At 65.8% G+C, this 115343-nt stretch carries 95 protein-coding genes (1 of these 95 cut by a window edge); 43 read left to right on the top strand and 52 right to left on the bottom strand.

What is annotated here, in order from left to right; all coding sequences use genetic code 11:
* From P5F91_RS01005 to P5F91_RS01015, 3 genes are all read left to right on the top strand, one after another.
* Nucleotides 1-1050, top strand: a 1050-nt coding sequence (locus tag P5F91_RS01005) for an MBG domain-containing protein (protein WP_277906183.1), incomplete at its 5' end; no start/stop codon positions are given.
* Nucleotides 1034-2875: a tetratricopeptide repeat protein gene (locus P5F91_RS01010; RefSeq protein WP_277906184.1), complete on the top strand. Its 1842-nt coding sequence runs from the start codon at nucleotides 1034-1036 to the stop codon at nucleotides 2873-2875. The genes P5F91_RS01005 and P5F91_RS01010, both read left to right, overlap by 17 nt.
* 538 nt (nucleotides 2876-3413) lie before the next feature.
* On the top strand, nucleotides 3414-4646 hold the full coding sequence (locus P5F91_RS01015) for a glycoside hydrolase family 1 protein (protein ID WP_277906185.1): 1233 nt from the start codon (nucleotides 3414-3416) through the stop codon (nucleotides 4644-4646).
* Here the strand turns inward: P5F91_RS01015 and P5F91_RS01020 are convergent.
* Nucleotides 4630-5559, bottom strand: a complete 930-nt coding sequence (locus P5F91_RS01020; RefSeq protein ID WP_277906186.1) for a LysR substrate-binding domain-containing protein — start codon at nucleotides 5557-5559, stop codon at nucleotides 4630-4632. The genes P5F91_RS01015 and P5F91_RS01020 overlap by 17 nt on opposite strands.
* Before the next feature lie 81 nt (nucleotides 5560-5640).
* On the opposite strand from P5F91_RS01020, the gene P5F91_RS01025 reads away from it, so the two are divergent.
* Nucleotides 5641-6840 (top strand): MFS transporter, encoded by a 1200-nt coding sequence (locus tag P5F91_RS01025; RefSeq protein ID WP_277906187.1) that lies wholly within the window; start codon nucleotides 5641-5643, stop codon nucleotides 6838-6840.
* A gap of 33 nt (nucleotides 6841-6873) precedes the next feature.
* The gene (locus tag P5F91_RS01030; RefSeq protein WP_277906188.1) at nucleotides 6874-7635 is read left to right on the top strand and encodes an SDR family oxidoreductase; all 762 of its coding nucleotides are present in this window, start codon (nucleotides 6874-6876) and stop codon (nucleotides 7633-7635) included.
* A gap of 36 nt (nucleotides 7636-7671) precedes the next feature.
* Here P5F91_RS01030 and P5F91_RS01035 read toward each other — a convergent pair whose 3' ends face one another.
* Entirely contained in the window at nucleotides 7672-9597 is a 1926-nt protein-coding gene (locus tag P5F91_RS01035; RefSeq protein ID WP_277906189.1) for a M61 family metallopeptidase, read from the bottom strand.
* A 297-nt stretch (nucleotides 9598-9894) separates the two neighbouring features.
* Between P5F91_RS01035 and P5F91_RS01040 the strand changes: the two genes are divergently transcribed.
* From P5F91_RS01040 to P5F91_RS01065, 6 genes are all read left to right on the top strand, one after another.
* Nucleotides 9895-12156 carry a TonB-dependent receptor gene (locus P5F91_RS01040; protein WP_277906190.1) on the top strand — a complete coding sequence of 754 codons (2262 nt, stop codon included), beginning with the start codon at nucleotides 9895-9897 and terminating at the stop codon, nucleotides 12154-12156.
* A gap of 4 nt (nucleotides 12157-12160) precedes the next feature.
* A complete protein-coding gene (locus P5F91_RS01045) occupies nucleotides 12161-13531 on the top strand; it encodes a spinster family MFS transporter (protein ID WP_277906192.1) in 1371 nt (456 codons plus the stop codon).
* A complete protein-coding gene (locus P5F91_RS01050; RefSeq protein ID WP_277906193.1) occupies nucleotides 13528-15177 on the top strand; it encodes a carboxylesterase/lipase family protein in 1650 nt (549 codons plus the stop codon). The genes P5F91_RS01045 and P5F91_RS01050 overlap by 4 nt, the downstream gene beginning before the upstream one ends.
* 11 nt (nucleotides 15178-15188) lie before the next feature.
* The gene (locus P5F91_RS01055; protein ID WP_277906194.1) at nucleotides 15189-16757 is read left to right on the top strand and encodes an AMP-binding protein; all 1569 of its coding nucleotides are present in this window, start codon (nucleotides 15189-15191) and stop codon (nucleotides 16755-16757) included.
* Nucleotides 16758-16828: 71 nt separating this feature from the next.
* A complete protein-coding gene (locus P5F91_RS01060) occupies nucleotides 16829-17506 on the top strand; it encodes a TetR/AcrR family transcriptional regulator (protein ID WP_277906195.1) in 678 nt (225 codons plus the stop codon).
* Between the two features lie 82 nt (nucleotides 17507-17588).
* Nucleotides 17589-18503 carry an SDR family NAD(P)-dependent oxidoreductase gene (locus P5F91_RS01065; RefSeq protein WP_277906196.1) on the top strand — a complete coding sequence of 305 codons (915 nt, stop codon included), beginning with the start codon at nucleotides 17589-17591 and terminating at the stop codon, nucleotides 18501-18503.
* Nucleotides 18504-18518: 15 nt separating this feature from the next.
* Here P5F91_RS01065 and P5F91_RS01070 read toward each other — a convergent pair whose 3' ends face one another.
* The gene (locus tag P5F91_RS01070; protein WP_277906197.1) at nucleotides 18519-20009 is read right to left on the bottom strand and encodes an HAL/PAL/TAL family ammonia-lyase; all 1491 of its coding nucleotides are present in this window, start codon (nucleotides 20007-20009) and stop codon (nucleotides 18519-18521) included.
* A 235-nt stretch (nucleotides 20010-20244) separates the two neighbouring features.
* Here P5F91_RS01070 and P5F91_RS01075 point away from each other — a divergent pair, with 235 nt between their 5' ends.
* On the top strand, nucleotides 20245-22257 hold the full coding sequence (locus P5F91_RS01075; RefSeq protein WP_277906198.1) for a tetratricopeptide repeat-containing sulfotransferase family protein: 2013 nt from the start codon (nucleotides 20245-20247) through the stop codon (nucleotides 22255-22257).
* 101 nt (nucleotides 22258-22358) lie between these two features.
* Nucleotides 22359-24764: a TonB-dependent receptor gene (locus tag P5F91_RS01080; RefSeq protein ID WP_145613725.1), complete on the top strand. Its 2406-nt coding sequence runs from the start codon at nucleotides 22359-22361 to the stop codon at nucleotides 24762-24764.
* Between the two features lie 39 nt (nucleotides 24765-24803).
* Here the strand turns inward: P5F91_RS01080 and hutC are convergent, their stop codons facing one another.
* A complete protein-coding gene (gene hutC, locus P5F91_RS01085) occupies nucleotides 24804-25514 on the bottom strand; it encodes a histidine utilization repressor (RefSeq protein WP_145613726.1) in 711 nt (236 codons plus the stop codon).
* Nucleotides 25511-26887 carry a formimidoylglutamate deiminase gene (locus tag P5F91_RS01090; protein ID WP_145613727.1) on the bottom strand — a complete coding sequence of 459 codons (1377 nt, stop codon included), beginning with the start codon at nucleotides 26885-26887 and terminating at the stop codon, nucleotides 25511-25513. Before P5F91_RS01090 ends, hutC begins: the two co-directional genes overlap by 4 nt.
* A 91-nt stretch (nucleotides 26888-26978) precedes the next feature.
* On the opposite strand from P5F91_RS01090, the gene hutI reads away from it, so the two are divergent.
* The 8 genes from hutI to P5F91_RS01130 are packed head-to-tail and all read left to right on the top strand — an operon-like array spanning nucleotide 26979 to nucleotide 34402.
* The gene (gene hutI / locus P5F91_RS01095; RefSeq protein ID WP_277906199.1) at nucleotides 26979-28184 is read left to right on the top strand and encodes an imidazolonepropionase; all 1206 of its coding nucleotides are present in this window, start codon (nucleotides 26979-26981) and stop codon (nucleotides 28182-28184) included.
* A 17-nt stretch (nucleotides 28185-28201) separates the two neighbouring features.
* Nucleotides 28202-29026: an N-formylglutamate deformylase gene (hutG, locus tag P5F91_RS01100; RefSeq protein ID WP_277906201.1), complete on the top strand. Its 825-nt coding sequence runs from the start codon at nucleotides 28202-28204 to the stop codon at nucleotides 29024-29026.
* Nucleotides 29023-30690 (top strand): urocanate hydratase, encoded by a 1668-nt coding sequence (gene hutU, locus P5F91_RS01105; RefSeq protein ID WP_277906203.1) that lies wholly within the window; start codon nucleotides 29023-29025, stop codon nucleotides 30688-30690. The genes hutG and hutU overlap by 4 nt, the downstream gene beginning before the upstream one ends.
* Nucleotides 30687-31274, top strand: a complete 588-nt coding sequence (locus P5F91_RS01110; protein ID WP_145613731.1) for a HutD/Ves family protein — start codon at nucleotides 30687-30689, stop codon at nucleotides 31272-31274. The genes hutU and P5F91_RS01110 overlap by 4 nt, the downstream gene beginning before the upstream one ends.
* Nucleotides 31271-32185: a transporter substrate-binding domain-containing protein gene (locus P5F91_RS01115; protein ID WP_145613732.1), complete on the top strand. Its 915-nt coding sequence runs from the start codon at nucleotides 31271-31273 to the stop codon at nucleotides 32183-32185. The genes P5F91_RS01110 and P5F91_RS01115 overlap by 4 nt, the downstream gene beginning before the upstream one ends.
* Nucleotides 32182-32892, top strand: coding sequence for an ABC transporter permease (locus P5F91_RS01120; protein WP_145613733.1), 711 nt, complete (start codon nucleotides 32182-32184; stop codon nucleotides 32890-32892). The genes P5F91_RS01115 and P5F91_RS01120 overlap by 4 nt, the downstream gene beginning before the upstream one ends.
* Before the next feature lie 5 nt (nucleotides 32893-32897).
* Complete coding sequence (locus tag P5F91_RS01125; RefSeq protein WP_277906204.1) at nucleotides 32898-33629, top strand: ABC transporter permease; 732 nt, start codon at nucleotides 32898-32900, stop codon at nucleotides 33627-33629.
* Nucleotides 33626-34402, top strand: a complete 777-nt coding sequence (locus P5F91_RS01130) for an ABC transporter ATP-binding protein (RefSeq protein WP_145613735.1) — start codon at nucleotides 33626-33628, stop codon at nucleotides 34400-34402. Before P5F91_RS01125 ends, P5F91_RS01130 begins: the two co-directional genes overlap by 4 nt.
* A 26-nt stretch (nucleotides 34403-34428) precedes the next feature.
* Here P5F91_RS01130 and P5F91_RS01135 read toward each other — a convergent pair whose 3' ends face one another.
* The 17 genes from P5F91_RS01135 to P5F91_RS01215 form a co-directional block, all read right to left on the bottom strand.
* On the bottom strand, nucleotides 34429-34995 hold the full coding sequence (locus P5F91_RS01135; protein WP_277906205.1) for a nitroreductase family protein: 567 nt from the start codon (nucleotides 34993-34995) through the stop codon (nucleotides 34429-34431).
* Between the two features lie 126 nt (nucleotides 34996-35121).
* Nucleotides 35122-37392 (bottom strand): serine hydrolase, encoded by a 2271-nt coding sequence (locus P5F91_RS01140; RefSeq protein ID WP_145613737.1) that lies wholly within the window; start codon nucleotides 37390-37392, stop codon nucleotides 35122-35124.
* An 8-nt stretch (nucleotides 37393-37400) separates the two neighbouring features.
* Nucleotides 37401-38663: a putative glycoside hydrolase gene (locus P5F91_RS01145; RefSeq protein WP_277906206.1), complete on the bottom strand. Its 1263-nt coding sequence runs from the start codon at nucleotides 38661-38663 to the stop codon at nucleotides 37401-37403.
* Nucleotides 38660-39454, bottom strand: coding sequence for a polysaccharide deacetylase family protein (locus P5F91_RS01150; protein ID WP_277906207.1), 795 nt, complete (start codon nucleotides 39452-39454; stop codon nucleotides 38660-38662). Before P5F91_RS01150 ends, P5F91_RS01145 begins: the two co-directional genes overlap by 4 nt.
* Nucleotides 39455-39464: 10 nt before the next feature.
* The gene (locus P5F91_RS01155) at nucleotides 39465-40640 is read right to left on the bottom strand and encodes a patatin-like phospholipase family protein (RefSeq protein ID WP_277906208.1); all 1176 of its coding nucleotides are present in this window, start codon (nucleotides 40638-40640) and stop codon (nucleotides 39465-39467) included.
* A gap of 17 nt (nucleotides 40641-40657) precedes the next feature.
* Entirely contained in the window at nucleotides 40658-41083 is a 426-nt protein-coding gene (locus P5F91_RS01160; RefSeq protein ID WP_088874923.1) for a DUF3775 domain-containing protein, read from the bottom strand.
* 131 nt (nucleotides 41084-41214) lie between these two features.
* Nucleotides 41215-43755 (bottom strand): magnesium-translocating P-type ATPase, encoded by a 2541-nt coding sequence (gene mgtA, locus P5F91_RS01165; RefSeq protein WP_277906209.1) that lies wholly within the window; start codon nucleotides 43753-43755, stop codon nucleotides 41215-41217.
* 178 nt (nucleotides 43756-43933) lie between these two features.
* Nucleotides 43934-44695 carry a BON domain-containing protein gene (locus P5F91_RS01170; protein WP_277906210.1) on the bottom strand — a complete coding sequence of 254 codons (762 nt, stop codon included), beginning with the start codon at nucleotides 44693-44695 and terminating at the stop codon, nucleotides 43934-43936.
* Nucleotide 44696: 1 nt separating this feature from the next.
* Nucleotides 44697-44885: a BON domain-containing protein gene (locus P5F91_RS01175; protein WP_246134633.1), complete on the bottom strand. Its 189-nt coding sequence runs from the start codon at nucleotides 44883-44885 to the stop codon at nucleotides 44697-44699.
* Between the two features lie 151 nt (nucleotides 44886-45036).
* Nucleotides 45037-45993 carry a ribose-phosphate diphosphokinase gene (locus P5F91_RS01180; RefSeq protein ID WP_145613745.1) on the bottom strand — a complete coding sequence of 319 codons (957 nt, stop codon included), beginning with the start codon at nucleotides 45991-45993 and terminating at the stop codon, nucleotides 45037-45039.
* 41 nt (nucleotides 45994-46034) lie between these two features.
* Nucleotides 46035-46883, bottom strand: coding sequence for a universal stress protein (locus P5F91_RS01185; RefSeq protein WP_186455020.1), 849 nt, complete (start codon nucleotides 46881-46883; stop codon nucleotides 46035-46037).
* 192 nt (nucleotides 46884-47075) lie between these two features.
* A complete protein-coding gene (locus P5F91_RS01190; protein WP_277906211.1) occupies nucleotides 47076-48098 on the bottom strand; it encodes a L,D-transpeptidase family protein in 1023 nt (340 codons plus the stop codon).
* Complete coding sequence (locus P5F91_RS01195; RefSeq protein WP_145613748.1) at nucleotides 48095-48382, bottom strand: alanine-zipper protein; 288 nt, start codon at nucleotides 48380-48382, stop codon at nucleotides 48095-48097. The genes P5F91_RS01190 and P5F91_RS01195 overlap by 4 nt, the downstream gene beginning before the upstream one ends.
* 248 nt (nucleotides 48383-48630) lie before the next feature.
* Nucleotides 48631-49137 carry a phosphoribosyltransferase gene (locus P5F91_RS01200; RefSeq protein WP_277906212.1) on the bottom strand — a complete coding sequence of 169 codons (507 nt, stop codon included), beginning with the start codon at nucleotides 49135-49137 and terminating at the stop codon, nucleotides 48631-48633.
* Between the two features lie 23 nt (nucleotides 49138-49160).
* Nucleotides 49161-50207, bottom strand: a complete 1047-nt coding sequence (locus P5F91_RS01205; protein ID WP_145613750.1) for an alpha/beta hydrolase family protein — start codon at nucleotides 50205-50207, stop codon at nucleotides 49161-49163.
* A 668-nt stretch (nucleotides 50208-50875) separates the two neighbouring features.
* Entirely contained in the window at nucleotides 50876-51637 is a 762-nt protein-coding gene (gene tetH, locus P5F91_RS01210; protein ID WP_277906213.1) for a thiosulfate dehydrogenase, read from the bottom strand.
* Nucleotides 51638-51650: 13 nt separating this feature from the next.
* Nucleotides 51651-53264, bottom strand: coding sequence for a serine hydrolase (locus P5F91_RS01215; protein ID WP_277906214.1), 1614 nt, complete (start codon nucleotides 53262-53264; stop codon nucleotides 51651-51653).
* Between the two features lie 298 nt (nucleotides 53265-53562).
* On the opposite strand from P5F91_RS01215, the gene P5F91_RS01220 reads away from it, so the two are divergent.
* Complete coding sequence (locus P5F91_RS01220) at nucleotides 53563-54465, top strand: SDR family oxidoreductase (RefSeq protein ID WP_277906215.1); 903 nt, start codon at nucleotides 53563-53565, stop codon at nucleotides 54463-54465.
* A 3-nt stretch (nucleotides 54466-54468) separates the two neighbouring features.
* Here the strand turns inward: P5F91_RS01220 and P5F91_RS01225 are convergent, their stop codons facing one another.
* A complete protein-coding gene (locus P5F91_RS01225) occupies nucleotides 54469-55023 on the bottom strand; it encodes a TetR/AcrR family transcriptional regulator (protein WP_277906216.1) in 555 nt (184 codons plus the stop codon).
* A 153-nt stretch (nucleotides 55024-55176) separates the two neighbouring features.
* Here P5F91_RS01225 and P5F91_RS01230 point away from each other — a divergent pair, with 153 nt between their 5' ends.
* The 3 genes from P5F91_RS01230 (at nucleotide 55177) to P5F91_RS01240 (ending at nucleotide 58317) form a co-directional block, all read left to right on the top strand.
* Nucleotides 55177-56391, top strand: a complete 1215-nt coding sequence (locus P5F91_RS01230) for an MFS transporter (RefSeq protein WP_277906217.1) — start codon at nucleotides 55177-55179, stop codon at nucleotides 56389-56391.
* Nucleotides 56392-56449: 58 nt separating this feature from the next.
* Nucleotides 56450-57325, top strand: a complete 876-nt coding sequence (locus P5F91_RS01235; RefSeq protein WP_277906218.1) for an N-acyl homoserine lactonase family protein — start codon at nucleotides 56450-56452, stop codon at nucleotides 57323-57325.
* Nucleotides 57326-57711: 386 nt separating this feature from the next.
* Entirely contained in the window at nucleotides 57712-58317 is a 606-nt protein-coding gene (locus P5F91_RS01240) for a response regulator transcription factor (RefSeq protein ID WP_277906219.1), read from the top strand.
* Between the two features lie 79 nt (nucleotides 58318-58396).
* On the opposite strand, the gene P5F91_RS01245 is transcribed toward P5F91_RS01240, so the two are convergent.
* From P5F91_RS01245 to P5F91_RS01255, 3 genes are all read right to left on the bottom strand, one after another.
* A protein-coding gene (locus tag P5F91_RS01245) for an IS630 family transposase (protein WP_145616784.1) occupies nucleotides 58397-59354 on the bottom strand; the annotation gives its coding sequence in 2 pieces (ribosomal slippage) (nucleotides 58397-59033 and nucleotides 59032-59354; 960 coding nt in all).
* 82 nt (nucleotides 59355-59436) lie between these two features.
* Nucleotides 59437-60747: a two-component system sensor histidine kinase NtrB gene (locus P5F91_RS01250; protein WP_277906220.1), complete on the bottom strand. Its 1311-nt coding sequence runs from the start codon at nucleotides 60745-60747 to the stop codon at nucleotides 59437-59439.
* A 27-nt stretch (nucleotides 60748-60774) separates the two neighbouring features.
* Nucleotides 60775-62070 (bottom strand): MFS transporter, encoded by a 1296-nt coding sequence (locus P5F91_RS01255; RefSeq protein WP_277906221.1) that lies wholly within the window; start codon nucleotides 62068-62070, stop codon nucleotides 60775-60777.
* A 228-nt stretch (nucleotides 62071-62298) separates the two neighbouring features.
* Here P5F91_RS01255 and P5F91_RS01260 point away from each other — a divergent pair, with 228 nt between their 5' ends.
* Together P5F91_RS01260 and P5F91_RS01265 are read left to right on the top strand one after the other, a co-directional pair.
* Nucleotides 62299-62868 carry a helix-turn-helix domain-containing protein gene (locus tag P5F91_RS01260; protein ID WP_277906223.1) on the top strand — a complete coding sequence of 190 codons (570 nt, stop codon included), beginning with the start codon at nucleotides 62299-62301 and terminating at the stop codon, nucleotides 62866-62868.
* Nucleotides 62869-63062: 194 nt separating this feature from the next.
* On the top strand, nucleotides 63063-63446 hold the full coding sequence (locus P5F91_RS01265) for a response regulator transcription factor (protein WP_145613760.1): 384 nt from the start codon (nucleotides 63063-63065) through the stop codon (nucleotides 63444-63446).
* Nucleotides 63447-63473: 27 nt separating this feature from the next.
* Here P5F91_RS01265 and P5F91_RS01270 read toward each other — a convergent pair whose 3' ends face one another.
* The gene (locus tag P5F91_RS01270; protein ID WP_277906224.1) at nucleotides 63474-65204 is read right to left on the bottom strand and encodes a PAS domain-containing sensor histidine kinase; all 1731 of its coding nucleotides are present in this window, start codon (nucleotides 65202-65204) and stop codon (nucleotides 63474-63476) included.
* Nucleotides 65205-65810: 606 nt separating this feature from the next.
* Between P5F91_RS01270 and P5F91_RS01275 the strand changes: the two genes are divergently transcribed.
* The gene (locus P5F91_RS01275) at nucleotides 65811-66548 is read left to right on the top strand and encodes a cysteine hydrolase family protein (protein WP_277906225.1); all 738 of its coding nucleotides are present in this window, start codon (nucleotides 65811-65813) and stop codon (nucleotides 66546-66548) included.
* A gap of 80 nt (nucleotides 66549-66628) precedes the next feature.
* The gene (locus P5F91_RS01280) at nucleotides 66629-67537 is read left to right on the top strand and encodes a LysR family transcriptional regulator (RefSeq protein ID WP_277906226.1); all 909 of its coding nucleotides are present in this window, start codon (nucleotides 66629-66631) and stop codon (nucleotides 67535-67537) included.
* A gap of 31 nt (nucleotides 67538-67568) precedes the next feature.
* Here the strand turns inward: P5F91_RS01280 and P5F91_RS01285 are convergent, their stop codons facing one another.
* The 9 genes from P5F91_RS01285 to P5F91_RS01325 form a co-directional block, all read right to left on the bottom strand.
* The gene (locus P5F91_RS01285; protein WP_145613763.1) at nucleotides 67569-67886 is read right to left on the bottom strand and encodes a putative quinol monooxygenase; all 318 of its coding nucleotides are present in this window, start codon (nucleotides 67884-67886) and stop codon (nucleotides 67569-67571) included.
* An 8-nt stretch (nucleotides 67887-67894) separates the two neighbouring features.
* Nucleotides 67895-69082: an L-dopachrome tautomerase-related protein gene (locus P5F91_RS01290; RefSeq protein ID WP_211107246.1), complete on the bottom strand. Its 1188-nt coding sequence runs from the start codon at nucleotides 69080-69082 to the stop codon at nucleotides 67895-67897.
* Between the two features lie 26 nt (nucleotides 69083-69108).
* The gene (locus tag P5F91_RS01295; RefSeq protein WP_145613764.1) at nucleotides 69109-70122 is read right to left on the bottom strand and encodes a zinc-binding alcohol dehydrogenase family protein; all 1014 of its coding nucleotides are present in this window, start codon (nucleotides 70120-70122) and stop codon (nucleotides 69109-69111) included.
* A gap of 122 nt (nucleotides 70123-70244) precedes the next feature.
* Nucleotides 70245-70979, bottom strand: coding sequence for a glycine betaine ABC transporter substrate-binding protein (locus P5F91_RS01300; RefSeq protein WP_277906228.1), 735 nt, complete (start codon nucleotides 70977-70979; stop codon nucleotides 70245-70247).
* A 122-nt stretch (nucleotides 70980-71101) separates the two neighbouring features.
* Complete coding sequence (locus tag P5F91_RS01305) at nucleotides 71102-71437, bottom strand: hypothetical protein (protein WP_145613766.1); 336 nt, start codon at nucleotides 71435-71437, stop codon at nucleotides 71102-71104.
* 158 nt (nucleotides 71438-71595) lie between these two features.
* Nucleotides 71596-72054, bottom strand: coding sequence for a hypothetical protein (locus P5F91_RS01310; protein WP_186455024.1), 459 nt, complete (start codon nucleotides 72052-72054; stop codon nucleotides 71596-71598).
* Between the two features lie 586 nt (nucleotides 72055-72640).
* Nucleotides 72641-74221: a DHA2 family efflux MFS transporter permease subunit gene (locus P5F91_RS01315; RefSeq protein WP_277906229.1), complete on the bottom strand. Its 1581-nt coding sequence runs from the start codon at nucleotides 74219-74221 to the stop codon at nucleotides 72641-72643.
* The gene (locus tag P5F91_RS01320) at nucleotides 74218-75339 is read right to left on the bottom strand and encodes an HlyD family secretion protein (RefSeq protein ID WP_277906230.1); all 1122 of its coding nucleotides are present in this window, start codon (nucleotides 75337-75339) and stop codon (nucleotides 74218-74220) included. The genes P5F91_RS01315 and P5F91_RS01320 overlap by 4 nt, the downstream gene beginning before the upstream one ends.
* A gap of 7 nt (nucleotides 75340-75346) precedes the next feature.
* Complete coding sequence (locus tag P5F91_RS01325; protein WP_277906231.1) at nucleotides 75347-76834, bottom strand: efflux transporter outer membrane subunit; 1488 nt, start codon at nucleotides 76832-76834, stop codon at nucleotides 75347-75349.
* 47 nt (nucleotides 76835-76881) lie between these two features.
* Here P5F91_RS01325 and P5F91_RS01330 point away from each other — a divergent pair, with 47 nt between their 5' ends.
* A complete protein-coding gene (locus tag P5F91_RS01330) occupies nucleotides 76882-77694 on the top strand; it encodes an AraC family transcriptional regulator (RefSeq protein ID WP_277906232.1) in 813 nt (270 codons plus the stop codon).
* A gap of 97 nt (nucleotides 77695-77791) precedes the next feature.
* Here the strand turns inward: P5F91_RS01330 and P5F91_RS01335 are convergent, their stop codons facing one another.
* The gene (locus P5F91_RS01335) at nucleotides 77792-78280 is read right to left on the bottom strand and encodes a universal stress protein (protein WP_277906233.1); all 489 of its coding nucleotides are present in this window, start codon (nucleotides 78278-78280) and stop codon (nucleotides 77792-77794) included.
* Nucleotides 78281-78467: 187 nt separating this feature from the next.
* On the opposite strand from P5F91_RS01335, the gene P5F91_RS01340 reads away from it, so the two are divergent.
* The 4 genes from P5F91_RS01340 to P5F91_RS01355 are packed head-to-tail and all read left to right on the top strand — an operon-like array spanning nucleotide 78468 to nucleotide 83531.
* Nucleotides 78468-80048 (top strand): MFS transporter, encoded by a 1581-nt coding sequence (locus P5F91_RS01340; RefSeq protein ID WP_277906234.1) that lies wholly within the window; start codon nucleotides 78468-78470, stop codon nucleotides 80046-80048.
* A 14-nt stretch (nucleotides 80049-80062) separates the two neighbouring features.
* Nucleotides 80063-81145 (top strand): HlyD family secretion protein, encoded by a 1083-nt coding sequence (locus P5F91_RS01345; protein WP_277906235.1) that lies wholly within the window; start codon nucleotides 80063-80065, stop codon nucleotides 81143-81145.
* A gap of 17 nt (nucleotides 81146-81162) precedes the next feature.
* Nucleotides 81163-82764: an efflux transporter outer membrane subunit gene (locus P5F91_RS01350; RefSeq protein WP_277906236.1), complete on the top strand. Its 1602-nt coding sequence runs from the start codon at nucleotides 81163-81165 to the stop codon at nucleotides 82762-82764.
* Between the two features lie 29 nt (nucleotides 82765-82793).
* Nucleotides 82794-83531: a FadR/GntR family transcriptional regulator gene (locus P5F91_RS01355; protein WP_277906237.1), complete on the top strand. Its 738-nt coding sequence runs from the start codon at nucleotides 82794-82796 to the stop codon at nucleotides 83529-83531.
* Between the two features lie 160 nt (nucleotides 83532-83691).
* Here the strand turns inward: P5F91_RS01355 and P5F91_RS01360 are convergent, their stop codons facing one another.
* The 11 genes from P5F91_RS01360 to P5F91_RS01410 form a co-directional block, all read right to left on the bottom strand.
* A complete protein-coding gene (locus P5F91_RS01360; RefSeq protein ID WP_277906238.1) occupies nucleotides 83692-84690 on the bottom strand; it encodes a carbohydrate kinase family protein in 999 nt (332 codons plus the stop codon).
* Nucleotides 84687-85733, bottom strand: a complete 1047-nt coding sequence (locus P5F91_RS01365) for a hypothetical protein (protein WP_277906239.1) — start codon at nucleotides 85731-85733, stop codon at nucleotides 84687-84689. Before P5F91_RS01365 ends, P5F91_RS01360 begins: the two co-directional genes overlap by 4 nt.
* Entirely contained in the window at nucleotides 85730-86791 is a 1062-nt protein-coding gene (locus tag P5F91_RS01370; RefSeq protein ID WP_277906240.1) for an ADP-ribosylglycohydrolase family protein, read from the bottom strand. Before P5F91_RS01370 ends, P5F91_RS01365 begins: the two co-directional genes overlap by 4 nt.
* Before the next feature lie 14 nt (nucleotides 86792-86805).
* Nucleotides 86806-87807, bottom strand: coding sequence for an ABC transporter permease (locus P5F91_RS01375; protein ID WP_277906241.1), 1002 nt, complete (start codon nucleotides 87805-87807; stop codon nucleotides 86806-86808).
* Nucleotides 87804-88892, bottom strand: a complete 1089-nt coding sequence (locus P5F91_RS01380; RefSeq protein ID WP_277906242.1) for an ABC transporter permease — start codon at nucleotides 88890-88892, stop codon at nucleotides 87804-87806. Before P5F91_RS01380 ends, P5F91_RS01375 begins: the two co-directional genes overlap by 4 nt.
* Nucleotides 88876-90459: an ABC transporter ATP-binding protein gene (locus tag P5F91_RS01385; protein ID WP_277906243.1), complete on the bottom strand. Its 1584-nt coding sequence runs from the start codon at nucleotides 90457-90459 to the stop codon at nucleotides 88876-88878. The genes P5F91_RS01380 and P5F91_RS01385 overlap by 17 nt, the downstream gene beginning before the upstream one ends.
* On the bottom strand, nucleotides 90456-91517 hold the full coding sequence (locus tag P5F91_RS01390; RefSeq protein ID WP_277906244.1) for a BMP family ABC transporter substrate-binding protein: 1062 nt from the start codon (nucleotides 91515-91517) through the stop codon (nucleotides 90456-90458). The genes P5F91_RS01385 and P5F91_RS01390 overlap by 4 nt, the downstream gene beginning before the upstream one ends.
* The gene (locus tag P5F91_RS01395; RefSeq protein WP_277906245.1) at nucleotides 91514-92413 is read right to left on the bottom strand and encodes a nucleoside hydrolase; all 900 of its coding nucleotides are present in this window, start codon (nucleotides 92411-92413) and stop codon (nucleotides 91514-91516) included. Before P5F91_RS01395 ends, P5F91_RS01390 begins: the two co-directional genes overlap by 4 nt.
* Nucleotides 92414-92447: 34 nt before the next feature.
* Nucleotides 92448-93533, bottom strand: coding sequence for an alkaline phosphatase D family protein (locus P5F91_RS01400; protein ID WP_277906246.1), 1086 nt, complete (start codon nucleotides 93531-93533; stop codon nucleotides 92448-92450).
* A 66-nt stretch (nucleotides 93534-93599) separates the two neighbouring features.
* On the bottom strand, nucleotides 93600-96113 hold the full coding sequence (locus P5F91_RS01405) for a TonB-dependent receptor (protein WP_277906247.1): 2514 nt from the start codon (nucleotides 96111-96113) through the stop codon (nucleotides 93600-93602).
* A 197-nt stretch (nucleotides 96114-96310) separates the two neighbouring features.
* Complete coding sequence (locus P5F91_RS01410; protein WP_277906248.1) at nucleotides 96311-97318, bottom strand: LacI family DNA-binding transcriptional regulator; 1008 nt, start codon at nucleotides 97316-97318, stop codon at nucleotides 96311-96313.
* Between the two features lie 78 nt (nucleotides 97319-97396).
* Between P5F91_RS01410 and P5F91_RS01415 the strand changes: the two genes are divergently transcribed.
* Genes P5F91_RS01415 through P5F91_RS01425 form a run of 3 tightly spaced genes read left to right on the top strand, consistent with a single transcriptional unit; the run spans nucleotide 97397 to nucleotide 101031 of the window.
* Nucleotides 97397-97660 (top strand): hypothetical protein, encoded by a 264-nt coding sequence (locus P5F91_RS01415; RefSeq protein ID WP_277906249.1) that lies wholly within the window; start codon nucleotides 97397-97399, stop codon nucleotides 97658-97660.
* On the top strand, nucleotides 97657-99909 hold the full coding sequence (locus P5F91_RS01420) for a TonB-dependent receptor (protein WP_277906250.1): 2253 nt from the start codon (nucleotides 97657-97659) through the stop codon (nucleotides 99907-99909). The genes P5F91_RS01415 and P5F91_RS01420 overlap by 4 nt, the downstream gene beginning before the upstream one ends.
* A 45-nt stretch (nucleotides 99910-99954) precedes the next feature.
* Nucleotides 99955-101031: an adenosine deaminase gene (locus P5F91_RS01425; protein ID WP_277906251.1), complete on the top strand. Its 1077-nt coding sequence runs from the start codon at nucleotides 99955-99957 to the stop codon at nucleotides 101029-101031.
* A 294-nt stretch (nucleotides 101032-101325) separates the two neighbouring features.
* On the opposite strand, the gene P5F91_RS01430 is transcribed toward P5F91_RS01425, so the two are convergent.
* The 4 genes from P5F91_RS01430 to P5F91_RS01445 all read right to left on the bottom strand — a co-directional run bounded on the left by P5F91_RS01430 (nucleotide 101326) and on the right by P5F91_RS01445 (nucleotide 105231).
* Entirely contained in the window at nucleotides 101326-102579 is a 1254-nt protein-coding gene (locus P5F91_RS01430; protein ID WP_277906252.1) for an amino acid deaminase, read from the bottom strand.
* Nucleotides 102580-102611: 32 nt separating this feature from the next.
* Nucleotides 102612-102734: a hypothetical protein gene (locus P5F91_RS01435; RefSeq protein WP_277906253.1), complete on the bottom strand. Its 123-nt coding sequence runs from the start codon at nucleotides 102732-102734 to the stop codon at nucleotides 102612-102614.
* An 85-nt stretch (nucleotides 102735-102819) separates the two neighbouring features.
* Nucleotides 102820-103893 (bottom strand): serine hydrolase domain-containing protein, encoded by a 1074-nt coding sequence (locus P5F91_RS01440; protein WP_277906254.1) that lies wholly within the window; start codon nucleotides 103891-103893, stop codon nucleotides 102820-102822.
* Nucleotides 103894-103896: 3 nt separating this feature from the next.
* Nucleotides 103897-105231: an MFS transporter gene (locus P5F91_RS01445; protein ID WP_277906255.1), complete on the bottom strand. Its 1335-nt coding sequence runs from the start codon at nucleotides 105229-105231 to the stop codon at nucleotides 103897-103899.
* A gap of 480 nt (nucleotides 105232-105711) precedes the next feature.
* Here P5F91_RS01445 and P5F91_RS01450 point away from each other — a divergent pair, with 480 nt between their 5' ends.
* From P5F91_RS01450 to P5F91_RS01475, 6 genes are all read left to right on the top strand, one after another.
* Nucleotides 105712-106725 (top strand): agmatinase, encoded by a 1014-nt coding sequence (locus P5F91_RS01450; RefSeq protein ID WP_277906256.1) that lies wholly within the window; start codon nucleotides 105712-105714, stop codon nucleotides 106723-106725.
* Nucleotides 106726-107064: 339 nt separating this feature from the next.
* A complete protein-coding gene (locus P5F91_RS01455) occupies nucleotides 107065-109317 on the top strand; it encodes a TonB-dependent receptor (RefSeq protein WP_277906257.1) in 2253 nt (750 codons plus the stop codon).
* A gap of 97 nt (nucleotides 109318-109414) precedes the next feature.
* The gene (locus tag P5F91_RS01460; RefSeq protein ID WP_277906259.1) at nucleotides 109415-111046 is read left to right on the top strand and encodes a serine hydrolase domain-containing protein; all 1632 of its coding nucleotides are present in this window, start codon (nucleotides 109415-109417) and stop codon (nucleotides 111044-111046) included.
* A gap of 53 nt (nucleotides 111047-111099) precedes the next feature.
* Nucleotides 111100-113073: a serine hydrolase domain-containing protein gene (locus tag P5F91_RS01465; protein ID WP_277906260.1), complete on the top strand. Its 1974-nt coding sequence runs from the start codon at nucleotides 111100-111102 to the stop codon at nucleotides 113071-113073.
* Nucleotides 113074-113378: 305 nt separating this feature from the next.
* Entirely contained in the window at nucleotides 113379-114641 is a 1263-nt protein-coding gene (locus P5F91_RS01470; RefSeq protein ID WP_277906261.1) for a glycosyltransferase family 4 protein, read from the top strand.
* Nucleotides 114638-115343, top strand: partial view of an oligosaccharide flippase family protein gene (locus P5F91_RS01475; RefSeq protein WP_277906263.1) — the 5' end (the start) only. It continues 734 nt past the right edge of the window; only the first 706 of its 1440 coding nucleotides appear in the window; the start codon lies at nucleotides 114638-114640; its stop codon lies off the right edge, out of view. Before P5F91_RS01470 ends, P5F91_RS01475 begins: the two co-directional genes overlap by 4 nt.

Consider the following 115343-nt stretch of genomic DNA (forward strand, 5'->3'; position numbering starts at 1 on the left):
ACCGCCAGCGGCGCCACGGGCACGGGGCTCAGCAACTACTCGGTGAGCTACGCCGACGGCACGCTGACGGTGAACCCGGCGGCGCTGACGATCACGGCCAGCGGGGCGACCAAGACCTACGGCACCAGCGCCAGCCTGACGGGGTACAGCAGTTCCGGGCTGGTGAACGGCGACAGCATCAGCGCCGTGACCCTGGCCAGCACGGGCAGCGGCACCGCCGCCTCGGTGGGCAGCTACACCATCACGGCCAGCGGCGCCACCGGCACGGGCCTCAGCAACTACTCGGTGAGCTACGCCGCCGGGACGCTGACGGTGAATCCGGCGGCGCTAACCATCACGGCCGGCGATGAAAGCAAAACGGCCGGTCTTGATCTGATCCTGGCGGGTTACGGTGTGACGGGGTTGACGAACGGCGACAGCGTCACCGGGGTGACGTTGAGCAGCCCCGGTGCCTTGGCCGCGGCGGCGCCGGGCAGCTATGGCATTACCGCCTCGGGCGCCATCGGCACGGGCCTTGGCAATTACACAATTCTATACCAGACCGGGTTGCTGAGCGTTGGCGCGTCTGCGGCGCTGACCACAAGCACCTTGCAGCGCCAAGTCGTGGCGGCTTTGCTGCCGACCGCAAGCCTGGCCGCCCCCGCCGTCACCGCCAGTCTCGGTGGGGGCGTGGCGAGCGTCAGCGCGCCATCCACCGTCAGCGGTACCGGCTCGACCAGAACAACAGCCACCTCCGCCACGACTGGCGCCGCGGCTTCGACATCGCCGGCAGGCGGCGATACTACGGCGTCGGGCGCGTCCGCTTCCTCGGGCACGTCCGGCGGAACCTCATCCGGCGCATCCGGCGGGACGTCGTCCAGCGACAGTGGCGCACCTTCGGGGAGCACCGCCTCGCAAGGCACACGCAGCGGCGAGAGCGGTGGCGGTCAAGTATCCTCCGCGCAGACATATGCGGTTTCTTCCGCCGGTAGCGAAGGCGGCGTCTATAATCAGCTACAAATGACATCAGCCCCCATTCAAGGCACGAAGCAGGATGAGCGGAAACAATAGCGGCGACTTTTCCATCCCGGTGGTCGAGCGCAGCGGCGACATGCTGATGGAATTGGGTCGGCGGGTTCCCGCCTTTGCCCAGGGGTTGCAACTGCAGTCTGCCGGAAGGACGGCCGAGGCGCGCCAGGTCTTCCTGCAGCTGACCGAGCGCCCGGAGGTGACGGCGCCCAGTTTGCACCAGCTGGGCGTCATGGCCGCGTATGAGGGAGACAATTTGCGGGCCGCCGGCCTGTTCGAACACGCCTTGAAGATCGAGCCGGGCGAGCCCCTCTACTACTGCTCGCTGGGCACCGTGTTCGAGCGCATGGGGGACCTGCCGCGCGCCGCTTCCGCCATGCTGAACCTGGCGGTCATGCTGCAGACCCGTGGGCAGCACGCGGATGCGATGCCCCTCTATCGTCGCATCCTGGCGTTGTCGCCCTTGAACTATTCCGCCTGGGTCAACATGGGCACGGGATTGGCCTGGATGGGGCAATCGCGCGAGGCGGTCGTGCCGCTGATCGTGGGCGTCATCCTCTTTGGCCGGGTGCTGCCCGAGGCGCGGGAGCTGGGCAGGCAACTGATCGACGAAATCGGCGACCGTCTGCCGGAACTGACGGCGGCGCTGGCCACCCTGCCGGAGGGGATGCCCGACGGCCGGCTGGAACGGCTGGAGGAAGTCCTTCAGACCCTGGACAAGGCCCTGCGCACCGCCGGCTTCATCGACGCCACGGTGATGGCGCTGGATGTGGCGCTGAAGCTGGCGCCCGGCAACGCGCTGGCCCGCTGGAACCACTCCTTGGCGTGCCTGGCGCGCGGCGACTTCGCCACGGGCTGGGCGGATTATGAGTGGCGCTGGGTATGGGACCAGTTTCCCGAGCCCCGCCGCATCCTGGCGGCACCGCAATGGCGGGGTGAGAACCTGGCGGGCAAGCGCATCTACGTTTGGGGGGAACAGGGCTTCGGCGACATCCTGCAGTTCACCCCGCTGGCCCATATCCTGAGGGATCGCCATGGCCTCGCTGAGTTGGTGTTGGAGGTGTCTTCCCCGCTGACCGGGGTCCTGAGTGCTGCCCTGGCCAAGGACGGCATCCGTGTGGTTCCCCGGCCCGACAACCCGCACATGTTCAGCGTCCAGGAATCGTTTGATTATCACGTGCCGCTGTTGAGCCTGCCGCACATGTTGTCACTCCGCGTCGCGGACCTGCCTCTGTTGCCCGGCTGGCTGACCCTGCCGGAGGATCAGGTGGCCCGCGGCCGGACCTTGCTGCCGCCGCCCAGCGGCCGGCGCCGCGTCGGCGTCGTTTGGGCCGGGCGTCCCCAGCATTCCGAGGACGCCCGCCGCTCTTTGCCGCTGGCCCATCTGGGGGCCGTTCTCGACGCCATTCCCGATGCCGACTGGTTCTCGTTGCAGGTCGGGCCGCGGGCGGGAGAGGCCCTGGCCTTCAAGGGCCGGTTGCATGACCTGAGCCCCAAGCTTCAGGACTTCATCGACACGGCTGCCGTCATCGCCAACCTGGACCATGTGGTGGCGGTGGACACCGGGGTGGCGCATCTTGCCGGTTCCATGGGCAAACCGGTCTCGTTGCTGCTCGCGCACTCCGTCGATTGGCGCTGGGGCATCGGCGACACGACGTCGCCCTGGTATCCCAACCACCGCGTGCACCGCCAACTCGCCCTGGGCGACTGGTTGAGCGCCATCGCCTCCTTGAAGGAGGAGCATGCGCACTACGGGATGACCGTCGCGGCACCAGCCTCCGACGCCCCGCTGCCGCAGGCGAGCCCTGGGCCGAGGCCGGCCAAACCAAGCCGCAAGGCGTCCGCCACCGCCACGGCCAAGTCGTAGCGGATTTTCCTATTCTGATCCGCCTCAACGGGAATGCGATAGCCAGGCGCTATGGCGCTGCGGGGCTGGCGCCGGCTCTCGTATCAAGGTCGCAGGGCCCCTTCGGACAGGTCTCGCCTACCCGGTCAGGCTGAACTGCCCAGACGATGACAATGTTACTTGACATAAAGGTGTTATCAAGCGCCCCGGGCACCGGCTTGGTGATGGTTGGCAAACCTCCCGTCGGCTGTGGGGTGGAAGCCGCAACGATAAATACTAACTCACTTGTTAGTTAATATTGTTCTTCCATAAAGGATCTGAGAAGGTTCCTCCATTCGCGACAACCGGCGGCCTTCACCTGCGCCGATACGCGCCCTGACCCTGGGTCGCCTCATCGACCACGCGGGCCAAGTGCCACGGCAGCGCCCAGATGGCGCCGACCACGGGGCGGGGTAGCGGGACAGGAAACAGAAAGGATTTAAGGGGGGACGGAATGGCGACCACACGCCGGTCAATGTTGGCGGGGCTGGCGGCGGCAACCGCCTGGAGAGCGCTCCCCGTGCGGGCCGCCCGCCCGGCCATGCCAAAGGGCTTCCTGTGGGGGGCGGCAATCTCGGCCCATCAGAGCGAAGGCAACGACATCAATTCCGACAGCTGGCTTCTGGAGCACCTGCCGGAGACGGTCTACAAGGAGCCGTCGGGCGGCGCCTGCGACAGCTATCATCGATACGAACAGGATTTCGCCATCGCTCGGGCCATCGGGCTCAACTGCTATCGCTTCGGCATAGAGTGGGCCCGGATAGAGCCGGAGCCGGGCCAGTTTTCCCAGGTCGAGCTGGACCACTACACCCGGGTGCTGGCCGCCTGCCGGGCGCACGGGCTGTTGCCCATCGTGACGTACAACCACTTCACCGTGCCGCTGTGGTTCGCGAGCCGCGGAGGATGGGAGACACCGGACAGCCCCGACCTGTTCGCCCGCTTCTGCGAACGGGCCACGCGCGCGCTGGGCGGCCAAATCGGCATGGCCTCGCCCTTCAACGAGGCCAACATCCACCTGCTGGTGAAGGTCCTGCGGGGGGCGTCCACGCCCGAATACCGGGCCGCGCGCACCGCGATGATCGCCGGCGCCGCCCGTGCCACCCAGTCCCCACGGTTCTCCTCCATCCTGTTCGCCGACCCCGACCGCATCGATGCCCATCTGCTCGAGGCTCATGCCAAGGCTTACCAGGCCATCAAGGCTGGACCCGGTGATTTCCCCGTGGGCGTCACGCTGACCACGCAGGCGGTGGAGGCGGTGGGCGACGGCAGTCTCGCCCCCATCGTCGAGGCGACGCTCTACGGGGGCTGGTGGGATGCGGTGAACGCCAGCGATTTCGTGGGCGTGCAGGCGTACACGCGCCTGCGGGTCGATGCCCAGGGCCTAACCGCCGCGCCGCCGGGGGCTGAGATGACGGCGGCGGGATACGAATATTACCCGCAGGCCCTGGGACAGGTGATCCGGTTGGCCGCGCGCAAGACCGGCAAGCCCATATTCGTCACCGAAAGCGGCATCGCCACGGATGACGACGCACGCCGGGTCGCCTGGCTGGACGCCAGCGTCGCGGAGGTCGAGGCCTGCCTGCGCGGGGGCATCGACGTGCGCAGCTACATCTACTGGTCGCTGCTGGACAATTTCGAATGGACGCAAGGGTACGGCCAGCATTTCGGCCTGGTGGCCGTCAACCGCGACACCTTCGCGCGAACACCCAAGCCCAGTTCCCGGCACCTGGCGGACATCATCCGCCGGAGCTGAGGGTGAGCCCAGGGCTCGGCGGGGGGCGGCCCCTCTCTTCGGCGAGCCAGTCGACGAAACCGGTCAGCAGGTTGCCGGCGTCGGCCTGGCGCGGAATGACAGCGACATAGCCCCGGCGCGGAACTTGGATCTGCGGCAGCGGTGTCATCAGATGTCCGCCGGCGATATCGATTTCCAGCATGGGCAGTGGGCCGATCCCGATGCCCAGGCCGTCTTCCACCGCCTGGCGCGTCACGAAGAAGTGATCGAACACCTGGCGCGGAAGCCCGGCGAGGTGATGCAGATCCGCCGCCTCCAGCCAGTCGGCCCAGTCGCCGCCGCGTGTCTCGGTCGCCAGCAGGGTGTGCCCCTCGACGTCGGCGGGCCGCAGGATGGGCCGGCGGGCGAACAGCGCCGGGCTCATAATCAGCGTGTCGACGTCATCCAGCACCGGAACGACGCGGTGCTGCGGCCACGTATGCTCCCGGGCGGTGCTCCGCCGGATCGCCACGTCCACACCTCCGCGCAACGCCTCAAGCACCGTTGAGACGGTGGTGACCACGACCTCGACATGCGGATGATCTGCATGATAGCGGCCGAGGCGCGGGATCAGCCATCGCATCGCGAAGCTGGTTGGCGCGCTGACACGCAGGATACGGCGCGCACCCGGCCGCCCGCAGGCCGCCGCGGCGACAGCCAGGCGGTCGAGGGAAAGGCCGACCTCCGCCGCAAATAGGCCCGCCATGGGCGTCGCCACCATGCGGCGGCCTTCCTTGGTGAACAGCCTCTGGCCCAGCCAGCTTTCCAGGGCGGCGATATGCCGGCTGACCGCCCCATGGGTTACGCCAAGCTCCGCCGCCGCCTCGGCGTAACTGCCCGTGCGGGCGGCGACCTCGAAGACGCGCAGCGCGTTGAGGGGGGGCAGGCGGCGCATTGAATCCCGTGACTAAAGCTGACGCATATCGTGACCAATGACAGGCTAGTTGAAAATTTATCGCCTATCTACCATCGCGCCATGGCATCCTCGACCAACCTTTCCGCGACGGTGGGCGACCCCAGCCCCCCAGCCACGACGAAATTGCGCAGCCTGTTGGCCGCGTGCCTCGCCCATGCGCTCCACGACGGCTATACCGATGGGCTCTATGCGTTCCTGCCGGTATGGCAGGCGCAGTTCGGCCTTTCCTACGCGGCGCTGGCCCTCATCCGCGCGCTTTATTCGGGAACGATGGGCGGGCTGCAATTGCCGGCCAACCGGATCCTGCGCGGGCTCCCCGCGCGGTCGGCGCTGATCCTGTCGACCCTCATCGCATCGACGGGGCTGCTGGTCGTGGCGTTGCCGTTCGGCTTTGCCGGCCTCTGTGTCGGCCTCATCGTGGCCGGCGCCGGGTCCAGCATCCAGCATCCGCGCGGCTCGATGCTCGTCGCCGACAGTTACGGCAGGGCGTCGCGCCGACCGCTCGGCATCTACAATTTTTCGGGCGATCTCGGGAAGGCCTTGTTGCCCGCGCTCGTCGCGGTCCTGCTGCCCGTCCTCGCCTGGCGGGCGGTGCTGGGCCTGATGGTGGTGCTCGGCGTCGCCGTCGCGATCGCGCTGACGGCACTGGCGCGGGGGGCGGTCGCCGTGGGGAAGGCTGCGCCAGGCGGCCCTTCCGGCCGTCGTGGTCGCGGCGGCTTCGGGGTTCTCACGGCGATAGGCGCGCTCGATACGGCGACCCGCATGGGCTATTTGCTGTTTCTGCCCTTCCTCATTCACGGACAGCACGGGGGATCGCCCACCGTGGGGTTGGCCCTTGGCTTGCTGTTCATCGGCGGCGCGTTCGGAAAGGCGACATGCGGCTGGCTGGGGGAACGGCTGGGTGTGGTCGGAACCGTCATCGTGACCGAGGCCGCGACCGCCGTGCTGATCCTGGCGACGCTGGTCACACCCCTGACGCAGACGCTGATCTTGCTTCCGCTGCTCGGCGTCGTGCTCAACGGCACCTCTTCAGTGCTTTACGCCACCGTGCCTGAGCTTTCGGGCGCCGATACGGGCCGCGCCTTCGCCGTCTTTTACACCAGCGTGATCGGCTCCGGCGGTGTCGCGCCCATCCTTTACGGCGCGATCGCCGACCACAGCAGCCAGACCGTCGGCGTGCTGGCCGCCGCCGCGACCGCCGCCCTGATTGTCCCGCTTGTTCTGGCGTTGCGGCCCCATCTGCGCGGTGCCGCCGCGTGAAGTAGGGCCGCGTGAAATAGAAAGGTTGATCCAATGAACACCGTCTCTGGCGCGCCGCTTATGCTGATAACGGGGGGAAGTCGCGGCATTGGCGCGGCGACGGCCCGGCTCGCGGCCACGCAAGGCTATGATGTGGCGATCAGCTTCCTGTCCGACGAGGCCGCCGCCCAGGCGGTCGCGGCGGATGTGGTGGCGGCCGGGCGCCGGGCTCTGCCCGTGCGCGCCGATAGTGCCGATCCGGCGCAGGTTGCCGAGCTGTTCGCCGCGATCGACCACGCGTTCGGGCGGATCGATGTCCTGGTCAACAACGCGGCCATGCTGGCGCGGCAATCCCGGCTGGAGGATTTGGCGTTCGAGCGGATGCGGCGCATCTTCCTGGTCAACGCGATCGGCCCCATCCTGTGCGCGCAACAGGCGGTGAAGCGCATGGCCTATCGCCACAACGGGCGGGGCGGCGCCGTGATCAACATCTCCTCGGCGTCGGCCCGGCTTGGCAGCCCCAACGAATATGTCGACTACGCCGCGTCCAAGGGTGCCGTCGAAACGTTCACCACCGGTTTCGCGAAGGAGGTGGCGCGGGAGGGGATCCGCGTCAACTGCATCCGCCCCGGACACATCTATACCGACATGCACGCCAGCGGTGGTGAGCCGGGCCGGGTTGACCGTGTCAAGGGCACCATACCCATGGGAAGGGGCGGCCAACCGGAGGAGGTCGCCCACGCGATCCTCTGGCTGGCCAGCGCCGAGGCGTCCTTCATCACCGGCACCTTCCTCGATGTGACCGGCGGCAAATAAGCGGCGAGGTTTACTTGGTCCCTGCGCCAGCCACCGTCACGGCAGGGGCCGTAAAAGCGCTGTCAGGCGGTCGGGCGTGCCGGTGACGCGTTCCAGGCGGGGGTAGCGCAAGGTCCCGTGATAGTCGACGGTGGCGGTATGGTCCGCCCCGTCGCTGTCGAAGCGCAGTTCCACCGGACGGGTGGCCGCCTGCCGTACCGCCTCGATCAGCCGGTCGGCGCTGAAGGGTTGGCCGTTGACCGCGATGAGGTGGCTGCCGACGTTCAGGCCGGCACGGAAGGCCGGGCCGTTCCAGGCGACGGCACGGGCCTGGCCCTTGGCATCCACCACCAAGCCGATGGAGTAGCTGAGATCGGTGCCGCCGCCGTCCGTCTCCGTCTGCCGGAAATAGTCGGTGGGCGTGTCGGTGAAGACCAGGCGATAGCCGCCGCGCGTCAGGCCATCTAGCAGTCCGGCGTCGTCGTGCGCGTCCAGCCGCCGGCGTAGGAAGGCGGCCCAGTCGAAGGGCAGCACGCTGTTGAGGGCGGCACAGACGTCATCGAAGCCATAGGTGCGGATCACCCGGTCCCCGGCCGGGCCGCCGAATAGGGCGCGCGCCATGTCGTCCAGGCCGCGCTTGCCGCCCGTGCGCTCGCGGATCAAGCTGTCGGCATCCAGCCACAGCAGCACGCCCTCGCCATAATAATCCTCCCGCCGCTGCCAATCGCGCCACATCATGGGCCGGCCGATGGCGATGGACGGGTCGTTGGCGCTGTCCTGCAGCGACTTCCACGCCCGGCCGACACGGGACTGGGCAACGGCGGCATCGATCGCCAGGGCATCCAGCGTCTGCGCCACCGTCCTCAGGCCTGCGCGTGCCGCCAGCACACGGCCCCAAAACTCCGTCTGCCCCTCATAGACCCAGAGCAGGCTGCCATTGACCGGCTGGTTGTAGGTCGGGGCCCACAGGCCGGCCGGCTGGCGGTAGCGGCCGTTCCAGGAATGGACGAACTCGTGCGCGAATAGATCCTGGTAGACGGCATAGCCGTCGGCGGCCTGGAAGAAGTCCGGCGGCACGGCGTTTTCGCTGGACTCCATGTGCTCGAACCCGCCGGGGCCCGGCAGCTGGTCGTTAAGGGCCACGATCAGCGCGTAGCGGCGATAGTGCGCCGGCCCCAGCAGGCGGTGGGTCTGCGACACCATGCGGGCCAGGCCCGCGATCTGCGCCGGCGTGGTCTCCAGATCCTCGGCCTTTTCCGCCAGCAGCGCCAGGGTCACCGGTGCCGCCTTATCCTGCGACAGCGGAATCTCGCGGACGTGGCGACCGGCATAAACCGGGGAATCGACCAGATCCTCCAGCGTCTCGGTCGCGAAGCTCAGCACTTCCCCGGCGCCGGACGTGCGCGCCAGGGTGGTGGCCGGGGTCATGCCGGCGGGCAGACGCAGGCTGGCCGCCACCGGAATGTCGCGGGTGAACCAGCCGGCCGGGTACAGCAACAGGGTCTGCCAGGCGACGGTGACCATGCCGGGCGTCATGCGCATGGGCCCCTGGCGCGGACCGGTGGGGGACAGGAACTGAAAATCGGCCTCGACGGCGGTGACGCCGGCCGGCACATCCACCTCGAAGGCATAGGGGTTCAGCGGGTCGCGACGCCAGACCAGGGGCTGGCCGCCCGCATGCAGCGTCAGGCCCGCCAGCGCCGCGATGGAGGCGGTGGCGGCGTGGCTGCCCGTTTCATATTCGGGGTACAGCAGGACCATGCGGCCGGCCTGCTGCACCGGGATGGTTTCATGGACGGTGAAGACCCTGTGCACGGTATCCGTCGCGTCCACGTCCAACCGGATGGTGCCGTCGAAAGGCCTGTCCTGGGGTGCCGGGACGAATGGCGCCAGCGTCACCGGCTGGGGGCCGGCGCCGGGTTGCGCCCAGGCGGAACCCGCCATCAGAAGAAGGGCGACGGCGGCGGAACCTAAGGTCTTCAACGCGGGATCCTTCCTTGCATGTCAGGCCTTGCCTGTTAGGCGGGCTTTATAGGCGCCACGTCCACCTCTAGCGCAACAGCGCAAAGCGCGCCGAGGAATAGCGGCTCAGGGTTTGAACACCTCAGCCTGCGCGCGGTGATCTCCACCAGCCCCATGCACATTCCCAGGCCCAGCCTGCCGCTGTCAGCATAATATTCACACACGTGAGAGTGAATGTTGACATCCAGATACGCCTGCCTCATGGTGACGCCCATACGCCGACGTTCGATCGGCGACGCACGGGAGGTTTAACACGTCATGAGAGCCAAGCTGCTCGTGTCCGCGTGCGCGGCCACGTTACTCACGTCCACGGTTTCGGCCCTGGCGCAGGATACCGCGTCGACGGCGCCCAAGGCGTCCGCTTCCGACGCCTTGCAGGAAATTGTCGTCACGGCCACCCGCCGGCCCGAGCGCCTGCAGGACGTGCCGCTGAGCGTCACCGCGTTCTCGCAGGAGGAACTGACCAAGCAGGGCATCGTCGGTTATGAGGGGCTGGCGCGCGAGACGCCGGGCGTGGTGCTGAACAAGCCCACCGCCAACTTCAACAATTTCACGGCCCGCGGCATCGCCACCAATGGCTATGGCGCCAATCTGCAAAGCAGCGTCGCCGTCTACATCGACGAGCTGCCCATCTCCACCACCGGCAACACCACCGTCCTGGACCCCAACCTGTTCGACGTAGAACGCGTGGAGTTCTTGCGCGGCCCGCAGGGGACGCTGTTCGGGTCGGGCTCGCTGTCGGGCGCCCTGCGCATCCTGCTCAAGAGCCCCGACGTGACCCAATATGACAGCAGCGCCCTGGCCGATGTCGCCCTGACCGGATCGGACTCCTGGCGCCAGCGCTATGACGCCATGGTCAACGTGCCGCTGGTGGAGGACAAGCTGGCGCTGCGCATGGTGGGCTTCTACCGTCATGAGGAAGGTTGGGTCGACAATTTGGGCACCGGCGTGCACAACGCCAACACGCTGATCGACACCGGCGGCCGCATGAGCCTGTTGCTCAAGGGGTCGGACCGCCTGCAGATCAAGCTGCTGGCCTCGTATGAGGACAGCAACCCGCATGATAGCGCCCTGGTCGATCCCCGGCTGGGCAAGTACAAGCGCAACTCCAACGAGCCGGACCTGTTCACCGGCAAGCTGGGCACCGTCAACGGCACCATCGACTACCAGTTCGACGGCGCGCACTTCACCAGCTCGACGACCTGGTCGGAATTCGACCAGCAGTTCTTCGTGGACCTGGCCGGCACCTTCGCCGGCGCCATTCCCTTCGGCCTGGATGCGTCCGCCTTCCAGAACACCTTCGTGGAGGAGGCGCGGCTGTCGTCCGATCCCGGCGGCAAATGGGATTGGACCATCGGCACCTTCTATTTGGATCGCCGGCTGGACATCAACTACCTCTACCGCTCGGACATCGCCTACCTTAGGGCGCACAACATCACCGGCGTGCCGGACCAGTATTACCAGCGCCTTTACACCTACACGAACTCGCATGAGCTGGCGGGTTTTGGTGAGCTGACCTACCACGTCACGGACGATTTCTGGCTGACGGGCGGCCTGCGCTATGGCGGCCTGGACGCCCAGGCATTCACCACGGGCGGCTACAACTCCAATTACCTGACGAACGCTTTGCTGGGCAGGTCGGGACCCTTGACCATCACCTCGACGCCGCCGGCCACCGGCACGAAGGCGGAGGGCAGCCAGCCGTCCTACAAGGTCAGCGCGTCGTTCAAGCCCATCCCGGAACTGACGACTTACGCGACCATCGCCACCGGCTTCCGCGCCCCCGTGGTCAACGCCTATGCCGGGCGGCCCAGCACGGTCAACGCCAACGACCTGATCATTCCCAACGGCGCGGATTCCGACGACCTGACCAACTATGAGATCGGCGCCAAGGGTCGGTGGTTCGACGGCCGGCTGTCGGCGAACCTGGCGCTCTACCTGATCGACTGGAGCAACATCCAGGTCCAGGCCAACCGCGTGTCGGACTCGGTGCAGTTCGCCACCAACATCGGCGCGGCGCAAAGCAAGGGCATCGAGTTCGAGATCGCCGCCGTACCCGTTACCGGCCTCACCATCGGCCTGAACGGTTCGTTCAATGACGCGCGGGTGACGAAGCTCAGCCCCGCTGAGGCGGCGATTTCCGGCGCCGTGCTGGGCGCCAGCCTGTCGTCACCGCATTTCCAGGGGTCCGCCTACGCCCAATACGCCTTCGACGTGACGCCGGACATGATGGGCAACGTCGCCATCAACTTCCAGCACGTGGGGTCCTTCCCCAGCGAGTTCCCGCGGGTGCCGGGACAGCCGCAGACCATCAACCCCACCTTCGGCTACACCGACAGCTACAACAATGTGAACATGAGCTTCAGCGTGGCGCGCGATAAATGGACGGCCACGGCTTATGTCGAGAACCTCTTCGACGACGCCTCCATCACCTACATCCACCCCGAGGCCTTCCTGGCCAGCCGCTACGGCACCATGCGGCCGCGCACCGTCGGCATTCGGCTGACCTATGGGATTTGAGGTGATGGCGGTACCCGAGACGCTTGCGCCGCCGGCGGCCGACGCCGGCACCACCTCCCCGGTCGCGCCGTCCGCGCGGCCGGGGGCACGCGCCTGGTTCGTGCTGGGCATGCTCTGCTTCGTCTATGTCCTGAATTTCCTGGATCGGCAGCTGCTGTCCATCCTGGCCAAGCCCATCCAGGATGACCTGAAGGTCACCGACGGCCAGTTGGGCCTGATCAGCGGGCTCTACTTCGCGCTCTTTTACTGCTTCATCTCCATCCCCGTGGCTTGGCTGGCCGACCGCACCAACCGGGTGCGGGTGCTGTCCATCGCCTGTGCCTTGTGGAGTGCGGCCACGGTGGCCTGCGGTATGGCCTCGACCTATCCGCAGCTGGTACTGGCGCGCATGACCGTCGGGGTGGGGGAGGCGGGTGGCGTGCCGCCCTCCTACGCCATCATCTCCGACTATTTCGGCCCGGGCCGGCGCGGCACGGCGCTGGGCTTGTACAACTTCGGTCCACCACTGGGTCAGGCCCTGGGGGTGGCCTTCGGGGCCGCCATCGCCGCCGCCTATAACTGGCGCGGCGCCTTTCAACTGCTGGGCGCCGTCGGCGTCGTCACGGCGCTGGCCGTGTACCTGCTGGTGCGCGAACCACGCCGAGGGGGGCTGGACGCCGGCCCGGTGGCGACGGTGCCGGCCGGCCAGGTCACGCCGTCGGCGAAGGCCGGGTTCTGGGAAACGGTGCGGATGTTCTTCACCCGCCCGGCGCTGCTGCTGGTGGCGCTGGCGACCGGCGCCACCCAGTTCGTCACCTATGCCCTGCTGAACTTCACCACCTTGTTCCTGATGCGGGAGAAGGGCATGGCCCTGGGCGAGGTGGCGATCTACTACGCCCTGTTGATCGGCATCGGCGTCAGCGCCGGCATGTATGTTTCCGGCCGGCTGATCGACCGGTTCGCCGCCCGGGCCAGGCACAGCTACGCGCTGGTGCCGGCGGTAGCCCTGTGCGCGGCGGTGCCCTTCTTTGTCGGCTTCGTCTGGGCGCCGTCCTGGCCCCTGGCGCTGCTGTTCCTGGCCGGCCCGACATTCTTCAACTACTTCTACCTGTCGCCGGCCGTCGCCCTGGTGCAGGAGGAGGTGCGGCCCGACCAGCGCGTGCTGTCCGGCGCCTTGTTGCTGCTGGTCATGAACCTGATCGGTCTGGGCTTCGGCCCCACCTATCTGGGCGCGGTCAGCGACCTGTTCCGCGCCACACACCCCCACCATTCGCTGCAACTCGCCTTCTACACGCTCGTCCCCTTCTATGGCCTGGCCGTCCTGCTGTTCCTGGCCTTGGCGCGGGTGTTGCGGAAGGAAGGGCCCCGGACTGGAGCCTGGACTGGAGATCGATGATGCGTCCGCTTCTGCGCATGGGCGTCTGCGCCGCCGTGCTGCTTCTTGCTCACATCGGTGCCGCCGGCGCCGCCCCGGGCGCGCCCGTCGTCAACGCCCCGGTAGGCTCGGTCGAAGGCCAGGTCATGGGCGATTTGGCCGCGTTCAAGGGCATACCCTATGCCCAGCCCCCGGTCGGGCCGCTGCGGTGGAAGCCGCCGGTGCCGGTCCAGTCCTGGACGGGCGTGCGACCGGCCCATGATTTCGGCGCCGCCTGCGTGCAGCCGCCGCCCCGCCCCGGCAGCCTCTATGCCGACCCGCCGGCGAAAATGGGCGAGGACTGCCTGTCGCTGAACGTCTGGGCGCCGAAGGCGGCGAAAAAGGCGCCGGTGCTGGTGTGGATCCACGGGGGCGCCTTGGTCGGCGGCGCCAGCAGCGAGGGGCTGTACGACGGCGCCCGCCTGGCGGAGCACGGCGTGGTCGTGGTTTCCATCAACTATCGCCTGGGCGTCCTGGGCTATCTGGCCCATCCGGATCTGAGCGCTGAATCTCCCGATGGCGTTTCCGGCAACTACGGCCTGCTGGACCAGATCGAGGCCCTGCGCTGGGTTCAGCGCAACATCGGCGCCTTTGGTGGCGACCCCGCCAACGTGACCATCGCGGGTGAATCCGCCGGGGCACTCAGCGTCATGTACCTGATGGCGTCGCCGCCGGCCCGCGGCCTGTTCACCAAGGCCATCGCGCAGAGCGCCTACATGATATCCACCCCGACGCTGAAGGAGGCCCGCTACGGCGAACAGTCGGCGGAGGAGAACGGCAGGCGGCTGGCGGCGGCGGTTGGTGCCGCCGACGTCGCGGCCTTACGGGGCATGGACGCGGAAGCCTTGACCGTCGCGGCCGTCAAGGCCGGCTACGGCCCCTGGGGCAACATCGACGGCCACGTTCTGACCGGCCAGCTGGTCGACGTGTTCGACCAGGGGCGGCAGGCGCCCGTACCCCTCCTGGTTGGCTTCAACAGCGGAGAGATCCGGTCTTTGCGGTTCCTGGCGCCACCACCGCCGACCGACGCCGCGACCTATGAAACCACTATCCGCCACCAGTACGGCGACCTGGCCGACGCCTACCTGGCGCTATATCCCACCCGCGACATGGGCGAGAGCATCCTGGCCAACACCCGCGACGCGCTCTACGCCTGGACGTCGGAGCGCCTGGCGATCAAGCAGACGGCGCTGGGCCAGCCGGCGTTCCTCTACCTGTTCGACCACGGTTATCCCGAGGCGGATGCCAAGGGCCTGCACGGCTTCCATGCCTCGGAAATTCCTTACGTCTTCGGCACCGCCCACGGCACGCCGCCGTACTGGCCCAAGGTGGCGGACACCCCGGCCGAAGCCCGCTTTTCGGATGCGATGATGGATTACTGGACCTCCTTCGCCCGCACCGGCACGCCCAGCGCGGCCGGCCAGCCGGCGTGGCAACCTTATGACGGCGCTGCGGCCTACATGCATTTCGCCGCCGCGCCGCAGCCGGAAACCCACCTGATGCCCGGCATGTATGCGCTGCACGAGGCGACGGTCTGCCGCCGCCATGCTGCCGGCACCCTGCCGTGGAACTGGAACACCGGCATCATGTCCCCGGCCCTTCCGGCCAAGACCGCGGGTTGCCCGTGATGCGGGGAGCGATGCAAGACTACGCCCTGACGCTGGACCAGTTCCTGCGCCACGCCGCCAAATGGCATCCCCGCGCCCAGGTCGTCACCGCCCGGGAGGGCGGCGGCACCGACCGGATCGGTTATGCCGACCTGAAGACGCGCAGCCTGGCCGTGTCATCCGTGCTCGCGGGGTTCGGCATCACGGTCGGTGACTGTGTGGCCACGCTGGCTTGGAACACACAGCGCCATGTCGAGGCGTGGTACGCCATCATGGGCATGGGCGCCATTTGCCACACGCTGAACCCCCGCCTGACGGCGGAACAGCTGGCCGCCATGCTGACGCAGTCCGGAGCGCGGCTGCTGGTCGCCAGCGCCGATCTGCTGTCCCTGGCGCGCCAGATCCAGCAGGGCGTGCCGGGCCTGGAACGCATCCTGGTCATCGATGGGGACGTCGAGGGGGCGGGCTGGCCGTCCGACGGGCCGCCGGTTTCCGTGCTGGAGCCCTTCATCGCCGAAGCGGGGCATGACGTCGCCTGGGGGGAGTTCGCAGAGACGGCGCCATCGGGCCTTTGCTTCACCTCCGGCACCACCGGTGCGCCGAAGGGGGTGATGTACACCCACCGTTCCAGCTTCCTGCACACCTTGCGGGTGTTGCAGACCGACGTCATGGCCATTTCCGGCAGCGACAGCGTGCTGGCGGTGGTGCCGATGTTCCACGCCAACGCCTGGGGCCTGCCTTTCGCAGCACCGGCCGTGGGGGCGAAGCTGGTCCTGCCCGGCCGCCATGCCGACGGCGCCAGCCTGGCCCGGCTGATCCTGGCGGAAGGCGTGACCGTCGGCGTGGGCGTGCCCACCGTCTGGCTGGGCCTGGTGGAACATCTGGAGGCCGTGGGCGGCGAGTTGCCCACCTTGAAGCGCATCCTCATGGGCGGTTCCCCCCTCGCGCCCGCCCTCATGGAACGGATCGAGCGGCGCCTGGGCGTGGCCGTGCAGACCAGCTGGGGCATGACGGAGATGTCGCCCACCGGCACGGTGACGCCGGCGCACGACCCCGGGCGGTCGGCCTCCCTGGCGGGCCGGCCCGCCGTGGGCGTGGACCTGCTGTTGACCGATGCCGACGGCCGGCCGTTGCCGGAGCAGCGCGAGGTTGAAGGGCATCTGCGTGTCCGCGGCTCCGCCGTTATCGCCCGCTATTTCGGTCACGACGCGCCCGCCACCGACGCCGACGGCTGGTTCCCCACCGGCGACCTGGCGCGCATCGACGCCAATGGCAACCTCATCATCACCGGCCGGGCCAAGGATTTGATCAAGTCCGGCGGCGAATGGATCAACCCGGCGGAGATCGAGGCCATCGTCGGCGCGCTGCCCCAGGTGTCACTCGCCGCCGTCATCGGCCGGCCGGACCCCAAATGGGGCGAACGCCCCATCCTGCTGGTGGAGACCTGCGATGATATCAGCGACGAGGCGCTGCTGGCGTCCCTGCGGGGCCAGGTGGCGGCCTGGTGGATACCAGACGCGGTCATCCGCTTGGACAGCATGCCCCAGGCCTCGACCGGCAAGATCGACAAAATCCGCCTGCGTGCCCAATATGGAGGCTGATTGAACGAACGGGTGGCGCGCGAGCCACCCGGGCACACGTCAGGACGGAAGATTGCGTGGTGAGTGAACAGGTGAAACCGCGTCGGCGCTCGACCAAGGCCGAGCAGCGCGCCGAGATGATGGAGCAGATCCTCGATGAGGCCGAGTATCTTTTCTCCAAGCATGGGCTCTACGGCGTCACGCTGAAGGACGTGGCCAAGCGCGTCGGCGTCCATCACACGCTGTTGAACTATTACTTCGAAGACAAGAAGAAGTTGTTCGACGCGGTCTTCGCCCGGCGCGCGGAGGTCACCAGCACCCGACGCATGAAGGCACTGGACGAATACGACGCGGCCACCGGCGGCAAGCCCACGGTGGAGGGGGCGCTGCACGCCTTCCTCGACACCGACCTGGACCTGTACATCAAGGGGGGGGAGGGCTGGAAGAACTACGCCGCCCTGGGGGCGCAGGTGGCGAACACGCCGGAATGGGGCGCGGAGCTGATGGACCAGCACTTCGACCCTGTCGTGCTGCGCCTGATCGGTCTGTTGAAGAAGGCGCTGCCGGACAGTCCGGAGGAGGACATCTTCTGGGGCTATCACTTCGTCACCGGCGCCCTGTTGCTGACGCTGGCGCGCACGGGGCGCATCGACAAGCTGTCGGGGGGCCTGTGCAAGTCTGACGATTTTGCGGCGGTCAAGGCGCGCATGGCCTCGTTCATGGCCGCCGGCTTCCTGGAGGTCTGCAGGCAGCGGCGGCAGGAGCCCTGAGTTTGGGCGCGTTTAAGCAGACCGCCCATCATTTATTCACTCACGGGAGAGTCAAAGTAAAATGTCAAGACTGGAGAACGAAATGGCGAAGGGGGAACGCATGTCGCTGGAGGGTCGGGTTGCCATCATCACCGGAGCCGGTGGCGGCCTGGGGCGCGCCCATGCCCTATACCTGGCGGGGCAGGGCGCGCGGGTGGTCGTGAATGACCTGGCACAGGCCGCCGCCGACACGGTGGCAGCGGAGATTGCCGCGCAGGGGGGGCAGGCCATCGCCGTCGCCGCGTCGGTGACGGACGAGGCGGGGGTGGCGGCCATGGTGGCGCGGGTCATGGATACGTGGGGCCGCATCGACATCCTGGTGAACAATGCCGGCATCCTGCGCGACAAGAGCTTCGCCAAGATGAACCTGGATGATTTCCGCCTTGTGGTGGACGTGCACCTGACCGGGGCGTTCATCTGCGCCAAGGCGGTGTGGGATATCATGCGGGCGCAGCGCTATGGCCGCATCGTCATGACCACGTCGTCATCCGGCCTGTATGGCAATTTCGGCCAGGCCAACTACGGCGCGGCCAAGATGGCGCTGGTGGGGCTGATGCAGACCCTGGCCATCGAGGGTGAGAAATACGGCATCCGGGTCAATTGCCTGGCCCCGACGGCGGCGACGCAGATGACCCACGGCGTGCTGTCGGAGAACAGCCTGGATCTGCTGGCGCCCAGCCTGGTCAGCCCCGGCCTTCTGGCGCTGACGGGCGAGAACGCGCCCACCCGCGCGATCCTCTGCGCGGGGGCCGGCCATTTCGCCACGGCCAGCATCACCCTGACGGCTGGCCGCTACATCGGGGCGGGCGCCGGCGCGGGCGAGAAGGTGGTCGCCAATTGGGACGGCATCTCCGACCGTAGCGACGAGATCGTGCCGGCCTATGGTTTCACCCAGGCGGAACGGGAACTGGCCAACGCCGGCATGGGCGGCGACCGGGTGATGGCGGTGCCGCGCTAGGTGCTTATGCGCCATTCACGCCGGCAGGCCGTTTCGGATGATGTCGGCGCCGATATTGAGGTGATCGGCCAGCGGCCGATCATCGCGATAACGGCCGACGCAGGCGCGCACATGGTCGTGGATGGCGGCGGTACCGGGCGCGCGGTCCGCCGGATCAACCGCCAGGTCATGCGCCTCGGTCGCCGCCAGCAGTTCAATTCCCAGGATGTATTCGGTGTTGTCGATGACGGCCAGCAGTTTGGTGGCCGCCGCCGTGGGATGGGCCAGGTAATCCTCCTGCAGTGCGGAGTTGATGCCGCCGTCGAGACTGGCGGGCGCGCACAGGCGGCGGTTGTCCGCCACCAGCGCGGACGCGGTGTACTGCGCGATCATGAAGCCGGTGGTGGCGCCGGGATCGCTGGCCAGGAAAGGCGGAAGGCCGCTGACCAGCGGATTGACCAGCCGGTCGGTATGGCGTTCGGAAATGGCCCCCAGGTGCGCGATGGCGATGGCCAGCGAGTCCAGGGCGATGGCCAGCGCGGGCGCCACCGCGTGCGCCTCGGACTCGACGACCGGTGCCGCCGGCGTGCCGGAGACGATGGGGTTGTCCGTGACGGATTGCAGTTCCCGGTCGATGACGGCGCAGGCGCCGTCGAAGGCGTCCCGGGCGGCACCATGCACATGCGGCACGGCCCGCAGGCTGAGCGCGTCCTGCAGGCGGGTCCCCGCGGCGCGCTCCAGGCGGCGGCTGCCCGCCAAGTAATTCCGGAGGGCGGCGCCGGTGCGGTGCAGGCCGTTCGACATCCGTATCTGCAGCACCTGGGCCTCATACGCCGACATCTGGGCGCCCAGCGCCTCCAGCGTCAGCGCCGCCACGGCGTCCGCCGCGGCCAGCAGCCGCTCGATCCGCGACAACGCGTATCCGCCGAGGCCGGTGGCGCAGGGCGATCCGTTCACCAGGCTCAGCCCTTCCTTGGAATCAAGCACCAGGGGGGACATGCCGATGGCGTCCAGCGCCTCCCGCCCCGACAGGCGGCGTCCGTCCATATAGGCCGAGCCGGCGCCGATGAGGACCAGGCCGATATGGGCCATGTGGGTCAGATAGCCCACCGACCCGCGTGACGGCACCTCCGGTATGCAGCCCCGGGCCAGCAGCGTCAGCAGGCCCTGCACCAGGTCGGGCCGCACACCGGAGCGGCCATGCGCGAAATTGTTGATCTGGGCGGCGATGATGCCCCGCACGGCGGCCGTCTCCAGGGGCTGCCCCATGCCGCAGGCATGGCTCATGACCAGGTTGCGGGACAGGTCACGCTGTTTGGCGCGATCCACCACCGTGCTCACCAGCGCGCCCACCCCCGTGTTCACGCCATAAGCCCGGATGCCCTGCGCCACAATGGCCTCGACCACGGCATGGGCGTTCCCGATGCGGGCCCAGGCGTCCGGGGACAGCACCAGCTCGCTGCCCCGGGCGACGGCGCTGAGGTCGCGCCAGGTCAGGGGACCATTCAGCAGGACGGATGGCGTCATTGTTTGCTCCTCTGGTCCATAAGTCGCAAGATTCATGCGGCGGGCAGCGCGATCTGGCAATTATGTATAGACTAAATCAGAGCGGGAATGTATAGACAATATGTGTGAACAGGCGACATCGGCAACGGAACCGGGCCCAGCTGGGACAAATGGGCCATCCCAGACGAAGCAGGAGTTGGCATCCCATGTCGGACCTTGCATATCCCCCCCATCCCGGTCCGCAGGCGAGGGCCGCATGAACGGCGCCACGCCGCCCTTAGTTTCCATCGATACGGCCCTGGACCGTGCGGCCGCGCTGGTCGATCGCGCCCCGGCCCTGGCCATCGCGCAGGTCGCGGAAGTGCTCGATGCGGCGCCTGGCCACCCGCGCGCGCGGCTGATCCAGGGCCGCGCCCTCAGGCTGGCGGGGGATGTCCAGGCGGCGGCGGAGGTTCTCCGCCAATTGGCGGCGGCGGAGCCGAGATCGGCCGCCACGGCCCTGGAACTGGGCCTGACGCTGCGCGACCTGGGCCAGCTTCCGGATGCCCTGACTGAAATGCGCCGCGCCGGCGCGCTTAGCCCCGACCTGGCCGCCGCCTGGCGGGCGCTGGCCGACACGCTGGCTCTCGCCGGTGAGCATGAGGAGGCGGAGCGGGCCCACCTGGCCGGCGTGAAGGCCTCCACCCGCGATCCCGTCCTGGCCCAGGCCGCCATGGCCATGATCGAGGGCCGGTTGAACGTGGCGGAGCGGGCACTGCGGGACCGGTTGCGCGCCCATCCCACCGACGTGGCGGCCATCCGCATGATGGCGGAGCTGGCCGTGCGCCTGGGCCGGTACGATGATGCCATCACCCTGCTGCGGCGCGCGCTGGAATTGGCGCCCGCCTTCACCGCGGCCCGCGAGTTGCTGGCCCGCACGCTGCAACGGCACAACCGGCCGGCCGAGGCCCTTGCCGAGGTGGAGCATCTGCTGGCGGCCGAGCCGGACAATCCATCGGTGCTGATGCTCAAGGCTTCGCTGCTGGTCCGCATCGGCGACCAGGACGCCGCCGCCGCCGTGTACGCCCACGTCCTGGCCCGCCATCCGCAGCAGGCCAAGGGCTGGATGAGCTACGGCCATGTCCTGAAGGCGATCGGCCGGCTGGACGACGCCATCGCCGCTTATCGCACCGCCCTTGAGCAACAGCCCACGCTGGGCGAGGCGTGGTGGAGCCTGGCCAATCTCAAGACCTTCCGCTTTTCCGCGGACGACACGGCGGCCATGGAACGCGGCCTGCGGGCCACGGTGGATGACGAGAACCGGTTGCACCTGCATTTCGCGCTGGGCAAGGCGCTTGAAGATGCCGGAGGTGATGACGCGGCCGCCTTCCGGGCCTATGCCGAGGGCAACCGCCTGCGCCGGGCCCAGCTCAACTACGACCCGGATGAGACCCATGACCAATGCGCCCGCATCGCCGCCATGGTCGACAGGGGATTCCTGGCCCGGGCGCGTGGCGGCTGCCAGGCGCCCGACCCCATCTTCATCGTCGGCCTGCCCCGTTCGGGTTCCACCCTGGTGGAGCAGATCCTGGCCAGCCACAGCATGGTCGAGGGCACCAGTGAACTGCCCGACATGATGGCGATCGCCGCGCGGCTCGCGTCCCCCGGCAAAGGGGCCGCTGCCGGGCGGTATCCGGAATGTCTGGATGATCTTCCCTCCGAAGCCTTGGAGGCGTTGGGCGCCGAATACATCGCGCGGACGCGGGTGCACCGGCACGAGGCCAAGCCTTTCTTCATCGACAAGATGCCTAACAACTGGATGCACGTGGCGCTGATCCGCGCCATCCTGCCCAGGGCACGGATCGTCGATGTCCGCCGGCATCCCCTGGGCGTCGGCTGGTCCGCCTACAAGCAGCATTTCGCGCGCGGCCAGGCCTTCACCTATGACCTGACGGAACTGGGGCGTTACTACGCGGATTACGCCACGCTCATGGCCCATGTGGACCGGGCGGCCCCCGGCTGCGTGCACCGTGTCATCTATGAACGGCTGGTGGCCGATACCGAAAACGAGGTCCACGCGCTGCTGGACCATCTGGGCCTGCCGTTCGAGGACGGCTGCCTGGCCTTCTGGGACAACAGGCGCACCGTGCGTACCCCCAGTTCCGAGCAGGTGCGCCAGCCCATCTTCACCGAGGGGCTGGACCACTGGCGGCGTTTCGAGCCCTGGCTGGCGCCGCTGAAAACGGCGCTGGGCACTGTGCTGCACACCTATCCGGAAGTTGAGTTGTAGTTGCGTAAGTCAATATAAAGTAAAACAACAAAAATACCTAAGGGCGGAAGACCCACAAGAACAGGGACAGAAGCGGAACTTCATGGGAAAGGGCGATCATAATGCGAGTTAAGACCAAGCGGGCCGGCAGGCTGGTCCTGCTTCTGGCCTCCACGGCGCTGGCGCCGATATGGGGAATGCAGTCCGCCATCGCCGCCGACACCACGCCCGCCGCACCGGCGACCCCGGACTCGGCGGCGAATGAAGGCCTGATGGAAATCGTGGTGACGGCGCAGAAGCGCAGCGAGAACCTACAGAACGTGCCCATCAGCCTTCAGGCCTTGGGCACGGCCACGCTGGAACAACACCAGGTCCAGTCCTTCGACGACTACGCCAAGCAGTTGCCCAGCGTGTCTTTCCAGTCGTTCGGTCCCGGCCAGAGCCAGCTGTTCTTCCGCGGCATCTCGTCCGGTGGCGACGGCCTGCCGTTCGGCGCGCTGCCCACCAGCGGCTTCTACCTGGACGAAATCCCCGTCACCACCATCGGCTCCCTGTTGGACGTCCATATCTATGACGTCGCCCGGGTCGAGGCGCTGTCCGGGCCGCAAGGCACGCTCTACGGCGCCAGTTCCCTGTCCGGCACCTTGCGCATCATCACCAACAAGCCCGACACGTCCAAGTTCTCGGCCGGTTATGACGTCCAGGGCACCCGCTTCGACAAGGGCAGCCTGGGCGGCACCATCGAAGGCTTCGTGAACATCCCCCTCAGCGACAGGGCGGCGGTGCGCATCGTCGGCTTTGATGAGCATGACGGCGGCTACATCGACAACACCTACCACCAGCGCACCTACCAGAGCCCCCATACCCTGGACGACGGCACGGTGGTCAACAGCCCCATCACCGTGGACAACTCGAAGTTCGTCAAAAAGAACTTCAACGATGTCGACACCTATGGCGGCCGCGTCGCCCTGGGCATCGACCTGGACGACGACTGGACGGTCACGCCCCAGGTCATCGCCCAGCACCAGCGGTCCAACGGTTCCTTCCTCTACGACCCCAAGGCGGGTGACCTGCAGGTTCACGACTATGCGCCGGAACGCAACATCGACAAGTGGTACCAGGCGGCCCTGACGGTCGAGGGCAAGGTCTGGGATTGGGATGTGCTCTATTCCGGCGGCTATATGCAGCGGTCGATCGACACCCACGCCGACTACAGCTATTACACCGTCGCCTACGATGCCTACCCCAACTATGGGTATTTCACCAATTCGATGGGGAAGCAGATCGATCCCACCCAATATTATTATGGGCATCAGGATCTGACCAAGCAAAGCCACGAATTGCGCTTCAGTTCGCCCTCAACCAACCGCTGGCGGGTCACTGCCGGCCTGTTCTATCAAGAGCAGACCAACCAGTTCCAGGCGAACTATTACGCGCCGGGTTACGGGTCGTCCCAACAGGGATCGCCTGTGTATGAAGACGACATCTTCCTGACCAACGTGCACATCGTCGACCGCGACTACGCGGTGTTCAGCCAGGCCTCCTACGACATCCTGCCCAGCGTCACCCTGACCGGCGGTGTGCGCGGATTCATCGCCGACAACACGCTGACCGGCTTCTCGGGCTTCGCCAGCGACGCGGCGAAGGCCGGCTGCGTGACGCCCTTCCCGTCGCTGAACAGCTGTTCCTACCTCAACAAGAAATTCAGTGACTCGGGCGAGACCCACAAGCTGAACGTAACGTGGCAGATCGATCCGGATCGCATGGTCTATGCGACATATTCCACCGGCTATCGCCCTGGCGGCAACAACCGGCGGGCGGCGGTCGAGCCCTATGGATCGGATACCCTGGACAATTACGAGCTGGGCTGGAAGACATCCTGGTTCGATCAGAAGCTGCGCTTCAACGGCGCCGTCTATTACGAGGAATGGAACAACCTGCAGTACGCCCTGGTGGCGCTCAACTCCGGCAGCGTGACCAACATCTACAATGCCGGCGACGCCCGGGTGTACGGCGTCGAGACGGACATCACCTGGGCCGTCACCCGCAGCCTGACCCTGTCGGCATCGGGCGCCTTCAACGATGCCCGCTTGGCGACCGACTTCTGCGCCATCGGCGCCAACAGCAACCCGGACTGCGCCTCCGGCATCATCGCGGCGCCGAAGGGCACGCGGTTGCCGGTACAGCCCCGGATCAAATTCAACACGACGGCCCGCTATGAATTCCTGCTGGGGGAGGTGGACAGCTTCGTCCAGGGAAGTGTGAACCACCAGACCAGCACGCGCAGCTTCCTGGGAACCACGGCGAATGACCTGGTCGGCGACAGTCCCGGCTTCACCACCGTGGACATCTCCATGGGCGGCAAGATCGGCAACACCAGTGCCGAGTTCTATGTCCAGAACCTGTTCGACGAACGCGGGGGGCTGACCCGGAACACCTTCTCCGCCCCCGAAATCTCCGGCCAGTACGCGCGCATCTATCCGACGAAGCCGCGACTGTTCGGCGTCAAGTTCGGTCAGAAGTTCTGATGTCCCGTCCGGCCTGCGGCCCCGAAGGGCCGCAGGCCGTCACGGACGGCTGCTGCCGAACCGGGCGACCAGATGATAGGCCGTGCCCAGGAAATACTGACGCACGGCCGTGATCCGTTCCGAACTGCGCCAGGTCTGCCGTTCCACCAGCAGGCAGGCCGTGCCGGCCGGCGTCTTGAGAAGACGCGCGATCTCCGCATCCGCGGGAACGGCGGAGATGCGGGTTTCCGCCTCCGTCCACGGCACATGCCGCAGCAGCCAGGTTCCGGGCGGTTCCTTCTCAAGGTCCGCCTCGGCGATTGCCGGTACGGCGGCCAGGCTGACCAGGCGGCGTTCCACCGCGAGGGGCGCGCCGTCGGCGAAATGCAGGCCGTCCAGCTGCAGCAGCCGGCGACCGCCGGCCAGCAACTCTTCCTCGGCGTTTCCCCGGGCGGCGGCCCGCAGCTTCCGCACCAGCAGCTGATAGCCGTAGACATGGCCGCGTTTGGCCACCTCGACCGGCAGGTCGGGGACGTCCAGGATCATGGAATGGGCATGCGGGCGGCCCACGAAGGAGCCGGCGCCCTTGCGCCGTTCGATAAGGCCCGCCGCGGCCAAGGCGGACAGCGCCTTGTTGACCGTCATGCGCGAGCATTGATAGGTCTGCATCAGCTCATGCTCGACGGGGAGCCGGTCTTCCGGTGCCAGCTTCCCCGACAGGATGGCCGACTCTATGTCCGTTCGAATGCGCTCATGCAGGGAAAGCGTCACTGGGTCAATCTTTCGAGGACTTGGCGGTAACGGGTGACAATGGCGTCCCGCCGCTGGTGCCGGCCAGTATTAACCACCTGCTTGCCCCGGCGCCAGACCCCGTCAATGGCCGCGCGGCCGGCCGCGAAGATCAAGGCGTCCAGCAGCGCCGGGCCCCGGCGGCCGTGCAGCGACGGGTGCTGGGTGTCGATGCTGACCAGGTCCGCCGCATGGCCAACCGCGATGGCGCACGGCGCGCCCAGGGCGGCGGCGCCCCCCGCCAGCGCGCCCTCCACCAGATCCTGGCCCGTCGACCGTCCCGGCGCCTGCGCGATCACGTTGCGGCTGCGGCCCGCCAGGCGCTGGCCGTATTCCAACAGCCGCAGTTCCTCGGTCGCGTCGATCAGGACGTTGGAGTCCGATCCGACGCCGAACCGGCCGCCGGCGGACAGGTAGGCGGTGGCCGGGAAGATGCCGTCGCCCAGGTTGGCCTCTGTGATGGGGCAGAGACCGACCACCGCGCCGCTGGCCGCCATGTCCGCGACCTCCGCCGGCGTCACGTGGGTGGCATGCACCAGGCACCAGCGGGCGTCCACCGGCGCATTGGCCAGCAGCCATTCCACCGGCCGGGCCCCGCCCCAGGCCACGCAGTCCTCGACCTCCTTCACCTGCTCGGCGATATGGATGTGCACGGGGGCGGCGCCGGCCAGGCCGGCCACCTGGGTCAATTCCTCAGGCGTCACCGCGCGCAGGCTGTGCGGCGCCACGCCGACGACCGCGTCGGGCAGGGCCCGCGCCTTGGTCCGCGCCGCGTCCAGCAGGCGGGCGAAGCCGTCCAGGTCATGCAGGAAGCGGCGCTGCCCATGCCCTGGTGCCGCCCCGCCGAAACCTGAATGCGCATAGAACACCGGCAGGTGGGTCAGGGCGATGCCGGTCTCGTCCGCCGCCGCGACGATGGCGGCGCTCATCTCCGCCGGGTCGGCGAACCGGCCGCCGTCCCGATCATGATGAAGGTAATGGAACTCCCCAACGCGGGTGAACCCGGCCTCCAGCATTTCCATATAGGCCAAGGCCGCGATGGCGTGCAGGTCGTCGGGTGAAAGGCGATCGACGAAGCGGTACATGACGTCGCGCCAGGTCCAGAAGCTGTCGCCCGCCGGCCCCCGCACCTCCGCCAAGCCGGCCATGCCGCGCTGAAAGGCGTGGCTGTGCAGGTTGGGCAGGCCGGGCAGGGCCACCGGCCGCCGCTCGTCACCGGCCTGGGGCGCCGCGTTCCATTCCAGGGTGGCGATGACGCCATCCCGGACCGTCAGCCGCACATTGTCCGCCCAACCCTGGGGAAGCAGGGCCTGCTGGAAGTGGAAAGCCCCGTCCGAACCGCCGTCAGTGCCCATGGTGCATTCTCCTGTTGCGCCATATGTCTATACATTCTAAGGTGCGAACGCAACCATTGAGGCGGACTTGGGATCCGCCGGGAGAACGGGCATGCGTTGCGACAAGCTGTGGACGAACGCCCATTTGGCGACGCTTGCCGGGGCTGAGCATGGGCTGGGGATCGTTCGCGATGGCGTCGTCGCCATGCGTGACGGCCTGATCGTCTACGCCGGTCCCGCTGCCGACGCGCCCGGTTTCGACGCCGGTGTGGTGATGGATTGCGCCGGCCGTTGGATCACCCCGGGCTTGATCGATTGTCACACGCACCTGGTCCATGGCGGAAGCCGGGCGCATGAGTTCGAACTGCGGCTGGCCGGCGCCTCTTACGAGGAGATCGCCCGGGCCGGCGGCGGCATCCTTTCCACCATGCGCGCTACGCGCGACGCCGACGTGGCGGCGCTGACGGCCGGCGCGTTGCCCCGGCTGGACGCTCTGATGGCGGAAGGGGCCACGACGGTGGAGATCAAGTCCGGATACGGGCTGAACCTGGAGGCTGAGCTGCGCATGCTGCGCGCCGCGCGCCGGCTGGGGCAGGCGCGGCCGGTCCGGATCACCACCACCTTCCTGGGCGCCCACGCGCTGCCGCCGGAATTCAGCGGTGACGCGGACCGCTATGTCGACTTCCTGTGCGACACCGTGCTGCCGGCGGCGGCGGGGGAGGGGCTGGCCGACGCCGTCGACGCGTTCTGCGAGGGCATCGGCTTCACGCCGGATCAGACGGCGCGGATGTTCGCCGCCGCCGCCGCCCATGGCCTGCCGATCAAACTGCATGCCGACCAGTTGTCCAACCTGTCCGGCGCCGCGCTGGCGGCCCGGCATGGCGCCCTGTCGGCCGACCATCTGGAACATACCGACGCCGATGGTGTCGCGGCCATGGCTGCGGCCGGCACCGTGGCGACGTTGCTGCCCGGCGCCTTTTATTTCGTGCGGGAAACAAAGCTGCCGCCGGTGGATGCCTTCCGCGCGGCCGGCGTGCCCATGGCCCTGGCCACGGACTGCAACCCGGGCACGTCGCCCCTGACCTCGCTGCTGCTGGTCATGAACATGGGCGCCACCCTGTTCCGCATGACGGTGGATGAATGCATCGCCGGTGTCACCCGCAACGCTGCCCGCGCCTTGGGGTTGCACCATGAGATCGGCACGCTGGAGGCGGGCAAGTCCTGCGACCTGGCGATCTGGGATATCGAGCGGCCGGCGGACCTGGTCTACCGCATGGGGTTCAACCCCCTGCACGCACGTGTCTGGCGGGGCAATTGAGATGGCGGACTGGTGAGATGACGGACTGGCTGGAAATTCGCCGCGGCGCCGCGCCCCTGGTCGTGACCTTCCCCCATACCGGCATCGACATACCGGATGGGCTGCTGGGCCGCTTCGCATCGCCCTGGCTGGCGCGCAAGGACGCCGATTGGTGGATCGACCGGCTGTACGCCTTCGCGGCGGACATGGGCGCGACCACCATCCGGACGCGGCTGTCGCGCAGCGTCATCGACGTCAACCGTGACCCCTCCGGCGCGTCGCTCTATCCGGGCCAGGCGACAACCGACCTCTGCCCCCTCACCACCTTCGACGGTGAGCCGCTTTACGCCGGGGCCACGCCCGATGCCACCGAGATCGCCGCGCGGCGCACGGCCTATTTCGATCCCTATCACGACGCCATCCGGGCGGAGCTGGCGCGGCTGCGGCGGAACCATGGCGCCGTCGTCCTGTATGACGCCCATTCCATCCGCAGCGTCATCCCCCGCCTGTTCGACGGCCCCCTGCCGCAGTTCAACATCGGCACCAACGGCGGCGCCACCTGCGACGGGGCGCTGGCGACCGCCATCCACGACCGCTGTGCCGCCAGCGGCCATAGCCATGTGCTGAACGGCCGGTTCAAAGGCGGTTGGACGACGCGCCACTATGGCCGCCCCGCCGAGGGCATCCACGCCATTCAGATGGAACTGGCCATCCGGGGTTATCTCGCCGAGCCGGACGAGCCCCGCCCCGACACCTGGCCGCCCCCTTTCGACCCCGCTTACGCGAGGCCTCTCGTCACGGTCCTGACCGGTATCCTGGACGACTGCCTCGCCTTCGCCACCAGCCTGGGAAGGACCCTATGAGCCGCATCGACAACACCCGCGTCATCCGCCCCGCCACCGGCACGGAACGCACCGCCAAAAGCTGGCTGACCGAGGCGGCGCTGCGCATGCTGATGAACAACCTGCACCCCGACGTGGCGGAGCGCCCGGAGGAGCTGGTGGTCTACGGTGGCATCGGCCGCGCCGCCCGGGACTGGCAGAGCTACGACCGGATCGTCGAAACGCTGACGCGGCTGGAGGCGGACCAGACCCTGCTGGTCCAGTCCGGCAAGCCGGTGGGCGTCTTCCGCACCCATCCCGACGCCCCGCGCGTGCTGATCGCCAACAGCAACCTGGTTCCCAAATGGGCGAACTGGGAGCATTTCCACGAGCTGGACCGCAAGGGCCTGGCCATGTACGGGCAGATGACGGCCGGATCCTGGATCTACATCGGGTCCCAAGGCATCGTCCAGGGCACCTATGAAACCTTCGTTGAAATGGGCCGCCAGCATTACGGTGGCGACCTCTCGGGCCGCTGGCTGCTGACCGCCGGCCTGGGCGGGATGGGCGGGGCGCAGCCGCTGGCCGCCGTCATGGCCGGCGCGTCGTGCCTGGCCATCGAATGCCAGCGCAGCCGTATCGAGATGCGCCTGCGCACCGGTTACCTGGACCACGCCGCCGAGACCATCGATGAGGCGATGGCGATCATCGAGCGGGCGTGCGCTGAGAAAAAGGCGGTCTCCGTCGGCTTGCTGGGCAACGCTGCCGAACTGCTGCCGGAATTGTTCCGGCGGGGCATCCGCCCGGATTTGCTGACCGACCAGACCTCCGCCCACGATCCCGTCAACGGCTATCTGCCGGCGGGCTGGACGGTGGCCGAGTGGGTCGAGCGGCGGGAACGGGAACCGCAGGCGGTGGCCGCCGCCGCCCGCGCCAGCATGGCGGTCCACGTCCAGGCCATGCTGGACTTCCAGGCGGCGGGGGTGCCCACCGTCGATTACGGCAACAACATCCGCCAGGTGGCGAAGGACGAAGGCGTGGCCAACGCCTTCGACTTCCCCGGTTTCGTGCCCGCCTACATCCGCCCCCTGTTCTGCCGTGGCGTCGGCCCGTTCCGCTGGGCCGCCCTGTCGGGCGATCCCGAGGACATCTACAAGACCGACGCCAAGGTGAAGGAGCTGATGCCGGACAACCCGCACCTGCACCGCTGGCTGGATATGGCGCGGGAAAAGATCCGCTTCCAGGGCCTGCCCGCCCGCATCTGCTGGGTGGGGCTGGGCGACCGGCACCGGCTGGGCCTGGCGTTCAACGAGATGGTGGCCAAGGGCGAGCTGAAGGCGCCGGTCGTCATCGGCCGCGACCACCTGGACAGCGGCAGCGTCGCCAGCCCCAACCGCGAGACGGAGGCGATGAAGGACGGGACCGACGCCGTGTCCGACTGGCCCCTGCTGAACGCCTTGCTGAACACCGCCTCCGGCGCCACCTGGGTGTCGCTGCACCACGGCGGCGGCGTGGGCATGGGCTATTCGCAGCACAGCGGCATGGTCATCGTCGCCGACGGCACGCCCGAGGCGGCCAAGCGCCTGGAACGCGTGCTGTGGAACGACCCGGCCACCGGCGTCATGCGGCACGCCGACGCCGGCTACGACATCGCCCAGGACTGCGCCCGCGCCATGGGCCTCGACCTGCCCGGCATCCTGGGATGAGCGGTGTCAGGCCGCTGCCGGCGGCGCAACGGACCGCGAGCCCGTGGAAGAACGGCGGCGGCGTGACCCGCGAGGTCGCCCGCCAGGATGACGGCGCCGGCGATTTCCTCTGGCGCGTCAGCATCGCGGAGGTGCGGCAGGCGGGACCGTTTTCCCACTTCGCCGACACCGACCGCATGCTGGCCGTCCTGGAGGGCCGCCTGCTGCTGGACTTCGGCGGCGGCGTGGCCCCGGTGGTGGTGACGCCGGAGACGGCGGCCCACCCCTTCCCCGGCGACGTGCCGGTGTCGGGAACGCCGGACGGCGGGCCGGTGGTGGACCTGAACCTCATGGTTCGCCACGGCCGGGCGCGCGGCGCGCAGCGCAGGCTGCCCGCCGGGACCGCCACCCTGCCGCTGGCCCCGGCCGCGACCCACCTGTTGGTCGCGACCGGCGCCGCGCAGGTGACGCACGGCGGCGGCACCCACACGCTGGGCCCGCTGGACGCCCTGCTGTTCCACGCTGGGGCGGGGGCGTCCGTCACGGTGCAGGCGATGGCGGCGTGCTGGTTGGTGGAGATCGTCCCGTTGACGGAGCGGCTATGAGCAAAACCCTGCGCGGCGCCGTTCTCGGGCTCGCAATCCTGCTGTCCCTTCAGGCAGCGCGGGCGGCCGATGTTCCCGCCCAGCAAGCTCGCCGGACCGTCGTCATCGGGACGGAGGGGGCGTTCCCGCCCTGGAACATGACCCGGCCCGACGGCAGCCTGATCGGCTTCGAGCCAGACCTGCTGCAGGTGCTTTGCCAACGGGCCAACCTGCAATGCCAACTGGTGGCCCAGGACTGGGACGGCATGATCGGCGCCTTGCAGGCCCATAAGATCGACGTTATCGCCGACGCGTTGCAGATCACGCCGGCGCGCAAGGCCGTGCTGGCCTTCTCCCTGCCGTACGCCATCACCACCGGGGTCTTCGTCACCCAGAAGGACAGCCCCTTGGCCCGCATGGCCAACCGCGGCTTGGTGCTGGATCTTGATGCCAGCCCGGCCCCGGAGCGCCAGGCCCAAGCGCTGGCGGCCCTGCGCGAGGAGCTGCGCGGCAAGACCCTGGGCGTCGCCATCTCCAGCACCTACGACGCTTTCCTGGACAAGTACCTGGCGGGCGTCATCACCATCAAATCCTACCGCACCATGGGGGAACGGGACCTGGACCTGTTAAGCGGCCGTATCGACCTCACGCTGGATGACACCACGTATCTGCGGCCGCTGCTGGCGGCACCCGACGCGCAGGACCTGGTGCTGGTCGGGCCTGAACTGATCGGCGGCGAGCTTGGCGCCGGCGAGGGCTTCGGCCTGCGCCAGGACGACACCGCCTTGGCGGAACGCCTGAACGCCGCGATCCGCTCCGCCGTCGCCGACGGCACGGTGAAGCGGCTGAGCCTGAAATGGTTCAAGGCTGACGCAACACCCGACCTGGGACCCGATCCCACTTCAACACCCTCCGGAACCCCCAAGCCATGATGGACGATCTCGCGATCCTCGGCTTCGGGCCGGACGGCTGGGCGCCCCTGCTGCTGAAGGGCTGCCTGCTCACCCTGGCGGTGTCCGCCGCCTCCATGGCCATCGGCACGGTGCTAGGCATCCTGCTGGCCTGGGCGCGGCTGAAGGGGCCGCGCTGGCTGCGGCGCGCGGCGTTGGTCTATGGCGTGATCCTGCGCGGAGTGCCGGAGCTGTTGGTCATCCTGCTGCTGTATTTCGGCCTGCCTTCCCTGATCCTGTCGCTGTCGGAGACCTTCGGCTGGGAGGCGCCGGGCCTGCCGCCCCCCTTCCTGATCGGCAGCGTGTCGGTCGGCCTGGTGTCGGCGGCCTATCAGGCCGAGATTTTCCGGGGCGGGGTCGGCGCCATTCCCAGGGGGCAGTTCGAGGCGGCGCGGGCCATGGGCTTCAGTGACCTTATGTGCTTCCACCGCATCGTCCTGCCGCAGGTGGCGCGCGTCGTCCTGCCCGCGCTGGGCAACGTCTGGCAGTTCAACCTGAAAGACAGCGCCCTGATCGCCGTCACAGGGCTGAGCGAGCTGATGCGCACCAGCCTGGTGGCCGCCGGATCGACCCGGCACCCCTTCCTGTTCTTCGGCGTGGCCATGGCGCTTTACCTGGTGCTCACCACCCTTTCCAGCACGGCTTTCCACTACGGCGGCCGCTATTCCAACCGGTGGGACAGGGGCTGACCGCGATGGGGGAACACCTGACGTTCATCGGGTCGGTCACCGCGCAGCTGGTGCGCGCCGTGCCCGTGACCCTGCTGATCCTGGCGGTCTCCGGCGTTTGCGCCACGGTGCTGGCCACCGGCCTCACGGCGATGTCGGTGGCGCGGTCGCCGCTGCCGCGCCTGGTCCAGCGGACCTGGACCTTCCTGTTCCGGGGCACGCCGCTGATCCTGCAGATTTTCATGATCTATTATGGGTTCGCCATGGTCCCCTGGATACGCCACGGCATCCTCTGGGCGGCGTTCCGGGACCCGGTTTTCTGCACCTGCCTGGCCATGACCTGCTGTTGCTCCGCCTATATCGCCGAGATCTTCCGCGGGGCCTTGGCCGCCGTGCCGCGTGGGGAGATCGAGGCCGGCCGCGCCTGCGGCATGACCGGGTTCATGCTGCTGCGGCGGGTGATCGCGCCGTCGCTCATCCGCATCGCGCTGCCCAGCTATTCCAATGAAATCATCATGATGACCAAGTCGACCTCGCTGGCCAGCACCATCACGGTTCTGGACATCACCGGCGTGGCGCAGCAGGTCATCGCCCACAGCTACCGCACCCTGGACGTGTTCTGCGCGGCGGCGGCGCTGTATCTGCTGATCAACGCGACGCTGTCGACCCTGCTGACGGTGCTGGAGCGCCGGCTGGACGTCGACCGCGCCGCAACCCCGCTCGCGCCCCTTCCGCCCACCCTGGAGCCGCTGTCATGACCGTGCCACCCCCTGTCCTGACCGCCACCAACATCCGCAAATCCTTCGGCGACAGGGAAGTACTGGCCGGCGTCTCGCTGGAGGCGCGGGAGGGGGAGGTCATCTCCATCCTGGGGGGCAGCGGTTCGGGCAAAAGCACCTTCCTGCGCTGCCTCAACCTGCTGGAGGTTCCAGACGAGGGCCAGATCGCCATCGGCGATGTGCAGGCGCCCCTGGCGCGCAACCGTCACGGCCGCCTGGAGGTTTCCGACAGCCGAGCCGCCGCCCGCCTGCGGACCCAGACGGCCATGGTCTTCCAAGGCTTCAATCTCTGGCCCCACCTCACGGTGCTTCAGAACGTCATGGAGGCGCCCTTGCGCGTCCATCGCCGTGACCGGGAGGAGGTTTTGGCCACCGCGCGGTCGCTGCTGGAACGGGTGGGCATGGCCGGCTTTCACGCCGCCTATCCCAAGCGGCTTTCCGGCGGCCAGCAGCAGCGGGTGGCCATCGCCCGGGCCCTGGCGACGAACCCGAAGCTGGTCCTGTTCGATGAGCCGACCTCCGCCCTCGATCCGGAACGGGTGCGCGAGGTCCTGGCCCTGATGCGATCCCTGGCGGATGAGGGGCGGACCATGATCGTCGTGACCCACGAAATGGCGTTCGCGCGCGATGTGTCCAGCCGGGTGGTGCACTTGATGAACGGGCGCGTCGAGTCCAGCGGCCCGCCGGCCCATATGTTCGGGGCCGACGCGTCCCCGGCGTTTCGCGCCTTCCTGTCCCCCGCGGCCCTTTGACAAGGCCATGCCTTCCGGCGGTGGCTTCAGTCGCCAATCCAGGAAATGTGGGCTGGATTACGGGGCGGTTTTGGCGGGGCGCCATCCCTGGGATGGCCGATGATGATGGGCGCCACGACCGGCATGGTCGGCGGCAGGGCCAAGGCGTCCTTGCCATCGGCGCTGTTCAGCCAGGCGTGCGACAAGCCGATCCAGCAGGTCGCCAGGCCATGGCCATGGGCCGCGAGCATGAGGTTCTCCGCCGCCAGGCAGCAGTCCTGCTGGGCCATGGCGTCCGGCACCGTGGCACAGATCGCGATCAGGGCGGGCGCATCGTAGAAGATGTTGAAGGCCGGGTCGGCAAGATGGCTTTCCATCGGCTTCAGCTCGGGCTGGTTATCCAAGGACCGCAGCAGAAAGGCTTTGGCATGGTCCGACCACAGGCGCAGCCGGGGGCGGTCCATCACCACAATGAATGACCAGGGCTGGCGGTTCATGCCGCTTGGGGCGTCCACAGCCGCCTCGATGACCGAACGGATCTGGTTCGCGGCGACGCCGGCTTCGCTGTAGGCGCGGACGGCGCGGCGGTTATGCAGGGCGTCGAAGAGATCCATGGTTCCCTCCTGTGCGGCATGACCCTTCCGATTACGGTCGGCGCGTCGGGTCCAGCGTGCGCCGATGGTTCGCACCTTCCCATGGTCCGGCGCCGCACACCTTGAGATGGATCAGGCCGCCGCTGTTCACGGGTAGAGCAGGTATTTGGCGCGCAGCGCCTTGAAGGCCGTCAGGTCCGCGTCCCATCCGGCGGCGATGGCGCGGGGGTCGACGCCCGAACGGATGGCCTCAACCGTGGCCTTGGAGCCGATCAGGCCCAGTGTGTCATCCAGGGTGAACCGCTGCGGGTAGAACCGGTGGAGCGCCGCCGCCAGTTCCACACCCAACAGCGGGCTGTCCAGGGCGGTGCGATCTGTCACCGTCAGGCGCACCCCCTGGCACGTCAAGCCGGCGTAGCGGTCTCCCGTTGGGATGAAGGTCGTGGGCGCGAACTGGATGCCGGGGATGGCCCTGGCCCGCAGCACTTCAGCCAGGGCCGGTCCGTCGACCCATGGTGCGCCGACCACTTCGAATGGGGTGGCTGTCCCGCGCCCCACGCTGACGGCGCTGCCCTCGATGAGAGCCACGCCGGGATAGAGAGTGGCCTCGTTAACGGATCGGAGGTTGGGCGATGGGTTGATCCAGCGGAGGTCCGTCTGGTCGTACCAGCGGTCGCGGCGGTAGCCCTGCATGGGAATGACGGTCAGCGCCGCGCCGATATTGTTCTCGGCATTGAACAGCGAGGCCAGTTCCCCCAGGGTCATGCCATGGCGGACCGGTAAGGCGAAATAGCCGGTGAAGGACCGGCGGTCCGCGTCCAGCACCGGCCCCTGGACTGCCGTGGCGGTGATGGGGTTGGGGCGGTCCAGCACATAGACCGGAACATGGGCCACGGCCGCCGCCTCCAGGACATAGGCCATGGTGGTGGCGTAGGTGTAGAAGCGCGCGCCGGCATCCTGGATGTCGATGACGATAGCGTCCAGGCCCGCCAACGCTTCCGGTGACGGGCGGCGGCTGCTGCCGTAAAGGCTGAGGATGGGAACGCCGGTGGCTGCGTCCGTGCCCGAGGCGACCCGGCCCTCGCGGTCACCCGCCGGCCCATGTTCCGGGCTCAGCAGCAGCGCCAGGTGCACGCCCGCTGCGCGTGCCAGCAGATCGGCGGTCCTGCGGCCCTGCCGGTCCACGCCCGTCTGGTTGGTCAGCAGTGCCACTCGCTTGCCCAGCAATGGGCTGAACCCCTGGGCGGCCAGCACATCGATGCCAGTCAATACCGGGGGCGCCCAGGCGACGGCCACTACTTCGGCCAAGCGCCGCCGCAAGGGGCGTGCGTCGCCCTTTCCATCAGGATGCAGGCGGCTTGTCAGGATGATGAGGTAGCATCCGCGGCCCGGATCCACCCACAGCGATGTGCCGGTGTAGCCAGTATGTCCATAGGAACCCGGACCGAATGCGGTGTCCTGCCCACCGGCATAGGGGGAGGTCCTGTCCCAGCCCAGCCCCCTGGTTGTTCCCCCTGGCAGCACATTGGGGGCAATCATCCGGGTGACGCTGCTGGCCTTCAGCACGCGCCGTTTCCCCAGCGTGCCGCCGTTCAGCAGCATACGGGCGAAGCGGGCCAGGTCCGCCGCCGTACCGAAGGCGCCGGCATGTCCGGCCACGCCCCCCATGCGATAGGCGGTTGGGTCGCTGACTCTCCCCCATCGCAACGCCCCATCCTGAACGTCCGTCGGAGCGATGCGGGGATGCAACGCGGCGGGGGGCAGGAACCGTGTGTCCGTCATGCCCAAGGGGCGGAAGATATGCCGGGCCGCGTACCGGTCCAGCGGCAGGCCGCTGACCCGCCGCACCACCTCGCCCAGGACCAGGAAGTTGATGTCGCTGTAGCGGAAACGCTCTCCGGGGGGGCTGACCGGCGTCTCCGCCAGCAGCAGGGCCCGCGCCTCGGCGGCACCGTCCCACCGGCGGGTCCGATCCAGGTCCGCGCGCAGGCCAGATGTATGGGTCAGCAGCGCCTCAACGGTGATGGCAGCCTTGCCGTTGGTGGAGAAGGCCGGCCAATAGCGGGATACCGGCGCCTCCAGGTGCACCTTGCCCCGTTCCACCAATTGCATGATGGCGGTGGTGGTCACCAGCACCTTGGTCAGCGAGGCCAGGTCGAAGATGGTGTCGGCTGTCATGGGTGCGGTGTCCGGGACCACCCGGCGCAACCCCCAGGCGCCTTGGTACAGGATGCCGTCGCGGTCGCCGACCAGGATCACGGCTCCTGGGATATGGCCGGCGGTCATCTCCTCCCGGACGGCGCTCTCGATGAAGGGCGCCAGCGAGGCCATGTCCGGCCGGGCGGCGAACGCCGGTGTGATGCCCAGGGCCAGCAGGGCCAGGCCCAGGAGGAGGTGGCTGCGGAGCCACAGGGACATGCCGGTCCTCAGCGCGCGGCCTGCTGTTCCACGCCCAGGTCGCCGTAAACGTTGCGCGGGTTCCACAGCATCCATCCGTCCACCCCCACATCATCGGCCGCCTTGGTCTGCAACCGTATCTCACCACCGCCGAAGGACCGGCGATCAAAGGCGTAGTCCTTGAAGGCCTGCAGCCAGGGGCGGAACCGCTTGGGCGATATGTTCAGGCGTGACAGCGCGTTTTCCAGGGACAGGCGCACGATCTCATAAGAATGGCTGACCGGGTTGCGGTATCCGGGAATGCCGAACTGGAAGCCCGACGGGTAAAGCATGGGGGACAGGTAATCCACCTGCGGCGCCAGTTCCTCCAGACGCTGCCCGATACCGGTATCGTCCAGGTTCCAGCAGACATAGCCGAAGATATCCGCCGCGACATAGACATTGTACGGCAGCAACCGGCGGCGCGCTTCTCCCAGGAAGCCGGCGATGGCGGCCAGCCGGTCCTTTTCCGTGGTGGGTCCGGCGAAGCGCAGACGCTGGTTGGCGTCCGGGAAGCGCACATAGTCGAACTGGATCTCGTCGAAGCCGGCCTGGGCCGCCTCGATGGCGATGCCGATGTTGTAGTCGCGAACCACCTGTTGCAGCGGGTCGGTCCAGGCGAGATGCTCCCGATCGCGAAACAGCTCGCCATTGCCGCGCTTCACCGCCAGGTCGGGCCGGCTGGCCGCCAGCAGCGGGTCCTTGAAGGTGACGATGCGGGCGATGGCGTAGATTCCCTGCACGTGAAGCGTCGCCGCCAGCTCCGCCAGGTTGGGGATGGTGGTGATTGCGCGGGCGCCGGGCATCGTCATGGCGGTCGCACTAGGGAAGGGGACCAGCCCCCTGTCCCCCTTCACGTCGATCACCAGGGCGTTTAGGCCTTTCTCCCGCATCAAGGCCAAGGCGGGATCGCGCAGTGAACTGGAGCCGATGCCGTAGACGGTGAGATAGAGCGCCTTGGGCGTAAAGGGATCCAGGCGCAGCACGGCATCCGTAGGTGGCGATGCCGCGGGGTTGAAGGTGCCTGCCCGGTAGCCCGGGGCGCGGGCGAACACCGGGCCCGTGGTGTCGACGGTGAAGCGTCCCATCCCGTCCACCGGCACCAGCTGACCGCCGGCGACGATCGTGGCGCCGGCGATGGGCGCGCCGGTGGCGCCATCGACAATCCGCCCCGCCATGGCCGCCGCCGGATGGACCAGCGCCAGTCCCAGGCAGATGGCGAGCACGGCGCTCTTGAGGAACCGTCGGATCATCGTGGCTGGCCCTTTTTCGCGGGTGCTGGTGTTAGCAACGCGGCGAAGGCGGCGTCGCGGTCGTGGTTTGAAACCGGAATGCGGGGAATGGCGTAGAGCGGCCCCCCCGGTGCCGCCCATCCACCCTCATAAGCGAAGGCGGCGCGGTAGCCGGCGCGCTGCGCGGCGGCCTGAAGATCGGCATCGATGATTCCGAACGGCCAGGCCAGCAGGTCGACCTTGATGCCCAGGTGCTGCTCCAGCGCCGCCTTGGACCGGACCAACTGGGAGTTCACGAAGGTCCGGTAATCGTCCGGCGTGCGACGGGCGCGTTCCTTGCGGAAATCGGGGTGCCAATAAGTGTGGGACTGAACGTCCACCAGGCCGGACCGGACCATCTCCGCCAGCTGTTCCCATGTCAGGGCGTAGGCGGCGTTGGAAATGGCCGAAGGGTAGATGAACAGGGTGACCGGCACATGACGGCGGCGGATGATGGGGTAGAGCTGGGTGTAGACCGAGACGTGACCGTCATCCACGGTGATGGCGGCCGCCGGGCCAGCGGTCCCGGTGGGCCACTGGCCGCCGCGTACCGCATCCACCACGCTTCGCAGGGGCACGACTTTGATGTCGTGAGCGTCCAGCCAGTCGAGTTGCCGCTCGAATACGGGCGTCGTGATGGTGGTGGGGCCGGGCGTGGTCGGATCGAAACGGTGATAGGCCAGGACCGGTGTGCCGCCTTCCCCCCGCGCGGCCGGCGCCGCCACTGCGGACACCAGGAGGAGGATCACGGGAAACAGCACTCGGCACCGCATGGCGCCCCTCCTATTCTCGGCCATCGACGGCCACGTCGAAGGTGAAGATCCCGTCCGCCGTTTCCGGACGCCGCGTCACCTCTGGATGACGCAAGGTCCGCACCGTGTCCTGGTAGCCGATGGCCCAATGCTCCCCGACGCTCAGCCGGGAGAACTCGAAATCCTTGGTGCTGCCCTGGTGGCGTTTGGCGTGATAGATCAGGTGGATGATGTTGAACACCTTGTGGTCCGCGTCGGGCTCCAGGTCACGGGCCGCCGGCAGGTCGCGGTAGTCGGCGGGCAGGGCGGCCAGCAGGGCGGCGATGGCATGCCGCAGCCGTTGCTTGCGCCGGAATTCATCGGTCACGGCCCGGGTCCGGCTGGAATACTGTATTTCCTTCTGACGGGTCATGGCCTCGGCCAGGCTTGTCGGCATGTCGCCCCTGGCGCTCCACAGGTCCACCTGGAACGCCAGCGTGTCCTCATGCGCATCGCCTTCCAGCACCCATTGCAGGGGCGTGTTCGACACCAATCCGCCATCCCAATAAAACTCGCCGTCGACCTCGATCGCCGGGAAACCCGGCGGCAGGGCGGCGCTGGCCATGACATGTTCAGGACCGATGGTATGGGTGGCGGTGTCGAAATAGACGAAGTTGCCGGTTTCGATGTTGACGGCGCCGACGCTGAAGCGCAGGCCGCCAGCGTTGATGCGATCGAAATCCACCAGCCGCTCCAGCGTGCGGCGAAGGGGGGCGGTGTCGTAGAAACTGGTCGCCGCCGTGCTGCCCGGCCACGACGCCCAAGGTGGGACCAGCCGGGGGGTGCACATGCCGGGCACGCCGGCTACGGTCGCTATGAGGGCGCTCAGTTGGTTGAGGGTGGATCGCGGTGCCTCGCCGTCCACTTGCGACGTCGCCAACGCTTCCAGGCAATCCAGGGCCCGGGCCGCTCCGGCCACTTCGTCCCAAAACTGCCGCAGCTTGGCCACGCGCTCCCCGGGCGGGTTGCCGGCGATCAGTGCGGCGTTGATGGCGCCGATGGACATGCCGGCTACCCAGTCGGGGTGCAACTCCGCCTCGGCCAAGGCCTCATACGCGCCGGCCTGGTAAGAGCCCAGGGCGCCGCCGCCCTGCAGAACCAGCGCGATGCGCCGGAACGGGGGACGCGCAGTGGACCGATGGGTCCGGAGCAGGGGCATGTCGGGCATGGTTCCGGTCCCGCCCGTCAAAGCCGCCCGACTTCGAATTCCTCGCAGGAGTGGCCCAGCGCCGCCAGCCCTTCCTCCAGGTAATCTCCCAGCGCCGGCATGCCCATGAGGTACGAGGCGGAATGGCGATGGTGGCGCTCGCGGGCCAAAGCCCGGACGGTGGCCCAGTCGTCATCGCCGCGCCCCAGCCAGGCCAGGGCGATCAGGTCGATCACTTCATCGTCGTTCAGGGCGTTGATGGCGGCACGAAGCTCGGCGGCCGTCGGATCGTCGGCATAATCGCCGAGGATGGAGCCCTCGCCGTCATCGGCGGGATTGGAGCCGGGATCCGGTTCCACCGGCGCCACCTTCACGTCGAATTCCCGGGCCTTCACAATGATGTAGAAGACTTTCTCAACGCTGATGTTCAACTCGACCCGCTGGGGTGTCTCGACCGTGGGCATGGTCCTCTCCCTTGTCCGGCCAATGGTGACCGGCTGCGTGCGTGCTCCTCGACGCTTAAGGGAATTGGCGGGATATATCCTTGACGTGGCTCAAGGGTGGGCTTTTTGCTTTCCAGCCGTCACGGCGCCAATCAAGAAAATCTCTTAAAGAACAGCCTTTTAGCGCCCTCCGCCAGCGTGAGGTAGACCACGATGGCCCCGACCAGAAACAGATAGAAGGCGGGCGGCGGCGCGACCAGTCCGAATAGCCCGCCCAACGGCGTCAGCGGCAGCAGCGCGGCCAGCACCGCCGTGGACACGGCCAACCCGGCCAACAATGGGTGGGGCCGGCCGCGCCAGGGCGCGCGGGGTGTGCGGATGACGAAGATCACCAGCACCTGTGTCGCCAGGCTCTCGATGAACCAGCCGGTCTGGAACAGGGCCTCCTGGGCATGCAACAGGTGCAGCAGGACATAAAAGGTCAGGAAGTCGAACAGCGAGCTGACCGGGCCCAGCACCAGCATGAAGCGCAGGATCAGGGGCAGGTTCCAGTGCACCGGCCGCGTCAGCGCCTCCTCCTCCACGCGGTCGAAGGGGATGCCTGCCTCCGACGCATCATAGAGCAGGTTGTTTAGCAGAACCTGCACCGGCAGCATGGGCAGGAAGGGCAGGAACAAGGCCGCGCCGGCCATGCTGAACATGTTGCCGAAATTGGAACTGCTGCCCATCAGGACGTACTTGGTGACGTTCAGGACCGTGCGGCGCCCCTCCAGCACGGCCTCGTGCACGACGGAAAGATCCTGGTCCAACAGGATGAGGCTGGCGGCCTCCTTGGCCACGTCGGCGGCGCTGTCCACGGAAATGCCGACATCGGCGGCGTGCAGGGCGGCGGCGTCGTTGACCCCATCCCCCATGAAACCCACGACGTGCCCTGCCCGGCGGCAGGCTGACAGCACACGCTCCTTCTGCTGCGGCGTCACGCGGCAGAAGACGTTCACCTGCTTCAGCCGCGCGTGTAATGCCTCACTGGTCAGGGCCCGCAGTTCCTCGCCCGTCAACAGTCCGGTGATGGGCAGGTTCAGCTGTGCGCACAGGTGCCGGGTGACCGCCTCGGTGTCGCCGGTCAGTATCTTGATGTCGACGCCGGATCGCGCGAGCGCGGTCACGGCGGCCGTGGCGCTGGCCTTGGGCGGATCCAGGAAGGCGAGATGCCCCTCGAAGACCAGGTCGTGTTCATCGGTGCGGTCGATGTGTTGGCGGTCGGGTGGCAGGGGCCTGGTGGCGACGGCCAGCACGCGGTAGCCCTCGCGGCCCAGCGATTGGAACTGTTCGTCCAGCTGTGCCCGGGCTTCCTCATCCAAGGCGCGAAGCGTTCCCCCCGGTCCACGCCACTGGCCGGACAGCCGCACCATATCCTCCGGCGCGCCTTTGACCACCAGCAGTTTGGTTCCATGGTTTTCCGCCAGGACCGACACGCGCCGGCGCTCGAAATCGAAAGGCACCTCGTCGCACTTCCGCCAGGCGGTCATGTCGATCTGGCCATGGGCCAGGATGGCCTCGTCCATGGGGCTGTGCAGGCCGGTTTCAAACCGGCTGTTGATGTAGGCCAGCTCGAAAAGGCGGGGGTCATCCTTCCCCTCACCATCCAGCGCGCGCACCAGTTGGATGGCGGCCTGGGTCAGTGTTCCCGTCTTGTCGGTGCACAGCACATCCATGGCGCCGACATTGTGCATGGACGCCAGCCGCTTGACGATCACCCTGCGCTTGGCCAGCCGCAGGGCGCCGCGCGCCAGGGTCACCGTGACGATCATGGGCAGCAGTTCGGGCGTCAGCCCCACCGCCAGGGCCAGCGCGAACATCAGGGAGTCCAGCCAGGGGCGGTGAAACAGGGAATTCACCGCCAGCACGAACAGGACCAGGAAAAAGGTGAGCCGCAGAATCAGGAAGCCGAACCGGCGGACCCCGGTTTCAAAAGCCGTCGGTGGCGCCGCCGATTGCAGGCTGCGGCTCATCTGTCCGAACAGGGTGGCGCCGCCCGTCTGGCAGACGACGGCCGTGGCGCTGCCGGCGAGGACGGAGGTGCCCATGAACAGGCAGGCGGTCGCCTCCCCAGGCGCGCCGGTAAGCAGGGGCCCCTGGTCCGCGCGCTTCTCCACCGGGTAGGGCTCACCCGTCAGGATGGCCTGGTTCACGAACAGGTCGCGCGCTTCCAGCAGGCGGCAGTCGGCAGGGACCAGGTCGCCAGCCGCCAGCCGCACCACGTCACCCGGCACCAGTTGCTCCAGCGGCACGGTCGTCTCATGGCCGTCGCGCCAGAGCTGCACCCGCACGGCGACGGTGCGGCGCAGGGCCTCCACCGCGGCTTCGGCCTGTCGCTCCTGGATGAAGTCCAGCACGACGCTGAGCAAGACGACGGCCAAGACGATGACGAAGCTGGAGGTGTTGCCGGTGGCTGCCGACAGGGCGCTGGCGAACAGCAGGATCAGCACCAGCGGATTGGCGAAACGGGCCAGGAAGTCCAGCCACGCGGGTCGCCGGCGACGAGCCAAAACCTGGTTGGGGCCCCATCGCCGCTGTCGTTGCTCCGCCTCCGCCGTCGTGAGGCCGCCGGCATCGGCCGGCAGTACCGCCAACAGGTCGGCCAGCGATAGGGCCCAGATGGCGGGCGCGGACGTGTTTGGTATGGGGCCCATACGGCGCCTCCCCGTGGTCGAAACGGTCGCCGCCATTTACGCGGGTGACCGGGGGGCGGCGCCGGACGTGTCGGCGGTCCCGTAAAACCTGTCCGGACTGGCACTCCTCGGCATGTATTTGCCGCCGGTCCCCGGCTGGACACGTTGGGGGCATGCCTCCGCTGGCCATCGCCGGCGTTTACGGTTCGACCTGGATCAGGTTGTTGACCTCGGTGACGCCAGGGGCGCCCCAGGCCGCGCGCTCCGCGATGTCATGTTCCTGCCAGCTGCGCACGCGTCCGCGCAGCGTCACCACAGGGCCGTCCGCGGTGACACTGAGGTGATCCGCCGCCAGGTTGGCGTTGCGACGGAAGGCGGCCTCGATCTTGTCATGGATATCGGCCAGGCTCGCTTGGCTGGACACGATAAGGTGGTTGTCCACCCGCACGATGCCGTGCAGCCGGTGCACGTAACGCTCGGCCTCCATGCGATCGAAGAAATGCTCCACCGTGCCTTCCAGGGTCAGCACGCCGGCGGTCACGGTGATCTTCACGCGCGGGGCGAGCTGGGGGCAGGACCAGTGCAGTATGTCCACGGCGCGCTTGGCGATCTCATCGTCGTGCCATTTGCGGTCGGCGGGCAGGCGGACCTCGATTTCATTGGCGACCGCGCCTACGCCCCGAACCCGGCGCGCCGCGGCGACGGCCGCGCGCTTCTCCGCCCAACTGGTCACGTGGCCGGTGAGGGTGACGACAGCGCCCTCCGCCGCCACCCCGATATGACTGGCGTCCAGGTGCGGATCCCAGGCCAGCTCAGCCATGACATCCAACTGCAAGGTCTTGTCGTCGCTCATCTTTATCTCCTGCGTGAGGGAGTGCGTCCGGCGGGCGCCGTGTTCCGCCATGGGAATAGGGTTGGACAGGAAGGCCCGGACCTCGGACTGGGCGGTGAAATCGGCCATGTCATGGCTCCACGTCGACCAGGTTGTGCACCCGTGCCACGCCCGGCACGGCCCAGGCGATATGCTCCGCCAGGGTGCGCAGCGGCCAGTTGTCGACACGGCCGCGCAGGGTCACCTCCGACCCGGTCCCGCTCACGCTCAACCATTGCAGGGACAGCAGCGAGTGGCGGCGCAGGGCGGCACTTACCACGAAGGCCAAGGGGACTTCCGGCAACCTCGGCACCGCTGATGCCCCCCTCCTCCCCTGAAGGGCGGGGGGATCGGGCGTCTGCGGTGATAAGGGCCGGACTGCGAGGCATGGCATTGTCTCCCCAGGCATGCCGGTTTGGCGGTTCAGCGGCTCATGTCCCGGCGCGTAGGCGGCGGATGGCGGCGGCGATCAGGGGGCTGGTGTCCAGGATCGTCAGCTTGCGGTCGCTGAAAGGCGGCCTTTCGACGGGCGTGACCGAATTGGTCACCACCACGCTGTCCACCTCGTCGCTGAACAGCGTGGCTGCGCCGCCATTGAACAGGCCGTGCGTGGCGGCGATGTGGACCAGGCGGGCCCCGCCCAGGCGGCAGGCGCGGGCGGCGTGCACCATGGTGGCCCCGGTGCTGATCAGGTCATCCAGAATGATCACGGCCCGGTCCTTGACGTCGCCCAGGAACGCGCCGCCGGTGATGAATCCGCCGCTGCGGTTCTTTTCGACGAAGCCGCTATCGACGGCGCGTCCTGCGGATGCCTGCAGCGCCTGGCGGAACCGTTCCGCCCGCTTCGCGCCCCCGGTGCTGGGAGAGACGACGGTCACCGGCAGGTCCCGGGCCAGGCCCCGGAAATGATCGGCGAACAGGCCCGCCGTCTCCAGATGGATGAAGGGCCGGCGGAAGGCGTTCTCGGCGGCGGCCGGATTGTGCACCTCCAGCGCCATGACGCGATCCACGCCCATGGCCTCTAGCATCATGGCCACATAGCGCATGGTCACCGGGTCGAACAGCTGGGTGCGCCTGTCCTTGCGGGCATAGCAGAGATAGGGGGCGGCCAGCGTCACGCTGGCGGCGTCGTTGTCCTTCAGGCAGGCGATCAGGAAGGCCAGGCGGCACAGACGATCATGGACGCTGGCCGCGCCATCGCCGTGCAGCGACTGCACGACATGGACGTCATGGCCGGCCACATCGACCAGCGGACGGATCTTGACCTCCCCATCCTCGAAGCGCCGCTCTTCCAGAGGGAAGGGCGACAGGGCGAGATGGGTGGCAACGCCCTGGGCGTAGTCGTGGCTGTCCTGCAAGGCCAGGATGGTGAGCGGGCGCGCGGTCATGGCAATCCCCCCGATATGGATTTCAAGATCGCCGGGTGGCCTTAATGCGCCAGCAGGGCGGGGATCGGCGTTCTCGTCAGGATGTCCCGGGTGACGCCGCCCAACACCCATTCCCTAAGCCGGGAATGGCCGTAGGCACCGGCTACCAGCAGGCCGGCGCCCAGCCGTTCGGCCTCGTTGAAAAGCGCTTCGGAGGCGTTGCGCCATTCGCGCAGGTGGCGAAGCTCGACCTTGACGCCGTGCCGGTCCAGATAGCGCGCCAGGTCGGCGCCCGGCTCCTCGCCTATGGCCTCCGGCGGACGGCCGTCCTCCACCATCGCGGCCACCACCTGGGTCGCCGCCTGCAGGAAGGGCATGGCCCGGCTGACTGCGTTGGCGGCTTCCCGGCTGTCGGTCCAGGCGACCAGGACGGTGTCCATGGGACGGACGCGCACCGGCTCTTCCTCCGGCACCACGAACACGCCGCGACCGGATCCGAACAGGGCCGCCTCCACGATCTCCGGGGCCCGGCCCGGCACGGCGAAACCGGGCCGGTAAGGGGTGCGCACCACCATCAGGTCGGCGGTCCGGGCCTGGTTGGCCACGATACGCTCCACCCCCTCGGCCAGGATATCGAAACGGCGGAGGTCATAGGGAACGCTCAGCCTGTCCAGCCGGGTCCGCAGATCCTCCTTGGTCTTGTCCACCTGGGCCTTGAACTGCGCCATCTGTTCCGATGCCACGTCCCTGCTGATGGCGTATTGGGGCAGGTTCAGGATGATTTCCGGCAGAAGTACGCAATGGAGCCCGCGAATATGGGCGCCACGCGCGGCCGCCAAATATTCCGCATAAACGATGCGGGCCTCATCGTCAGGCGTACCGTCAAGATGAACGATGATTTCTTTGATCATGACGCCGGCCCTCATCTTCAGGGGAAGCGGCCTGTCCACGCCAGTGCGCGGTGCCGGGTCGCCAGCACGGTTTGAGTATTGGCGTCATCCCGCACGCCCGCTTTGATGCAAGTCAACAAGGCCCGCGCCCGTAGGAGGTACGCAAATGGAACAGTCGGAGGATGTTGGTGGTGGCCTTCACGGCACCGGTCATCATCGTCGTGGGGACTGCTCCCCCGCCGCTGCCGTGTCCGGAGACTTCAGGATGGGGACAGGCAGGCCGTTGCGACTTGAAAGGATGTCGTCGACCAGTCCCCAATCCACCCGGTCCACGGCGTCGCCCGCCAGGCGGGCGATCCACAACCGGGTGTCCATGGTCGATTGGGCCGACAGGTGCGGGACGAAGGTGCCGTTCCGCTCTATCTCATCCGCCTGGTCGCGGTCGGGATGGGCCTCCAGATAAAGCTCGCCATCGATCCATCCCAGCTTGATCGGCTGGTCCACCATCACGACCCGCGTGCCTATGCCCACCTGGGGGAAAAGGCGCGCGATGTCCTCCGGATACAGGCGGATGCAGCCGTGGCTGACGCGCCGACCCACGCCATCGGGCTTGTTCGTCCCGTGCACGGCATAGGCCGGCCACGACATGTCCAGGGCGAAGGCGCCCAAGGGATTGTCCGGCCCCGGCCCCACCGAGGGGGGGAGGTCGGGATGCTCCGCCCGAACCGTGGGCGGCGGTGTCCAAACCGGATTGACCCTTTTGCCGCGAATATGGCCTTCGCCCAGGGGCTCGGGGTAGGGGTCCGCCGCGCTGCCGATGGGCATGCTGGTCGGTTCCCCCTTGGCCGGCAGCCAGTACAGGCGGAAGTCGCCCAAGTTGATGATGATCAGGGACTGGCGGGCGGGGGCGGGTGGCACATCCGGCAAGAGGTGCGCCAGGGGCAACAGCACGAGGGCGCCGAGGCGGGGCTGCCAAGGGTCGATGTCCGGGTTCACCGCGCGCAACTCGACATAGCCGAGGTCGAAGCGGCGGGCGATGTCCATCAAGGTTTCGCTGGGGGATTCTATGTGATAGGCGGCGGTTTCGCCGATCAAGGTGGCGGCCAACGCCGGGCGCCAGTGGGGGAGAAGCGCGAGCAGGGTGGCCACCCCCACGCGTTGCCAGCCCGTGGGCCAGCCCGTCGGCCAGCCAGCGGGCCGGCCGCGCGTGGGCCGGCCCGGCCGGGGTTTGATCATTTGCGCAGGTTCCGCTGGAATATCTTGTCGATCTTGTCGGCGGCCGCGTTGGCCTTGGCGGCGGCTTCCTGCGCGGCGGCGGCGGCGGCTTGGGCGGCGGTGGCGGCCTGGGCGGCACTGGCGGCCGCTTGGTCGGCAGCGGCCTTGGCCGCCGCCGCCGTGGCCTGCGCCTGTTCCGCGACGGCCTTGGTGTTGGCCAGCAGGGCCTTGTCCTGCTCGCTCAAGGAGGTGCAGCCGGCCAGCAAGGTGCTGCCGATCAAGAGCACCGAGAAGGTTTTCAGCATGGTCAATTCTCCTGCATGGATTGGAGGCCCGCGCCGACGAGGCAGCGGTGTCACACGAACAGAAATCCAGGCGGCGACGAAGACATGTGGTCGCGGCGGTTCTTCGATGGACTGCTCAAGGTCTTGAGAGGCTCAAAACCGCCCAGCCGCCAATAGAACTCTAGGGGAATGCCTGGTTCGGCACCTTGAGTTGGATCAAGTCGAGATGGTTGCCATGATTACTTGATTTTTCTAAAAAGCCTGCGATCTCACGGCATCGCGAAGTCTTGGCCCGGCGCCGGGAACGACGACCACCGTCGCGATGTGTCGCTGGCGGGCGGCGCGCACGGCGCCCGCATCCTGGCGCCGGTGGCGATACCATCGTCCACCAGGATGACGGTCTTGCCGTTCAGGTCGGGGGCGGGCCGGCCATCCCGGAACAGGCGGTGCCGTCGGTCCAGTTCCCGTATCTCGCCAGCGACGATCCTGTCCACCTCGGCTGGGGAGATCCGTGGGGCGGACAAGGTCGTTTCAACCAGCACGACGACCGGTTTGCCGCCATGGGCACCTTCGGCGAAGGTGCCCATGGCGGTTTCAGGCTCGATGGGAACCTCCAGCTTGCGGACCAGCATCAGCACCAATGGCACGTCCAGGGCATGGGCGACCTGATACGCGACGGGTACGCCGTCCCGAGGCAGGGCCAGGACCACGGTGATCCCGTTCTTGAGGTCTGCCAGGCGGCCTGCCAGACGTTGACCGGCGTCGCGTCTATCCATGAACCGCATGCACAGGCCCTCGGCTATAGGTGCCGGTGCAGAAACTCGTTGACCATCGGTCGGACCCGCTCACGCCAGACAGTGCCATGGAAAAGATCGAAATGCCCGGCACCTGGGAGAAGGCTGTGGCCGCGCCTGTCCTGGGGGATGTCGGGGCACAGGTCATGGGCCACCCGGCATTGCCCGGGGCCGGCGATATCGTCCCGGCCACCCTCGACGGTGAGCAGGGCGGTGTCTCGTACGGCCCTGGCGTCCACCGGCAAGTCAAACCAGACCATCCGACCCTCTGGCAGCGCATGGGCGTGATAGACGGTGCCGATGACGTCCAGAAAAAACTCCGCCGGCACGTCGATCAGGGCCCCCAGGCTGGGCAGGAAGGGGTGTCCCTTGGGATCGCTCCCATCATCGTGAAGTGCCTTCGTGATGATGTCGCATCCGTCGGCGAGGTGGCGGTTCACGTAGGACCACAGCACCTTTTCTTGCGTCGTCCCGGCATAGACCGGGCGTCCCGCGCCGGGGCGTCCGGCTGTAACGGCTGTGATCGCATGCTCGCGAAACCAGTCCAGGGAATGGGTCATGGCGAAGCGATCACCGGGGGTGGAGTTGACGCGGGGATCGATCTTGCCGCCGATCAGGACCAGGCCGCGCGGTTTGGCCAAGGTCCGGCTGGATGCCAGCAGAGCGGTGGCGGCCAGGGCCGGCAGGGCCGACTGGCACAGACCGATCAGGTTGACCTCTTCTCCCAGATCCTGGACGGCTTCCAATACCTGCGACAGGCAGTGGGGCAAGCCGAAGCCTCCGCATGCCGCGGGCACCTCCGCCGCGTCACGCCATTCCAGCAGGTGCAGGTCGGTCCCTGCCACCAAATCCGCGACCATGTCATACAGGAGGCGAGGGTTCACGCCTGATAACGGCGCAACCAGCAGAGTGCGTGGGAGGGGCGCGGGCTCCCGGTCGCCGGTGACATGGAAGCGCAGCAGGCGGCCAAACGCGCCATCCCGCAGGATTTCCTCCGTGAAGCCGCCTGGGGCCTGCGGAATGTCATGCGGCAAAGGCAATGGTTCCGGCACGCTCTCCTCCGTTGGGTCGAGGGGCAGGCAACCTGGAAGGCTGACGGTTGGCTGATCAACGCATCATCGCGGCGGCCATCGTTAAGCATCTTGGGTCAATCGTTGGTCGGCGACATTGACCTAGCGCAAGGAAGGGGTGCCGCACTCGGATCTGCTCGCCGGGCTGCGCGTCAAAGATCGCGCCTGCAGGCTCGACAGTTCTGCACCGCAGCCTACGAAGAATATCGGAGGCCGGTATGATCCTGTGAACTGATGGTGTGGATCCCCCTTTTCCGGCATCCCTGAACGTGCAGGCCGCGCAGTTGCAGGCGGCCGTGGCGGCGTTGAAGACTGAGCGCGCTAACCACACAGATGCAGGTCCTGACCGCTCAGGCTGAGGCGCGAATGGTTCAGCTCGCGACAATGGCCGACCTGTTACTGGCGGTCCTGGCCCCTGTTGGTGGTGGCGTCTGGACCACGCGGCCCATCCAGACACCGCCCGCCCCCTGGCCGAGCACCTGAAGGCCACGTTCGCCTTGCTGGACCGGCTATAGCCGCCCGCATCTTGCTCTTAACCTGGTCATGACAAAGAGGGTTTGCACGATCAGGTGATATCACCCGAACCGATCACACCCTGGGCCATTCGGCGGAACGCACGTGTGGCTCTGCGCGTTCCGCGCAAGTCCGGCTTAAGCGGCCTTGGCGTAGGTGAAGCCGCTTCGCTGCAGTTCAACTAGGTACGCCACCACGCTGGGGACCAGGACCACCCCCGGAATGAGGTTATTGGTCAGATCAGCGGCGATGGTGTCGGCGTTTGATCCTTGCCTGGCGAGTCCGCGTGCGATCGCATGGATAGAATCGTGACAAGCGATCATGACCACGCCGCGCCTCTGCAGCGAGATGATGCTGTTGTTGCCGGGGCCGTAAAAGCCGTTCACGTTTTGGTGATCATCGGCAGGGGATACGTCCGGTGGTACAATAATAAAATCATTGCGTGCGAACCTGCCGCCAGTGTTCCCGGCAAGAGCATACTTGTCCCAGATGCTTTGATTGAAAAGCGCGAGGTGGGCGGTGCCGTGGGTGGCCGAGACCGCGAGAAAGTCGGTATTGCCGTGGGCGAACTGTTGCCCATTGAGCGATTCACGAATGAGGTTGGGCCAGGCGGCGGCAATGTCGCTGCTTTCCCACACCTGTTTAGGACCACCGCGGTAATCGAGCAGAAGAGCTGAAGCTTCGTGGTCCCATAGCTCCATGCGATCCAGCATGAAGGGAACCGTGGTGAAGTCGCGGCGGCGAGGCGCGGCAGCAAGACGCTGCGTCAGGTCGGCGATATGGGTCATTCCCGGCGCTGACGTCGGGGCCGCCGACACAGTGGCCGCGTGCAATGCGGCCACTGCGCCGACACCGGCGCCAAACGTGAGAAACGCGGAACGTCGGTTCACATCCGGCATGATCGACGTTCACTCAATAAGTGTAGACATTGGCGGCCCGGTTCACCAGCGCCTCAAGCGCCTTGCCCATGGCGGTCAGCGTTGCCGGATCCTCAACCCCGTAGCGGGTGACTAGCGCGTCAAGGTCGGGATGCCCGATCCAGGTCCGGCCCATCTCGTCCTGCCAGACGAGGACACGGAGCGGCAACTCGATGCCAAGTGACTGTTGCTTCTGCATCAACTTGGTGCCCATCTTCGGGTTGCCGAAAACAATCACGGTTGTCGGTCGCAGCTTTTCGCTAACGCCCTCGGCGTTCGCAGCATGGTCAAAGGTGGCGAAAACCGGAACCTTCGCTTCCGCAAGAATGGCCTTGACGCGCTGGATTGTCTCCGCCGGACCGTACTTGCTCTCCTGGGCAACGATGCTTCGGCGATAGATGTCGGGGCCGAGATCATCCTTGTACGCGGTGGCGATATCGCGGGCCAAAACGGTCAAATCAACCCCCTCCTTGTTGGTCAGAAGGGTGACGCACACCAGTTCGGATGATTCCGTGAAGCGGCTGAGGTACGAGCTGAAGCCGGGCGAATTGCCCTTGATTTCCATGAATCCCGGATGATGGGTGAACTCCCATCCCGCCATCGCCGGCACCACGGTGCCGTTGGCGAGCCTGGTGGGTTTATAAATGACGTCGCGGTCGGCCGCGTCCTTGATGAGCGTGGAGCCGGCGAGGCCGATGTCCCACTTGCTGATATCTTCGGCTGACGACCAGAGATCGCCGAACCCGAAGAGATTGGCCGAGGCCTGGGGCTTCAGCGCCATCATTTGCCCGTTGGCGGAACGGTAGCCCGTCGCGGGCTCCACCGGGTTGATATAACGTGCATCGGACTTGAATTTCTGGTGCTGATTGTCGTCGGTCGGAATCGGGTCGGGTCTATCAACCGCAGCTTTGGTCGCGAGGTCGCTCGCGAACATGGTGGCGGGCAGCCCTTCGACCTCGATCTGGAATTTCCACACGAAGTCATGGAACGACATGCCGCTGGCCTTCTCGACTGCCATAGCGAGCAGGGTGGAATCCGTGGCGCTGAGCCGGACTTCCGTACCACTCTTGAATAGCATGGGCTTGCCCGCTGCCAGGGCGAGCAGTTCATTCGGCGTGTAGCTACGGCTGTCGTCCAGCAGGTCACGGTAATCCGGGATGCCGGAACTGTGTTGCATCAGCTCAAGCAGGGTCACCCTGCGCCAATTGCCTGGAAGGTCGTCGACGAACTTGCCAATCGTATCGGTCAGCTGGAGCTTGCCTTGCTCTTTGAGCTGCATGATCGCCACGGCGGTGAAGGCTTGAGTGATGGGCCCGATATTCCACATCGTGCGGGTGGACGCGAGTTCGTCATGGTCAAGGCTGGTCTTGCCATAGCCGGCGGATCGCGGAATGTAGGGCGCCTGGACGATCGCCATAGTCAGGCCGGGGAGCCCATTCCTGGCGATGAAGTCGGCAATCAACTGATCGATATATTCACCACGATCCTGCAGGTTGGCGCTGCCGCGCACGATAGGCAGCTTGGGCGCGGCCTGGGCTGATGCCGAGGTGGCCTGGGCAAGACAGCCGGCGACGAATGCCAAAGCCGCCGCGGCGCGCGAAAACATCATAGTCAGTCCTCTGATCGGTTGGGGCCCGCACGGGGGCAAAAGGTGCGGCTAGGACCCAATTCCTCGCGTATTTCGCGGAATTTTCATAAATCCAGACGCTCGACGATTTTGACTGGGATATATTTACGCAACAACCCATACATAGAATCTTTATTTATATGCTGCGGTATATGATTTGTCTGTGTCGCTCAATTCGCGGCGTTTTTCCGCTTTTTGTTATTTAATCGTTCAAGAAGCCGGGGCCGGCATTTGATCAAAGAAGGCGGCTATGACGGCGCTGAAACGGTAGGCGCATCGGATGTCCTTTTTTGTCGGGTACGTGGCATTTAGGACGGATGTCGGTCGGGGTAAAACCATCTCATTCCCCGCCGACGGCGACCGCCATAAGGCAAGGGTCAAGCTAAATGGCCGCCCAGCGGCCGCCTTTTCCTGGAGTAACATCATGCAAATGACCGGAAATACCATCTTTATCACCGGCGCCACCTCCGGCATTGGCCGGGGCCTGGCAGAGGCATTCCACAAGCTCGGTAACCAAGTCATCATCGCCGGCCGCCGCCAGGCGCTGCTGGACGAGGTCACTGCCGCCAATCCCGGCATGGCCGGAATCCGGATGGACATCACCGATCCGGCCAGCATCACGGCGACGGCGGCCACCCTGGTCCGCGACTATCCGGCATTGAATGTTCTGGTGAACAACGCTGGTATCATGCCGTTCGACGATGCCGCCACGGTGGTGGACGATGCGGTCAGTCAGGCCATCCTGACCACCAACCTGCTGGGGCCGATCCGGATGACATCCGCGCTGATCGAGCACCTGAAGCGGCAGCCGCGCGCCACCGTCATCAACAACACCTCGGTCCTGGCCTATGTGCCGTTGGCTTTCACCGCCGTCTATTCCGCCAGTAAGGCGGCGCTGCATTCCTACACGCTGTCGCAGCGGTTCATGTTGCGCGAGACGTCGGTGAGGGTGCAGGAAATCGCTCCGCCTTGGGTCAACACCGACCTGATCAAGAAAAGCGACGATCCCCGCGCCATGCCGCTGGACGCTTTCATCGATCAGACCATGGCTGGTCTGGTGACTGAGGTCGAAGAAGTCGTGGTCGACGCAGCACGCGACTTCCGCAACAATCCCGGCCCGGGCGAGCATGCGCTGGTGAATGGTTTCAACGCCATGCTGGCCGCCAATCCCATACCCGTCTGACCTTCATAAACTCCGCAGCATGGACATCAGGATGCCGACCTTGGCCCGATGGGGCGCCGGGTCGGCATCCAGATTGACATCCATGCAGGTGCCTATGAAGAAAGCGGCGATCATGTCCGCCGTCACCCGGGCATCCAGCGCCGGTTGGGCTGCGGCCACGTTGCGGGCGATGGCATCCGCCCGGCGCCGGTTGTAGGCACGGATGATGTCGGCCGCGCGGCTGGGCAGACAGTCAACCTCGCCTGTGACGTTGACGGCGAAGCAGCCGGGCTGGGCGGCCATGACGAACGGCGCTTCAGCCAGGAAGCGTTCGATGTTGGCCCATCCCAGCGGCTGCTGGTCCAGCAGGCGTAGGGCAGGGCCGGTATCGAGATAGCGCTGCAAGGCGGCGAGGAACAGGTCTTCCTTGCCCTCGAATTCCGTATACAGCCCTGATTTGTTGACGCCGGTGGCGCGTTCCAATTCCTGCACGTTGGTGCCGGCATAGCCCTGGCGCCAGAAGACGGGAACAGCCCGATCCAGGACGGTGTCGCGGGTGAATTTTCTCGGTCTAGCCATGGCGAAAACATAGGGTTTTGCACCGGGTGGTTCAATATGTATGCGCCTGCGGAAATAGAACTGATCAGTTCAAAATCCCATTGACTCGTTGATGCTCCAGGAATATGAACCAAATGGTTCTAAATTGATGGCTCTTGACATAAAGGCAATGCCATGCGTTTCGCGCTTTCAAGCAAGGCTGGTTTCCGTGTCGCGGCCGGTGTGGTGGCTCACACCCTGTGGACCAGCGCGGCACCGGCCATGGTTTATCCGCTGTATGCCGGGCGCTGGCATCTGACACCGAGCGTGACGACCGGCATCTTCGCCGTCTATCCGGTTACCGTGGTCGCGGTTTTGGTTCTGTTCGGCAACCTGTCGGACCAGGTGGGCCGTCGGCTGGCCATGCTGTACGGCGTGGCCGCTTCGGCCGCTGGGGTGCTGTTATTCGCGCTGGCCAACAACGTGGTGATGCTTCTTGCCGGACGCGCATTGATGGGCATCGGGGTCGGCCTGTCGGCTGGACCGTCGGCCGCCGCGCTGGTGGATTTTGCCGAGGACGGAGCAGGTGTGGTCAAGGCCGGGGCCGCCACCTTGGCCTCCCAGGCTGCGGGCCTCGCCGCCGCGCTGCTGGTGGGCGGCGCCTTGGTGCAGTATGCGCCAGCCCCGATGCGTCTGAGCTTTTGGTTGCTGTTCGCTCTGCTGCTGATGTTGTTGGCCGGTATATTTCTGCTGCCCCGCCAAGCCTCCAATCCCGGAAGCGTTTCCGGATGGCGTCCGGCCTTGCCGCGGGTGCCGCCCGGCCTTAGGAAACCTTTCGGTTTCGCCGCGTTCACGGTGATGACGGCCTATTTCCACGGTGTCCTGATCGCTTCGCTTGGCTCGCAGGTAGCAAGGGATTTGGTCCGGTCCGATAACGCTCTGGTCAATGGGGCCGCTCTGGCGTTATTCGCCATCACCCTGGGGGTGGTTGGCTTACTCGCCCGGCGCTTGCGTCCGGATATCGCCATTGCGATGGGGGCCGTCGCGTCCCTGGCGGGCATGGCGTTCCTGGCCGTCGCGGTTTTGGCGCACAGCCTGACCAGCTTTCTAGCGGCAACCGTAGCCTCAGGCATGGGGTACGCCTGGATGGTCTATGGCGGCTTGGCGATGATTAACGCCGTGGCGTCACAGGCCGTGCGCGGCGGGATGACGTCCGCCGTCTTTCTGCTGGCGTATCTGTTCACTGGCCTGGCAGCCCTGGGCCTTGGCCATCTCGCCACCATCGCGACCCTGGGTCTCGCCACCTTGACCGGTGCGGGGCTCATGGCGGGGCTCTGCGTAGTGGTTGTGGTCCTGACGGTCTTGCCTCGGCGCATGTCACCTGGCCGCCCCAATATCCCACTATCGTGAGTATTTTGAACTAAATAGTTCAAATCTTGTGAAATCCTTCAAAAATTGGAGACGCGACATGACTCTCAAGATCCATCCCATCAACCTGGGCGACCTGACGATGGACGCCTCCGGCTTGGTGCTCTTCCGCTCGCCCGGCGTGAAAACGACCATTCCCTTCCTGGGCTTCCTGATCACCGGCGGGCAAGAACCTATCTTGGTGGACAGCGGCCCCCGCGATCCCCAAGCGTTCGCGGCGTTCGGCATGGACTGCGTGCGCACGCCGGAGATGACCATTGATCATCATCTGGCGCAGCACGGCCTGCGCCGTAAGGACATTCGGCACATCGTTCATACCCATGCCCACCTGGACCATGTGGGGGCCGACGACCAGTTCCCTATGACCACCACCGTGGCCTTGGCACGGCGGGAGCTCGAGTTTGCGGCTTCCGGCGTCATGGGGCCGGGCATGTACACCGCTGAGGATACCAAACACCTGATCGACCGGTTGCACACGCGGGGGGCGCTGCGCCTGTTCGACGTGGACGGTTCGTTTGAAGAGGAAATTATCCCCGGAGTAGCCGTCCGGCTGTCCGGTGGCCACACGCCGGGTTCCATTTCAGTTCTGGTGGAAACGGATGAGGGCATGGTCAACATCGCCGGGGATATCGCTTACAATATCGATGACCAGTTGGTGAATCCCCTGCTGGACCAGGCATCGCACGAGCCGACCATCACGGCCAACCGGGCCATGTCCAGCCTGGAGGAAAAGCGTGCTTTGAAGCGCGCGCTATCCGATTGCCGTTTTCTGTTGGTAGGGCATGACCATCCGGCGCTGGTGTCCGGCGGCCGTATCGTTGGCCGCTATACCGGCGCGATCAGTAACCCCCAGGCCGATGTGACCAAAGCCGTCAACTACCGTGCAATTGATGCCGGAGGCGCGACGGCCGCCTGAAGCGGCGGGCGAGGGGGGGGCCACCCACCACCGGCGGCGTGGCCCTCCCGTTTGTAAATCGGTGAATCTATTCCCGGGGCCGTAAGGACGGTGCGGGCCGTATATACCAATCGACGCGTTGAAACCTACTGGAATCTTGATGCACGTATACTCGAGTATGAGGGTGAATCTCTAACCGCCTGGGGCATGTTGTCCGCTGCCGTGTTGAACACTGAGCAGGGGCTCTTCTCTGGGGTAGAGGCAAGCTGGAAGGGGAGGTCTCATGGTCGGGGGGCGAGGGCCCTTGCCCACCAGCATTGAGGCTTGGGCTCCGGCTATGGCACCTTGCGGTAAGATTCTGGGGGTATTTTGACATGTTGTGTCCGGCACCGAATGAGGCGTCCCATATGAAGCCGCTGGTCGTGGTGGTCGATGACGATGAGGGCTTGCGCGGCGCCGTGGTCGACTTGTTCCAGTCGGTTGGCCTGGACGTGGCGGGTTACAGCTCCGCCGCCGCCTTCCTGGCCGCCGGCGTCCCTGATAGGCCCAGCTGCCTGGTGCTGGATGTCCGCATGCCCGAGGAAAGCGGGCTGGAGCTGCAGGCGCGTTTGAAGTCGGCAAACAAGTGCCTGCCCATTGTTTTCATCACCGCTCATGCCGATGTGTCCATGTCCGTTCGTGCGATGAGGCAGGGAGCGATCAACTTCCTACCCAAGCCTTTCCGGGACCAGGATCTAATAGACGCGGTTTGGGAAGCGTTGAGGGTTGATCGGGACCGCTGGACGCGCGACCATCGCCTGATGGAGCTGCGACGCTTGGCCAACGACCTGACGCCGCGCGAAGTGGAAATCCTGAAAGCCGTCGATCGGGGCTTGCTGAATAAGCAAATCGCGCATGAGTTGGGCATCGCTGAGATTACGGTGAAAATGCATCGCAGCAGCGCCTTCCGAAAGCTGCGCGCCACGAATTCGTCCGACTTCATTCAGAAAGTGAAAGCGCTGGAACTGGGTTGAGCGTGTTTCCGGCATGAACAGAGGTGTTGGAAACATGCTAACGGTCTGTCTCGGTGTGTAATTCTAGAGCATTTTGCTTTTAATCGGACGCATAGCCTGCGGCTTTGAGGTAGTTCCAGCATTCGTCAGGGTCATATAGGTCACAGATATTTCCGACGGCTTTCCAAAGGTCGTCAATGGTCCTGGCGCCGATGCGCCTGAGGTGAGCCTTGAGTTTGGCGAAGGCCATCTCGATGGGGTTGAGGTCGGGGCTGTAGGGCGGGAGGAAGAGGAACCAGGCACCTGCCCTCTTGAGGACGGCCTTGGCCTTCTCGCTTTTGTGACTGGGCAGGTTGTCGAGAATGACGACATCGCCGGGATTGAGTTCCAGGACCAACTGGGTTTCGACATAGGTCTCGAAGGCGGCTTTATCCATGGGGCCATTGATGATCCAGGGCGCCGTCAGGCCATTGCTCCGCAGGGCGGCCACGAAGGTCTGGGTCTTCCAATGACCGAAGGGGGCCCGAGCCTTCAGGCGCTGTCCTCGGCGCGCCCGGCCTCGTAGCCGGGTCATCTTGGTGGTCGTCGCCGTTTCATCGATGAAGACCAAGCGGTGGGGCTCCTGACGCATGCGAGGCTGGCGCTTTGCTCGCCACACCCGGCGATCTTCCCGGACGTCAGCGCGCTCGCACTCGGATGCCAGCAGCGTTTTTTTTGAAGCTGAACCCCGCTTTCGTCAGCGCCCGCGACAGCGAGGCCGGATGGGCGACAAGGCCTGTCGCCGCTTCCAGCTTCTTCGCCAGTTCCGCCATCGAGATGTCCGGCTGCGCTTCCACCAACGCGATCAGCCGGGGCAGATGCTCGGCCAGCTTGCCATTGCCAGGCGGACGACCCTGGCGAGGAGCCGCCACTGATCCTGTCGCTGCAACACGTTGCGCCAGTTTCACCGCGAAGCTCGGACTGACCCCGAAGTGACGGGCGGCTTCCCGGCGAGAATGTCCCGCCGCTATCCGTGCCTCAACACGTTCCCGAAGGTCTTCTGAATACGGCTTGCCCATGATCCACCTCCGATAAAGATGAATCACATCCAGCCTTCAAAGGGAACCCATCGATTCCGGTTTCAAGCAGAACGCTCTAGGCTCAGCCGACATCACCTGAGCCGATCGGGCTCTGGCGGGGCGTCGCTTCCTGGTCGTGGGGCAGGGTAAAACGGAAGACGGTGCCAAGATTGTCGACGCTCACCACCGTCAGGTCTCCGCCGTGACTGTTGACGATGGATTTGCAGATGACCAGGCCCAAGCCCATGCCATCAGCCTTGGTGGAAAAGAAGGGCTCGAATATGCGTCCGATGATGTCTTGAGCGATACCCGGACCGTTGTCGCGGACTTGGACCTCGACGGCCCTATCATGCGGCTTGTCGGTTACGGTCACGGTCAGGAGACGGTCCTTGGTCCCGGCGTTGACCATGGCCTGCATGGCGTTGAGCGCCAAGTTTATGACTACCTGCTTCACTTCCACCTCATCCACTCGAATGGGGGGCAGGCTTGGTTCCAGCGCGGTGCATACCTTGACGTTGAACCGGTGAGCCTCGCTCTGGATCAGTTCCAATGCGTCGCGAATTAGGGCGTCTATACTGGCTGTATTGCGCTTTGGCGCCTTGCGCAAAAATGTCTTGATGCGGCCGACGACATCGTTGGCCCGCTGGGCATTCTGGCGGATCTGATATAGGCCATTAAGGGCCCTGTCCACGCTGGGCTCCTCTCGGACCAGCCAGCGTTCCGCCGCCGACGCCGACGCGGAGATGGCCGCCAGCGGCTGGGCAACATCATGTGCGATGGAGGCGCTCAACTCACCGACGGTCGAGACGCGCGCCGCGTGCGCCAGATCAACGCGGGCGTCCATCAACGCTTCCTGAGCCCGCTTCTGATCGGTGACGTCGAAGGCGTAGAATAGAATGCGGCTGGCGTCGCCGGACGGGGGCAAGGTGGCGCGCCAGATTATTGGCACCACCCGCCCATCCAGGGTGTGCAGCACGCGCTCACCTTGGGCCGTTAGGTTGCCTTCCATTAGCGTCTGATAGACGCGAACGTTGCTTTCCAGGCTGGCGGGCAGCAGCTGGGGGGCGATTTCCATGAACTGCGCCTTGCTGCTGGCGCCGAATAGGCGCAGCACCGCTTCGTTCGCATCCACGAAGCGGTGGCTTTTCCTGTACTCCAGCACCAACTCCGGGTTAGCCGCGAGGTAAGCGCCGACATCGGTTACCCCTTGCGCCTTTAAGATTGCCAGGGTGGACTGAACGCCGGACCAGTCCTCAATTAGGATGGGCAAGGGGGAGGCATCGAAATAGATGCGCTTGAACGTCTGGCTTCGCCAATGGGTTTTAAGCCACAGCCCGATCAGGAGGCAGAGTATCGCGGCGTTTGCCAGGGTGATGAGTAAATCGTAAGTCATCGTGGGGTCGAAGATCGAAGCAAGGCCTTACGACGTCACCGGGCTTAAATCCGCTGGTGCGTGAGAGCGGGTCTCGGGCAGGGCAGCCATGGCGATCAGCCCGATCAGGCTGGTGATGATGAGGTAATAGGCCGGCGACAGGGGGTCGCCGGTTCGTTGCATTAGCCATGTTATGATGAACTGCGTCGTTCCGCCGAACAAGGAAATGGTAAGGCTATAGACCATGGCCAAGCCGCCCGCGCGTACCCGGTGGGGTAGAAGTTCGGTTATGGCGGTCAAGCTGGCAGCACCGCTGATGGCGCCAAGCGCCGCCAGCAGGCCCGACGCCAGCAGTGTCGTAGTGGCACCAGGCTGCCGGACCATCAAGGCGAAGCAGGGATAGGCCAACAGGGCCAGGGCCAGCCGGGGCAGGAGCATGACCGGACGCCTTCCCATCCGGTCTGCCAGCCAGCCACCAATGAGCGCGAAGACCAGAACGCATCCACCCACCATGGCTGTGACGGCGATTGATGCCGCCGGCGGCATCCCAAGAATGGTAAGCGCATATGTCGTCATATAGTTGCTGGTGAAGGTGGTGACCGTGCCGCACAACAGCACCGGGATGGCGATCAGCAGGATGTGGCGGTGGCGGGCCAGATCCCGTGCCAAGGCGATCGTGCTGGCGGGCTCCGGGGCGGCCATGGGCAGGCACCGGCGCAAAAACAGCCCCGCAGGTAGGATGGCCAAGCCCGGCAATAGAAGCAGGCGCCAGCCCCATTCGTCCATGGCGGCCGGTGGCAGGCATAGGATGAGCCCCAGGCCCAGGAGGCCGGCAACCAACGTGGCTCCGCCCTGGCTGGCCAGTTGCCAGGCTGTGTAGAGGCCGCGACGTCGCGCCGGCGCCAATTCCAGCAGGAGGGCGGTGGATGCCCCCACCTCTCCACCCAGGGCGAATCCCTGAAGCAGACGCGCCAAGACGATCAGTACGGGACCGGCCATGCCGATGCGGTCGTATCCTGGCGTCAGGCCGAGAATCAACAAGCCCGCGGCCATCAGGCAGATGGTCAGGATCAGTGCCGGTCCGCGTCCCCGGCTGTCGGCATAAATCCCAATGATGATGCCGCCGATGGGGCGCGCCAGGAATCCAACGCCGAAAACAGCCGTGGAAAGCAGCAGCGCCGCCCAAGCCTCATCGGCTGGGAAGAAGGCCCGGCCGATGCTGACGGCGACGAAGGCATAGGTAGTGAAGTCATAGAATTCCAGGGCATTGCCCAGGACTAGGCCGATGACGAGCTTCAGTCGGAAAGGGGGGAGGTTCTCATGCCTTTTCGCAGCCGTTTGCACCCTGCATCGTCCTTCCGCCGTTTACCGGACCAGGAGCCGGAGTTCGCACAATCTATCGGCTCCGGCGGTATTGGACCTTAGCCTTCCAGAGGGGGGAGGCATGCCAAACCCAGACCTTGGTATAAGGTATGATCGACCTGGTATGGGACGACATGAGCGAGGGTACGATTCCATAAATCGCCTTGTAACCCCACGATGGCGTCCGTCTTTTGCGACGGGAGCTGAGCTATGAACCATTACTCGCCGACCACCAGGGAAATTCAGGCAGAGAAACTTGTGGCTTTGGCGATCAACGCCAAGGAGGCTCTGGATTTCGATCTGTGTGCCGTCCGCGAATATCTTGAGGAAATGGCGAACGTACTTGGTGTCCGCGACCTTGCCAAGGAAGGCGCGCAATTCATATCCGTTACGCTCGATCCGAAAGCGTCCGCGCATAAGGGAGGTTTGACGCCCTGGCAGCTGCGGCAGGTGATGGATCACATCGAGAGGAACTTGGGGGGAAGCATCACCTTAAAAGAGCTCTCCGAGGTTAGCCGTCTCAGCTATTCCTACTTCGCCCGCGCATTCAAGGCGACAACGGGTGAAACACCCCGGGATTTTGTTGTGAGAAAACGGGTGCATCGCGCGCAAGTACTGATGTTGTCCACCGACGATCCACTCAGTTCCGTCGCTTGCTCCTGTGGCTTTAGTGATCAGGCTCATTTCTCCCGGCTTTTTCGCCGGACTGTGGGTGAAACACCGTTACGTTGGCGGCGAATTTGGAAAATTGATCGGAACATGGCGGCGATGGCGCGCTGATGGAGAGCCAAGGTTGTTCCGCCTGGAGCGAGACGCCGCGAGAATAAGTGGGTAAGGGAAAAATCTTGGTGTCCCCGAGGCTCGCCGCCGGGGGGGACATGGTGTTAAAACCTGCATTCAGCTTGGGATGGAAAGGGAGGTCAACGCCGCGCCGTCGGCGGCCTCCGCGGATCAGGCCAGGTTTAGGATTTTAAATGGCGGCCGGGATGACCTCTGAGAGAGTAGTGGCGGTGGTGGACGACGACGCGTCCGTTCGCGCGAGCCTGGAGGATTTGTTGCAATCCTTCGGCTTCGGCACCCAGGTGTTTTCCTCTGCCGAAGATCTGTTCCAATCCGATCTGGGACGGTTCGACTGCGTCGTCTCTGATATTCAGATGCCGGGCATGTCCGGGCTGGAGATCCAGCCCCTCATGCGCAATCGACACTGCACCTGCCCGGTGATCCTGCTGACAGCCTTTCCCAGCGAACAGGTGCGCGCGCGCGCGCGCGACGCCGGCGTCCATGATTTTTTTGAAAAGCCGTGCAATCCTGACGTACTCATTGCGAGTGTTGAACGGGCTGTCGCGCGGCAGCGTTGATCGGGCACTTCCAAGCGTCGTTCCCGTTTAGGCGACGGGCAGCGTGAACTCGAAGACTGCGCCGCCGTGCTCTCCGTTACGGGCCCTCAAGGTACCGCCCAAGGCCTCAATGGCGGATCGGCAGATCTGCAGGCCTATGCCCATGCCGCCTGGCTTGGTGGTGAAAAAGGGCTGAAATAGTTTTGCCAGGTTCTCCTCCGCGATGCCGGGCCCCTTATCGGCCACGGCCACCTGGATGAACCCCTCGCCAACGGACTGTGCCGTCACCGTGATCGATCGAGCCCCCCGCGGCAGGTCGACCATGGCCTCCATCCCGTTCAGCACCAAGTTCACCAGCACCTGCTGTAATTCCACCCGGTCGGCGGCGACAGGCTGCAATCCGGGGGCACAGGTGATGGTCATGGTGGTGCCGCGCGCGGCCAAGTCGCCTTCAAGCAGGCTTTGGGTCTCAAATGCGAGCTTGATCAGGTCCAGCGGCCCGATATCGCGCTTCCCTTTCACCAGCTGGTCGCGGGTCCGCTGCACGATATCGGCCAGCCGTTGGCCGTTGACCTCCAGACGCCGCAGCACCCGCAGCAGACCTTCAGTGTTGGGCGGGTCAGCCTGTAGCCATCGCACACCCGTGCCCACGTCGGTCATGATGGCGGCGATGGGTTGGTTCAACTCATGCGCCAACGAGGTGGATAGCGCGTCCACCGTGGCGATGCGGTTGGACTGTGCCCGTTCCGATTGTGCTGCCATGCGCTGCGCTTCGATCCGTTCCCGTTCTGTAAGGTCGATATGGCTTGAAACCTGAATCGTCTCCGAAATGAGGCGGACTGTATAGAATACGGGGACGCGGCGATCATCCTTCCCAATCAGGATGGTACGGCCCTCGATGTTGGACCAGCCATGGAAGGCGGCCTCCAACTGATTGGTCAGCACCTGCATCGCATTTTCGGCGTTTTGCCGCGGCGGCTTGGCGGCTAGTTCCGCCCTATCCCCATAGCCCAGCAGCCGGGCCAGTGCCTCATTCACCTCGATCGTCCTAACGGCGTTGACGCAGCGGTCCAGAAATTCCGGATGGGCCGTCACGTAACCGCGGAAGTCGGTGACGCCCTTGCTCTTAAGCCCGTCCAGCAGCGCCTTGGCCTCGCCGATGTCCTGTTCGCAGAAGCTGATGTTGCTGACCTCGAACAGGCGACGATAGCGCGCCTCGCTGCGCGCCAGATCATGACTGCGCTCTTCCACCCGCTGCTGCAAGGTGACGTTTAGCTGGCGAAGGGCTTCCACCGCCGCGTATTCGCAATCGATGTCGATGATGCCGCCATACCAGCGCCGCACCTCTCCTGAGTCGGAAAGGGTGGGGCGGCCGGTGGATGACATCCAGCGGTAATTGCCATCGGCGTGGCGCAAACGGAACCGCACCAGGAAGGGCTGGCGGGTGGCGCGGGCTTGCGCCCATGTCGCTTGTACGGCGGGCAAATCTTCAGGGTGCACAAAGCGGGTGAAATCGACAGCGCACGGATCGTCAACGTTCGCGCCGGTGAGGACGGAGAAGCGCTTATTCACCAAGTCGGGCAGGCCGGTCGGACCAGTGCGCCAGATGATCTTAGGCACGGCCAGCAACAGCTGCTCCAACTCCTGCCGGCTATCCGTCAAGGCCAGGCGGGTGGCATGCAGCTTTCGGCGAGCAGCCAGCAAAGAGAGACCGACGGCAACCGCCAACAGCCAAGTCGTCACAAGCACGAAAAGGCCGCCGCCGTTCAAACCGTCCATACCGCCTGCTGGCTCCATGTTAACGCTACCTTCCGTATTCTTTTTGCATGACGGCAGGTTCCGTGGGAAGCGGCGCCAGCCATTTTGTGGGAAATCCGTTGTTGACGGGGATGTGGGCGCCAGTGATGGCGCCGGAGTCATTGTTGATCGGAACCGTCCAGCCCGAGGGCTGAGGCTTCGGCCGGGGTCGACGTCGCCGCTCTGCTAGCATGGGGGAGGGTATCCACCGGGACATGCATAGACGTTGACACCGTGCCGCCTATCAGGGGCCTGCCATCGCCGGCTGAATGGCCGAACGCTTCCACCATATCCCTGCACCTGCCGTCCGCCTTCACAGCGAAGTGGGCGTGCAAACGTCAGGGCGGATCGGCGGCCCCGGATAACCAGTGATCAGCCGGCGGCCCCGGTCAACCCCATGATATCTTTCCCTTCCATAATCATTCCGACGTTGAACGGGCGTCCGGCTTTGCGCAAGCAGCCACTCCACCGGCCGACGATATGTCGGCCGTTTCATGCAAATCATAGCGTTCTGGACAAGCCCGGCGGCGCCTGGGGGGACAGTGTCGGCCATTCGCAAGGCAACCCAGTTATTCCGGAGTCAACGACATGTCCGACGCAGCCCAAGCTGAATTGAATCCGCTGTACGCCGATCCGGAAAACCCGGCCCTTCCCCCAACTCCCGTCACCCTTGATCTGCGCCGGGCGGCGCTGGTGATCACCGATCCGCAGGTCGATTTCCTGAGCCCGCACGGCACCGCTTGGGGCGCTTTCGGCGCGAACATCACCGAACTCGGTACCGTACCCAACCTGGGCCGGCTGATGGTGGCGGCCAAGGCTGTGAATTTGCCGGTGGTGATCTCCCCGCATTATTATTATCCGCACGACCACAAGTGGGACTTTGCCGCTCCGGGCGAGGCGCTGATGCACAAGCTGCGCATGTTCGACCGGCGCGATCCCCTGTCCCTGGAAGGGTTTGTCGGTTCCGGCGCCGATTGGATGCCGGAATACAAGGGCCTGATTGAGGACGGGCACACGGTTGTATGCTCCCCCCACAAGATAGCGGGTCCGCAGACCAACGATGTGCTGTTCCAGCTGCGCAAGCGGCGGGTGGATCAGGTCATTCTGGCGGGTATGGCCGCCAATTTCTGCGTGGAATCCCATTTGCGTGATTTCGTTGAACATGGCTTCGAAGTGGTGGTCGTGCGCGACGCCACTGCCGCCAGCAAGGTGCCGGAGGGTGACGGGTATCTGGCCGCGCTGACCAACTTCCGCTGGTTGGCCAGCGGTCTTTGGACGACCGATGAGACGATTACCCGTCTGAACGCGGCCGCGACGACGGCATGAGCCACCGAGCCAGCCCGTTGCTGGCTCGGGTGCCGCTGGCCTATGGTTCGGCGGCATTAGTGACGATGGCGGCCCCACACGTGACATCCGGCAAGACCCCTTTGGAGACATCCACCCTGGAATGGGACGATTTGCGGCTGTTCCTGGCCATCGCCCGCGCTGGGACCTTGAGTGCCGCAGCCCCCCGCCTGAATCTGACCCAGCCCACGGCGGGGCGGCGGCTGAAGGCCCTGGAAGGGCGGTTGGGCGTGACCCTGTTCCAGCGCACCCCGGGCGGCTTCCGACTGACCGACGATGGCGAGGTCATGTTGCAGTACGCCGACCGTGTTGAGGCTGAAGTGCTGGCCCTGGAACGGCGCCTGGTGGGCGAAGGCCGCACGCTGGAAGGGCTGTTGCGGTTGTCGTCATCGGAATGGTTCGGGCGGCGCATCCTGGCGCCGGCCTTGGCCGGCTTTTCCCTCCAGCATCCCAAGGTGACAGTGGAGTTGGTGGTGGATTCCCGCCTGTTCGACCTGAACCGCCGCGATGCCGACCTGCTGTTCCGCTTCCTGCCGTTCGATGGGCCGGACATCGTGCAGCGGCGTTTCATGACCGTGCCCTATGCCCTCTATGCCGCCCCCGTTTACCTGGAACGACGAGGGATGCCGACGGCATCGGGCGGCGGTGCCGACCACTGCTTAATCGCCATGGACAGCCAGTTGAGCACTCAAGCCGACGTCGCCTGGTTGCGCCGCCATTTCCCCGAGGCGGGCTTCACCTTGCGCAGCAACAGCCGCGATGTCCAGGTGGCCGCATGCGAGGGGGGCGCCGGTTTGGCCGTGCTGCCTCGCGCGGTGGCCGACGGCCGTGGATTGGTGGAAGTCGACATTGGCGAGGAACCGCCCGCGCGTGAGGTCTGGCTGGGTTACCACCGTGACCTGCGCCGGCTCGCCCGTCTCCGGGCTCTGCTGGACCATCTGGACCGCGCCGTCGCCATAGCCGGCGGTTAACGACACGGTCCAGCCGTCTAGCCGTCCTGCCTCAGGCGACGCGTCGCAGCAGTTCCAGCCGCAGTGGCGCGCCCAGCAATTCATCAAAGCGCGCCGCGAGGGAGGTGAAGGCTGAGGCCTTGGCATGGATGTCCAAGGCGGTCTGGTTGGCCCAGACCTCATACATCACCACGGTACGGGGATCGTCGCGGCTGATGTGGGCGGCGTAGGTGATGCAGCCCGGCTCCGATAGCACATGGGGCACGATGGCGGTGATGGCGTCGGTCAAGGCCTGTTCCTGCCCGGGTTTGGCCGTGAGATAGGCCACAAGCTGGATCTGATCAGGGGGAATGGAGGGTGTCGTGGACATGGCTTATCTCACTTCAGCAGGACGGGGCCGGCATCGATGCGGATGCGCAGCAGTTCATAAGGCTGACGGCGTTTGTCCACGCCCTCATTGAATCCGGCTTGGCGATACAATTGATTAGCCGTGAAGTAGAGGTAGCCGTCTGTTCCCACGGACAGGGTGTCCGGCCATAGGATGGCGGGATCCTTCGCTATGGTCTGCCAATGGGCGCCAGCTTTACCCTTACCGCCGCTTGGGACGACATCCTCGAAGCGCCGGATCGTCCCGTGTTCGTAATCGCCGGCGTACAGGCGGCCCTTGTCATCCTCGGCCAGGCCGTCGGACGGGGCCTTGGGGCCCAGGTCGCGGATGGCGGCGGCGATGGTGGCGTCGGTCACCGACGGGTCCCGCAGCAGCGCGGTGGGCACGGCGTAGAAGTGACGGCTGGACAGGGCGCAGTAATATAGCGTCGCCCCGTCGGCGGAAATGGCGATGCCATCCGTCGCTACCAGCCAGGGGCTGGGCGTCTGCCCCTTGGGACGGCTCATGAGCACCTTGCCCTCAACGGTAGGCTTGAACCCTGGGTCCGGCATGGTGGTCGGGTGGCCGGACAGGCGGCGCAACGCCTTGCCGGTGGCCAAATCCACCACGATCAGCCCGCCTGGCCCCTTTACCGAGCTGTCGGTGATGTAGGCGACGCCGGCTGAGCCTTGGCGCAGATCGAAACGGACGTCGTTCAGGTACGTTGTCGGCAACACCGTCTCGTCGCCCAGCACAATGGTGCGGACCACTTGGTCGGTCGCCAGATCCACGGCCACCAGCTTCGCGCCGCCAGGAATGGGGGCGGCGAAGCCGGGGGCGCCCGTGTCCAGGATCCACAGGCGATTGGCGCCGTCGGCCACCACGCTCTGCACGCTGATCAGGTGCTGATCAGCGTGCGCCGTGTCGGCTTGGTTGAAAGCGGTGTCCGGATAGGGGCTGACCTTGCCATCCTTCAGTTCCGCCACGGCAAACGGGCTTTTGTCGCCCCATTGAGGATAGTTCAGGAAGATGCGGCCACTGGGGGCGACGGTGACGCCCGTGGGCATGGCGCCCGTCAACGCGGCCACATGCTCCACCGGCAGCAGGGCGGGCGCATCCTTAGGCGGCGTTGCCAGGGCCGGCAGGGCCGCGCTCAGCATCGTCGTGGCCAGTGTCAGCGCCGTGATTGTCGATCTCATCGTGGGTTTTCCCTTCCGTCAGTCGCTCAGAAGCCGGACAGCACCGTCTTGCCGATGGCGGTGCCGCTTTCCACGATGGCGTGGACCGCCTTCAGGTTGGTGGCGTTGATGGGGCTGAGTTCCTCGGCCAGCGTGGTCTTCAGCACGCCCACGTCCACCAGGTGGGCCACCTCCTGCAGCAGCTTGTGCTGCTCGATCATGTCGGCGGTCCGATATAGCGACCGGGTAAACATCAGTTCCCAGGCGACGGTGATGGACTTGCGCTTCAGCGGTACGATGTCGAAGGACTTCGGGTCGTCGATCAAGGCCAGATGGCCCTGGGCCGCGATGATCTTCGGCAGGACGGGCAACTGCTTGTCCGTGGCGGTTAGGCCGGCGACATATTCCACTTCCGGAATGCCGATGCGGGCCAATTCCTCGTCCAGCGGCTTGTGGTGGTCGATAACGTAATGGGCGCCCATGTCCTTCACCCAGGTGATGGTCTCAGGGCGCGAGGCGGTGGCTATGACGGTCAGTCCGGTCAAGCGGCGCGCCAACTGGATCAGGATGGACCCGACGCCGCCGGCCCCATTGATGACCAAAAGGGAACCGGTGCCCCCCTTTTTGCCGTAAGGGACGCGCAGGCGGTCGAACAAGAGTTCCCATGCGGTCAGCGAGGTCAGAGGCAGCGCCGCAGCCTGGGCCCAGGACAGGGAACGGGGCTTGTGCGCCACGATGCGCTCATCCACCGCGTGGAGTTCAGCGTTGGTGCCGGGGCGGCTGAGGTCGCCGGCGTAGTACACCTCGTCCCCCACCTGGAACAGCGTGACTTCCGCGCCAATCGCCTCGACGATGCCGGCGGCGTCCCATCCCAGGATACGGGCTTGGCCTTCCGCGGGCGTGGCGCCGGTGCGAACCTTGGTGTCCACCGGATTGACGGAAACCGCCTTGACGCGAACCAGCACGTCGCGCGGCCCCGGCGTGGGCTCGGGCAAATCCAGATCGACCAGGGCGTCGTGGCGGCCGATGACGCCGGGGGTGAAGTAGCCGATGGCTTTCATGAAGTGCATCCTTGATTGGGGACCTGTACCCGATGGGTTGGCATGGACGCAGCATGATTTATGCGTTGGTGCGCTGGCCATGGTGTCTGGAGCACGATCATCATGCGTAAATGCATAATGTGTCAGACGTTGCCCGGGTTACGTAGCGCATCATCCAGGGCGCTGACCCTGGCATTGCCCAGGTATAGAGACGACAGTTCCGCCAGAGCGGCCGTCCCCACCTTAGCCTCAGCATCCTTACGGATGATCAAGGTGGCGGCGTCGCGTCCGCCAAGCAGGCCTTTCGGTTCCACCAGGGCGCGGATGCGATGGCGATGGTGCAGCCACTGCGGGTGCCAAAGCGGGACTACGACCCAGCGTTCCTGCGCCACGGCGCTGCTGTAGCGGCCGAAACACTCTTCCTCGGTCCCTGTTTGAAAGTGATAGCCGGCGGCGGTCAGCCCGTACTCAACCATGATGGCCTGGGAGAAACGGCTGATTCCTGCGCCGGGATTGATGCCTTGGATCAATCGCTCCATGCGGTCCAAGGCTGGTGGGCGCATCAGGTCCTCCACGCTGGCGACTGCGCTTTCCGGGACATAATCGGGTACGCCCCAGATGCAAAACGGTTCGTACAAAATGGCGACCTTGCGCACAGCATTCTCGAATGGGGCCAGGTAGGCGCCATGGCTGGCAGGCAGCCAGGCGGAAACCAGGATATCGATGGCGCCGGCACCTAGGCGCCGGAACATCTCTTCATGCGAGGCGGCGGAGCGTTCGACCGGCAGGCCGTGGTCGTGCAGTATCCGCTCGACCTCCAGGGCGGAAGCATCGTGGAAGCTGAGGTCGATATGACCGACCCGGATGGCAGTTGGCATTGGATGCACGCTTATTTGATGGGCAGGGCGGGCGAGAGCGGGCACGGAAGGCTCCGCCCGACCCTGCCATCGTGTTGACGTTACTGGACCTTAAAGAAGGCCAGTTCGAGCTCAGGTAGGCCTCAGTTGACGTTGAGTTGGGCTTGGGCAAGCGCGCCACTCAGATTGGCGACACACCGGTCGAAAGCTTCAGAACCAGGTTTAAGGCCGGCTTCGCTGCATGCGGTCTGACAGTGTTCGTTATGAACTTTCTTGGTTGCCGTCAGGGTTTCCCGCAAACTGGCCACACACGCGGCATAGACGCTGTCGTTGGGGCCGACGTTCAACGCCTCCCGGCACGCGCGATCAATTGAAGGATGGACCGTTACCTCTTGCGGGGTGTCCGCCGCCATTGCAAATGCGGGCTCGAAGCATAAGGCATTAATAGTTGCGATTGCCGCCAGATAGTTTTTCTTCATTTAATTTATCCATGCTCTTTATCAGTTGAAGTTGTAACCGAACAGCGGCGCCAGCACCATGTCATGGCTTCGTTATCATTGGGCACGAAGACAATTTTATGAAGATTGGGCGGACGGTCGATGCCAGCCGCGATAAGATGCCGTCGCGGCATGCAGATTTATTGCATGGACTTGCCCAATTTTCGAAAATTGGCGACGTAGTACGCGGTCTGTGGCGAGCCTATCCTTGGGGTGTCCGTGAAGCACGGAACCGGGTACCGGGCTATTGCGACGGGCGAGGTCGCGCTTCCCCTTGGCTTCGGGCGTCGCCTTGATCCGGTCGGCCATGGCGTGATGTTAATCGGCGTGCAGCTTGGACGCCGATCGGCGCGGTATCCATTTGATTCTATTGAGGTCGGCGGGGTCAATTGATTGCGCCGATTTACAGTGCTGTCGGCCTGGCTGTGGTCGAGGAAGACGCGGCGGTCCATGTCGGTCTCGACGGACTTGGCCCAGCGCTCGGCGTCCTTCTTTTTCTCGAAGGTCTTGGAGACGGGCTTGTGGCCGACGCGGCGGACCTTGGCCTGGTAGCCGATGACCTGGCCTTCGCGATTCTCTCTGGGGGTGATGGTGGCCATGGCGGGAGGTGTCCTCGCAGTGTTCCGCGAGGTGAACTGTCCCGTAACTGTCCCGCAAAGTTCAGCTAAAGCGCCGGAAGTATGGCGTCCCCTAGGGGAGGTTTCGCCGACGGAGGCCCAAGGGATTGATCGCCTTGGCTGTTTGGGCGCCAGATTTTGTGGATCGGCGTGTGTCACCATTGTATGCTACATCAGGCACTCGTCGCAAGCGCCGCCCGCCGTGAGAGCGCACCTCCCGCCGCCATGATGCAGCCAACCACATCCTGCACCTGTCGCCTGACCTGACGGTAGGCCAGCGCGTCTTCCACATGGCCACACAACTGGCCTTTCTAGAACATGATGAGGCGCCTGACCGCCCGACGGCCCAGGCCAACTTCTCCGGCGAGGAGGCCTGGCCCTCCTCGCCATGCCTTCCAAGTATGAAGTGGTACCTACAAAGTCTTTTTCTGCTGTTAGCTGGCCCCCAATATTGGGCGACTGTGGATCGGCACGATCAAATGACCCCGCGTGGCCCAATAGAATCAATTGGTTGCTGTGCCGATCGGCATCCGAGCCGCATGCCGATATACATTCAGCTCCACGTGCTTCAAGGCTGACGTTTTCTCAGGAGCAATCCCCCGAACGCGCAGATCAACATGGATATTCCTGCGATCAGGAACGCATCGCTGTAGGCGAGCAGCAGCGCGTCATGGTGGACCGACTTGTCCATCACAGCGAGAGCTTGCTGGCGATAGGGTTCCGCCAATTTGCCGTAGGATGCCGTGTGACGATCAACCTGCTGCCCGCTCAGCACCCTCACCAGCTCTATGGTCCGCTCCCGGAACGCGATCGAAAAGGGACTGGCAGCCTCGCCGATCCGGCTTGCGTGCAACTTCTCGCGTTCCACGACAAACTGACTGGCCACCGCGATACCGATGGCGCCGCCGACGTTGCGGACGGTCGAGAACAGTCCGGAGGCCGACCCAAGCTCGGATTTCTCAAGCCCACCCACCGCCATCACGCCCAGCGCCACCACGATGAACGACTGGCCAATCCCGCGCACCACGAGCGACGGCACGATGACATTGGCGGCTGCGTTGCTGTCGAGATGAATATTCATCAGGCAGCCCGCGGCCATGACGACGAAGCCGAGAATGATGATCGCGCGCACGCTGGTCCATTGCATCAGCTTGGGGGTGGCGAAGGACATGACGAACTGGACCAGGCCATAGGGGATCATGGTCAACCCGATCTGCTCGGCGTTATAGCCGTGCGCCTCGGCGAAATAGTTCGGAACGAGGAACACCACCCCGAACACGACAGCGCCGAAGGTGAATTGCATCAGGCTCGCCAGCCCAAAGTTGTAACGGCCGAGTAGACGCAGGTTGATGAAGGGGGTCTTCTGCCACAGTTCGACAAGGACGAACGCGGTGAGGCCGAGCGCGGCAATGATCGCGGTCTCGATAATGAAAGTCGATGCGAACCAGTCCTTGCGCTCACCTTCCTCCAACATGATCTGGAGCGCGGACAGGCCGAGGGCCATCGCGATGATGCCGCGCCAGTCGCCGCTCCGCAGCCTATCGAGGGATGCCGGTGCGCGCGGCGTGGCCCAACCGATCGCCGCCAACAGCAGCAGGCCCGGCGGCACCTGAAGATAGAAGATCCAGCGCCAGCTATAGGCTTCGGTCAACCAGCCGCCGAGCGAAGGCCCGGCGGCTTGCGCGACATTGTTGGCTACAGCGAACAAGGCCATGCCGAACGGGTGTTTCGACGGTGGCAGTTCACTGACGATGATCTGGAAGGATAGAGGGATCAGGATGCCGCCAAATGCTCCCTGCAAGGCGCGCGCGATGATCATGGTGTTGATATCGGGCGCCATCGAGCAAACGATCGAGAACAGAATGAAGCCGCCTGTTCCGACCATGAGCACGCGCCGCATCGAGAAGACCGACACCAGCCATCCGGTCATCGGAATGATGATGATCTCGGCGACCAGATAGGCCGTGGTGATCCATGACCCTTCTTCGAAAGAAGCCCCTAGCGAGCCACGCACATCGGGAAGCGAAGCGTTCGTCACATGGACGTTCATGCCCGCCATGAAGCAGCCGACAACACCGCCCAGGACGGCTATCCAAGACCGCAAGGACACCTGACCGGTCGCCTGGCCGATCTCCGCCTGACCGGTCATGGCTGGGAGCTTCCCGTATAGACGGTGGTTTCAACCGACATGCCCGGCCGCAATTCGGCCGCGCGCGGCTGGCCCGGATCGACCATGATCCGCAGCGGCATCCGCTGAACGATCTTGGTGAAATTGCCCGTGGCGTTGTCGGGAGGAAGCAGCGCGAACTGCGCGCCGGTGGCCGGCGCAAAGTCGTCAACATGTCCCTTGATCGCCACGCCGCCGAACGCATCGACGACGATTACGGCCGACTGACCAGGGCGGATGCGATCGGTTTGCGTTTCCTTGTAGTTGGCGACGACATAAACCTGTGCGGGCACGACCGCCATCAGCGGTGTGCCGATGTCGGCATATTGTCCGGCACGTACGGTTCGTTGCCCGACCTGCCCGTCCACGGGTGCCCGGATGACCGTTCGCTCGAGGTCGAGGCGTGCCGCATCCAGCGCCGCCTGAGCTTGTTGCAGCGCCCCGCGCGCCTTGTCGAGATCGGCGGTGGCGGCGTCCCGCTGAGTTGCCAGGACTGGCAGATAGGCGCGGGAAGCGGCCAGCGTCGCGCGAGCTTCGGCCAGCGTCGCTGAGGCCTTGCGGGTAACTGCCTCCGCCGACTGCAGATTCTGTATGCTTCCGACCTTCTGCCGGGAAAGGTTGGATTGCCGCTGGTATTCCAGATCAGCGAAATGAGCATCCGCTTCGCGGGCCGTGATGGCAGCGCCATTCTGTTCGATCACGCTCTGCTGCTGTGTGGTTTGGGCGTTGAATGTGGCGATGCGCGCCTGTTGCGCCTCGACATCAGCTTTCGCGGAGGCAACAGCACCTTCAGCCTGCTCGGCCCTCAAGCGGTAATCCCGATCATCGATCCGCGCGAGAACGTCTCCAGCCCGCACCCGTTGGTTATCCGCGACGACCACCGCGACGACATTGCCTGCGACGCGAGGGGCGATGGTCACCACATCAGCGCGCACATAGGCGTCATCGGTTTCGATCATGAAGCGGCCTGTCGTCCACCAGCGCGCGCCGGACACACAGGTGGCGATGAGCGCCATCCCGCAGCCGCAAGCCATGAGCTGGCGACGGTTCGGACGCAGACTGGGAAAGGAAGAACGGGTCTTGACGGTGGTATCGGTCATGGGAACCTCACTTCGAGGAACCCGTCACCGAGGCGACGGGCGCTGTTCTTTGCGGGGACGGCAGGACGATGGCGGGAGCGTTTTCCCAGCCACCACCCAGTGCCTTGAAGAGAGCCACCTGCGTCGTGGTCACATCGCTATCGGCGGCGGCGAGAGCCGCTTGTGCATCGATGTCCGCGCGCTCCGCATCCAGTGCTTCCAGTGCGGTCGCCGCACCCGCCGATCGCTGGATCTGCATGAGGCGATCCGCGCGGGCGCTGTGGTCGGCGGCCGCGCGCAAATCACCTTGCCGGCGAAGCGCTGCGCCGTAATCCTCCGCCGTCTGATCCACCTCCTTGAGGGCTCTCAGAATGGTGGCGTCGAAATCGGCGAGACCCGCGGCTTCACCAGCCTGGGCGTATCTGATGCGCGCGTGGACGGCGCTGACGTTGGGGAAGCTCCAACTCAACAATGGACCGACGCGCCAGACGAGATTGTTACGGCTGGCGATGCCTCCGACCGTGGGCGACGATAGTGCGGCCCCGCCATCGAGAGAGATTCGGGGGTAGAGATCGGCCACGGCGACACCAATTCGCGCGGTGTTCGCCGCGAGCTTCCGTTCCGCGGCGCGCACGTCCGGGCGACGCCGCAGCAGCGTCAGGCCGTTACCGATCGGCAATGGCGTCGTGATGGCTGGTAGCCGCCTGCACGCCGCAGCGGCAGAAGGTATCTCGGCCGGCGGACGTCCGGTCAGCACCGCCAATTCGGTCAGCGCGTCATGTCGTTTCGCATCGAGCATCGGGATGGCCGCGCTGGCCTGATCCACCAGGACCTCGGCACGCAACACATCGACCGGCAGGCCGCTGCCGGCGGCCAGCAACCGCTCGGCCAAATCCAGGCCGCGTTGCGCCAATGCCAGGGATTGGCGCGCCACATCAGCGCGATGAGCATAACCGCAAGCGTCGAGCCAGGCGCCGGTCACGCCAGCGGCGACAGCGACCCGGACACCATCTTCCAGCGCGGCGGACGCTTGCGCATCTGCCTCTGCGGCTTTGACCGTGGAGCGCAGCCGACCAAAAAGGTCCAGCTCCCAGGAGACAGAAGTCCTGATATCGAAGCGCGGACCGGTTCGGATTTTGTCGGTTCCCTCCGAGGCGGCGGCGATCTGGTCCTCCAGCGTGCTGCCTTCACCGGCCCCGCCCGAAAGATTGGTCGTCGGCCATAGCTCACCCCGAGCCTCGCTCAGGATCGAACGGGCCTGTAGCAGGTTCGCCAATGCGGCCCGCAGGTCGCGGTTGTTCGTCAGCGCCTCCTCAACAAGAACGTCGAGCGCCGGCTCGTGATAGAGGCGCCACCAGTCCGGCGGCGGCGCGTCGGAGCGCACGGCTTCGCTGTCCGCCAGTTGACCCGGGATTGCCACCGTGGATTGAGGTGGCGTTCCGGGTGCCGTGGCGCAGCCAGCCAGGAGCGATGCGGAAAGAATGGCGGCGATCAGGCCGCTTGAAGGATGGCTCACGATGGTCGGCTCGATGGTGACGAGCCATCGTTTTATGGGATTGCCGCTTGTCCTTCTCCAGCGGGGCTGACATTAATCGTCTCGAAATGGACAAAGAGCGTACTTTTCAAGACTGCGAACGCTCGCCGAGGCCGGTGGCCGCCTTGGCGAGCGATCATCCCGATGGTGAGCACATCGCTGCGCACAGCCATCCGCGCGCGCAACTGATCCACACGCTCAGCGGCGTCATGACAGTGACGAGCCGGGAGGGAAGCTGGGTGGTGCCGACTGGGCGGGCCGTCTGGATGCCGCCACGTGAAGAACATGGCATTCGGATCTCCGGCAATGTCTTCATGCGGACGATCTTCGTTCTGGATGGGGCGCGACCCAATCTCCCGCGGACATGCGAGGTGATCGAGGTTTCCGCCTTCCTGCGGGAAGCAATCGTCGCGGCGACCCGCATTCCGCTGGATTATGCGCCAGCGAGCCGGGACGAACGGGTGATGGAACTGATTCTTGACGAGATCGAAGCCGCACCACGCCTGCATCTGCATGTCGCCATGCCGCACGATCCACGTCTCGTGCGGCTCTGCGAGAGGCTGATCGCCGATCCGTCCGTATCCGTCACGCTTGAGGAGCTTGCGGCGGAAATCCATGTCAGCGGACGGACTCTCGCGCGCCTGTTTCATCGCGAGTTGGGGATGAGTTTCGGGGAATGGCTGCGCCGCATGCGCTTGTTGCTGAGCTTGCCCCGCCTTGCGGCCGGGGCGTCGGTGCTGCAAGTGGCGCTGGAGCATGGGTATGACAGCCCGAGCGCATTCGCCGCCATGTTCCGCCGAACGCTCGGCGTTTCTCCGACCGCCTATCTGGCCAGCCAATGAGTCTACACCACGTACAGGGCACGGATCCGTCAGAGGATGACGGTGGAAAACAGGGCAGGGGGCGGACAGTCATGTTTGGCGCCCCGCCGTGAGGATTTCATCCCTGCCTGATCGACGAAGCGGGATGGGCCTTATCTGGCGAAGGAACGACCAGCACGGGGACTGACGCTTTTTCCAGCACTTCACGACAGACGGAACGTTCCGTCAGCCGGCCGAGCCAAGAAAGATGCCGGTGTCCGAGCACGATCGCATCACATCCGAGGGTAGAGGCCGTTTCCAGAATCCGCTCCACGGCTTCCCCCTGGACGACCGAGCCCTCCGCCGACAATTTCTGCTCCCGGAGTCCGAGGAGTACGCGATGGACGAGATCGTCCGCGCTTTCGCGTTCCATCGCAGCAGCCGGATAGTCGGCCTCATCGGCCTCACTCGGACGACGGCCATCCGGCTCGCTAAGGAAATAGGCCGGGTCGACCACGCAAAGGATATGGAGTGAGGCGCCACACGCCCGGGCCAGATCGGCGGCGATGGTGACGACGCCCTCCGTTTGGCCAGACCCGTCAATCCCAACCAAGACCGCATGAAACATTCGTTGACTCCCTCGGTGTGAGATGGCTACCGTCACGATTAAACATCCTATGTTAGGACGATATGATGTTCAAAGTCCAGCCGTGTCATGTCCCAGGGGGTTGGCTTAAATCGCCGCCCCATGGCGAACTCTGCGATGACAAGCGGCATCAGTTCCTGCAGGGGCGGCTTGGCCCGGAGGCCGCGATATGACCGGATCAATCATGCTGGCGCCTGCGGCTGCCGCGCCGGTCGTACGCCCGGCGGGTCCGGCACCATTCACGCCCCGTATCGCCGCCGGCCTCGCGGGCGTGCTGATCGCCGTGCTGGTTTCAGGTTTCAACGAACACGTCACGGATATCGACTTGACCGACATCCGGGGTGTCCTGGGGATCGGCCGTGACGAAGGAACCTGGCTGACCGCGCTCTATGAGGCGTTTCAGGTGTCGGCCATGGCTTTCGCGCCGTGGTGCGCCGTCACATTTTCGCTCCGCCGCTTCACCATCACGATGGTTGGCTTGTTCGCCATGCTGGCCGTGGCCGCGCCGTTCACGTCCAGCATAACCAGCCTTTACATCCTCCGCGCGGTTCAGGGATTCGCGGGCGGTGCTTTGCCGCCTATGCTCATGACCGTGGCGTTGCGCTACCTGCCGCCCAAAGTGAAGGTCTATGGCCTGGGAGCCTACGCCCTGACGGCGACCTGCGGTCCCAACCTCGCAACGCCCCTCGCCGCGCTCTGCTTTGAGTATCTCGGGTGGCGGGCGGTCTTTTGGGAAGCCATCCCGCTTAGCCTTATCAGCATCTTCCTGGTCGCCTATGGTCTTCCGCAGGATCCGCTGAGGCTGGAGCGGTTGCGGCAGTTCAACTGGCGCGGTCTGCTGCTGGGTTTCCCCGCCATTTGCATGCTCGTCATCGGGCTGATGCAGGGGGATCGTCTGGATTGGTTCCACTCACCCCTGATTTGCCACCTGATCATCGGTGGTGTCTTCCTGTTCGTGATGTTTCTGCTGAATGAGTGGTTTCACCCGCTCCCCTTTTTCCGCATCCAGATGCTGCGTTCGCGCGACTTGTCCTTCTCGCTCATCGCCGTGGCAACGGTGCTGGTGCTGGCCGTCGCGAATATCGAGGTGCCCTCCGCCTATTTGGCGGAGGTGCGAGGCTACCGCCCCTTGCAGACAGCGCCGATGGCACTCGTCATCGCTCTGCCCCAGCTTCTTGCGCTGCCGCTCGTCTCGGCGCTCTGCAATATCCGGCGGGTCGATTGCCGGTGGGTGCTCGCCGGCGGCCTGCTGCTGATGGCCGCTTCGGCCTATGGCGGGAGCTTCATCACATCGGACTGGTTCCGGGGCAATTTCTATTTGTTGCAGGCCCTTCAGGTCTTCGGGCAGCCGATGGCGATTATTCCGATCCTTATGCTTGCGACGATGAAGTTGGCGCCGACGGACGGGCCTTTCGTCTCGGGCATGTTCAACATGGTCAAGGGCTTCGCCAATGCCATCGCGGCGGGCCTCATCAGCTTCCTCGAAACGTGGCGGGAGCACACACACTCCAACATTTTGCTCGATCACTATGGGGCGTCGAACTTCGTGTTGTCGGGCTTGAACGACAAGCCACGCGATCTTGCGACCTTTGCCCAGGCGGTACGCGATCAAGCCCTAGTTCTCACGACGGTCGATATCAACCTCGTGATGATCGGCATCGCCATCGCTCTTTTGCTTCTCATCCCCATCCTGCCGACACGTGTCTATCCGCCCGCATCCGCGGGGGTCCCGGCGCCTGCGGCACACTGATGTCAGGAATTTCTATGACACGAACAAAGAAAGTGCTTTTCGCCGGCGGCGTCGCGGCCTGCGCTGTCACCGCCTTTTACGCTGATCGCGCTCTACTCGGGGATGAAAGAACGCAGCAGACCGATGATGCCTATATCGTGGCGGATTTCTCGATTGTCGCGCCCAAGGTCAGCGGCCTGATTGACGCGGTAACGGTAGAGGATAACCAGCAGGTCCGTGCGGGACAGGAACTCGCCCATATCGATGATCGTGATTGTCGCGCCGTCGTGGCCGCGGCCGAGGCGGCTTTGGCCGCCGCACAGGCCAAGGTCGAGAACCTGACGGCGGAGCTTGCCCGGCAGAAGCCGATCATCGAGCAGGCGGAAGCGACCATACGCGCGGACGATGCGGCCTTGGGCTTCGCCCAAGCCAACGCCATGCGCTACCACAATCTCTCCCTGGGTGGTGCCGGCAGCCTTGAACAACAGCAGCAATCCGCCTCCCAGCTTCGGCAGGCAGTGGCGGCGAAGGATCGCGACACGGCCGCCGCGGCGGCCGCCCGACATGAACTGGCGGTTCTGGATGCCCAGAGAAATGAGGTCGCGGCGGAGGTGAAGCGCGCGCAAGCGACATTGGATCAGGCCCGCCTCAACCTGTCCTATACGCGCATCCTCGCGCCGATCGATGGTGTCATCGGCCAGCGCAGCGTGCGGGTCGGCAACTATGTCAGCCCCGGCACAGCGTTGCTGGCCGTGGTGCCGTTGCGATCGGCTTACGTGCTGGCGAACTTTCAAGAGACCCAGCTTACGCACATGGCGTCAGGCCAAAAGGCGCGCATCACCGTCGACAGCTTTCCGGGGCAGACGCTCACAGGCACTGTCGATAGCGTGGCGCCCGCGAGCGGCATCGCCTTTTCGCCCATCCCTCCCGACAACGCCACCGGGAATTTTACCAAGGTGGTGCAGCGCATTCCCCTGAAGATCCGGTTCGATCCCGGACAGGCGCTGGTGCAGCGCCTCCGCGTCGGCATGTCGGTTAACGTCAGCCTGGATACCGCGGGCCCTGGAGATGGCGGCCAGGGCGCTTCTCAAACCCTCAATCACGTGGCAGGCCGATGACTGCGGTTCGAACCCCCATGTCCAGCGCCAGCCGCCTTGCAATGGCCGGGGCGCTTCTATTCCTCGGCGGCTGCACGGTCGGACCTGATTGGCACGAACCGACCCCAGCGCTCCCGCTCGCGTTTTCGCCGCCGGTGGGGGAGGCCGCCCCCAGCCGGATGGACGCCGCCGCCGCCGACCCTGAGTGGTGGACGATCTTCGGCGATGCTGAATTGTCGTCCCTGGAGCGCAGGGTCGCGTCAATGAACCTTGATGTGGCGGAGGCGACAACCCGGGTGGCGCAAAGCAGGGCCGAACGCCGAATGGTCGGCGCCGACCAATACCTATCTGGCAACGCGAACGCCTCCTATGCCCGTGAGCGGGCGAGCCCCAATGGTGTGCTGGGCCTGCTTGGCACGACGCAACCGCAAAGTGCGGCGGCGATCGCCAATGGCGGTCCGGGGTTCGGGCCGACCTCCCTGCCGGGGAGCAGCGGCTCCGCCCCATTCGACCTTTGGCAATATGGCTTCGACGCCTCATGGGAGCTTGATTTGTGGGGGCGGGTGCGCCGCGCCGTCGAAGCCTCGAGCGCGGAGGTTGAGGCGACGGCGGACATGCGCCGGGGCGTGCTCGTCAGCGCCCTTGCAGAAACCGCCCGTGATTATCTCCAGCTTCGCGGCGTGCAGGCGCAGATAGCGATCACCCAGCAAAATCTGGATATCGCAACCCATAGCCTGTCGCTGACCAAGCTGCGTTGCTCCAATGGCGCCGCCACCAATCTGGACGTCGCCAATGCCGCCGCACAAGTGTCGGCGATCCAGGCTGGGTTGCCGGCGCTCCGGAAGCAGCAGGCGCAACTCATCAATGCCTTGAGCTTCCTGTTGGGTGCACCGCCCCGCGCGCTTGCCACGGAACTTGCGGCGCCCAAGCCCATACCACCTGTTCCGCCGCGTATACCGGTCGGCTTGCCGTCCGAGCTGGCGCGGCAACGGCCGGACATCCGGTCCGCTGAAGCGCGCCTCCATGAAGCGACGGCCAATACCGGGGTGGCGGTCGCCGACTTCTATCCGCGTGTCGTGCTTGGTGGCAGCTTCGACATTCAGGCGCTGCAGTTCTCCGGTCTCGGTTCCTGGGCGTCACGGCAATATGGCACTGGCCCTTCGATCAGCTTGCCAATCTTCGAAGGGGGCCGCTTGCATGGTGCGCTGGAACTGCGGAAAGCTCAGCAAAAACAGGCTGCCATCGTTTATCAGCGCACCGTCCTGCAAGCCTGGCACGAGGTCGACGATGCGCTCACCGCCTACAATGCCGCGCAAAATCAGCGCAGCCAGCTGCTGGAAACCGTGCGACAGAGCCGAATCGCCCTGGCGACGGCACAGTCGCAATATCTCGAAGGCGCCGTGGATTTCCTCAACGTGCTGAGTGTCCAGAACCAGCTTCTGAGTGTCCAGCGTGCCCAGACGCAGGCCGATACCGACACGGACCTGGCATTGGCCACCCTGTATAAGGCCTTGGGAGGAGGATGGCAGTCGGAGTTTCCCGTCGAAGCGGAGACCGAAAGAAAATCGGACATCGAAACGGGGCGGGCTCCTGCCTCTGAGACATCAGGTGAGCTTGCTGCCAATGGGTGGCAAAGATAGGATCACCCGATCTATCATGATGACGAGCTATGAACGATGCGAGTCATTCGGCGAGGTTGAAAATAATGTCCGCGACTGCGCCTCTTCCCCAAGCTCCTCGCACGTCGTTGGTCGACTCGACCATCAGCCTTATCCGCACGCAGATCGAAAGTGGCGCTTGGAAAGTAGGACAGCGCATTCCGAGAGAGCCTGACCTGGCCGCCATGCTGCAGGTCGGCCGCAACACCGTTCGCGAAGCGATCCGGGTGCTGTCCCACGCACAAGTGCTGGAAGTCCGGCAAGGCGACGGCACCTATGTCCGCTCCAGCGTCGACCCGGCTGAAGTCATGCGCCGGGTGAGCCATGCCAGCCTGCGGGATCATTTCGAACTACGGGCTATCCTTGAGACCGAGGCGGCGCGTCTTGCAGCCACGCGCCGGACGGATGAAGACCTCGAAAGGCTGGGACGGCTTTTGGAAGCACGCGGTGACGTACCCGCCGACGGTGATCTTGCCGGGTTCATCGATCGTGATCTCGCCTTCCACGCCGCGATCGCGACGGCGGCGCACAATGCGGCGCTGGCGGAATTGTACCGCTACTTTTCAGCGGCCGTCCGTCAGAACACTCAGGCGGTTCTGGCAGAGCGGGAGGTGCCTGAGCCGGGTGCCGCCGCCCATGCCGGGATTGTCGAGGCGATCGAGCGCCGGGACCCCGAAGGGGCGGCTATTGCCGCCCGTGCCGTTGTCGCGCCAGTCATTGCCAAGCTCACAGAGCTTTTGGGCCGCTGACACGGACGGGGCGGGATAATCCGTCTCATCCGGCCGCAGTGTCCCCTATGATTGGCGCATCTTCCAGTGGAGTGCGCCCCTTGGGGCAGCGGGTATAAAAGATTGACGGTGATGTCGGGCCTTGCAGGAGTGGGGTCATGGCGAAGTGACCTTCCCCCGCTTAAGTGGACACCTGGTTATGCGGCCTTTCGCTCGGCCTGTTCCGGGGTGATGTATCCGAGAGTGGAGTGGATGCCCCCTGGTTTGCGCTGTCCAATACCGAGGCTACCGCGGCATGGTCGGGAAAGCCCGCGCGGGCGCCGATGGCGGTGATGGCCAGGCTGGCGGCGGCGGCTGCGAAGCGCAGGGCGTCGGCCAGGCTGTCGCCGCCGAGCAGGCGGGCCAGTACGGCGGCGTTGAAGCAGTCGCCGGCCCCGGTCGCGTCCACCAGGTGTGCCGGGAACGCAGGCTGGATCACGCTCTCGTCGCTGCGCACGGCGATGGCTCCCCGGGCACCCAAGGTCACCACCACAAGTCCCGGCCCCTGTTTCAGCAGCGTCCGTGCATGCTCCGGCGTCGGGGGCAAGCCGGTCGCGGCGCGGAACCCGCCTTCGTTGAAGAACACGATGTCGCACAGGGGCAAAAGCGCTGCCAGCCGCTCCGGGCCAGGGACCACCGCCGCCTCCACATCGATGGCGACCAGGGTGCCGGCGGCGCGGGCTTCGTGGCTCACGATCTCGAATTCCGCCAGGTCGTACGGCATGGCGTAAACCACGTGGGACTGTTCCAGGGACGGGGCCAGGGTGGCCGTATCCAGCGGCCAGCCGGGCAGCGGCGCGTAGACCAGCGCCTTCTCCCCGTCCCCCTGCACCAGGATCAGGGCCGTGGCGCAGGGTCCCGCCACGCGCCGTACCCACTGGGAGACGACGCCGAAGCGCTGGAACTCCGCCACCAGGTAGTCGCCGTCATCGCGGCCGACCCGGCCGTACGCCGCCGTCGGCAGGCCTAGGTGGGCGGCGGCGCAGGCCACGTTGGCCGCCGTTCCGCCCGCATGGCGGCCCAGGTGCCGGCCCAGCACCTTCTCATCCGCCGACGGTGCGCGGTCCACGGCGAAGACCAGGTCGATATTGGGGTCGCCATAGGCCAGCAGACCGAAGCGGCGAGCGCTTGGCGGGGTCATCGGGTGGCCCCCGTATTGGCGAGGGTCCGGAAGCGGCCGGCCTGGGCGGCGGCGTCACCGGCGGCCAGCGCCAGGGCTTGGCCTTGCATCAGCAGCGGCAGAGGCGTCATGGGCTCATCCATCTCGGGCACGGGGAAGTCCGGCCCGCCCAGCACCGCCACCGCCGCACCGCGTGCACGGGCGGCGGTGGCGGTATCGGCCAGGCGGTCCGCCGCACGCGCGCCGGGGGGCGCCAGGATCAGCACCAGGTCGGCGGGCGTCAGTGCCTGCAGGCGCAGGGCGTGGTGGAACTCCTCCACCGCATGGGGCAGGGCGGCCAGTCCCGCCGCCGCCGTCAGCAGGTCGGCGATGCAGCGGGCGGTGCCGGTGTTGGGTCCGGCGCCGACGATGTGCAGTTGACGCCGGGTGGTCAGCGTGGCGCCCAGGGCGTGGATTGCGGCGTCGGATCGCAGGACGCTTTCCAGGGCAGCCGGCAGGGTGGTGACCTCCCCGCGGACATCCGCCGCCGGATACCGCAGCACGTTGCCCCATTCCAGCGCCAGCAGGATCAGGACGGCCAGGGCGGCGGCGGTCGATTGCGTGGGCATGCCCTTCTTGCTGGCGCCGGGGCATAGCCCCCAAGCCGGCGGGACCAGGAAGGGCGTGTCCTCCCGATCGCAGATGCCGACGACCAGGGCGCCACTCTCCTGGGCGCGGGCCAGGGCGTCATGGGCGGGTGACGGACGCCCGCTGGAACTGATCACCGCCACGGCGGAGTGGACGCCCAGGTCGGGGTGGCCGTACTGCGCCAGTTCGAAGGCCTGGAACGCCTGGCAGGGAATGCCGGCATAAGCGTCGAAGGCCGGTGCGGCCATCAGCCCGACGGACAGGCTGTCGCCGGATCCGGCCACCAGCAGGCGTCCAATCCCGCGGGCGGCCAGTGCCGCCGCCAGGGTCCGCACCGGCCCGGCCAAGCGGGTTAGCGCCCGGCCCACGGCGGCGGGGGTGTCCGCCCACTCCCGCGCCGTGGCGGGCAGGGGCATCAGGATGTCGGCCTCCGTCATGCCGCCAGCCGTCGATGGGCGATGGCGGCCAGGGCGTCCGCCAGGGCATTCAGGCCGTAGTCCGCCGCGTTCACCGCCCGGAATTCGGCAGTGAGGCTGGCGGGCAAGGCGGAGGTGCCACGCAGGGCGCCGGCCAGCGCCCCAGCCATGGTGGCGATGGAATCGGTGTCGTTGCCGATGGTGGCCGACAGGGCGATGGTGCGCAGCGGGTCGCCCTTGGCGTAGGCCAGGATGGCGATGGCCGCCGGCACCGATTCCGCCGCCAGGACTGAGGCGCCGACCTGCGCATCCAGGGTCTCGAGGAAGGTCCAATCATCTGTCGCCCGCGCGGCGATCTCCAGCGCTAGGTCCAGGCGCGCCTGGAAGCGGGGGCCGGGGCCCACGCGGGCATGCCGGGCGGCCAGGGTGGCGCCTCGGCGTCCCCCTTCGACGCAGGCGGTGATGACGTCGGCGATGTCGTCCGTCACCAGGGCCCGGGCCGCGCCGGCGGCGATGGCACAGGCGGCAGCGATGGCGACATCGGTGTCGTGTGAGGGCAGGCAGGTCACCAGCGCCTGGGCGCAGGCGGCGTCCAGGTCGCCGGGATGGACCAGGCCGGCCGGCGCCACCCGCATGGCGGCGCCATTGGTGGTGCCTATGGTCGTCATCTTGCGCCGCGACTGGCCGATGACGCCCACCAGGGCCGGGTCGGTACCGGCGCGCAGGGCCGCCACGATGCCCACCGTGCTGGGCCCCATGAAGCCGGCCTTGGGCGAGGTGTCGGCCCAGTCCAGTAGGCAGGCGACCCAGCCGGCCGCGTCCAGGCTGCCCTCGCCGCGCACCAGGGCGCGGGCCAGGTAGTACATCTGGCTGGCGTCGTCCGTCACCTCCGCCCTCTTGCCGGCGTTGGCGCCGGCGAAGGTGTCGGCCGTGGGTGTCACGAAGGCGGTAACCAGGCCGCCATGGGCGGCCAGTATCTCGGCCATGGACCATTGCTCGGTAGGCGCGCCCAGCGCGTCGCCCATGCCGGCCAGCAGCAGCGAACCGGCGATCCGGTTATGCAGGGAGGATGTGATCATGGATGTCATGTCCGTCAGGAGGAAAGAAGGGCGGCCCGGCCGGCCGCGGCGCGGCGACGGGCGGCCAGGCGTTGGTGCTGCTTGACCAGGACCAGGGCGGCGATGGTGACCAGGGGCGGGATCATGAAAACCACCTCGGCCGGCACGGCCAGCAGGCCCAGGCGGGCGGCCATGACGGTGGCGCCCCCGAAGACCAGCGCCGCCGCCACCGTGCCCAGGGGCCGGCGGCCGCCCAGGAACACGGCGGCCAGGGCCAGGTATCCCCGTCCCGCCGCCATGTCGGCCTGGAACAGCGTCAGGTAGCCCATGCCGAGGAAGACGCCGCCGCCGCTGGTCAGCAGGCCGCTCAGCAGCAGGCCGGCATAGCGCAGCCGCCTCACCGGCAGACCGGCGGCCAGCGCCGCCTCCGCGTTTTCCCCCGCCGCCCTGAGGCGCAGGCCGAAGACCGTGTGGCGCAGCGCCCACGCGACCCAGCCGGTGGCGGCCAGGGCGCCGTAGACCAGCACGTTGTGCCCGGCGTTCCCGTCGCCGTTCAGCAGGACGCCCAGCACCGGCATGCCGCCCATGCCAGGCCAGCGCAGACTGGGCAGGGCGAAGCTGGTCAGGCTGGCGGTCGAACCCTTGTCGCCCGTCAGGTGGGCCATCAGCAGCACCGTCAATCCCTGGGCCAGGATGTTCAGTCCGATGCCGGTGACGATCAGGTCGGCCCCCAACTCCAGATGGAACACGGCCAGCAGGCCCGCCAGCGCCGTGCCGGCCAGCAGGCCGGCGGCACAACCCAGCCACGGGTGCAGCCACAGGGGGGCGTCCGGGAACCACAGGGCGGAATAGGCGGAGGTGATGACGCCGGCGAAGGCGGCCACCAGCATCACACCCTCCAGCGCCACGTTGATGCAGCCGGCCAGTTCGGAGACCAGGCCGCCCAGGCTGGCGAAGATGATGGGGGTGGCGGCGCGCAGGGTGGCGGCCGCCACCACGGCGGCCACGGTGCCGGCCGCGATAAGGTCCAGGCTCATGCCGCCCTCCCACCGAGGTTTGTGCGGACGCGGCGCATCAACCCCAGGGCCAGGGGCGCCAGGCGGTCCGACACCACGAACAGGATGATCAGCGCCTGGATGACCAGAACCACCTCGCGCGGGACATCGGTGGCGCGCTCCATGGCCTGGGCGCCCACCCGCAGGTAGGCGTAGCCCAGGGCTGCCAGGGGCAGGGCGCCCATCCGCCCGCGCGCCAGCAGCGCCACCACGATGCCCTCCAGCCCGATACCGGGGGTGAGGTCGACGGGCAGACGCTTCAGCAGGGCGTTCGACACGTGGAAACCCGCCAATCCGGCGAACGCGCCACCCAGCGCGAACGCCAGCGCCGTGGCCCGGGCCACCGGCACCCCGGCACGGACCGCGAACCAGGGGTTGGCGCCGGCCAGGTCGATCTCATACCCCAGGGTCGTCCGCCGCAGCAGGAACAGGGCCGCCGCCACCGCCGCCGGCGCCACCAGCACCATGGCCGTCACGGTGGTGCGGGCGATCAACGGCGCCAGGGTCGCGGCCTCGGGCAGCGGGGGTGTGGTGATGAAGCCGGCAGTGGGGTCATTCAGTACCCGGCCCACCACCAGGCGGTAAACCTGCACCGCCACCACGTTCAGCATCAGGGTGGTCACGATCTCATTGGCCTCGAACCGGGTTTTCAACAGCCCTGCCACCAGGCCCCAGCCTGCGCCGGCCGCCGCCGCCGCCAGGAAGGCGAGCGGCAGGGCGGTCGGCGTATCCCCCAGACCCAGGCTGACGGCCGCGGCCGCCAGCGCGCCCATGAACAGCTGGCCGTCAGCCCCCAAGGAGAACTGCCGCGCGCGGAAGGGGATGGCGATGGCCAGCCCCACCAGGGTCAGGGTGGTGGCGTCCTGCAGCCAGGCGCCGAAGCGCACCAGCCGATGCACCACCATGCGGCCATCGGCGGCGCGCTCGATCGAGGGCAGGGGGCCGGTCAGCAGCGCGCGGAAGGCGGCCCAGGGGTGGTCGCTGACACAGGCCATGACGGCGAAGCCCAGGGCCAGGGCGGCACCCACGGCCAGGGCGATGCGGGCCCCTTCACGCGACGGCGTCATGGTCGCCCCCGTCCACCGAGGGCCCCAGCCCCGTCATATGCAGGCCCAGGGTCTGGGCGTCGACGGCCCCGGCCGCGAACCGGGCGACAATCCGCCCCCGGTACAGCACGGCGATGCGGTCCGACAGGGCCAGCAGTTCATCCAGGTCAGCCGAAATCAGCAGGATGGCGGCACCCTGATCCCGCAACGCGGCCAGGCGGGAATGCAAGGCGGATGCGGCGGCGATATCCACGCCCCGGGTCGGCTGGCTGGCGACCAGGAAGGCGGGGGCGTCGGCGATCTCACGCGCCAGGATCAGCTTCTGCATGTTGCCGCCCGACAGCGCGCCGATGGGTTGGTCGGGCCCAGTCGCGCGCACGCCGAAGCCGCCGATCACCTCTCCCGCCCAGCGCCGGGCGGTGGCGCGGTCGATCAGGCCCCGGCGCGACAGGGGTGGGCGGGCGTAGCGGGTGGCCATCAGGTTGTCGACGATGCTGAGGCTGGGGGCGGCGCCGTCGTGCAGCCTATCCTCCGTCACCACCGCCACGCCCTGGGCGCGGACGGCGCGGGGGGATAGGCCGGTGAAGACCCGGCCATCCAGGCGAGCGTCGCCGGCGCTGGGGATGGCGGCGCCGGACAGCAGGCGCGCCAGCACGTCCTGGCCGTTGCCCTCCACCCCGGCGATGCCCAGGATCTCGCCGGGTGCCACGTCGAAGCCGACGTCGCGCAGCCGGATGGCCCCGTCATCGTCGATATAGCCCAGGCCACGGGCGACGACACGCGGGGCTGGGCGGGTGCGGGCTGTGCGCCGGGGCGGCGGGGGTGGCAGGTCCCCGCCCACCATCAGGTGGGACAGCGCGCCCTCATCCAACGCCGCCATGCGGGCGCTGCCGGTGACGCGGCCCTGGCACAGGACGGTCACGCCGCCGGCCAGGGCCTTCACCTCATCCAGCTTGTGGGTGATGACCAGGATGGTGCGACCGGCGGCGGCCAGTTGGCGCAGGGTGGCGAACAGGGTTGCCGTCTCCGGCGGGGTCAGGACGGCTGTGGGCTCGTCCAGCAACAGGATGCGCGCGCCCCGGTGCAGCACCTTCAGGATTTCCACCCGCTGGCGCACGCCGACCGGCAGGCTGGCCACCGTTGCCGCCGGATCCACGGCCAGCCCGGATTGCTCCACTAGCTCCCGGACGCGGGCCGCTGCCGCTGCCCGGTCCAGCCGGCCGCCGATCCGGCGCGGCTCATGCCCCAGCACCACGTTTTCCGCCACCGTCAGCGACGGCACCAGATTCAGGTGCTGCGCCACCAGGCCGATCCCGGCCGCGATGGCGTCGCCTGGGTGGCGGAAGTCCACCGGCCGGCCATGGATGCGCAGGATGCCGGCCGTTGGCCGCTCCAGCCCGTACAGCATCTTCATCACCGTGGACTTGCCGGCGCCGTTCTCACCCACCAAGGCGTGGATCTCGCCGGCCGCCACGGTGAAACTGACACCACTGTTGGCCAAGGTGCCGTTGGGGTAGCGCTTCGCCACGTCTTCCAGGGCGATGGCTACTAAGGATGGGGCGAAGGGTGGGGCGATGGAGGGGGTCATGGCTGCGCCCCTGGGAAGGCGGTGGGCACGGCCAGGGTGCCGTCGATGATTCCCTGGCGCGCGGCCGCCACCGCGGCGCGCACGGCGGTCGGCACGGTCAAGGCGGCATCCGGGTTGTCCGCCAGGCCGATGGCACCCTCCTTCAGGCCCAGGGACTCCGTCCGGCCCATCGGCAGCCGGCCTTGTTGCCACAGCCGCAGGGCGCGCAGGATGGCGGCGTCTACGTTCTTCATGACGGAGGTCAGGATGCGGGCGGCGCGGCGGGGGCTGGACGCGCGGTAGAGGGCTGCCTGGTCGGAATCCACGCCGATGACGTAGCGCCCGGCTTCCTCGGCCGCCTCGATGACGCCTTGGCCGGTGGCCCCCGCCACCTGGAAGATGACGCCGGCCCCCTGGCCATATTGGGCCTTGGCGATCTCCTTGCCCGTCGCGGGGTCGGAGAAGGAATTGGCGAACTGGCGCAGCACGGCGATGCCGGGCGCTGCGTCCTGCGCCCCCGCCCCATAGCCGGCGGCGAAATCGTTGATGACGGGGATGGGCATGGCGCCCACCAATCCCACCACGTCTTTGGCTCCGGATATCGTCCCGGCCCGCACCAAGCCAGCCGCCAGCACGCCGGCCAGATAGCCACCCTCGTTCTGGCGGAAGCGCATGGAATAGACGTTGCCGCAGGCGCAGCGGGCGTAATCGACCACGCCGTCGAACAGAATGAAGGTGACGTCCGGATAGTCGGGGGCCACCTTCTGCACCAGCGGCCCCATGGTGTAGGTGCCGGTCACGATGATGGGGAAGTCGCCGCTGTCGGCCAGGTCCACCAGGCTGCTCTCCCATCGTGTGGGATCATAGCCGCCCTCGATGGTGCGGGTGGCCAGGTGCAAGTCCGCCTCCGCCTGGCGCAGGCCCCGGGCTGCGGAATCGAAGAAGGACTTGTCGCCCAGCGCCCCGTTGACGAAGAAGGCTACGCGCGGGGGCCGCCCATCAGCCGCATGTGCGCCGGCGGCGGCTGGCGCCAGCCCCGTCATCACCATCAGCACCAGGGCGAGTGCCGGGCCCCTCATGGCAGCCGGGCCAGGCGCTCGGCCATCAGGGACAGCAGGCCATCCGTGTCCAGGCCGGTGTACAGCGCGGCGTTGACCTCGCCATCCTGGTGAAGGCGGCTGCGCCCCTCATCGGGGCCCGGCCGCCAGTCAACCTCCAGCCGGCCGGTCTCCCCCCTGAACAGGCGGGGCCGCAGCAGGGCCGCCACCGGGCAGGCGTCGTGCAGCAGGGGATCCTGTTCGCCGTACACCGCCAGCATGGCGGCCAGCGCCTGGGCGGATCGCGTGGGTTGGGCCGCCAGGGCTGCCAGCCACGCGGGGGGCATCGCCGCCTGACCGGTCACGTCCAGCGGGAATACCTCCAACCTGGCGCCGGCGGTCATGACCACATGGGCGGCCGCCGGGTCCGCCCAGAAATTGAACTCCGCCGCCGGGGTGACATTGCCGGGGCAATGGGCGGCCCCACCCATGAGGTGAATGGAACGGGCCCGCGCCAGCAGGCCGGGATGCCGTATCTCCGCCAGCGCCAGATTGGTCAGCGGTCCCATGGCCACGATCGTCAGGTCCGCCCCCAGCGGCGACAGCAGCAGGTGGGCCAGGGCGTCGGCCGCATGGTCCGCCACCACCGGCCGCGCGTCCCCGCCCAAGGCCACCCCGCCCAGACCATCCTCGCCATGCACCAGGTTGGTCCGGGCCTGGGGATACAGCAATGGCCGCGCGGCACCGGCGTAGACGGGGATATCCGGCCGGCCGAACAGGTCCAGCAGGCGCCGGGCGTTGGTGGCGGTGACAGCCACTGGCCGGTTGCCGGCCACGCAGGTCACCGCGCGCACGTCCAGTTCGGGAGAGGCTACCGCCAAGGCCAGGGCCAGGGCGTCGTCGATGCCGGGATCACAGTCAATCAGAACCGCAGTCATGAACGTCTTTCTTGGGAAATAGCAAAAGCGTGTTTCAGGTGTGCAGGCTGTCCAGGGCCACCGTGTGCTGGATGCCGAGGACGCCATCGGCCGTTCGCACCTCCATCACCACCTGGGGTTCCGGCGCCTCCCACAGGATGTGGATCATGCCGAAGTTGCGCTGGGCCACGGTGCCGATGGGCAGACGGTTCAGGTTGGGGCCGGGCAGGGGCCAATAATGGGTCAGGCCGCTGCTGGTGACGTCATAGAGGGGATAGGGCGTGCCCCGCGTCAGGACGCTGATCTCGCCGTAATGGACCTCGCCGCTCAGGAAAAGGACGCCGCCGGCGCCGGTGCGTGCGATCAGGTCGGCCAGGCGCTGGCGCTCCAGGGGGAAGTTGGTCCAGGCCTCATAGCCCCGGTGGCCGGCGGCATAGGGGACGCTGGACCCGATCAGGCGTACCCGGGCCGGTCGCCGCAGTTGCGCCTCCAGCCAGCGCCACTGGTCGGCGCCCAGCATGGTGGCCGCCGGGTCCAGGTTGGGCAGATAAGGGCCGAAGCCGCTCTTGGCCGTGCGTTCCGGCTCGTCATGGCGCAGCAGGGGGCTACGGTTGTAGCGCAGGTCCAGAAACAGGATCTGGACGCGCCGCTCCGGCGGGCCCAACTCCAGCGCGTGGTAGACGCCATCGGGGCGCGTCCGCCTCGGGTCATTCGCGGGCACCTGGAAGAAATCCAGGAACAGCGCGCGGGCGGCTTCTTTCCCGGGGAAATCGGCGCCGCCGTCATGAACGCCATAATCGTGGTCGTCCCAGGTGGCCTCGATCGGCACAAGGGCGCGGAAGGCCCGGAACTCGGGGGAGGCGTCCAGCCGGCGGTACATCTCGGCCAGGGCCGGGATGATCCCCACCTTGGCCGTCACGGCGTCGTCGGCATAGACGGTGTCGCCCAGGAACAGAAACAGGTCGGGGTCGGTCGCGGCGATGGCCGGCCAGATGTCCTGCGCCATTTCCGGATGGTCGCAGCAGCCGAAGGCGATGCGCGTCAGGCGTTCCCCGGCCACACGCGGCGCCGGGGCCGCCCGCCCCAGGCGGGTCAGCAGCGTGGCGCCCGTGGCGGCCAGCAGGGAACGGCGGTTGAACATCGGCACCCTCGGGGTCGAGGACCCCGCCGGTGACGGCGGGGCCCGGTCAGGCTCTACTTGTCAGGCTCAATATTTGGTGCGCAGGGTCACGACGAAGGTGCGCGGGCTGCCCAGGAAATAGCGGCCGGACGTCAGCGGATTGCTGGTCGTCAGTTCCATGCCGATGCCGGCCAGGTAGTGCTGGTCGAGCAGATTGTCGACGTTCACCGCGATCTCGGTGTCGTGCAGCGGGCCCACCCAGTTGTCGTCCAGGCGATAGGTCGCCGACAGGCCCACCAAGGTATACGCCGGCATGTATTCCCGAGGGTAATAGGCCGGGCCGCCTGCCACCACCGTGTTCTGCACCGCGCCGTAGGTTCCAGCCTGGCGGCCGACATAGCGGGCGTTGACCATCAGGCGCAGCGGGTCGATGGGGCGCCAGCCCACCTCGCCATACAGGCTGTGGCGCGGCTGGCCCAGCACCGGGTCGCCCTTACTGATGCCCTCCGCCGGCGTGGCCACCTTGTAGAAGGCATCGTTGAAGGCGTAGTTGCCGTAGAGGTCGACGCTGCCGAACTGGGCGGTGGCGGTCAGTTCCACCCCGCGTGAGGTGATGCCGCCCTGGTTCAGAAAGGTGGTGGTGGCGTCGCGGCTGAAGATGTCGCCGTCCGGGTTGCCGTTCTGGATTGAGATGCGGTTATCGTAATCGATCCAGTAGCCCTGGACGGAGAAGCCGAAATTGCCCAGGGCCCAGCGGGCGCCCACGTCGTAGTTGGTGGAGGTCTCCGGCTGGATGCCCTTCTTGCTGTCGATGGCGGCCGTGCCCTCGAACACGCTGTCGGGCAGGGCGCTGAAGTTCCGCGAGCCACTGGCGAACAGTTCCAGGCTGTCGGTCAGGTGGTACAGCAGGCCCACCTTTGGCAGCACGTCGGAATGAACGCTCAGTTCCCGGGTGCCGGCGAATTCCACGGGAGAGCGGTAGGTCTCATCGAAATCCTGATAGGTCAGGCCGGCCGACACCTCCGCCTTGCTGTCCAGGAAGCGCAGCTTGTACTGGCCGTAGTACATGTGCGTGTCGGATGCGTAGTGGCGATCCTGGGTGATGGAGTACAGGCCGCTATCGCTGTAGTCGTCGCCGATCTTGGGATCGGTGACCTTGTACCAATTGCGGGTCTTGGCGCGGTCGATATGCTCGACCCAGATGCCGGCGCGCAGTTCCTGGTTATCGCTGATAGTGCCCTTCAGCTCGCTCAGGCCGCCCTCGCGATCCATCTCATAGCCGCCCTTGCGGCGGGAGGCTTCGCGGGCGCCCCATTGGCTGGTGGGATTCATCTGGTATTTGGCAGCGGCCGGGCAGCCGGCGGCCTTCAAGGCCGCGGCGCTGGTGCCGCCGGGGTAGGTGACCGCCGCCACCGGGATCAGCGCGCCGCTGGCGGTGTGGGCATACTGGTTGGCGTAGCACTCCTGCACCGTGCCGGTGGCCTTGCCGCCGGGCGCTACCGCGCTGTACAGCTGGCCGTTGGCCGGTAGCTGGACGTATGGCACATAGAACCAACCCGCCCCTTCTTCATGATGGTAATAGGGTTTGACGGAGAAGGAGATGCTGTCCGTCACGGGCGTGGAAACATCGATGTGGCTGAAGTATTCGCGGCTGTCGATTCCGCGCGTTTTTCGGTTGTTCTGGTCGATGTTGGGGTCGCCGGTCCAGGTGTCGGTCAGGCCATCCGTGTTTGGATTGGTCTCGAAGTTGGCTTTGTAGAAGGGCGCGCTGACGGCGCGCAGCGCCACGGCGTCGTAATCGTTATCCGACAGGTCGTTGTAGCTGAAGCTGGCCTTCACCTTGGCGCCGTTATCGAATTCCTTCACCATCTTGAAATCGACATGGTCGCGCTTGCTCTCGCCCGATTGGGCGCCCGGCCAGGTGTTCAACTGTTCGTGCGAATAGCTGACATAGGCCGTCAGGCCGCGCGCGATTTCGCCCGTGTCCAGGCGGGCGAAGGCGCGGCGGTAGCCGACGTCGCCGCCCGACAGCTCCGCCGCGCCGCCGGCGGTGGCGGCGGGATCACGGCTCTGGAAATCGATGTAGCCGCCCAGGGCCTGGTTAGACGGCGTGCCGATCTCACCCGCCGATTGGGAAACGGAGATGCGTTCCAGGTTGCCGCCGTCGATCAGGCGCGACGGCATGGTGCCGCCGTTGGACAGGGTGGAGCCGTTGGGGATGCCGTCGACGGAAACGCCGATCTGCTCCTTGTTCAGCCCGCGCATGCTGAGGCGCATGGAAAAGCTGCCGGTCATGGCGTCGCTGGACCCCACCAGTACGCCGGGCACCCGGTTGATCATCTTCAGGGGATCCAGGCCGGGCGGCAGTTCCTTGATGGCCTCCGCGTCGACGATGCTGTTGGCCCGCGTCTCGCCAATGCCCAGCTTGTGGGCGGTGACGACGATCTCATCCAGGGGGGTGTCGTCGGCCCCGGTCGCATCCGCCGCTCTGGCTGTGCCGGGTACCGCCCCGGCCAGTATCCAGAGTGACGCACCCGCCAATGCCGCCCTAGTCAGTCCATTTCCCTGCCTCGCCGTCCGGCGCCCGATCATCCGCTTCATGCCCCAATACCCCTTTTTGGTTTCGGCCCCCATGTGATCCCCCACGGCCCCCCGCCGCGGTGCTTCGATCCATTGCGGGCTCGTGATGAAACGTTTCATATTTAAAGTACGACAGATGCGCAATGTCAACTTATACGTTTCACTTAAATGTCATGAAGAACGGCTCTGCCCACTGCCCATCGGGAAAGGATGGGGTGTCAGGGGGCGGGTGGGGGCGCCACGGTGCCGCGTTCGACGTAGGTCACATCGAACACAAGCCGGCGCCGGGACTCCGTTGGCTTGGCGATGCGGCGCAGCAGGGTGTTCACCGCCTCGATCCCCATTTCCTCCACCGGGATGTTGATGGTGGACAGGCCGGGAAAGGCCAGCGCGCCGTAGGGAATGTTGTCGAACCCGATGATGGAAACGTCCTCCGGGACGCGCAGGCCCCGCTGACGCAGGGTGTTGATGGCGCCCAGCGCGATCAGGTCGGCGCCCACGCACAGCGCGGTGGCCGACCCGTCCGCCACCGCGGCGGCCACCGCCGGCTCCAGGTCGAAGGAATAGGCATTGTGCAGGTGCCAGGCTAGGGCGTCGTGCCGGCGCAGCACCTCGGCGCTGCTCTCGGATCGTTGGCGGGAACTGCGCACGTCAGTCGGGCCGGAAATAACCCCGATGCGCCGGTGCCCCGCCCGGATCAGCCGTTCAGCCGCCATGCGCCCCCCGGAGTCGACGTCGATCTGGATCAGGTCGTGGCGGGGATTGTCGCGGTCCAGCACCAGCACGGGCAGGCCACCGGTCAGGTCGGCCAACGTGTCCTCGTCATTGATGGGAAACCAGATCAGGCCGTCCACCCCGCGCTGGATCAGGGCCTGGGCGGCGGCGCGCTCGGCTTCGGGCGAGCCCTGCGTGTCGGTGACGAAGACGCTGTAGGCGCTTTCCCGTGCCGCATGCACGACGTTCTGCGCCAGGGCCGGGAAGAAGGGATTGGTGAGGTCAGGCAAGATCAGGCCGATGGCGCTGGTCTTGCCCGTGCGCATGGCCTTGGCGCTGAGGTTGGGGCGATAACCCAGGCGTGCCGCGACCTCCAGCACATGGCGGCGTGTATCCCCGCCCACGGAACCGACGTCGTTCAGCGCGTACGACGCGGTCGCCACCGACACGCCCGCCGCCAGCGCCACGTCCTTCAGGGTGGGGCGTTTGCCGTTGTTTTCGTCCTTGGTCATCGGGATCTCTGGAGTGACGGGGCTGGTTAATCGTTTGTGGCGTAATTCAGCCGAATCCCGCTGCAAATGGGAAGCGGCATGGTTGGAGCCAATAAAGTAAGGGCGGCACAGGCTCCTGGGGTCTTGGGTTTTATGAATCGATTAAAAAATCATAATCCCACCTTGACGGGCGATAAATGCCAGGTAAGCATTGGAAATACAATAAGCCAGCTCGGCGACAGTGAGTCGCTGGGCATGCCTTTTGGCGCCAAAAAAATGAAACGTTTAATCAAAATAGACTGCGCCGCCAGGATGATGGCTTGGCAGCAACGGACAGGGCATGAACGGTGGGAGTTAAAATGATGAGACTCATGAAGGTGACGACGGCGGCGGCGCTGGTGGCGTTGGCGGCGGGGGAAGGGGTGGCGGTCGCGCGGGCGGCGGAGACGGCGGACGGCCCGCCCGTCTTGGAGGAAATCGTGGTCACGGCCCAGAAACGGACGGAGGACCTGCAGCAGGTACCGCTGTCCGTCAGCGTCATGAACGGCGACGACATGCGCGGCCTGGCGGTGTCGGGTGATGATATCCGGGTGCTGTCCGGGCGCGTGGCCAACCTGAACGCGGAGTCCACCTTTGGCCGCGTCTATCCGCGCTTCTATATCCGTGGACTGGGCAACGAAGACTTCACCCTGAACGCCTCGCAGCCGGTGGCGCTGTACTATGACGACGTGGTGCTGGAGAACCCGGTGCTGAAGGGCATGCCGGCTTTCGACCTGGAACGGGTCGAGGTGTTGCGCGGCCCCCAGGGGACGTTGTGGGGCAAGAACACCACGGCGGGCGCCGTCCATCTGGTGTCCCGCAAGCCCACGGACGCGACCGGGGGCTATGCCGACGTCACCTATGGCAACTTCAGCAGCTACACCGCGGAATCGGCGGTAGGTGGCAGCCTGGGCGACGGCCTCGCTGCCCGGGCGTCCGTCCTGTATCAGCATCGCGACCCGTGGGTGCGCAATGTGGTCACGGGGAACAAGCTGGACGGCTATGACGATCTGGCGGCGCGGGTGCAGGTGCAGTGGAAGCCCGGCGAGCGCTTCACCGCCCTGGTCCAGGCTTTCGGCCGCTCACTGGATGGCACGTCCACGCTGTTCCATGGCGCCGGCACCGATGAGACCGTCGGCGTTCTGCCCTTCGACAAGTATGACATCGCGGAGGAGAGCGATAACAACAACCGGCAGAAGGTGACCACGCGTGGTGTTACCCTGAACGCTGCCTATGAATTCGACGACGTCACCCTTACCTCCATCACCGCCTGGCTGACCGGCAGCATGTTCAGCGTGGGGGATGTCGACGGCTCCCCCCGGCCGGCTTTGGTCAACGCCTCCGATGTCGATGGGCTGACACAGGTGACACAGGAACTGCGTCTGGCCTCCAGCCCTGGCGGGCCCTTTGGCTGGCAGGGTGGTCTCTACTATTTCTCCGAGGATCTGAACTACTGGAACACCACCGCCAACAACAGCTTCCAGACGGCGGATGGCATGCCTGGCTTCGGCGCCTATCAGCGGGCGCGCCAGCGCAGCCACAGCGGTGCGGCCTTCGGCCAAGCCAGCTATTCCCCCATCGAGCGCCTGATCCTGACGGCCGGCTTGCGCTACACCGTCGACGCGGTGGACTTCTGGCAGGACTCCTCCTCCTTCACGCCCAAGCCCACCGACCTCGCGGCCTTCCCCAACTTCGCCACCGATCCGTTTTACAAGGTGGCGGGCCGGGGCCCTGGCCCCTGGTTCCTGCCCCGGTTTTCCAGCACCGACGGCCGCTGGGGCAAATTCACCTACGATGGCAGCGTGGCCTATCGCCTGGATGATCAGATCAACCTCTACGCCCGGGTGGCGGAGGGGTACCACGCCGGTGTGATCACGGGGCAGGCCATGTTTGACCCGCTGCAGAAGGCGGATCCCGAGACGGTGACATCGTACGAAGCGGGGGTGAAGGGCGACTTTTTCGGTCGGCGGTTGCGCACCGACCTGTCGGTCTTCCATTACGTCTATCGCAACCAGCAACTGGTGGCGTACAGCAACCTGGCGGCGGGCCAGGAAATCATCCGCCTGATCAACGCTAAGGGAGGCATCGGCACCGGCTTCGAACTGGAAACCAAGCTGCAGGTGACCGACGGCCTGCTGCTGGGTGCCAATCTCGGCTTTGTGAAAACCGAGATCCAGGGCCCAACGGAGGTGGACGATCCCCGCAACCCCGGCCACCCCCTGGACATCGCCGGTCAGCCCTTTCCCTTTGCCCCGCGATGGACCGCCTCGTTGACGGCCGACTACACCTATCCGCTGGGCGGCGGGCGGGAGTTGTTCCTGGGTACCGACTGGACCTATCGCGGCGACGAGAATTTCCAGCTGACCAGCTTCGTCCAGCCGCAATTCCAAGGGCAGGGGTATTGGGAAGGCGGGGCCCGGGCGGGCTATCGCTTCGGCCGCACCCAGGTCGCGGCCTGGGTGCGCAATATCACCGACGCCTCCGTCCTGACCAGCGCCGTGAACGTCAACGGCTACGCAGGCGTGTTCACCAATCCGCGCACCTACGGCGTGGAACTGTCTACCCATTTCTGAAGACCAGCGATCCCCGGGGGTTGCCCCCGGGGATCAGGAGCGACCATGACCAATACCCTTGCCCCGGCCTCGGCTGATTTCATCCGGTCCCTGCCCAAGGCGGAGCTGCACCTGCACATCGAAGGCAGCCTGGAACCGGAGCAGATGTTCGCGTTCGCCCGCCGCAACCGGGTGGATCTGCCCTTCCGCACGGTGGAGGAGGTGCGGGCCGCATACGCCTTCACCAACCTCCAGGACTTCCTGGACATCTATTACCAGGGTGCCCAGGTCCTGCGCACGGAGGAGGACTTCCACGACCTGGCGATGGCTTATTTCCGCCGGCTGGCGGCCGATGGCGGCGTGCATGCCGAGATCTTCTTCGACCCCCAGACCCATACCGACCGGGGCATCCCCTTCCAGGTCGTGGCCGACGGCCTGCTGGCCGGCATGGCCGCGGCGGAGCGGGAGCTGGGCGTCACCTCGCGGCTCATCCTCTGCTATCTGCGCCACCTGGATGAGGAATCAGCCTTTGCTACCCTGGCGGCGGCGGAACCCTATCTGGACCGCATCGCCGGCGTGGGACTGGATTCATCCGAGGTGGGCAACCCGCCGTCGAAATTCGCCCGGGTGTTCCAGGCTTCACGGGAGCGGGGGCTGAAGCTGGTGGCCCACGCGGGGGAGGAGGGGCCACCCGACTATGTCTGGCAGGCGCTGGACATTCTCGGCGTGGATCGCCTGGACCATGGCAACCGCGCGCTGGAGGATGCGGACCTCACCCGGCGCCTGGTGGACCAGGGCACGACGCTGACGGTGTGCCCGCTGTCTAACCTCAAGCTCTGCGTCGTGCCCAGCCTGAAGGCGCATCCCCTGCGGCGCATGCTGGACCTGGGGCTGAAGGCGACGATCAACGCCGACGACCCGGCTTATTTCGGCGGCTATCTGCTGGACAATTACGTGCGGGTTGCGGGGGCCTTAGGTTTGGACCGGGCGCAGCTGGTGCAACTGGCCCGCAACAGCATTACCGGGTCCTTCCTGGATACGGCCGCCCAGGGGCCGCATCTGGCGAGGCTACGGCAGATTGGAGCCGGATCGGGATTGACGGAGACAGCTGGGTTTCAGTTCGGCGTCAGCCCAATATTGTAAACCGGCGCTACCCGCTGACCCCGCCAACTTGAATAGAATCAAATGGACGCCGCGCCGATCGGCGTCCAAGTCCCGCATTGACTAACAAACCTGGGCGTTGTGAACGGCCTTCGAGGCCGGGCCGATTATGAGCACCATGGCGCGCGCATACACGGTGGCCGGCCGCGAAGAGGCGGTGGCCCTGTGCCCATGTTCGGGCCCTGATGAGCGCCTGCATGACGAGTTAATGGACACCCCCCACCCCGACATCATGATCATGCCATCCCTGGGTTTGGTCCGGGGACGGCGCGCCGATCAGAAATAAGTCCGGTAGGCATCCACCACCGTGTAGTCATCATCGACCACCAGCAGCAGCTGCCACTTGTCCAGCGTGGTGCAGGGGTGGGACACGCCCAGGCCGACGCGGTCGCCCACCTTCAGGTTGGCATCCACCGGGATGCGCAGGTAGGCGTGCTGGTCGTTGACGCCGACAACCTCCCATCCCATCCCATCCACCGATGCCGGCGCTGCGCCGGCGCGGGACAGCAGCAGGGGAACTGGCAGGCCCGCGTCCGTCCCGAAATCACGCCGGCCGGCGGCCAGCAGCGCCAGCCCTGGTTCGGGTCGCGATTGGACGTAGGCCCAGACCTCCAGCGCCCGTTCCAAACCACCCGCCGTCGCCCGCTTGGCCCTCAGCGCGTCATGAGCCTTCTGATAGATGCCGGAATCCTGGGTGACATAGCAGCCGCTACGGGTGACGACACGCGCGTCCAGCCCGGCGAACGCTTCCAGCACGAGGTCGTAGTGGATGGACCCGCCAGCGGTCAGCAGGGGCTGCGTCACGCCGAACAGCCCTTCGTCACGGCAGCGCCGGTACAGGGTCGCCATGTCGGCTAAAAACTGAGTCACGGTTGGCTGGCCGAGAGGGGCGGCCACGGGCAGCATGCCCTCGAATCCCTCGACCCCGGCCAGGGCCAGGACCGGGCCTGCCTGGTGGATGGCGCGGGCCACGGTCATGGCCGCGTCCACGCCGCGAGCACCCGTGCGGCCGCCGGTGTAGCCCAGTTCCACCAACACCTGGATGGGCCGCTCCAGCCCCACCCGCAGGGCCGCTTGGGTCAGCAGCGCCACGCCGGCCGGTGAATCCGCCAGGCAGTAAAAGTCGAACCCGGGATCCCGCCGCAGTTCCTCGACGATGCCCACCAGTTCGGCGTCACCCACCGGCTGGTTGGCGAGGATGATGCGCCCCGCGCCCCAGCGGCGGCAGACGCGCATTTGCTGGACGGTGGCCACCGTGACACCCCAGGCGCCATCGGCCAACTGGCGGCGCATGATGGCCGGGCACATGGTGGTCTTGACATGAGGGGCCAGCAGCGCCTGGGCGTCTTTGACGAAAGCCTGCATCCAGCGGGAGTTGCGCTCCAGCGCCGGCAGCTTGATGACGGCGGCGGGCAGGGGAATATCCCCGCGCAGCAGGTTCCACCCCCGGCCGCCCACCTGCGACAGGAGGGCCTGCTGGTGCGGCGGGAAGCCTTTGACCGTATCATCCAGCATCACATCCTCAAGCACTCTCGTTCTCCCCGTGTCTTGCATGAAGGGTTTCAGCGCCGCGCGGCGGTGCGGGAGCGTGTGAACAGCGCCAGCCCGGCGATGCTTGCCGGTAGGGCGACGGTGACCATGGCCCAACCCACCGCCACCGGGTCGCCATGGACGGGCTTCGTCACCAGGGTCGTGAACCGGCGCGATCAGTGTCGATTTACAGCCACCCAACCTACGGTGCAGGCGGAGCGAGGTAATTTGTCCAGTCGATCAGCCAAAAATCCCGAGAAGACCAGAGGTAATATGAAAAACATTATTGTAAGTATTGTTGGAAAAGACGGCGATCAGGAGATCATCATCGCGGCTGTACAAGAAGAAGCTCCTGAAGCCGACGATAGACCCCTCATGCATGATCAAGTCACCGCTTCGCATGAGTCCCAAGCCGTAGAAACCTTGACCCCGGATGTTCCGCTCGGGCCAACGATATGTATCAGATGGCGCCGCCTGGGCAAGCATGCGCTCGAGAGAGGCGGTCGATAGCTTGGGATGCTCCATAAACTTGTAGACCGTTATCCAACGAGCGAAATCGTCAAGCGTTGTCACCAACCCGCCATCCGCGGGTGTCACAGGCAGGGACGCTACGTCATCTCTCACATGGCAACCTAGCTCATCATCCCATCGGAGGCCGATCGCATCGTCCAACGTAGGAATATAGCGCTCATCATGGATCTGCGAATTCTCCATTCCCATAGGATCAAGGAGCGCCTGCTTAATATAGTTCGCGTAACGGAGGCCCGTCTGGGTCTCAATAATTTCGCCCAAAAGGGTGTAGCCAAGGTTGCAGTAGCGAAATTGCGTCCCCGGCTCGAAATCGAGCGGAAGCGTCATCGCCTCGCGGATCATCCCGTCCATGGTCTTCCCAAAGGCCCAGCCATCGACAACATCATAATAATCGCGTGTTACGGCGTAGTCGGGGATGCCGCTAGTATGTGACAGGAGGTGTTGCACGCTGACAGTCTCCCAGATCGCCGATCGGTGAGGCTCCGGGAGGAACTTATTGATCCGTCCATCAAGCTGCACCATTTCCGTTTCAATCAATTGCATCATCGCGGCAGCCGTGAACTGCTTGGTTATGGACGCGACATGGAAGCGATCAGCGGCGCGATTTTTGAAATGTTCGGACACGGGACCATAAGCGCGTTTATGCAGAACCTGCCCATTGCGGGCTACCATGACAACGCCCGAAAAGTGTTCCGCCTCGATCATCTGGCGAAGGAATGATTCCGCAGCAATATCCACTGCTTCTATGCCCTTCTCAGGGAGGGGATTTTCGCGGCGCGGCATGCGTTAGTGTCCCTGAGGCGTCCGGTTGCTAGCGCCGAAGAGCAATGCAGCCATCAGCGCCAAAGGAACCACGGCCGCTGCGATTGCCCATGACAATCCGGAAATGCGCACAATCACTCCACTGGTCAGAGCGCCGGGCAGCGAGGCGCCAACTCCCAGCCCTAGGCTTATATTCCCCATGCTGATGAATGAGATGCATAAGCCTCTGGCATCGTCCGGGACAATATCTTGGGCAGTCGCGATGCCACAGATTGTCGCGACAGCGGAAACGAAGAGCCAAAATCCGCTTAGTGCAACGACATATCCGGCGGTAGCAGTTGTAAGGAGGATGAGCGAAAGTCCGCCCGACAATCCCAACACGGCGGCGAAGCGAAGCCGAAGCACGTTACCGCCCCTGATAAATAGTCTATCAGCGGCAAATCCGCCGATTACCGTTCCCAGAAAGCCGCAAATCAGGACCACCAGTCCAAAGCCATTGGAAATTTCCCAGGCGGAGGAAGAGAATTCGCGCAGCAACAGCGTCGGCGTCCAACTGATCAGCGCAAAATCGACGGCCGCCAAAGCCGCTAATGCCACAAATATGGGAAGAAGACGCCTCCATCGGCCCCACATTTCATTCAGCACGACCGTGAATGGGCGTTTCCATTGGCCTTGACCGGCTCTTCGTTGCGGCTCGCGAATGAGCAGGAGCAGAGCCAGTACCGGAAAGCCAAGAAGGCCGATGAGCACGAGTGTCGTCCGCCACGGCGTGAAATGGCCGCCACCAAGACTATTGAAAGCCCCGGACTGAGCGAGCGTCAAAACCCCTCCACCTATGACGATCGCCAAGCCGCTTCCCACGTTCATCCCGGATAGGAAAACCGCCATCGGGCGGCCCCTGCGTTCCTGAGGAAAAAGATCGGAGATCATCGATATGGCTGTTGGTGCTAGAATAGCTTCACCAGCAGCGACGAATATCCTTGCCACGATCAGTGAAGCCATGCCGGTGGCCAGGCCACATAGGACTGTTCCGGTACTCCAGATGATTATGCCGATGAGCAGCAGGTTGCGGCGATTGGCGATGTCGGCCAGCCGGCCTGCCGGCAGGCCCGCCAGCGCATAAATGATCGCGAACGAGGTGCCTTGCGCGAGGCCGACCTGGAAATCGGAAATGCCGAGGCTGTTTCTCACCGGATCGACGAGCAGGCTGAATATGAGACGATCCGTGTAGGAAAGGATCGCCGTTACGAAAAAGATGACGACCGTGAGCCATCCCCGTGGACTGGACGGCCATGGCACCGCAGCCCCTGATCCGCCCTGAGCCGGATGCACGCCGGCGCCGCTTTGGTTAGCTGCCATCAGATCGAGCCGATCATGCGTGACGCTTTTGACAAAGCAACAGCGTCGATCTCCACTAGCGCGCCTTCTATGGCCAAGTTGGAGGTCACGGTCGATCGAGCCGGACGTAGATAACGCCGCGCTTCTGCACATTTTCCATATGGAGCCTCCACCCGTTCCTAATCCGTCCGAACGCTCTTCGAAAGGTTGCCTCAGACATCTTTAGGCAGTCCGCGCAAACGCGCGTTTGATTTCCAATTTGCTTCGTTTGCGATGCGATGACAGTCACCTCGCCAGCCCGGTGGTGGGCCCTCGATGCTCAGGTTCGCGTGGTATCTCAAATAAATTTAAGGTGTTCGCAAAGGAAATCCGCCGCCCATGGCCTTAGAAGTTATTAATTCGACCCAGGGGATCGGCAGGGTAAGGTTAAAATTTCGCGATCATTTTCCCGCGTCGCGGCCACCTAAATTGTCGATTGCCTCAGATTGTGGAGTTTGACTGATGAGCGGTCACGCATATGAAGCGGGGAGATTGAACCTGCCTTTCGTCGGCATCTGCACCTTCGGGAAAAGTCCCTATGTGCAGGACTGGTCCCGGATCGATGCCGACGTCGCCATCCTTGGCGCGCCATTCGACGCCGGCACGCAATATCGCGCTGGCGCACGGTTTGGGCCGCGATCGGTGCGGGAAGCGTCTACGCTGTTCAGTTTCGGGCATGCGGGTGCATATGATCACGAGGATGATCGCATCTACCTTGGCCCCGACGTTCGGATGGTTGATATCGGCGATGCGGACATCATTCATACCGACACAATTCAAAGCCATGCCAATATTCGAACCGGCGTCGAGGCGATTCTGGATGCTGGTGCTTTACCAATCGTGATCGGCGGCGATCATTCGATCAACATTCCCTGCATTGACGCCTATGAAGGCCGTGACAGTTTTCACATCTTCCATATAGATGCCCATCTCGACTTCGTGGATGAGCGCCATGGCGTACGCTTTGGCCACGGCAATCCACTGCGCCGGGCTGCGGAGAAACCCTATGTGACGGGCCTGACCCAGGTGGGCATTCGCAACGTCTCCTCTACAGCCAGGGATGGGTATGAAGAGGCTCGGGCGCTGGGTTCGGATATCATTTCAGTCCGACAAGTGCGCGCCTTGGGGGCGGAAGCTGTTATTGCGCGCATTCCCGAAGGCGCTCGGGTTTATGTAACGCTGGATATTGATGGATTCTGCCCGTCGATTGCGCCCGGTACGGGCACCCCAAGTCATGGCGGATTCCTCTACTATGAGGTGCTTGAAATGCTCCAGCACCTCGCTAATCGACACGACATTGTCGGTATGGACCTCGTGGAGGTGGCACCCGATTATGATGCCACCGGCAGCACATCGATTCTTGCTGCTCAGACCTTGCTGAACTTCCTCGGTTTCATATTTGACGCGCGAACCGAAAAGGCAAAGGCCAGGGCGTGCCATACGAAAGTCGCGGTAACCGCCGACAAACTTGCATGAGCAGCAGTTTCAACGAGGCGCCACAGCCACTGGAGCAGATCGATACCCGTCTTCTGTCTTTCGGGGCGTATTCTATTATTTATAGGAAAGTCGAATACTGGAATCCCCACGAGTATAAAAAACTCGCGGGGATTTGTTTTATGGGCATCCATCGGGCGCAGCACTCCCATGCTGGGGCAAACAAATTTGACGGCCGATCAAACACGGGTTCGCCAAGGTTTATTTAACAATGCCACCATAAAACACCGAATGGAGGCTTCATTGAGGGGACAACAGGGCAGGGCGAGCGCCTTGGCGCCAAACCGGAAAAGGCTGCTGGGTGGGGGACTGGGCGCGCTGATGATCGCTGCGGCGCCCGCAATGGCGATTGCCCAGGACACGGGCGACGGTCTTCAGCTGGATGAGATTGTCGTCACGGCGCAAAAGCGTGCCGAACGTATCCAGGATGTTCCCATCAGCATCACCGCCCTGACTGGGGCCGACCTGGAAAAGCGCGGCCTGGTAGGGATGGGAGACTATCTTCTGGCGCAGCCGAGCGTCGTCATCCAGGACCGTGGCCCCGCGCGCAACCAGATTGTCATTCGCGGTATTTCCACCGTGGTGGGGTCCGAGAACCCGACGGTGGCATTTTATATCGACGAGGTGCCCGTCAGTTCCGGCTTGGGCATCAACGCCAATGGCTTTCCCGATCTGCGTACCTTCGACGTAGGGCGGGTCGAGGTCTTGCGCGGGCCGCAGGGCACGCTGTATGGCGCGGGATCGATGGGTGGCACGGTGAAGGTGGTGCCGAACCGCGCCAAGATCGGTGAATGGCAGGTCAAGGCGGAATCCTCCCTGTCGTCGACGGCTGGTGGCGGCCTTGGCAATGAGGTCGCCGCCGCGGTCAACGCGCCGCTGGGCGACACGTTGGCCGTGCGTGTCGCCGGCTATCACTATCACGAGGCCGGTTTCATCAAGGACCGGTTTCCGGGCTCTCCCAACCCGTCGGCGCCCGTGGCCGCCCTGGGCGGGGCGTCGTGGGCGGATGTGGGCGTGTCCTCGTTCGGCGTGCCGGCGCGGTCGGTGGATGACGTCAACGCGGCCAATGTGGATGGGGTCCGGGCCGGCGTCACCTTCCAGCCCACGGAAAAATTGGAGGTCGTTCTCACCGCCCTGGCGCAGCGTTCCAAGGCCAATGGTCTGCCGGAAAATATGCCTACCCTGGGCACGTATACCCAGTCGCGTTTCCTGCCGGAAATGCTCAAAGACAACTATCAGCTTTACGACGCCCTCATCAATTATGACCTGGGGTTCGGCAGGTTGACCTCCGTCACGGCGTATTTGAACCGAAGCCAGGTGCAGTATCGGGACGTCTCCGCCTCTTTCGTCGGGGCGCCCATATCCCTGGATGACGACAACGAGAACAAGAACTTCAGCCAGGAAATCCGGTTCTCGTCGGATGCCCTCAACCCATTCGGCATCCTGCTCGGCGGCTTTTATTCGCGTACGACCGCTCACGCGATTCAGGATGCCGCCTGGCATGGCACGGCCCAATCCCTGCCGGAGTTCACCTCGGTCTTGTTGGGAAGTCCGGTGGCGGCAGGCTCCTCGCTTTTCCACAAGAACGATCGCAACGTGGGTGAACAGCTTTCCGGCTTCGGCGAATTGTCCTACCGCCCCATTGAAAGCCTGAAGCTGTCCGCCGGCCTGCGTGTCGCGAACTACACGCTCACGACCGACGCGTTCCAGGACGGCGCCCTCAACGGCAACGTGGTGACGTCCTATTCGGTCCGCACCGAGGAAACGGTGCCGACGCCCAGCTTCCAGGTGGAATATAAGCCCGAAGAGGGCAGCCTTTACTACGCCCGCGCCGCCAAGGGCTTCCGGCTCGGCGCGCCCAACCAGCCGTTGCCAAGCACATGCGCGGCCGACCTCGCCGCCATCGGCCTTACCAGGGCGCCGTCGTCGGTCAACTCGGACTCCTTGTGGAGTTACGAGGCGGGAGTCAAGCGGACCTTGGCCGGCGGCAGCGCATCCTTGAACGCATCGGCCTTCTACATCGACTGGACGGACATTCAGACCGGCTTCCTGCTGCCCAATTGCGGGTTCTCATTCGCCAGCAACGCCGGCGACGCCCGCAGCCGGGGCTTGGAAATGGACTTCTCCTGGCGGGTCACCAAGAGCCTGACCCTGAACACATCGGGGGCCTTCACCGACGCCACCCTACAAAGCGACTCCCCGCCCTCAACCGGGATAGGCGGGAAGAAGGGAGACCGGCTGCCCGGTATCCCGCGATGGAGCGTGCAGGGTGGGGCGCAGTACGATTTCCCGGTGGTGGACAAGTCCGCCTTCGCCAGGGTCGATGTCCGCTACATTTCCGGCTACCTCAACCGTTTCCCGGGGGCCTCGACGGAGGCGCAACCCGCCGGCAATTTCACCGTGGTCGACGCCCGTATCGGCATGGATGTGAGCAGCGGCCTGCAGGCGGAGATATTCGCCACCAATATCTTTAATACCAAGCAATTGCTGGAAGTGGATACGGAGCTGCCGGACCAGCGGCAGATATTGGGCCGGCCGCGCACGGTCGGGATCACCCTGCGCTACGACTACTGAAACACCGGAATTCACCATCCCTGTCTCGCCCGGACACCTCATCCGAAGTGTCCGGGTGTTCGCCCATGACGTACGGGGTTCCCCAATGACGACTATCATGGATCAGGCGGCGACACTGCCGTCGCAACTGGACGCGCTGTTCGCGCCCTGGAACCGGAGCGACTGCCCGGGTCTGGTGGTGGGGGTTCAGCGCGGCGGGCGTCCCATCTACCGGCGGGCGTTCGGCATGGCCAGCCTGGAAACGGCCTGCGCCAATACCACCACCACCCGGATGCGGATCGGTTCCACCAGCAAGCATTTCCTCGGGCTGCTGGTTCTGCTGCTCCAAGAGCAGGGCCTACTCCAGCTCGACAATCCGATCGGCATGTATCTGCCGGAGCTGGCGGGGACCAATGCCCTGCCAACGCTACGCCAGTTGCTGCAGCACCGTGGCGGAACGCGGTGCCACCTGGACCTCGGTTTTATCGGTCACGGAATGGTTGCCGCGCCAGAGGGCTGCGGCCTGCGGACGCTGCTGCGGCAGACTGGCGCCAATTTCCCCCCGGGGGAAGCGATGATCTATAACAATGGCGGCTACCATCTGGTCTCGCTGGCCGCGTCGCGTGTGACGGGGCAGCCGTTGGACGTATTATTCAAAAGCCACCTGTTCGATCCGCTGGGTATGTCATCCACAACGCTGGCGCCCAGCGATCATGTGATGACGCCCGGCATGGCCAGTATGCACCTGGCGCCGCTGGTGAATGGCCAGTGGCGGCGGGGCCTTTACCCGTCATTGGAAATCCTGGGCGAGGGTGGCATCGTTTCCACCGTGGACGACATGCTCGCCTGGGCCGCGCACCTGCGTTCGCGGGACGCTTTCGGGGCGCCGGAAAGTTGGGGGCAGTTGCTTCAGTCCCAACCGGACGGGGATGGCGCGTCCGGCTGGTACGGGCTGGGGCTGATGACCATCACCTACCGGGGAATGGCGATATGGCGGCATCCCGGCGGCGTGGTCGGTGGGGCATCCGAATTCATTTCCGCCGTGGATGAGGATCTCGACATCATCATCCTCAGCAACGGCGCGCCGGGCGCGTCGCCAACGGCACTTGCGGATCGCGTGATGGACATCGTCCTGGCGGACAAACTGGACCCGCCCGCGCCGCGCCCATTGTTGGAGGATTTCGCGGCGTGGCTGGGCGATTACGTCAGCGCCGACACAGGTTTCCTGTACAGCTTGGAACACCAGGACGGGGCCTTGTGCCTGCGGATCGCCAAATATGCCACGCCGGTGGCGCTGATCCTTGATACGGATGGCAGCCTGGTGACCGGCCTCAGCGGCATCGGCACCATACGCCTGCGGTGCGAGTGGGCGGACGGGCAGCCTTCTGTCAGCCTGCGCTTCGGGGGGCGCGAGGAATTGTTCCACCGCCTCCCCGCACCGACGGAAGACGAAACGCCGGATTGGGCGGCGCTGGCCGGACAGTATGAAAGCGAAGAGAGCGGGCTTTCGGCCACCATCCAACCCCAGGGTGACGCCGCCATCGTGCAGTTTCGGGACGCCTGGGGCGTGTCCGACTTCGAATTGACGGCCATTGGCCGATCCTGGCTGCACATGCGGCCCAGCTCCGACCCCGCAGCCTTCGGCGCGGTGCTGTGGTTTCCCCATGGCTGGTCGTCGGGCTTCGTGCTGCATTCCGCGCGCACGCGCCATCTGCCATTCGCGCGGGCGGGAAAGGCGGGACCGGAATGATGGGCATCTGTCAGCGCACTCTGAAACAAGGACTGCCGATGAAGGGCAATCATATGAAACGGCGCTGCATCACTTTGCTGCGCGGGGCCTTGTTGTCGATACTGGTATCGGCCACTCAGGCCCCCATGGCCTGGTCGCAGCCTGAGGCTCCGGCGCCGCAGGGTGGGCAGCCGGCCCGGGCCCTGACACAAGGGGACGCGGAGGCTTGGCTGGATGGGTTGCTGCCCTATGCCATCCAGCAGGGCGACATCGCCGGCGGTGTCGTCAGCATCGTGAAGGATGGGCAGCTGCTTCTGGCCAAAGGCTACGGCTATGCCGACATGGACAGCCGCACGCCCATGGCCGCCGACACCACCCTCATCCGGCCTGGTTCCATCTCCAAGCTGTTCGTGTGGACAGCCGTCATGCAACTGGTGGAACGGCGCCGGCTGGACCTGGACGCGGACATCAATCGCTATCTGGATTTCCACATCCCCGACTATGACGGCCGGCCGATCACCATGCGGAACATCGTGACGCATAGGAGCGGCTTCGAGGATGTGCTGAAGGACATCATGGGACGGTACCCGCCTCAAAGCCTGGAACATTATGTGAAGACGCGGCTACCGCCGCGGATCTACGCGCCGGGCGCCGTCCCCGCCTATTCCAACTACGCCACGGCCCTGGCCGCCTATGTGGTTGAGCGCATTTCCGGCCAGGGCTTCGCCGCCTATGCGGCCCAGCATATCCTGCGCCCCCTGGGCATGGATCGGTCCACCTTCGACCAGCCGGTGCCGGAGGCCTGGCGCCCGAGCCTGAGCCAGGGATACATCACGGCCAGCGCGGCCCCCGGCTATTACGAATATATCGGACCTTCGCCTGCCGGCGCCTTGACGTCGACCGCGACGGACATGGCGAAGTTCATGCTGGCTCACCTTCAGCTGGGCCGGTTGGCGGACGGCCGCATCCTGACGGAAGAGTCGGCGAGTGCCATGCACGCACTCCAGCCCAAAGTGTTCCCCGCCTTGAACGGGATGGCGACCGGCTTTTACGAGACGACCCGGAATGGCCATCGGTCCATTGCCCACAATGGCGGCACCCAGTTCTTCCACAGCGACCTTCACCTGCTGCTGGATGACGGGGTGGGGATCTTCATCTCACTCAACAGTGCCGGGAACGATGAGGCCGCGACCAGGATCCACAACGCCCTGTTCAACGGCTTCATGGACCGATATTTCCCGGCGGCGCCCATGGCCCCGGCGTACGGTCCCGCCGTCGCGGATGCCCCGCCCGCAACGGTTCGCGATGATGCCAAGGCCTTGTCGGGATACTGGGGACTATCGGAACGGCACACGGCATCGTGGTTGAGCGTGGCAGACCTTCTGGCCCCCGTCGCCATTCACGACAACGGCGATGGCAGCGTCAGCTTTTCCATCCCTACGCGTAGCACGGCGCGCTGGCGCGAGATCGCCCCCAATCTCTGGCGATCGGACGACATGCGGGACAGGATGCAGGTTCTGCCGCCGGAGGGGCGCCCCGCCCTGCTGGGCTTTGATGTCGCGGCACCCATCGCCTTCCTGCCTGTTCCCTGGTGGCGTTCACCGGGTTGGATCATGCCCGGCCTAGTGGGCGCGCTGGCCGTGCTATTGCTCCATGGCCTCGCGCTGCCGGCGGGTGCGCTGGCCCGGCGCGTTTATGGCCTGGAGAACAAGCCGCGTGCACAATGGTTGGACCACCGGGTCCCGAAGCTGTTGAGCCTGGCCCTGATCGCGGCCCTGGCGGCCTATCCCGTGTTGCTTTCCGTCCTGTCCGCCGATTTCACCTACTTCTCGGCCAGAACCGACGGCATCACTTACGTTCTGGAAGGCGTTACGCTGCTGCTGCTGTGTGGCGCCACGGGGCTGGCGATACTTTCAACGATGGCGCAGTGGCGACGGCATTCCGGGATGTGGCGGAAGGTGGGGGCGTTGGTTCTCCTGGCCGCCCTGGCCCTGGTGTGGTGGGTCGCGATCGCTTTCCGGCTGATAAACTTCAATCTCCAGTATTGAAATCACCGAGCGGGTCACCGCCTGGCGGTGGCCCGCAGGGAATTTACAAAACAGTAGGTGAAAATCGGGCAAGGCGCGTCAAAAGGATGTGAGCACCCTCACACTTTTGTGACGGAATGATGGCCGATACACCGTATCGATGCCATTTCCGTCCCCGTGACCCATAAGCGGTGTGCCGGGGCCGGATTCCAACCGGCCATTCAGCATGCCCGGTGAGAGGAACGGTGGGGGCCGTCGCTATTGAATCCGGCGATCACCTATGAAAGAAACGGGCACCCCTCCGCTTTCCCATGGTGCAGTTTTCGATGCGAATATTATTCACTTTCGAGAACCCTTTACCAAGCACCGAAGCGGACGCTGAAGTATTTACCACCACGGCCCGGTATCTGGCCCCGCTGACGGAAGGGGCGTGGCTGCACGTCCCCCTGAAGGACGCGGCTGGTCGGGCGGCGGCGGAGGCCCTGGCCGGCATGCCGGTGGTCGACGCGCGTGCGCCGATCACGCCGGCGGCGCTGCGGCATTTCCTCTGCGGGCTCACCCTGCCTTTCCGGAAAGAGTTTCGCCGGGCCGACGTGGTCTACACCCGCAACCTCTGGGTCGCCTGGATGGCCATCCTGTTCGGGCAGAAGGTCGCCTTCGATCACTACCGCCCATGGCCCGACCAGATCCCGCCGCTGCAGTTCTGGCTGTACCGCCTGCTCAGCCATCCGCGCTTCATCGTCAAGATCTGCCATTCCGATTACACCCGGCGCAAATACCTGGCCTTGGGAATTCCCGAGGACAAAGTGCGCTGCATCCGCAACGGCTATGAACCGGCCCGGTTCCAAGCCCGCATCCCCCTTGAAGAGGCCAAGCGGCGGATCGGCGTCGAGCCCGGTCAGAAAACGGTCGTCTACACCGGCCGGGTAAACCACAAGAAGGGCTTGGCCCTGGCGGTCGAAGCGGCCAGGGAGCGGCCGGATGTCCTGTTCATCCTGGTGGGGTCGTATGGGGAAGGGCCGATCGAGGCCATGGCCCGCGACGTGCCCAATGTCCGCATCGTCCCCTATCAGCCGGCGGACAAGCTAGCCGACTACATCTACGCCGCAGACATTCTGCTGATTCCGCCGTCCTGGCTGCCGCTGGCGGAGTTCGGATCGACAGTCCTGCCGCTGAAGGTATTTTTCTACCTCGCTTCCGGCCGGCCCATCCTGGCTGGGCGCACCCCCGATGTGGGCGAGGTGCTGCGCCACGATGAGAACGCCCATCTCTGCCCACCCGATTCCGTACCCGACCTTGTCGCCGGCATAGACGCGCTGCTGGGCGATCCCGCCCGTGCCGCCCGCTTGGCGGAAACGGCCCTGGCCGACAGCCGTGACTACACCTGGGCCGCGCGGGCGCAGCGCATCTACGCCCTGGTGGAGGAGCGCATGCGCGCCGCCCCGGTGAGGGCCGGCACCTGGGGCAGGCGGGAATTCCGGGCGTGGCGCCAGCAGTCGCGCCATTGGCTGGCCCACCTGGTCAATAAGGGCGCCTGGGTACTGCCGCCCCGTCCCGAGGCCACCCTCGGAATGGATAGGAAAACGTGAGCGACGGCGACCATCAGCGCCATCTGCGCCGGGGCTTCAACTGGCTGGGCGGCGCCACCGTCCTGGCCAAGGTCATCGATTTCTCCACCATCCTCGCCGTGCTGACCTTCCTCAGCAAGGAACAGGTGGGAGTGGCCTCATTGGTCATCTCCACCGGCATGGTGATCGAGGCCTTCGACGGGTTGGGCACGGGCGACGCTCTGGTCCAGGCGCCCGCGGTGGCCAAGCGTCAGCTGGACAGCCTCTTCTGGTTCATTCTGGGCGCCGCCTTCTTGATGGGTGCGGTGACCTTGGCGGCGGCACCGGGGCTGGAGGCCCTGTACGGCGTCACCGGCATGGCGGCCTACTTCGTCGCCGTGGCTGCCAAGCAGCCGATGGTCGCCGCCGCTGTGATCCCGCTGGCGCTGCTGAACCGCGACCTGAAATATGAGCGGATCGCCGTCGTCAACGTGGCGGCCACGCTGGGGGCGGCGCTGACGCGGCTGGGCCTGGCTGTGGCGGGCGCCGGGGCCTGGGCCCTGGTAGCGGGTTATGTTTCCAGCGGTCTCTACACGCTGATCGGCGCCACGCTGGCGCGCCCCTTCCGCCCGGGGGCGCACTTCCGGTGGGACGACATCCGCGGCCTGGTCCGCTTCGGCTTCCGCGCCGCGGCGGTCAACCTGTTCGAGCAAATCTTCAAGAACATCGATTTCCTGCTGGTGG

This window comes from Nitrospirillum amazonense (genome assembly GCF_029594735.1).
GTDB classification, from domain to species: domain Bacteria; phylum Pseudomonadota; class Alphaproteobacteria; order Azospirillales; family Azospirillaceae; genus Nitrospirillum; species Nitrospirillum amazonense.

Coding starts and splice junctions, on each gene's coding strand:
- P5F91_RS01010 (WP_277906184.1), top strand. CDS start 1,034: ATGAGCGGAAACAATAGCGGCGACTTTTCCATCCCGGTGGTCGAGCGC.
- P5F91_RS01020 (WP_277906186.1), bottom strand. CDS start 5,559: ATGCGCCGCCTGCCCCCCCTCAACGCGCTGCGCGTCTTCGAGGTCGCC.
- P5F91_RS01025 (WP_277906187.1), top strand. CDS start 5,641: ATGGCATCCTCGACCAACCTTTCCGCGACGGTGGGCGACCCCAGCCCC.
- P5F91_RS01030 (WP_277906188.1), top strand. CDS start 6,874: ATGAACACCGTCTCTGGCGCGCCGCTTATGCTGATAACGGGGGGAAGT.
- P5F91_RS01040 (WP_277906190.1), top strand. CDS start 9,895: ATGAGAGCCAAGCTGCTCGTGTCCGCGTGCGCGGCCACGTTACTCACG.
- P5F91_RS01045 (WP_277906192.1), top strand. CDS start 12,161: ATGGCGGTACCCGAGACGCTTGCGCCGCCGGCGGCCGACGCCGGCACC.
- P5F91_RS01050 (WP_277906193.1), top strand. CDS start 13,528: ATGATGCGTCCGCTTCTGCGCATGGGCGTCTGCGCCGCCGTGCTGCTT.
- P5F91_RS01055 (WP_277906194.1), top strand. CDS start 15,189: ATGCAAGACTACGCCCTGACGCTGGACCAGTTCCTGCGCCACGCCGCC.
- P5F91_RS01065 (WP_277906196.1), top strand. CDS start 17,589: ATGGCGAAGGGGGAACGCATGTCGCTGGAGGGTCGGGTTGCCATCATC.
- P5F91_RS01070 (WP_277906197.1), bottom strand. CDS start 20,009: ATGACGCCATCCGTCCTGCTGAATGGTCCCCTGACCTGGCGCGACCTC.
- P5F91_RS01075 (WP_277906198.1), top strand. CDS start 20,245: ATGAACGGCGCCACGCCGCCCTTAGTTTCCATCGATACGGCCCTGGAC.
- P5F91_RS01080 (WP_145613725.1), top strand. CDS start 22,359: ATGCGAGTTAAGACCAAGCGGGCCGGCAGGCTGGTCCTGCTTCTGGCC.
- P5F91_RS01090 (WP_145613727.1), bottom strand. CDS start 26,887: ATGGGCACTGACGGCGGTTCGGACGGGGCTTTCCACTTCCAGCAGGCC.
- hutI (WP_277906199.1), top strand. CDS start 26,979: ATGCGTTGCGACAAGCTGTGGACGAACGCCCATTTGGCGACGCTTGCC.
- hutG (WP_277906201.1), top strand. CDS start 28,202: ATGACGGACTGGCTGGAAATTCGCCGCGGCGCCGCGCCCCTGGTCGTG.
- hutU (WP_277906203.1), top strand. CDS start 29,023: ATGAGCCGCATCGACAACACCCGCGTCATCCGCCCCGCCACCGGCACG.
- P5F91_RS01110 (WP_145613731.1), top strand. CDS start 30,687: ATGAGCGGTGTCAGGCCGCTGCCGGCGGCGCAACGGACCGCGAGCCCG.
- P5F91_RS01115 (WP_145613732.1), top strand. CDS start 31,271: ATGAGCAAAACCCTGCGCGGCGCCGTTCTCGGGCTCGCAATCCTGCTG.
- P5F91_RS01120 (WP_145613733.1), top strand. CDS start 32,182: ATGATGGACGATCTCGCGATCCTCGGCTTCGGGCCGGACGGCTGGGCG.
- P5F91_RS01125 (WP_277906204.1), top strand. CDS start 32,898: ATGGGGGAACACCTGACGTTCATCGGGTCGGTCACCGCGCAGCTGGTG.
- P5F91_RS01130 (WP_145613735.1), top strand. CDS start 33,626: ATGACCGTGCCACCCCCTGTCCTGACCGCCACCAACATCCGCAAATCC.
- P5F91_RS01135 (WP_277906205.1), bottom strand. CDS start 34,995: ATGGATCTCTTCGACGCCCTGCATAACCGCCGCGCCGTCCGCGCCTAC.
- P5F91_RS01140 (WP_145613737.1), bottom strand. CDS start 37,392: ATGTCCCTGTGGCTCCGCAGCCACCTCCTCCTGGGCCTGGCCCTGCTG.
- P5F91_RS01145 (WP_277906206.1), bottom strand. CDS start 38,663: ATGATCCGACGGTTCCTCAAGAGCGCCGTGCTCGCCATCTGCCTGGGA.
- P5F91_RS01150 (WP_277906207.1), bottom strand. CDS start 39,454: ATGCGGTGCCGAGTGCTGTTTCCCGTGATCCTCCTCCTGGTGTCCGCA.
- P5F91_RS01155 (WP_277906208.1), bottom strand. CDS start 40,640: ATGCCCGACATGCCCCTGCTCCGGACCCATCGGTCCACTGCGCGTCCC.
- P5F91_RS01160 (WP_088874923.1), bottom strand. CDS start 41,083: ATGCCCACGGTCGAGACACCCCAGCGGGTCGAGTTGAACATCAGCGTT.
- mgtA (WP_277906209.1), bottom strand. CDS start 43,755: ATGGGCCCCATACCAAACACGTCCGCGCCCGCCATCTGGGCCCTATCG.
- P5F91_RS01170 (WP_277906210.1), bottom strand. CDS start 44,695: ATGGCCGATTTCACCGCCCAGTCCGAGGTCCGGGCCTTCCTGTCCAAC.
- P5F91_RS01180 (WP_145613745.1), bottom strand. CDS start 45,993: ATGACCGCGCGCCCGCTCACCATCCTGGCCTTGCAGGACAGCCACGAC.
- P5F91_RS01185 (WP_186455020.1), bottom strand. CDS start 46,883: ATGATCAAAGAAATCATCGTTCATCTTGACGGTACGCCTGACGATGAG.
- P5F91_RS01190 (WP_277906211.1), bottom strand. CDS start 48,098: ATGATCAAACCCCGGCCGGGCCGGCCCACGCGCGGCCGGCCCGCTGGC.
- P5F91_RS01195 (WP_145613748.1), bottom strand. CDS start 48,382: ATGCTGAAAACCTTCTCGGTGCTCTTGATCGGCAGCACCTTGCTGGCC.
- P5F91_RS01200 (WP_277906212.1), bottom strand. CDS start 49,137: ATGGATAGACGCGACGCCGGTCAACGTCTGGCAGGCCGCCTGGCAGAC.
- tetH (WP_277906213.1), bottom strand. CDS start 51,637: ATGCCGGATGTGAACCGACGTTCCGCGTTTCTCACGTTTGGCGCCGGT.
- P5F91_RS01215 (WP_277906214.1), bottom strand. CDS start 53,264: ATGATGTTTTCGCGCGCCGCGGCGGCTTTGGCATTCGTCGCCGGCTGT.
- P5F91_RS01220 (WP_277906215.1), top strand. CDS start 53,563: ATGTCCTTTTTTGTCGGGTACGTGGCATTTAGGACGGATGTCGGTCGG.
- P5F91_RS01225 (WP_277906216.1), bottom strand. CDS start 55,023: ATGGCTAGACCGAGAAAATTCACCCGCGACACCGTCCTGGATCGGGCT.
- P5F91_RS01230 (WP_277906217.1), top strand. CDS start 55,177: ATGCGTTTCGCGCTTTCAAGCAAGGCTGGTTTCCGTGTCGCGGCCGGT.
- P5F91_RS01235 (WP_277906218.1), top strand. CDS start 56,450: ATGACTCTCAAGATCCATCCCATCAACCTGGGCGACCTGACGATGGAC.
- P5F91_RS01240 (WP_277906219.1), top strand. CDS start 57,712: ATGAAGCCGCTGGTCGTGGTGGTCGATGACGATGAGGGCTTGCGCGGC.
- P5F91_RS01250 (WP_277906220.1), bottom strand. CDS start 60,747: ATGACTTACGATTTACTCATCACCCTGGCAAACGCCGCGATACTCTGC.
- P5F91_RS01260 (WP_277906223.1), top strand. CDS start 62,299: ATGAACCATTACTCGCCGACCACCAGGGAAATTCAGGCAGAGAAACTT.
- P5F91_RS01265 (WP_145613760.1), top strand. CDS start 63,063: ATGGCGGCCGGGATGACCTCTGAGAGAGTAGTGGCGGTGGTGGACGAC.
- P5F91_RS01270 (WP_277906224.1), bottom strand. CDS start 65,204: ATGGACGGTTTGAACGGCGGCGGCCTTTTCGTGCTTGTGACGACTTGG.
- P5F91_RS01275 (WP_277906225.1), top strand. CDS start 65,811: ATGTCCGACGCAGCCCAAGCTGAATTGAATCCGCTGTACGCCGATCCG.
- P5F91_RS01285 (WP_145613763.1), bottom strand. CDS start 67,886: ATGTCCACGACACCCTCCATTCCCCCTGATCAGATCCAGCTTGTGGCC.
- P5F91_RS01290 (WP_211107246.1), bottom strand. CDS start 69,082: ATGAGATCGACAATCACGGCGCTGACACTGGCCACGACGATGCTGAGC.
- P5F91_RS01295 (WP_145613764.1), bottom strand. CDS start 70,122: ATGAAAGCCATCGGCTACTTCACCCCCGGCGTCATCGGCCGCCACGAC.
- P5F91_RS01300 (WP_277906228.1), bottom strand. CDS start 70,979: ATGCCAACTGCCATCCGGGTCGGTCATATCGACCTCAGCTTCCACGAT.
- P5F91_RS01305 (WP_145613766.1), bottom strand. CDS start 71,437: ATGAAGAAAAACTATCTGGCGGCAATCGCAACTATTAATGCCTTATGC.
- P5F91_RS01310 (WP_186455024.1), bottom strand. CDS start 72,054: ATGGCCACCATCACCCCCAGAGAGAATCGCGAAGGCCAGGTCATCGGC.
- P5F91_RS01315 (WP_277906229.1), bottom strand. CDS start 74,221: ATGACCGGTCAGGCGGAGATCGGCCAGGCGACCGGTCAGGTGTCCTTG.
- P5F91_RS01320 (WP_277906230.1), bottom strand. CDS start 75,339: ATGACCGATACCACCGTCAAGACCCGTTCTTCCTTTCCCAGTCTGCGT.
- P5F91_RS01335 (WP_277906233.1), bottom strand. CDS start 78,280: ATGTTTCATGCGGTCTTGGTTGGGATTGACGGGTCTGGCCAAACGGAG.
- P5F91_RS01340 (WP_277906234.1), top strand. CDS start 78,468: ATGACCGGATCAATCATGCTGGCGCCTGCGGCTGCCGCGCCGGTCGTA.
- P5F91_RS01345 (WP_277906235.1), top strand. CDS start 80,063: ATGACACGAACAAAGAAAGTGCTTTTCGCCGGCGGCGTCGCGGCCTGC.
- P5F91_RS01350 (WP_277906236.1), top strand. CDS start 81,163: ATGTCCAGCGCCAGCCGCCTTGCAATGGCCGGGGCGCTTCTATTCCTC.
- P5F91_RS01355 (WP_277906237.1), top strand. CDS start 82,794: ATGAACGATGCGAGTCATTCGGCGAGGTTGAAAATAATGTCCGCGACT.
- P5F91_RS01360 (WP_277906238.1), bottom strand. CDS start 84,690: ATGACCCCGCCAAGCGCTCGCCGCTTCGGTCTGCTGGCCTATGGCGAC.
- P5F91_RS01365 (WP_277906239.1), bottom strand. CDS start 85,733: ATGACGGAGGCCGACATCCTGATGCCCCTGCCCGCCACGGCGCGGGAG.
- P5F91_RS01370 (WP_277906240.1), bottom strand. CDS start 86,791: ATGATCACATCCTCCCTGCATAACCGGATCGCCGGTTCGCTGCTGCTG.
- P5F91_RS01375 (WP_277906241.1), bottom strand. CDS start 87,807: ATGAGCCTGGACCTTATCGCGGCCGGCACCGTGGCCGCCGTGGTGGCG.
- P5F91_RS01380 (WP_277906242.1), bottom strand. CDS start 88,892: ATGACGCCGTCGCGTGAAGGGGCCCGCATCGCCCTGGCCGTGGGTGCC.
- P5F91_RS01385 (WP_277906243.1), bottom strand. CDS start 90,459: ATGACCCCCTCCATCGCCCCACCCTTCGCCCCATCCTTAGTAGCCATC.
- P5F91_RS01390 (WP_277906244.1), bottom strand. CDS start 91,517: ATGAGGGGCCCGGCACTCGCCCTGGTGCTGATGGTGATGACGGGGCTG.
- P5F91_RS01395 (WP_277906245.1), bottom strand. CDS start 92,413: ATGACTGCGGTTCTGATTGACTGTGATCCCGGCATCGACGACGCCCTG.
- P5F91_RS01400 (WP_277906246.1), bottom strand. CDS start 93,533: ATGTTCAACCGCCGTTCCCTGCTGGCCGCCACGGGCGCCACGCTGCTG.
- P5F91_RS01405 (WP_277906247.1), bottom strand. CDS start 96,113: ATGAAGCGGATGATCGGGCGCCGGACGGCGAGGCAGGGAAATGGACTG.
- P5F91_RS01410 (WP_277906248.1), bottom strand. CDS start 97,318: ATGACCAAGGACGAAAACAACGGCAAACGCCCCACCCTGAAGGACGTG.
- P5F91_RS01415 (WP_277906249.1), top strand. CDS start 97,397: ATGGTTGGAGCCAATAAAGTAAGGGCGGCACAGGCTCCTGGGGTCTTG.
- P5F91_RS01420 (WP_277906250.1), top strand. CDS start 97,657: ATGATGAGACTCATGAAGGTGACGACGGCGGCGGCGCTGGTGGCGTTG.
- P5F91_RS01425 (WP_277906251.1), top strand. CDS start 99,955: ATGACCAATACCCTTGCCCCGGCCTCGGCTGATTTCATCCGGTCCCTG.
- P5F91_RS01440 (WP_277906254.1), bottom strand. CDS start 103,893: ATGCCGCGCCGCGAAAATCCCCTCCCTGAGAAGGGCATAGAAGCAGTG.
- P5F91_RS01445 (WP_277906255.1), bottom strand. CDS start 105,231: ATGGCAGCTAACCAAAGCGGCGCCGGCGTGCATCCGGCTCAGGGCGGA.
- P5F91_RS01450 (WP_277906256.1), top strand. CDS start 105,712: ATGAGCGGTCACGCATATGAAGCGGGGAGATTGAACCTGCCTTTCGTC.
- P5F91_RS01455 (WP_277906257.1), top strand. CDS start 107,065: ATGATCGCTGCGGCGCCCGCAATGGCGATTGCCCAGGACACGGGCGAC.
- P5F91_RS01460 (WP_277906259.1), top strand. CDS start 109,415: ATGGATCAGGCGGCGACACTGCCGTCGCAACTGGACGCGCTGTTCGCG.
- P5F91_RS01465 (WP_277906260.1), top strand. CDS start 111,100: ATGAAACGGCGCTGCATCACTTTGCTGCGCGGGGCCTTGTTGTCGATA.
- P5F91_RS01470 (WP_277906261.1), top strand. CDS start 113,379: ATGCGAATATTATTCACTTTCGAGAACCCTTTACCAAGCACCGAAGCG.